Here is a 115,343-nt window from a genome sequence, read left to right on the forward strand (position 1 = left end):
GTTTGCGATGTCAGGCAATGACGAGTCAAAATACCGATAGTGATACCTATCACTGCGGCCCCACCGAAAACAGGCCAGACAAACTGGGCAAAGAGGCTGTCAGGGAAACGGGCGGTAGCCATTTGCGATAAAAATGTCGCCGGTAGGATATAGCCAAACCCAGCCAGACTGTAACTCCATACCAAACGCTTCAGTGCAGGTGTTAGCGTCAGTGGAACCGCAGCGATATGTGGGCGATGCAACTCTCCACTGCGCGGCAGATTAATACTGATGGCCGCAATGATAATCAGTGCCAATACGCCATAGACTAACCAGGCTTCTGCGGCAGATAAACCATAACTATGGATAGCCACAGCCAACATGCCGCTGATGAATATTCCCGCCCCCGGCCCGGCAAAAACTGCCGCACTCAAGGCTGGGCGACCAAAATGCGCCAGCCGTTCATTTGTCCAGGCGGCAATCAGCACCATCGACCAGCCACTGGCCCAACCAATAGCAAAACGCACTATTCCATGCCACCACGCCCCATCGACGACCGCAGATAGCAACGTTAAAGTTACCGCGCCCCACAATCCTAGCCATAAGCGGCGCTCGACATGGCGACTGGCACGCATGGCATCAAAGGCACCAAACAGATATCCCAAATAGTTAAAGGCCGCAACCAGCCCAGCACCGGTCAGGGTGAATTGATGCTCTGCTATCATCAGCGGCACTTGTGGAGTGAAGGCAAAACGCCCAATCCCCATCGCCACCACCAGAGCCAGAAAACCACTTAATGCAATTCTTAATGCCATCTGCCCTGCCCGCCTGTTGCTCTGTCAGTCTGTTAAAAGAAAGTTGCCAATATCATGCCTGAGCATTAGAATCACAAAAAATGAATAATACTCATTAAGTTCATCACAAAAAGAGAATACTTATGGACCTGACCCAGCTGCGCATGTTTTGTTGCGTAGCAGAAACCGGTTCCGTTGCCCGAGCAGCGGAGCAAATGCACCGCGTCCCTTCAAATTTGACGACACGCCTACGCCAGCTTGAAATCGAGCTGGGAGCCGACCTGTTTATTCGTGAAAAACAGCGCCTGCGCCTGTCACCGATGGGCCATAATTTTCTCTGCTATGCCAACCGAATTTTGGCACTGAGCGACGAGGCAATGCGCATTACTCATGCCGGTGAACCGGCGGGTAACTTCCCGCTTGGCTCGATGGAAAGCACAGCCGCCACCCGTCTACCGGGCTTGTTGGCGGCTTATCATCAGCGCTACCCCAAGGTTTCTTTATCACTCATTACCGGCACATCGGGTGAAATCATTGAGCAAGTTCGCGCGGGTACCTTGGCAACCGCATTGGTTGATGGCCCGGTGCAGCATGATGAGCTCCACGGCTGCCGCTCTTTCGACGAACAATTAGTGATTATTTCCTGTCTGGATCATCCCCCCATTACGCAAGCCCGAGATGCTGTGGATGAAACGCTATTTGCCTTTCGTCCCAGTTGCTCATACCGCTTGCGGCTGGAAAGTTGGTTCCGCCAAGCTGGCGTATTGCCCGGGCATATCATGGAAATCCAGTCCTACCATGCCATGTTAGCCTGTGTCGCCAGCGGGGCCGGATTAGCGCTGATCCCACACTCGGTACTAGCCCTGTTACCGGGGCATGAGCGGGTGCAAGTCCATCAATTACCGCCCGATATTGCTGATACCGCCACTTGGTTGATTTGGCGTAAAGATGCTTTTAGCCCCAATGTCCGCGCACTTAAAGAGCTGATCATTGAGCACATTGAAACAGCGTGATTAGGCGAGCAGAACCCCAATTTACGGTCATAATTCATACAATACCGATTGGCACTCATCGTAAACAGTTGAATGCAACATATATGATACATAAAGAATATATTTATATAACACTCATCACGCAGAAGCTATAGGAGCAACACCATGGAGATGATTAAAACCCGCGCCGCAGTCGCATGGGGGCCAAACCAGCCATTATCTGTTGAAGAAGTGGATTTGATGCCACCACAAAAAGGCGAAGTGCTCGTACGGATTGTCGCCAGTGGGGTATGCCACACTGACGCCTACACCTTATCTGGCAAAGATCCCGAAGGGGTATTCCCGGCGATCCTTGGCCATGAAGGTGGCGGGATTGTTGAAGCGATTGGTGAAGGTGTGACCAGCGTTGCTGTGGGTGACCACGTCATTCCACTGTACACGCCTGAATGCGGTGAATGTAAATTCTGTCGCTCAGGTAAAACTAACTTGTGTCAGGCGATCCGCAGCACGCAAGGTAAAGGTTTGATGCCCGATGGCACCACGCGTTTTTCTAAAAATGGTCAACCTATCTTCCACTATATGGGGACCTCAACATTCTCTGAATTGACTGTTGTGCCAGAAATATCACTGGCAAAAATCAATAAAGAAGCACCATTAGAAGAAGTTTGCTTGTTGGGCTGCGGTGTCACCACCGGCATGGGCGCAGTTATCAATACTGCCAAAGTCAAACCGGGCGATACCGTCGCTATCTTCGGCTTGGGTGGCATTGGTCTGTCTGCGGTCATTGGGGCGCAAATGGCAGGTGCCAGCCGCATCATTGGGATCGACTTGAATACCAGCAAATTCGAGCTGGCCCGCAAACTGGGGGCAACTGACCTGATCAATCCGCAAGATTATGATAAACCTATCCAAGAGGTGATTGTCGAGCTGACTGATGGCGGCGTAGATTTCTCATTTGAATGTATTGGCAACGTCAATGTTATGCGTTCAGCGTTAGAGTGCTGCCATAAAGGTTGGGGCGAATCCGTGATCATCGGTGTCGCCGGTGCTGGTGAAGAGATCTCAACCCGCCCATTCCAGTTAGTTACTGGCCGGGTCTGGCGCGGTTCGGCATTTGGTGGGGTGAAAGGCCGCTCAGAGTTGCCAGGCATTGTGCAGCAATATCTGGATGGTAAATTCGCCCTGAATGACTTTATTACCCATACCATGGGTCTGGATCAAATCAATGAAGCCTTTGATTTGATGCATGAAGGCAAATCCATCCGTACCGTGATTCATTTCGATCAATCTTCACAAGATAAATAAGGCAAGGAGGCAGACAACGCATGAATACGTCACTTGAACTTCTCGAAGAGCACCGGATGTTTGGTGGATGGCAACAACGCTATCGCCATGCTGCCAGCAGCCTGAATTGCAATATGACCTTCAGCATCTATCTGCCGCCGCCACGGGATGATAATCCACCTCCGGTGCTTTACTGGTTGTCGGGTTTAACCTGCAACGATGAAAATTTTACATTGAAAGCAGGTGCACAGCGGGTTGCGGCTGAACTAGGGCTGGTATTGGTCATGCCAGATACCAGCCCACGTGGTGATGACGTCCCCAATGATGACGGTTATGATTTGGGTCAGGGTGCCGGTTTTTATCTGAATGCGACACAAGCCCCCTGGTCTGAACATTTCCACATGTATGATTACATCAGTCAGGAGCTGCCCGCATTGATCCGCCAGCATTTTAGCGTCAGTGCGCGGCAATCTATCTGTGGTCACTCAATGGGTGGCCACGGCGCACTGATGTTGGCACTGCGAAACCCGCAGCAGTATAAGTCTGCTTCTGCTTTTGCGCCGATCGTCAACCCATGTCAGGTACCTTGGGGCCGCAAAGCCTTTGCGGCGTATTTGGGCGCTGATGAGAGCCAATGGCTGCAATATGATAGCTGTCATCTACTGACTCATGCGCAAACCCAACTGCCGATGTTAGTTGATCAAGGTGATGGTGATCAGTTCCTGGCCGACCAGCTACAACCAGCAAAACTGGCTGAGTTGGCACGTCAGCGTGACTGGCCTCTGACGCTGCGTATTCAACCAGGTTATGACCACAGCTATTTCACCATAGCGACCTTTATTGAAGATCATTTGCGCTTCCACGCAGAGTATTTGCATCCATAACTGATGTAACTAACTCAATGATCTACAGTAAATATTACAAGCCCCTGTTGGGGCTTTTTTATTTGATCAAAAATATATAATGACTTCTGTTACGAATATATCTAATAAAGAATAAAACAATAATGAAACTAATTAATGGCGATAAAAATCTCAGATGCAAAAAACATTGATAAACTCTAAAAAAAGAATTACAAATAAATGGTTCAACACTTACCGCTGTTCTGTCACATCGAAAGGGAATTATTTAAATGGAGAATTATATGTATACTTCACATCAACCAGAGAAGAAAACAAGTAATACAAATTTGATAGCACTGAGAACTAAACTGGAATCATTAGAGGAATCCTTTAAAAATAGTGGGTTGTCTATAGATGCCCAAGAAATTGAAAATCTAAAAAATAGTGAGTCTGAAAATAAAATAACCGCTTGGAATTGGTCAAAAAGCTTTACACAACAATAAGCTAGCCAATGAAATCATTTAATGTAAATCGATTAAGATGCTTTTACTAGCATCTTAATTTCAATAGCTAACCAATAGATTTCAACTTGGTTCGAATGCTGAATGTAATTTATTTTAATGCTAATCAGTAATACAACGCCATTTTATTAGTAATAACATCACTAGATTTTATTAAAACCAGTGAGATATTCCCCTATGCTGACAAGTGAATTTTTTAATGATTTGAAGCTAAGCCCAATCTCAAGCCTGTTAGCAATAATAGTAACGGCCATTGGATTAATCTCATCGTTTCTAGTGTTACTTCTTTATTTAACTGACTTTCGCATTGAAAAACAGCATGAAAACTACAAAGATATTTATCGAATAGAAACACGCTTTAATTTGCCCAATGGTGATGAAATAAAATCAGCACAAGTTCCCTTGCCGCTTATTTCTATTTTGGAGAATGATAAAGATATCAAACATGTTAGCGCCATTGTTCGTATATTCACCCGCTTGCAAGTCAACGATAAAAACCACTCAAATGTAGATATCTATGCCGTTAGCGCTAACTTTTTTAACACTTTAAATCCTTACCAACAAAAAATCCCCTATCTGGCACGTAATGAAATTATTATCACTCCAGAATTTAACCGCCAATATCTTCATTTGGATAGTCCGCAAGGGCATGTCATTACATTAGGGGATAAAGGGCAATTTATCATTAAGGAAGTGGTTGAATTCAATAAGTCGAGTCGTTTTAACACCAAAGCAATCATAGCATTGGCCCCTGAAATTATAGATAGCTACCAAGATAAAAGACATGATTGGTATGATACACACGCCTATGCATTTATTACTATGGAACCCGGAACCAAGCCCAATACTGAGCAACTGAATTCATACATCAGCCAGTACGCCCCTCAACTTCCTGGTGCCCCTTTTAGCCCTGAAGAGTTCATCCAGTTATCGACTCGCCATATTACCGATATTCATTACGATAATGCATTACCTGATGAGATCAGCATGGTGATTTCATCAGCATATTTAAATATTTTATATGCCTCTGGTTTATTTGTTTTTTTAACCACAACCATGAATTTCTTCAATATTAACAATGTTATTAATACAAACAAGAAAAACAGTTTTTATGTCAAAAAAGCCGTAGGCGCCTCCCATTATCAACTCATTATTGAGTCATTCTTCATTGCAACATTGCAAACTGTATTTATGCTTTTGTTGGTTCTATTCATCTTAGTCTCTCTAATACAACTATCGGATGGTGTCAGAGAGCTAATTTTCACTCATGGTAGTCAAGATTTCTTAACTGCATTCTCTATTACACTAGCAGCCACATACCTGGCTATTTTACTGGCTCATTTTCTATTTTTGTTTACCCTTTCTCGCCCGAATAACAGCTATTACACTCAACAGTCTCGTAGCCAAGGTATACAGAGCCTCATGTTTTGTTTACAGTTGATTATAGCTGGCATCATTATTTACTTGTGGGCTGGCATCACGACGCAAATGCGGTTTATGCAAAATAATAACTTTGGTTATGAAACTGAGAATATCGTAACATTCGCACTAAATGACGAATTAAAATCTCATGTATCAATAAATAACTTGCAAGATAAATTAAGAGCAGAAATTCAAACAAATAATATTGCAATGAGTAGCTGGCAGCCATTTGACATGTCGAGAACTAATATCTCGGTGTTTCATCATAACCAGCAAGAGAAAGATAAATTAGCCACAGTAAATACAGTAAATGTAAATAAACACTTTATTAATACGTGGGGTATGAAAACTCTTGCAGGTAGTGAAAATCCTATCCTACCCAGTGATGATAAAAATATACATCATGCTATTGTAACCAGGTCTTTCTTAACTTTAATGGGGTTAGATTCTTATGACCAAGTATTAAATAATTTATTCTATATAAACGAAGAGGATATGCAGCAACCAGTAAAAATCATGAGGATAGTCGATGATTTTTATCTCGCAGATCGTGAAAACACTCCATCACCACTACTTATTTTCATTAAACATGATATTCAACGCTATGCCGCAGTAAAACTCCACAACATACGGGATATAAACACTATAACAAAATTATTACAGCACTATGGTGTTAATCCTGAACAAATAAAATCAGTCAATAATTTACACAAAGAGTATTTTGACAATAATATACTCATGCAGAAAACCATTAGTAGAGTTACTCTATTATCAATTATATTAATTATTATTAGCACAATAATAATCAGCACATCTGAAACTAAACGCCTTGGCAAAACATTAGAAATAATGACATCAATTGGTGGTTCTATTTATACTAACATCATTTTCTTTATACAGCAGAATCTAATCCCTATAGTTATCGCCACCGGAATATCACTTCCTGTCAGTTTTTTATTATTACATCGGTGGATGAATCAGTACAGTTTAGTCAGTGGCGTATCCTATGTCTATGCAACTTGTGCACTCCTTAGTTTCATTTTATTCGTGATTGTTGTTATGACTATTACACTTATTTTTAATAACAACACACTGACTATCAGGAGAAATAAATAAACATTATGGATATAAAAATAGAACAAAAAACATCTATAAATAAAAGTGCTAAGTTAGTCATTATTTGCGTATTGCTGATATTTATTTCAGGTATTTATTCTGTATATTATTTATCTACCGCACAACAAACCTTACTCATTTCTCGAGACGATGCTATTTTTCATACAATAAAACTAGAAGCTTATCAAGATCGACTCATTACCCGAGCTATTACTGTACCAAAGGAGAGTATAATTGTATCGAGTGAGCGAGGCGGGAAAATTATTAATATTACTAAACAGGCCTTTGATACTGTTGTAAAAGGGGATGTTATTGCCAATTTATCAAACTATGACTTTATGCTGGAGGCAACATCCAGAATAGCCACCATTGCTGAAAAAATAAATAACCTGCGTAATATGAAAATACTGCTGGAACAAGATAATCGAGATACAAAGATTAGCTTGCAGGAAGCTGAACACCAAATAGCTATAATTTCTAAAGATTTAAATAGACATCAAGAACTTGACAAAAAATCGATGATTGCAAAGTCAGAATTAGAATATCAGGTTGGTATGTTAAAAAACTGGCAGGCAAAAATTGATATACTACGGGTGCATGATAATAAAAACAAAGAGTCATTCCCCCCCCAATTGAAAAGTATTGATAGTTCAATTTTATTGCTTGAACGGATGATGAAAATGATCGAAAACGGTATGGATCAGTTAGTAATAACTGCACCTATTGATGGGACATTATCTGTTTTAGATATTGAGTTAGGCCAACAAATAAAACCGGGTGAAAAAATTGCAATCATAGATAACTTACAGTCCTATTATTTTAATGTTTACTTCAGTGAATATTATCTTGATAAGATAATCCCACAGAGCCATATCGTTTCACAAATAAATGGTCAAGATATTCCATTACTCATTGAATCTGTATCAACCATTGTTGAAAATGGTAAATTTAAAGCAAAACTTGTACCTTACCATGATAGCGCCATCCCACTAAAAAGGGGACAATCGATTGAAATACAAATCTCATTACACGAAGAAAATAACAATGTATTACTGGTACCTACAGAGAGTGTTATTTCAGATAAGCATGGGGATAAATTTATTTATATCTACCAACCAGAAAAGGATCAGGCGGTTAAAACTCAGATTGAAACTAAACGTAGAAGCGCTATAAAAACCGAAATCACCACAGGATTAATGGCTGGACAACAAATTGTTATGCCTCCTAATACCAATAATAATGAATATTCTATCATTGAGTTCAAATAATATGCTAACCATTCAAAATGCCCAGAAGTGTTACATCACTAAAACAATAAAAACCAAGGTTCTTAATCATCTTAGTTTTTCTGTAGAAAAAGGTGATTTTGTTGCTATTATGGGGCCATCCGGGTCAGGTAAATCAACACTACTCAATATCATTGGTATGTTTGATAACCTAGACAGTGGCTCACTCACTCTCGCCGGAAAAGATGTCACCAACTTGACCTATTCACAAAAAATCATTCTGAGAAGATCACTTATAGGTTATATTTTTCAGTCATTTAATCTTATTTCCCATTTATCCGTCTTTGATAATATTGCGTTACCGCTTAAATATCGCGGTATTAATAAGAAAGAGCGCATTGAACGAGTCGATCAAGTCTTGACGCTTTTCGGTATTGAGAACCGGAGAGACCATAAACCGATACAATTATCTGGCGGCCAACAACAACGCGTAGCAATAGCCCGGGCAATGGTATCTAAACCTGCATTACTTTTAGCTGATGAACCAACTGGGAATTTGGATAGTAAAAATTCACATACAGTGCTTCAACAATTGAAAAATATTAATAAAAAAGGCACCACTATTATTATGGTGACACATTCAGATGAAGCTTCTGCATATGGGAATAGAGTCGTTAACATGAAGGATGGTAATTTCACATGACAAGATAGGAATACATTATGGAAAATAATATACCGATTAAAAATATTGATTGCATTGATATTAATAATATAAATGTGCAAGACTTAAAGAAACTTGATACTTGTGAATATAAAAACTTATCCGCTTATCTCATAGGGAAGATTCCAGCCCCCAAATTATTAGAGACTGATGAATTAGAAATATATAATGAAGAAATAAAACAAAATATTTCTGCCAAAGCAATTAAAGCAGAGAAGTTAGTTATTGTGTTGAAAGCAACACGTTTATGTAACTTGCGCTGCACTTATTGCCACTCATGGGCTGAAGGCCCCAATCAGACAGTTTTATTTCAGACCTTAGTGCATACTGTACGCCAACTCCTTGCTATTCCGAATGTAAACAGATTTGAGTTTGTATGGCATGGAGGAGAAATTACACTGTTAAAACCTTCTTTTTTTAAAAAGCTTATATGGTTACAACAGCAATTTAAACGACCAGAACAATATATAACCAACACCATGCAGTCAAACTTAGTCAACATTTCGGATGAGTGGCTAAAATTCATCCAAGGCATTGGCATGAATGTCGGGATTAGCCTTGATGGAGTCCCAACTGTAAATGATAAGCGGAGAATTGATTATCGAGGGCGAGGGACATCGGCTCGTGTTGCACAAGGAATTAAAAAACTTCGCCAGCATAATATTTTATATGGCGCACTCATTGTTGTTGACCGAGATGTATATCAAACTGACATGAGAGAAATGCTAGATTATTTTATTTCAATAGAATTAAATTGCATTGAGTTCCTTAATATCGTGCCAGATAATCGGTTGGTCAAAGGTGAGTATGTTGGCTATAACTTTATCAGTTATGCTGAGTTTATTCATTTCCTCTCAATATTATTTACTCTCTGGGTAAAAGATTACCAAGAAAAAATACATATTGCCGTTTTTGACGATTTTATAAAGGTGCTAAAAAATCCTAGCCAGAAACCAGCTGCCTGCTACTGGTCAGGTAATTGCTCACAAGAAATTATTACTCTGGAACCCAATGGGGATGTATCACCTTGCGATAAATATGTCGGTGATCAAAACAGTATTTATGGCTCATTATTATCTACTGACTTAGCAGATCTTCTAGCACGCTCACCACATAATCAACAAGCCATCAATGAGGAAAAAGAAGCGACTAAAAAAATGCATCATTGTCAGTGGTTTTCTATTTGCCATGGCGGTTGCCCCCATGATCGAGTGATTAATCGTAGACACACCAAAGGATATAATGATGCATGCTGCGGCACCGGGAAATTGCTGACCACCATCCAGAACTATATAACCAGTACTACTGAAGCCACCGGGTTGTGACTTCAGTAGCTAGATACTATTGGCCGCTATTATTCCGTTTATAGTTCAACTTCTTGTCCTTTACGATGTAAACGTAAAGAAACCAAGAAAGTTAAGAAACACATTGCCGAGACATACCAAAAGAAGCTGCTTTCCATATCAAATGATTTGAGTGATAGCGCCACATATTCAGCACTACCACCAAACATTGCATTGGCGACGGCATAGGATAAGCCAACACCTAAAGCGCGGACTTCTGGTGGAAACATTTCTGCTTTCAGTAGCCCGCCAATGGAGGTGTAGAAGCTAACAATAATTAGGGCCGTGACAATCAGGGCAAAAGCAATATAGGGGCTGGTGACGCCTTTTAGTGCATGCAAAATTGGCACCGTGAGCAGCATTGATAATAAAGCAAAAATCAGCATGGACGTTCGCCGGCTAATACGGTCGGATAGCGCACCAAATAGTGGTTGGATTATCATGAAAATAAACAGTGCTGCCGTCATGACTAAGCTGGCAGTTTTTACATCCATCCCTGCGGTATTGACCAAATACTTTTGCATATAGGTGGTATAAGTATAAAAAGAGAGCGAGCCACCGGCTGTGAAGCCCAATACCATAATAAAAGCACGGCGGTTCTTCCACAGCCCTTTTAAGCTACCAGCATCTTTTTTATTGCGTGTCTTTTCATCCGAAGTTTCATTTAGCGAGCGCCGTAAGTAAAGTGCAACCACGGCCAGTAATGCCCCCAATACAAAAGGAATACGCCATCCCCAACTATGCAATACTTCCGATGGCAGGGTTTGCTGTAATAAAACCAGCACTAATAATGCCAATAATTGTCCGCCAATTAGCGTGACATATTGGAAAGAGGCATAAAAACCTTTGCGCCCTTTCACCGCAACTTCACTCATGTAAGTGGCGCTAGTACCATATTCTCCACCAACAGATAACCCCTGAAATAGGCGCGCAACCAATAACAAAATAGGAGCCAGGCTACCAATTGAGGCATAAGTGGGTAAGCAGGCAATCATTAACGATCCCGCGCACATCATGTAGACAGAAATAAGCATCGAGAGCTTACGGCCATGCTTATCGGCGATATATCCAAATAACCAACCGCCAATTGGGCGCATCAAAAAGCCCGCAGCAAAAACCCCCGCAGTTTGGACTAACTGGGTCGTAGGATTATCATTAGGAAAAAAAAGGGGCGCAAAGTAGAGCGCGCAGAATGAATAAATGTAGAAGTCGAACCATTCAACCAAATTACCCGAAGAAGCACCAACAATGGCCCGAATTCTCTGCCGAGTATCCGCTTGTTCCGTTAGCCGAGCTGAATGCGCGGCTATTGCTGTACTTTCTGCCGATGCCGCATCTACTGATGTTGTGTCTGCCATATTGATGTGTCCGTCATCTTGTGGGACGTCCATGCCGCCATAAACCCAGCTCCGAATATGTGCAGGCACTGAACTCTCATTTCTATATTGTTATGTTGTTATATATTGGTAACAATATCGTTTCAATTGGAGTTCCCCCCCAGACGGCAGTTTAGGAAAAACCTCACTTCCTCTTGTGATGTCAATTGCATAAATATGTAATCAAACATGTGTGATTAGAATTTTTTGAGAGAGTAACCGCAGAAATAAGCCATCATAGGTAATATTCCGCCTACCGATGAAGGGGCGGAATATTACCAAGCTGTTGTACTTTATTTCTTCGGGCTAAAATGCTGATCCCGGCTGTAATAAAAAGGCTTGTTCTTCTGCGCTGGATACGCGCCCAAGAATATGATTACGGTGCGGATAACGGCCAAAACGATCAATAATCGCTTTATGGCGCAGTTCATAGTCCAGTTGGAGCTCATCACCTAACTCCGTATAAAGCGCCAATGCTTGTTGATGAATTAATGCTGATTCTGAATGCATAAAGGGCAAATAGAGAAAACCACGCTGCGTCTCAGATAACTGCCCTACCTGACCGCTGCTAACTGCCTCTTGCGCCAACACCAATGCCATACCATCACAGGAAAAAGAAGTCGGTAAATCGCGAAACAGATTTCGGCTAAATTGATCTAATATCAGTATTTCAGCCAAGCGCCCTTCAATATTCCGCCGCCAGTGAGCCAACTCCCCTTTAGAAGCTGCCTGCCAGACTGAACCAAAATGCTGGCGTAAATAGGCGTCAAAATCCTCGTCTTTTTTAAACCACAGCGCCTGATCCATTTCTTTAAACCAGAATTTCAGAATTTTTTGATAGTCCATATCCCCTCCTATTTCGCCTGATAAGGGCAACTGATAATAAAAAAGAGTATTGCTGATTAAGACAATATCAGTCTGAAGCCTCTTTGCCCCCCATCAATTCACCCGCATGGCAATCTCTGCCATAATGGCTCTCTTATTTGGTAGGCATTCTATCTTTTTGCAACGATGCCCTCAGACCACGGAGTTCAGCATGGATCACTGTAATACCTCGGATTTACTCTCTCTGGAACAAGCACTGACTAAAATGCTGTCACAGGTCACGCCATTACAGACTACAGAAACCGTCGCACTCACTGATGCTGCGGGGCGTATCACAGCTTGTGCTATTACATCGCCGATTGCCGTGCCACCATTCGCTAACTCAGCCATGGATGGTTATGCTGTGCGCTGTAATGAGCTTAGCAGTACAACGCCATTGCCGGTGGCTGGTAAGGCTTTTGCAGGTGCGCCATTTAAAGATACATGGCCTACCAATACTTGCGTGCGAATCATGACTGGCGCACCAATACCCGTGGGTGCCGACGCCGTCATCATGCAAGAACAGGCGACGGTGAGTGAACAAGGGATCATATTTAGTGGCAATGTACATGCTGGGCAAAATATCCGGCTGGCAGGTGAAGATATCCAACAAGGTGCCGCCGTTTTCCCTGCAGGGGTAAAATTAGGCGTGGCGCAATTGCCGCTCTTGGCCTCATTGGGTATTGCGGAAGTGACGGTTTTCCGTACATTGAAGGTCGCCATTTTTTCGACTGGTGATGAGTTACAACCGGTCGGACAGCCCTTGGGTGAAGGTCAGATTTATGATACCAACCGCTTTGCGGTCCGTTTAATGCTGCAACAACTCGGTTGTCAAATTATTGATCTTGGTGTCATCCCTGATGATCAACAAGCACTGCGCAAAGCTTTCGAACAAGCTGATGCTGCCGCTGACTTGGTCATTAGTAGTGGTGGTGTTTCAGTGGGTGAAGCTGATTATACCAAGCAGATGTTAGATGAGCTGGGAGATATTGGTTTCTGGAAGTTAGCCATCAAGCCCGGTAAACCTTTCGCTTTTGGCCAGTTGGAAAACGCCTGGTTTTGCGGATTACCGGGTAACCCGGTCTCTGCGGCCCTGACATTTTATCAGTTGGTGCAACCGCTTATCGCTAAACTATCGGGCCATTCTGAGTGGCATCCGCCATTACGATTGAAGGCGAAAACAACCACAAAATTGAAAAAAACACCGGGCCGATTGGACTTCCAGCGTGGGGTTGTCTCCACTAATGCCGATGGTGAACTGGAAGTACGTAGCACTGGTCATCAAGGTTCTCACGTTTTCAGCTCATTCAGCCAAGGTAACTGCTTTATTGTTCTTGAACGGGAGCGTGGCTCGGTAGCCGTCGGTGAAACCGTTGAGATCGAGTTATTTAATGGGCTATTGAGTTAGTGAATAATTGAACAATCAATTGCTGAGAGGCGGACATGTTGCCTGAACTTTCCGATGCACAAACCCTGCGTTATAACCGGCAAATCGTCCTGCGTGGTTTTGATTTTGATGGTCAGGAAAAACTCAATGTAGCCAAGGTATTAATTGTTGGTTTAGGCGGTCTTGGGTGCGCAGCAGCACAATATCTGGCAGTGGCAGGTGTCGGTCACCTTACATTGCTGGATTTTGATACTGTTTCCCTCTCTAACCTGCAGCGGCAAATTCTGCACCGCGACAACCGCATCGGTATGACTAAAGTGGCTTCTGCGGCCCTGACACTGTCAGAGATGAATCCCGATGTACAGCTGGAAACCATTGATACGCAGTTAAATGATGAGCAACTCTCCGTTGTGATAGCTGAGCATCAGTTAGTATTGGATTGTACTGATAATATCGCCAGCCGCGAGCAACTTAATCGCCTATGTTATGCGCAGCATAAACCACTGGTTTCTGGTGCGGCAATTCGCATGGAGGGGCAAGTCAGTGTATTTACCTATCAGGAAAACCAGCCTTGCTATCGCTGTTTGAGCCGGTTGTTTGGTGATAATGCCCTAACCTGCGTTGAAGCCGGTGTCATGGCTCCATTGGTGGGTATTATTGGTAACCTACAGGCAATGGAGGCCATAAAACTGCTGGCTGATTATGGGCAAGTTATATCGGGCCGCCTACTGATGTACGATGCCATGACGGCCGAGTTTCGTAGTATGAAGCTGGCAAAAGATGCCAACTGCGAGGTTTGCAGTAAAGTATAGCTGGGCAACCACCAGATTATTCAAGCAAAAAAAAGCTGATGCAGAGCATCAGCTTTCTTATTAACACTCAGCCAAATACTTAGGACTGAATACCTTGGCTACGCAGATAATCTTCGTAGTTACCGGTAAAGTCGATCAGTTTTTTCGGTGTCATTTCAATCACACGCGTCGCCAGTGAACTGACGAACTCACGGTCATGGGAGACGAAAATCAATGTGCCTTCGTACATTTCCAATGCCATGTTAAGAGATTCGATGGATTCCATATCCAAGTGGTTAGTTGGCTCATCCATTACCAGAATGTTAGGGCGCTGCATCATCAGCTTACCGAACAACATCCGCCCTTTCTCACCACCGGACAGCACTTTAACTTTCTTCTTGATATCATCTTGGCTAAACAGCAAACGGCCTAACACACTGCGTACAGCCTGTTCGTCGTCTTTTTCCTGTTTCCACTGACTCATCCAGTCAAATACCGTCAGGTCGATTTCAAAATCGCTGGCGTGATCCTGCGCGTAGTAACCAATCTTACTGTTTTCAGACCATTTTACCGTGCCGGTATCAGCCTCATAATCGCCGACCAAGGTTTTCAGCAAAGTAGATTTACCGATACCGTTTGGCCCGAGGATAGCCACTTTCTCACCCACTTCCAGACGCAAATTCAGGTTCTTAAACAGTGGGCCGTTATCAAAACCTTTGGTCAACATTTCAACTTCTAGCGCATTACGGAACAACTTTTTATCCTGATCAAAGCGGATAAACGGGTTCTGACGGCTAGAGGCCTTCACTTCATCAAGCTGAATTTTATCAATCTGACGGGCGCGAGAAGTTGCCTGCTTGGATTTAGAGGCGTTAGCACTAAAACGGCTAACAAAAGATTGCAGCTCAGAGATCTGAGCTTTCTTCTTGGCGTTATCAGATAACAGACGCTCACGGGCTTGAGTCGCCGCGGTCATATATTCGTCGTAGTTACCCGGATAAACACGCAATTCGCCGTAATCCAGATCCGCCATGTGCGTACACACCATATTCAGGAAGTGACGGTCATGGGAAATAATGATCATGGTGCTACTACGTTCGTTCAGCACTTGTTCCAACCAGCGGATAGTATCGATATCCAAGTTGTTGGTTGGTTCGTCAAGTAACAGAATTTCTGGATCAGAGAACAGGGCCTGCGCCAGCAATACACGCAATTTCCAGCCGGGAGCGATTTCGCTCATCAAACCATAATGCTGTTCAACCGGAATACCGACGCCAAGCAACAATTCACCGGCACGGGCTTCTGCGCTGTAACCATCCATTTCACCATAGGCAACTTCCAGATCAGCCACTTTATAGCCATCTGCTTCGCTCATTTCAGCCATGGCGTAAATGCGGTCGCGCTCTTCTTTTACTTCCCACAGTTCGCCGTGACCCATAATAACGGTGTCCAGCACTGTGTTGTTTTCAAAGGCGAATTGATCCTGACGCAATTTACCCAGACGCTCATTCGGGTCTAGGAAGACGTTACCGCCACTTGGCACCAGATCACCACCAAGGATTTTCATGAATGTGGATTTACCACAGCCATTAGCGCCGATCAGACCATAGCGATTACCGCCGCCGAATTTTACTGAAATGTTTTCAAACAGCGGCTTGCTGCCGAATTGCATGGTGATATTGTTAGTACTTAGCACAGAGCTCGCTCTCGATTGGATTACTGAATAGGGATATTCAAGAATACTAGAAAATGTGATTCGGCGCGCATTATGCCACAAGATGGCAAGAGTATCGCCTCCAGTTTGCATGAAATCTCAGCAGGGGGATAAATCGGGTAGTAGGCCAACAGCATAGCGGGGCTAATGACACATCAAAGGGGCTAAATAGCCCCTGTTATAGAAGATGCAAACAGCTCTATTTTCAGTGTGTTGCATCCTTGACGCATTGCAAGGCACTGTACTTATCCAACAAGAAAGGCCGTAAATAGCCCACAGTATTGGACATCGGAAGCACTTCTTCACTGAGATGAATATTCAGTGTATTGCTCAGATAGGCACGGCGCTGTTGTATTCTTTGCCAAACTTCTGGGTAATGAGCCGCCAGTTCAGCACGCAACTGTTGGTCCGCCAGTGCAATACAATCTTCTGCACTCACCCCGGCATAGCCTTTTACCGAAGGAATTATATCAATTTGGAATAACATCCCACTGCGGATTTTTTCTTCTGAACCAGAATAAATCGGCGAGCAAAGCCACTCTTCATCTGCAGTCAAATGGCCTGGATTTAATGACCAGTGGTATTGCGCCTTAGGGAAAACAGTTTCAACTAATGCATACATCTCTTTACCCGGCATTCCGATGCGAATATTTTCCAGCCAGGCAACTACCGTGGTGTAATAGGGAATAGCAACTTTATCGAGATAATCTCTTTGTGCCGCAGGTAATTCATCAGCATGGTGAACAGCATAACCGGTTCGACTGCTCAGGCCGCCTTTAAAACCGGTAGTCAAAGATATCTTATCGCCAAGTTGTATCGCTTTATCCCCCGGATACAAATTAGCCTGTTCAAAACGCTCGCCCGTAGCGGCAATTATCACAACCGTATTTGGCTGCCCTTCATCAGCCAAAAAGTGACCAAGTTGCTTTTCTGTTATGCCAACGTCTACCGTGGCTAATGCTTTGAGAACACAGTTAGAAGCCAGATTAGCGCCATATTCATAATGTGCTAATTCATTAGCATTATTCGTTACTCTGGCCGCAGTATCACTGCCAATAAATAGGCTTGTAGCATTGATAATTGCTGTTTCGGATGAAACAGACTGTTTAATCGCATCCAGAAGAAAATAAGGAATATCAAACAACTGGTTATTATCATCCAAGTGACTGGTAAACAGTTTCCACCCGACAACCCCGACCTTTTTAGCGCGCTGAATTCCGCTATCAGCCAATAATTCGGCCAGCGTTTTACTGTTTTCCATTGGCTGGTTTGGCAGTGAAAAATAGGGTACATGGATTGCTGTATTACTGACCCGAGCATATTGAGATAACTTCAAATTCTCGTTGCCCAGCAATAAATAGACTTCCCCTGAAACATGCAACACCATGGCGGCTTCTTCAAATCGGGGGATAAACCCAGTCAGATATTCAAAATTACCCCCATGTTCTTTATCAGCATAAACAAGTAAGTAGTCGATATTAGCCTGAATCATATTGCTGATAACTTTAGCTTTACGGGCAGCAATAGTGCTATCACTTATCGCTATTTTGGCGATAGCATCGAATCTTGGTGGGGCATCAATAGGGTTAAGTTTTACATGGCGTTTAGCAATCATCTTATTCATTACCCAAGTTAGTTAATGTAACGTCACCTGACCCATTACGTTTTCGCTATAACCATTTCGCATTACAGGTGAAGGAAATAGTTAACCAGCGATGTGGGCCTGACTCACCAATCGCATGAGAGATTTCATCGCGTATTTTGTCAAAATAGGATACTCCACTATTTTCCATTTCAGGCGGGATAACCACATGAATTTCAACAAACAATCCTCGGCCAATACGAGTTGCATAGTGCGAATAATCAACAAAGTTGTACTTCGCCATTAAACTGTCCATTAAGTTTTCCATCGAAGCATCCAAAGTATCTGGTGTCATTTGCAATACTTCACGGACCGCCGAGATAACTGTTTTTATCGGAACAGGAATCAAAATCAACGTTAACAGTGCCAATACGCTAGGGTCAGTATAAACAATCAAATGCTCATAGCGGGTACCTTCCATGCTCCAGGAAAGTAAAAAAGCCACTAATAAAGCAGAGCTAATACAAGCTGACATCAGCCAACTTTTGGTATCCAGCGCGATTAATTCAGACTTAACACGTTTATTTAAACGCCGCTGTTTTAAGAAAATAGTAAAACAGAAGATGCTGACCACTAAGGCATAAACAATAGCCCAACCCAGCTCTAATTCCCGGCCACCATCAATAATACCTTTAATAGCATTAACAAAAGCATACAGACAAAGGAGAGCCAATAAGCTGCCGTTAAAAGCCAAAACCAGAGGTTCGACATGCCAGAAACCATATTGAAAACGCCGACTATTCGGTTGGCCCAGTAATCGCGATACCAACAAAGATAAACTGCACATACCTGCATCTAAAGCAGAGAACATACCATCGAAAATAATCGACATCGAACCGCATACAATACCGAAAATGATCCCCATGATGGCAATAAATAAAGTACAAATGATCGAACGTCGTAAAATCTGCTGTTCGAGTTGAGTATCATGCAGCATAGGCGCTACCGGTTTACTGAGTGTTGTCATGATTACAACCTATTTTTATAGCAACTTATTGTTTTATATTATTTATTTTTCTATTTTAGCTTGATGAATTAATCACAATCAAGAAATGTGAAAGTCAATCAGAGCTATAAGTAGTGTGTCATATTATTCCAATTTTACCAGTAAATTACCTATAAAAACCTGAATATAAAACTTGGCTAATCTGTTGTTTTTTCTTATTTAATACAGAATGTTTTTTGTTATAAGGGATTTTATATCGCACTAATGGGTTAATTACCATCCCACTTTAGTATTTATCTTAAAGCCATTCACGACTAAGGCTTTATACTTTATGTCTAATAACAGATTTTATTAATTTTAATAACATATAACCGAGTTTGATAGTCGTAATTAACATCAGTAGTAAATGAGAAGAAGTTGTTATTCGTCAATAATACCGTTTCTGCATAGAGATATTATGCTCGACTTACGATAATACCCGTTCTGGGGGATATATGGCGGCAAAACTAAATATTCTATTAGTGCATGGCGCGTGGGCTGATGGCTCACAATGGCGATATATTATTCCCGCCCTTCACGCTATGGGGCATCGGGTTATTGCTATCCAAAATCCACTAACATCATTGGCTGATGATGTGGAACGCACAATTAAGCTAACCACTGCATTATATGGCCCAACATTATTAGTTGGTCACTCTTATGGTGGAATGGTAATTACCCAAGTTGGGCACCTGCAAAATGTGGTCGGAATGGTTTACCTTTCCGCGTTTGCTCCAGATGCTGGTGAGAGTTTATCAAGCACTTTTGCTTTGCGTGCTCCCCCTGTGGGCGCGGCTTACATTCGCCCGGATGACAATGGTTTTTTGTGGGTAGACACCGATAAATTCCATGAGAATATGTGTCAGGATTTCGATGAAAATGAAGCTCTGGTAATGGCTTTGGTACAAAAACCCTTAGCAGCACGTGCTTTTACCGATAAATCGGCTCAGCCAGCCTGGCGGGTAAAACCTTGTTGGTATCAGATTTCAACAGAAGACAGAATGCTGCCCGTCGAAACACAACGCGAATTTGCCAAACGCATTCAGGCACAAAAAGTCATTGAATTACCCTCTGGCCATGCTGCACATCTCTCGCGCCCACAATCAATCATCGAGTTAATTGCGGATGCCGCCAACGCGGTGAGATAGTTTTATCCCGCCCCAATGCCGCAGCGCTAAAGTCACTTTCTGATATTAATTTGATGATTACTGGCGAAAAAAAATCCGCTCGTGAGCGGATTTTTATCAACTACAGCATCTCACTGTTAAAGATGAATGCTGATAATCCTAAGCAAATACTTAGAAAGTGTAGCCGATGCCAGTAACCCAAGTACCAACATCAACACTACGGATGCGGCTCTGTTCGTAAGAAACGTCCAGGGCAACATTTTGCATCAGGTTAAACTGCATACCTGCGCCGTAAGTTAAGCCGTATTCGCTGGTGCTATCTTTAGCGCTAGCAGAAGTTGGGAAGTTCTGGCTAAAACGGCCATAACCCACACCGACCAAGCCATAAATGCTAGCCCAATCGTTGATGCGGTATGCTGGGCCACCAGTGATGGAGTAGTATTGCGCTTTGTTGTATACAGAAGAGCTATCACCGAAGCTGCTTTTTTCAGTGTGAGTGAAAGAGGTGATGTAACCCAGTTGAGAATCACTCCACTCGTAGCGGTATTTCAGGTTGAAACCTGAAGCCTTGTTAGCAACACCTTGGTAGTCGCTCTGGGCATAACCACCAGAAACGGTACTTTCACCAGCAAAAGCAGAACCTGCAGTGACTGCCAATACACAAGCTGCTACAGCTGAAAGACATGTAATTTTATTCATAACCACCTCGAAAGACGCAAATTTTTTAGATGAAACAAAAACACCATCAAATTATAACAATAAACAGTTAGAAACTCTGCCTGATAATGATTGTCTAACTAATTATTTGGTGTAACAAAGAATTTCAAGCATCTTCTATCTTGTTAATACCTTTACGATTTTCTGCTATTCTACTCCTCTTTGTGACCTCCATCACTAAAAGCCTTCCAGACTATTCTTAATTTTCATGCTCAAATTAGCGACAAAAATAGCGTTAAAAAACAGCAGCTCAAGAAAATAATTAATTTTTTTGTTCTTTTCTGCTGCCTATTTAAAGTCTTTGGTTATTTTCAAACACTTCGCTGACATTTCATTTACACTGGCTGACATTGATACCGACTATTTTTCTTTGAGGCTTAAAAGGATGTCTTTGTCTCCTTCATCCAAACATTCACTCCCACTGCTTCCGATTTTCTTGCTGATAATCGCCATGATCTCAATACAAAGTGGTGCATCTTTGGCAAAAAGTCTGTTCCCATTGGTGGGTGCTCAAGGGATAACCTCCCTACGCCTTGGCATCGGCACACTGATTCTGTTTGTTATCTTTAAACCCTGGCGGATGCGGTTTGAAGCGGGTAGCCGCTTGCCTTTGCTTGTTTACGGGGTAACATTAGGTGGCATGAATTTCCTGTTTTATCTGTCGTTAAAAACAGTGCCACTGGGCATTGCCGTTGCCTTGGAGTTTACCGGGCCTTTGGCCGTCGCCATGTTAGCTTCACGCCGCCCAGTTGATTTTATCTGGGTCGGTTTAGCCATTCTTGGCTTGTGGTTCCTCTTACCATTAGGGAATAGCATCGGCACCATTGATTTGTTTGGTGCAGCTTGTGCGCTGGGTGCCGGGGCTTGTTGGGCTCTTTATATCGTTTCTGGCCAAAAAGCCGGGGGGGATCATGGCCCCGGAACCGTGGCTGTGGGTTCTCTGATTGCGGCACTGGTTTTCTGCCCGATTGGTATAGCTTACAATGGCTTGGCGCTGTTTGATCCGGCAATTTTACCGGTTGCTCTAGCCGTAGCTATTTTGTCTACCGCATTGCCCTACTCACTTGAGATGGTCGCTCTAACCCGCCTCCCTACACGCACATTCGGTACATTAATGAGTTTGGAACCTGCATTAGCAGCGGTTTCGGGGCTGGTATTTTTAAATGAACATCTGACATTGATTCAATGGCTGGCACTGGCATCCATTATCAGCGCGTCTATCGGCGCAACTCTGACAATTAAATCCAAACCACAAATTGATCAAGTTGCTTGAAAAGGAGCCGTATATGGAAATCAGAATTGCGACTGCCGAAGATTTTGGCCAAATATGGCCCTTGTTTCAGGCGGTAATCAGCCGTGGTGACACCTACGTGTTCACTCCAGATACGCCTGAACAAGATGCCTATGATTACTGGTTTGGCCCCGGTGTTCGCTGTTTTGTCGCGCTGCATGAGCAACGCATTGTTGGCATGTATAAATTAATCGATAACCAACGTGGCCTTGGCTCTCATGTCGCCAATGCTTCATTTATGGTTGACGGGCAAGCTCGTGGATTAGGGATTGGCAAAGCACTGGGGATTCATTGCATTGAGCAGGCAACCACTCTGGGATACCGGGCAATGCAGTTTAACTTTGTGGTCAGCACCAACACCCTGGCAATTGCACTTTGGCAAAAGTTAGGTTTTGAGATAATCGCCACCCTGCCAGACGCATTTAACCATAGTGAATTAGGTTATGTTGATGCCTATGTTATGCATCGAGCACTGGTAGCAGATCAGCACTGACGGCCCAATTCCCCCAGAAAAAATTTTAATCGACTACACGCCAGCCCAGTTATTTCGCGGGCTGGCGTTTTTTATTCATTATTTTTCAATTTTTTTGCATCCAAAACACCAGGCTGATTCGTATAGGTAGATGTGAGGCAAGACTTCACCTCAACTACCCTAAAAGGAATACATTATGAAAACGCTTATTCGTACCGCTATCTGTGCTTCCTTAGTGTTCAGCAGTGTTTCAATGGCCGCCATGATGTCCGAAACTGTCATGGTGGGTGGCGCTTCAATGTTCCCGAGCAAAAACATTATTGAGAATGCGGTGAACTCGAAAGACCACACCACTTTGGTTGCTGCAGTGAAAGCTGCCGGGTTAGTTGATACCCTACAAGGTCCCGGTCCCTTTACCGTGTTCGCGCCCACTGACGCTGCCTTCGCAAAATTGCCAGCAGGTACGGTTGAAAATCTGGTCAAACCAGAAAATAAAGCCCTGCTCACTCAGGTCCTGACGTATCACGTGGTGGCTGGGAAGTACGATATGAAACAGTTGGAAAGTAAAATTAAAGCCGGTGGAGGATCTGCTGAACTGAAAACAGTTAACGGGCAGCCACTATGGATTATGAGTAACGGCCCACATAATATTCAGCTCAAAGATGCTAAAGGCAATATCGCCAATATCAGCACCTATGATGTACAACAGAAAAATGGTGTTATCGATGTTATTGATACTGTCCTGATGCCTAAATAAAACCCGTCTATACTGGGTGCAGTGTCTCACTGCACCTGACGGGTTTTTTTAGGGATTGGCGCATGAATGAATGTTCGCTGGAACAACAGATCGGGCTGATAAATGCCATAGCTCAAGGCGATCAGTCCGCTTTTGAAAAGCTTTACCGACTCACCTCCCCCCGATTATTCGCGGTCGCTTTACGAATGCTCCGCAATCCTGCCCGAGCAGAAGAAGTTTTACACGACAGCTTTCTCACCGTTTGGAACCGAGCGGGGAATTATAATGCGCAACTCAGTGCACCGCTGACGTGGTTAACTCATATCGTACGCAACCGGGCAATCGATCTGATGCGGGGCAGTGATAATCGCCTGCAAAGCTTGGACGATGACGACACAGATTATCTGATCGATAACTCTCTGACGCCCCTGGCACAATTGCAGCAAGACAGTGAAGCCAAGCAATTGGCGGGCTGCCTGGCACATCTGACGGCAGAACAACGCCAAAGTATTATGCTGGCTTATTACCAAGGGCTTTCTCATGGGGAAATCGCTGTTCATTTGCAGCAACCACTTGGTACGATAAAAAGCTGGATACGTCGTGCACTGGACCACCTGAAGGACTGCGTAGGCTTATGAAAAACAGACGCGAATATGACTCAGCACTGGCCGCAGAGTATGCGCTGGGAACCCTGCGCGGACTGGCCCGGATACGCTTTGAACGCAGAGTACGCCGTGATGCACGACTGGCGGCAGATGTTGCCAGTTGGCAAAGCCTCTTTACTCAATTGGATAACCAACTAACTCCGTTAGCGCCGCCTGAGCGCGTTTGGAAACGACTGGAGTTACAGTTGCCACCTATAAATGTACGCCACATCAAACGGAATCGTTGGTCTTATATTGGCTGGGCAGTAGCTGCCGGTCTTGCCGCCATGTTAGTGATACCCCGTTTGTTGGTAGAGCCTCCAACAGCCATACCGGTGGCGGTGTTGTCGAACAGTCAGCAAAGTGGTCAATGGGTCGTCAGCCTTGAGAAATCAACCCGCAGTTTGACACTCACACCGCTGAATCCTATTGCAGTAAGTGACAACAATAGCCTTGAATTATGGACTATTCCTGCGGGCGAAAAACCCCACTCACTGGGTTTACTCAATCCGCATGGCCCAACGCAACTGGCACTGGCCGGCAATCAATTAAGCGGGAATTCATTACTGGCTATCAGTCTGGAGCCCCACGGTGGGTCACCAACCGGCCAACCAACCGGCGCCGTATTGTTTAGTGGGCCATTACAAAATATGTAAGATATTTTTGTTATTTGCTGTTGTAAAACTTGAGGTTAGAAGAGTGATAGTGACGGTTACTCACCCACATCACTCCACTGTTTTTTTACCGGAGGCCATGCATGCAAGACTGGGATCCTGATTTATACCGCCAATTCGAAGCCGAGCGCACCCGCCCTGCCCATGATCTGCTGGCACATATTGCTCTTGACGCACCACAGCGTATCAGTGATTTAGGCTGCGGGCCGGGTAACTCCACCCAATTGCTGCACCAGCGATTTCCCCATAGCCAACTTGTCGGTATCGATAACTCGAGAGCCATGTTGCTCAGTGCACAGCAGCGCTTACCTGATTGCGCTTTTCTCGAAGCCGATATCCGCCAGTGGCAACCTTCAGAGCCGCAGGATCTCATTTATGCCAATGCTTCATTGCAGTGGCTAACCGACCACCAGCAACTTTTCCCTTCTTTATTTACCAAACTTTCGCCCGGCGGTATTCTGGCGGTTCAAATGCCCGATAACCTGGATGAACCCAGCCATAGAGCCATGCGGGAGGTCGCAGAAAATGGCCCATGGCAACAGACGCTACAGGAGGCGGGCGCAATTCGGGCAAAAGTGCTCACGGCCAGTCAATATTATGATTTGCTAGCCCCCCATGCTGAACAAGTGGATATCTGGCGCACCACCTATTACCACCCAATGCCCTCGGCACAGGCGATTGTTGACTGGTTACGTTCCACCGGTTTGCGGCCTTTCCTTGAGCCACTTTCGGAAGCTATGCGATTGGATTTCCTACAGGATTATCTGGCTATCATTGATGCCGAGTATCCACAGCAAGTTGATGGCCGACGCTTACTCGCCTTTCCGCGCTTGTTTATTGTCGCCCGCACAGCACAATAGCCACTTAAACATGCCGGTTAAATGAGTTAACCGGCATAACATGTTGATAAAATGGCAACAAAATAGTCCAGAAAGGAAACTATTAAGATTCCATATCATTATTATGTCAGTTATTAGCAAGTCGCCACGCCAACTTATTAATTAACAACACCTTCAAGTTATCTTCAGCATAAAATACCACTCATAAATAACTTAAAAATATTTAAATAATAAAATACATATAAATCACAGCGATAGTCATTATCAACTAGACGTAGAAAGGGAAAAATCCCTATTTTAGTAAAGAAACACTAAATTACATTTTCAAACACTCTCGCTAATAAGCTATTTAATTGATAGGCACTATCTAACCTACAAAGTTAAATATCTTTGTTATACTTATGCCGGTGAAGAAATTGGCAATCAACTCAATAAAGGGATACCTATTATGAGTACAGCAAAACTGGTAAAAGCAAAATCTTCCGAACTCATCTACACACGTAATGACGTTGATGAGCATACTAAAGCGTTGACGATTAAACTGCTAAACGAGATGGTCATTCAGTTTATCGACTTGTCGCTTATCACCAAACAAGCTCACTGGAATATGCGCGGTGCCAACTTTATTGCTGTCCATGAAATGTTGGATGGCTTCCGCGCGGCCATTAATGATCACCTGGATACCTTCGCTGAACGCGCCGTACAATTAGGCGGTGTTGCGCTCGGTACTGCACAACTGGTCACTGACAGAACCCCACTGAAAAGCTATCCAACCCATATTCATAGTGTGCAAGAGCACCTGAAAGAGTTGGCCGATCGTTATGGCATCGTGGCTAACTTTGTCCGCAAAGCAATATCAGAAGTTAAAGACGAAGACAGTGCAGATATGTTCACTGCCGCATCCCGTGATCTGGATAAATTCCTGTGGTTTATTGAAGCTAATATTGAGTAATTCTCTACCCATTATCCGATAGATTCCAAGTGATAGAATCGAGACAGGGCCGGTAATTATCCGGCTCTGTTCATGGAGGTCATATGGCAAGTGGATGGGCCGGAGACGGCGCAGTACAAGATCAAATTGACTCCACCCTTGAAGACGCAGTCCAGCGCGCCCGACAAGCTCTTGGCAAAGGTGAGAGTGAAATATATTGTCTGGAGTGTGGGCAAGCCATTCCAGAGGCCCGGCGCCAGGCATTGGCCGGTGTTAAATATTGTCTGACTTGCCAAGATGAGTTAGATAAACACCAAGCAACTCATAGTGGCTATAATCGCCGCGGCAGCAAAGATAGCCAACTTAGATAGTCCCCTCCTCCTTTTCCTCCTCCGCACCCTTTTCGCACAGAAATCCGATGGACTTAACAATATTGTTACATTAATGTTGATTACCGATTGTTTATTATTGCCTAACGAGTTAATAATAAGTAAATAATGGATTGGTTGCACCAAAATGATATTAATGCACTATTTTGGTGGGTCATATTGGTGCAATTGGTGTCGACTAAGTATTTGCATGCAAATTACTTCGAGAAAATTCTTTATTTTTAAATAACTTGCATTTCTGGCACGATCTTTTCATATTGCATCCTGAAATATAAAAATGGATCTCCATGCCTCAGGCCATTGGCATTGCAGGTTGACTGCGATACCAAGATCACAGGGTATATCCACAAAAGCACAAAGGAACTCCCACTTATGAAGTCACTTGTCAAAGTTTCATTGGCCGCACTCGCGCTGGCCTTTGCCGTTAGCTCCCACGCCGCAGAGAAAGAACTGATTGTTGCAACAGATACCGCATTCGTTCCTTTTGAGTTCAAACAAGGGGATAAATATGTCGGTTTCGATATCGATTTATGGGATGCCATCGCGAAAAAACTGGATCTGAAGTACACCCTGAAACCGATGGATTTCAGTGGCATCATTCCTGCGTTGCAAACCAAAAACGTGGATCTGGCACTGGCGGGTATCACCATCACCGACGAACGTAAAAAAGCAGTCGATTTCTCTGATGGCTATTACAACAGCGGCTTGCTGGTGATGGTAAAAGCAGATAACAACGACATCAAAGGCGAAGCTGACCTGGCTGGCAAAGTGCTGGCAGTAAAAAGCGGCACCGGTTCTGTTGATTACGCTAAAGCTAACATCAAAACCAAAGACCTACGCCAATTCCCGAATATCGACAATGCTTATCTGGAATTAGGTACTGGCCGTGCTGATGCCGTTTTGCATGACACACCAAACATCCTTTACTTCATCAAAACTGCGGGCAATGGTCAGTTTAAAGCCGTGGGCGAGTCCATCAAAGCTCAGCAGTATGGTGTAGCATTCCCACAAGGCAGCGACCTGCGTGAAAAAGTGAATGCTGCGCTGAAATCCCTGAAAGAAGACGGCACTTACGCTGCAATCTATAAAAAATGGTTCGGCGTAGAACCTAAGTAATTAATTTTTGCCGTTTTTAGACCAGGAGAATATCCATGCAGTTTGAATGGAGCGCTATTTGGCCCGCCATCCCAATCCTGCTTGAAGGCGCCAAGTTAACCCTATGGATTTCGGTCCTGGGGTTGCTTGGCGGCCTGATTATTGGGGTTACCGCAGGTTTTGCCCGCGCCTATGGCGGTTGGCTGAGCAGAAATATCGCATTAGTTTTTATTGAACTGATCCGTGGCACGCCGATTGTGGTACAGGTGATGTTTATCTACTTCGCATTGCCGATGATGATGCCGTTGCGCATCGATCCCTTCTCAGCAGCCGTTGTGACGATCATGATTAACTCAGGTGCCTATATCGCGGAAATCACCCGTGGTGCAGTGCTATCAATCCATAATGGCTTCCGTGAAGCTGGTCTGGCGCTGGGTTTATCCAAGCGCGATACCTTGCGTTATGTGATTGCACCTTTGGCCTTGCGCCGCATGTTGCCGCCATTAGGTAACCAATGGATCGTCAGCATCAAAGACACCTCACTGTTTATTGTGATTGGCGTAGCCGAACTGACTCGTCAGGGTCAAGAAATTATTGCCGGCAACTTCCGCGCTATGGAAATATGGAGTGCGGTGGCGGTGATCTACCTGATAATCACCTTGGCTCTGAGCTTTGTTCTGCGCCGGTTAGAAAGAAAACTGAAAATCATATGATTGAATTTAAAAACGTCTCCAAACACTTTGGTAAAACCCAGGTGCTCCACGACATCAATCTGAATATCACCAAGGGAGAAGTGGTGGTTATTATTGGTCCTTCCGGTTCGGGTAAATCAACCCTACTGCGTTGTATCAATAAGCTGGAAGTTATTACCAGCGGTCAATTGATTGTCGACGGTCTGGATGTGAATGATCCCAAAGTTGATGAACGCCTGATTCGCCAAGAAGCGGGGATGGTGTTCCAGCAGTTTTATCTGTTCCCGCATCTGACAGCACTGGAAAACGTGGCATTTGGCCCGATCCGGGTGCGTAAGGCTTCTAAAGAAGCGGCCAATAAACTCGCCATGGAGTTATTGACCAAGGTGGGTCTGGAAGATCGCGCTCATCATTACCCGGCTGAGCTGTCTGGTGGTCAACAGCAGCGTGTCGCTATCGCCCGTGCACTGGCAGTCAAACCGAAACTGATGCTGTTTGATGAGCCCACCTCTGCGCTGGACCCGGAATTGCGCCACGAAGTCTTGACGGTAATGAAAGATTTAGCCGAAGAAGGCATGACCATGGTCATCGTGACCCATGAAGTTGGCTTCGCGCAGAAAGTGGCCTCTCGCCTGATCTTTATTGATAAAGGCCGGGTGGCACAAGATGGCGAGCCAGATAGCTTGATTTCTAATCCGCCAAGTGAACGTTTACGGGAATTCCTGCAACACGTTTCTTGATGAGCAGCTAAAACAGAACTGGCGGGTATCAGTAAGATACTCGCCAGTTTTTTTATTTTGTCGCCATCTGCCCGGTCATACCATGCTTTGCTGATTCTTCACCTGAGCAAATGCTGCCATCAACTTCACAACATCTTGCATCCCAATATTGACCTGATTGATGACCTCACCGGCATCTTGCGTCAGCGTTACCCCGCCCCCCGCATGCTCAACACACACATCCATACCCTTAATGGCCGCCGTGACGCCATTCTGAATGGTCTTTGTCATGTGTTCGATTTCCGTCGCCGCCTTACGTGACCTCTCTGCCAGCATGCGCACCTCACTGGCTACCACAGAAAAACCTTTTCCATGCTCACCGGCATGAGCCGCTTCAATAGAAGCATTAATCGCCAATAAATTAGTTTGCGAAGAGATTTTGCGGATAGCTTCTACAATGGTGCCAATCTCTTTTGAACAGCGGCCTAAATCACTGACGACATCCGATGTTTCACGGGCAACAGACTCGACTTCCTGCATACCACGTACTGCCTGCTGAACAATCTCGGCTCCCTGTGATGCCGAGCGGTCAGTGGTTAATGATAAATGATGCACATCGCGGATCAGGTTTTCTTCATGCTCCTGCTGCAACATCAGTTGCGTAATATCTTGGGCAATTTTTACCACTTTCAGTATTTGCCCGTCATTGTCCATAATCGGGTTATAACTCGCCTCCAGCCATACTCGCTCACCACGGCTATTTACCCGCTCAAAACGCCCGATAATAAACTCTCCCCGCGCTAACCGTTGCCAATGCTTACGATATTCATCCGAGTGAGCAAATTCAGGGGTACATAACATCTGATGGGATTTATGTTGGATATCAGCCAGGGAGTAACCAATAACTTTTAGCAGGTTATCATTGGCATCTAAAATAGTGCCTTGCGGAGTGAAGGTAATCATTCCCATGGAACGATTAAGTGCCGCGAGCAAACTCTGATGCTCCTGAGATTGTAAAATTCGATCAGTAATATCACTCGCCAGTTTGATTATCTCGACCACTCTGCCCTGGCTATCAAGCACTGGTGTATAGGTTCCCTGCAACCAAATAATAGTGCCGTCTTTACGGACACGCTTAATATTGTCGGTAATGGGTCGCCCTTCATTTAGCAATTGCCAATGGCGGCGATAAGCATCACTTTGTACATAATGCGGCTCACAAAATAATTTATGATGCTTACCTACCACCTCATCTTGTTGATATCCCATTGCCTGTAAAAATAATGAATTAGCATGTTTTACTGTGCCATCAGGCTTAAAAATAATCATCGGAACAGCATTATCAATTGATGTTAGTTCTGCGCGCGGGGAGGCATGAGATGAGCTGAAGTTAAACAGCATAAGTTAAGTCCTTATGGCGAATGATTGAGCTGCAAATTAACAATGTGCTTATCAACGTGCGTACCATATAAAACCCAAACAGCCTTTAGAACTCTTTAGGTTTTATTCTTCACCCTGGACGATGAGGTATATGAGTTAATGAAATTAAAAGATAACTAAAAATCAAAATATAACGATTACTTGCCAGCTTATAATGCCTGACTAAGACTTATCTTAATCAGCTTAGCCTAAAGTAAGTAGGCAGCAAGTAATAAGCTTACATAAGTAAATTATTCAACTAAGCAAATACAAGAAGCAGCGCCGCAAGTGAACTCACCCCGATGAGCTTACATCAGTAAGTGATTCGGGTGAGTGAATGCGGCGAACACCGCTGTAGCATCAAAAACGAGGGATACCCAAAGTTATTGGCGTTGCAGCAAGGCAGCAAGTGAACTCATCCCGATGAGCTTACATCAGTAAGTGATTCGGGTGAGTGAATGCGACGAACACAGCTGCGGCGTCAAGAACGCAGGGTCCAGCGTTCGGCTTTCCAGGCGGCTTGCTCCTCCGGCGTCAAAAACGTCCACGCAACAAACCGGCTCACCTTCTGCCCTTGTGCCATGTCAATGGTACGAACTTCTACTGCATTGGCATAACGCAGTGCATGATAAATAGCGGGCAATGTCGTCTTCTTGGAAATCAATGAGGTAAACCAGAAGCAGTTCTTCGCCTTGGTTGCGCTTTCCGCCACCATGCGGCTGACGAACCCTTCTTCACCGCCCTCACACCACAGCTCACTATTTTTACCACCAAAGTTTTGCACGGGCTTGAACGCGACTTCACCTTTGCCCAATTTGTGCAACTTGCGGCGCGTGGTTGCGGCGGCCTCTTCTGCGGAGCCATGGAACGGCGGATTACACAAGGTGGCATCGTAGCGCTCATTCAGTGCCAAAATCCCGTCAAAGATAGCTTGTGGGTCTTTCTGATGCTTAAGCCGCAACGTATTTTTCAGTGTCGGGTTCATGGAGACCACCATTTTTGCCGCACTGAGTGCTTGCGAATCAATGTCAGTCCCGGTAAAGCGCCAGCCATATTCTCGCTGACCAATAATCGGATAAATACAGTTAGCCCCGACACCGATATCCAGCAACGCGATATTTTTGCCCTGCGGGATCACTCCATCATTGCAACTGGCTAATAAATCAGCCAAATGATGCACATAATCAGCACGCCCCGGAATCGGCGGGCATAAGAAGTCTGCGGGAATATCCCAATATTCAATGCCATAAAAATGTTTTAACAAGGCTTTGTTTAACATTTTCACTGCCGCAGGATCAGCAAAATCGATAGAAATATCACCGTAAGCATTTGGGGCCAAAAAAGGGATTAATTCTGGGCAACTCACTGAAAGCGCATCAAAGTCATAACGCGAGCGATGACGGTTTCTAGGGTGCAATCCACTTTTTTCTTGCGGGAATACTTTTTTGTTTTCCATCGTACTGACTCTCTGATAGGCATTTTCTGGCGCGTAAGATAGCATAAATTAGCGCTCAGCGGGCGAGCAGCTAAAGAGACTGCTCGCCGCTAGCCCATTTATTGCTAGCCAGAATGGCTGACGGATTTGCCAGTTTTGGCCTTATGTGACCATCGTGCAATGGTAGGAATGTATGAGTACTGAAAATTATTATTACTACGAACCTGCGGCTGGCCATGGCCTGGCTCATGATCCTCTGAAATCGATTATTGGCCCACGTCCTATCGGGTGGATATCTTCGGTGAATCGTGCGGGCCAACGTAATCTCGCACCTTATAGTTTCTTTAATTGTTTTAGTGACCGCCCACCGATTATTGGTTTTTCCAGCAGTGGCTGGAAGGATAGTGTCGCCAATATTGCCGAGACCGGTGAGTTTGTGTGGAATTTGGCAACTCGACCACTGGCGATGGCCATGAATAACAGCTCCGCCACCCTGCCGTCGGAGCAAGATGAATTTCTGTTTGCTGGCTTGACGCCCAGAGCAGGTCGCTGCGTCAATGTCGATTGTGTGGCAGAAAGCCCGGTGAATTTCGAATGTAAACTGACCCAATGTATCCAGCTAAAAAATGCAGCAGGGGCAACGATTGATAACTGGCTAGTGCTAGGCGAAGTAATTGCGGTACATATTCATCGTGAATTAATTAATGCCGAGGGGATTTATCAAGCAATGGCGGCACAACCCATTTTACGTGGCGGCGGCCCCAGCACTTATTACCAAGTCTCCGACGATTTACGCTTTGACTTACTGCGGCCAGAGGGAACACAACCGCGGCAATAAATATTCAAATATTTTGAATGATTTACTCAATTCTATCCGGTTTTTAAATTTCAACAAGGGCGTAACATAGCTTCTATCGAAAGGGAGCGCCCTTTCAACCTTAAAACCGAATAGGAATACATCATGAAAAACATCAAAAATTTCGTTGCAGTTATCGCCCTCTCTACTCTGTCTTTCGGTAGCTTTGCCGCAGAATACGTTAACAGCCAAGATGCCGCTAAATTAGACCAAGTCGGTGTGATCTCTGTCAGTGGTGTCACCAGCCTAAGCAGCTTGAAAGCGCAACTGGCAGAAAAAGCCGATGCTGCCGGTGCTAAAGCCTTCACCATCACTTCAGCAACAGGCAATAACTTGATGCACGGTACTGCGGTTATTTATAACTAATCTACTGTTTATCTTTGAATTTACAGCAATGTTAGCGATATTCAAATTTCATCCCAACTAGCATTACTGCTAAAAAAGAAAAAGCCCATCAGTACTGTGTTAATCAGTGCTGGATGGGCTTTTTTTTGCTTACAAAATACCAAATTTACACTTAATCAAGCAGGGCATTTATTGCTTTGGCGAATGTGCGGCACATCATCTCATCCCCCTGCTGATTGTCGGCCAGCAGTTTATCGCCATCCACTATCCGCAGAGTGACATTTAAATCAAAATCTGCGGTGGGTTGCGGGCGCAAAGCGGCCTGTTCAATGGTTTGCTGTGCCAGCAGCCAAGCTTCTTCAACGGTTTGATTACACACATTTGCCAGATAATCTGGGTTAAAACCCTCTCCTGTCAGACTGCGCAGTGTCTCGTCATGGCTGACACTGTTGCCCGGCCGCCAATAATGTTGAGCCAGATCTGGGCCAACTGCCGGGTTATCCGTTAAATAGCCATCGCGTTTAAGGAAGAAAGCTCTGGTCTGCTCAACCGCCATCAGCGCCAGTAAATACCCTTGATAGGAGCACGCAGACTCCATCGACAGTAAGTGAGGAATAGCCAATGTTGGCCGTGGGCTACCACTGACGTCTAGAATTTTTAACTCAATATCCCGGGCTAATTGAGTTATGGCCTGTGGCGTGCGCTGTGCATCATCCCACTGATAAAGCTGCCATTCAAAATAAGGAACCAACAAGATATGTCGCTCATTAAAAGCACGCATAGGTTGCCGTGCCCGAATACTTTCTTGAATCAAGGCATCAGGAACGGGTTCGCCGGCACTGTTTTTGGCATAACGTTTTAACCAATCGGCATCATCGAGCAGGCTATCGCAGAACATAGATTGGGTTTCGGCGTAGGCCATAGATGTGGGCGGAAACTCCTGCGAAAAACAGGGCGCATTTTGCACAATATTGGCGAAATGCGCCGCGTGTCCACCTTCATGAAATAAGGTATTCAGCCCTGAGGCACCACTTCCGACCTGATCTGGCTTGGCCAAACTGGTGAAGTTGATCCGCGCCGGTATCCATTTCCCTTGGTCAACAAAAGGCGGAACCGGGCCATGCATAAAGCCATTTTCATATTTCCCCGGCCGAACCAGCAGATCCAAGTTCATCTGCGCGCCACGAAAACCAATATGCAACCGTTTAAAGCTATTGACCCAGCGGTCAAGGGAGTCGGCAAATGGGAAATAAGGGTCTAATTGGCGGGTAACATCACCACTGCTGGCATAGCGAATATTCCATGGCTCCAGTGTTTCCGCACCTTTTTCTGCGGCTAATTGCTGCAAGCTGCGCTGGTTAGCTACACGTGTCTGTTCTTCAAAGCGGTCCAAAATAGTGAACAGCTGTTCTGGCGTCATGCGCTCGGTTTTATTCACTTTGTAATCAAAGTAATTGCGATAGCCCATTTGCCGCGCAAACTTATTACGTAAATTGATTAACTCCGGTAAACCATTATGCAGTAGCCATTGTTCCAGCTCACGCAATGCCAAATGTGAACTGTGGCGGCATTCGGCGTTTTCATTGGTGCCTTGGTTGGTCAACAGCTCGCCCAATGAAGCAGGCACCCGCTCACCCGCAGCATTAATATGTGTCAGAGTAAAAGCTTTACGCCGCTGATAAAGATCTGATTCAGCAGAAATAATCTCATCAAGCAGTGCTTGCGTGTTGGGGTCTTCGATGGCATTACAGTCAAAAAAACGGTACCACCCCTGAAGCCCATGCATCAGTGCATCGCGCTCTGCGCTAGCAGGCTGACTTTCCACCGAGGCCATTAAGTCTCGTAATTCTTTTAGACGATGGCTTTGGGCGATAAACCGCTTGTAGGCCGTTTCTGCCGCAGAAAATTGCTGTGCAATATCAGCACCACCCAGCCCCATATAGTTCTGCCAGAAGAGATCTTCTTTAGCCTGATGGACCGCCAGATAATCGTGATTCAGAGCATTAAAGTAGTTCAAAGCCGGTTGCATAGCGTTCCTTTTCAGCAATATTCGAGTAAGAAAATCAATAGCCTTTTCTCAGTCTAGCACTGTCACAACAGACAACAAATGGCGATTATCATGAGGTAAAAACATACAGAAATGAGGCAAAAAACCGACTTAATTGATAAAAAGAGCGATTACCCTTTTAATATTCAATTAACAGGTCAAAAAATATATTTATTGGTCATAAACGCTGATTAGCTGACCCTTCGTGCGAAGAAAATATTTTATCGCGGAAGACACAATGGAAGAGATAAAAATAGAAAATCTCATACTGAAAAGTGGAATTTTGAAAAGTTTTCAGCACTTTTTAGCACGGTAAAAAATAGATAAATAACCCAATATGATAATTACAGGTTATTTATCTATTATATTGCTCACCACAGCTGAGCCGATGATTCAGCTGATTTTAATCTGTTGCAGCGCCTGCTCAACCGTCTCTGCCCGCCCAGTTGCCACCAAACAACATGCCAATTGCTTTTGGATAGCATCAGGGATTGGCAACTCACCCGCCAGACAGCTGGCAATCCAGCCTGCCGTTACTGCTGCATCTTTCGAATCTGGCAAGGCCAGCTCCGTCGGTTCGGGCTGGCGATCCAATAAAATTTGCTGCTCACCATGATTAATATAATGAATAGGCGGGCAGCGTAATGGATTGGCATAAACTTCCCCTTCAGTACCTTGCTGGAGCAGGGCTGGAGCATTGACTGACTGGAAGAAACCGCCCACTTTTTGCATATACTCAGGGTGAGAAACACTGGCCAGACGTAGCGCTTTGTCATGAATAAAGGGGGTTGCCAGTTTTGCCAGCGTATGACTGCTGTTTCTGACCCCCATACGCCAGCGTTGCTGTAACTGTTCATCTAATTGGGCTGATAATGCCGATACTGGGATAAACACAGGTAAACCTTGGTCCAGACGCTGTTGCGCGGCATTGGAGTCGAGTGACCATGGGATATTCAAGTGTTGGAAAATCTCGGCGCTGGTCACCCGGCTACTGTCTTCGGTTACCCCATGCACTACCACTGGCAGGCCAAGACGGGAAAGCAACAATGCCAGCAACGGGGTCAGATTAGCTTGTTTGCGCGCACCGTTATAGCTGGGGATCACCACCGGTAGTGGACGCCCCTGCGGCGCTCGCAGTGACATAACCTGTTCTTGCATCGCTTGGTAGAAACCTAAGATTTCCTGCTCAGATTCACCTTTAATTCGAAAGGCAATCAGGATACCGCCCAACTCCAATGCCGGAACCTGCCCTGCCAACATGGCTTTATACAGTTCATAGGCCGTCGCCTGATCCAGATCGCGAGCATGATTCTTACCACGCCCAATCTCTTTGATAATTTTGCTGTAATCCATGGTGCGGTGTTTCCCCTGTCGGTATGCGGTAAATATAAATCAGGCAAAATATTGCTTAAACTTTATCACTGATAGCAATAACTGTAAGAGGATTTATTGCCAGGGAGCCTGTGGGACAAAAGCCTCAACCAAGGCATCAATAGCCACCCGCAATCTAGCTGGCATTACGCCGCCTTTTAGCCAGACGGCATGGATAGGCAAACCCGGCCCTGTACTACCGGGCAGAATTTCCAATAACTGACCTGAGCGCAATGCTTCACCCACTAACCAACGGGGCAGCAAAGCCACTCCCTGACCGGCAAGTGTTGCCGCCGCTACCGCGGCAATATTATCAAAGCGTAATCGACTGGCTGGTATTACCCACTGAATCTGCCCTTGGCTATCCCATAACTGCCATGCTTCAAGATGACCGTTTTGTAATTTACTAATAGTGCGATGCCCAGCTAGCTCATGCCAATGTTGCGGATAACCATAGGAGGCGAAGTACTCACGGCTGCCACACAACACTTGCTGCTGTTCACCTAACTTGCGAGCTACCAGCCCCGCAGCATCACCGGTCTCCCCAATGCGCACTGCTAAATCGATACCCGACTCGGCAAAATCTACCCGCTGGTTGGAAAACAGCACTTCAATCTCTAGTGCGGGATAATTATCCGCCAGCGTGAGCAGTGTCGGCATCACCCATTGCTGACCAAATAATACCGGTAATGAAATTCTTAACCGGCCACTTGGCGCTGTCGCCCGCGCGGCTAAGTGTGCTTCTGCGGCATCAAGAGCAGTCAAGGCGCGGACACAATCGGCATAGAAAATTCGTCCCTCATCCGTCAGTGATAAGCTGCGAGTTGTCCGCTGGAATAAACGCACTGATAGCCGCTCTTCCAGACGAGCAACCGCTTTACCTACTGTTGAGCGAGACAGCCCAAGTTGCTCGGCCGCTCGGCTAAACCCTTCCGCCTGCACTGCCTGTACAAATGCCCGGATGCCATTGAGGCGATCGCTGGAAATCATTGCGACTCCTTGATTACTGCTATTAACGAGCTTGTCTATTGGAGAAATATTATCGTCAATTAGACGCCAAACTAGCGCCACCGGCTATATGAATTCGCCAGTAAACTACAAAGTCTATCAGCTAGCTAACCGATGATGAGTCACTATCAGCATGCATAAAATCGTACCTAACCTATCAGCCTCAACGAACACCGCCCCACATCTAATTAGGATGCTGATGGGTATCAGTATTGCCAGCTTTCTCGGCTGCATTGATTTTACAGTCGTTAACACCGCCATCCCGGCGATTGCGCAGGATATGTCTGCCAGTATTCATCGTGTCCAATGGGTAGTTTCACTATTTCTAATGGCCCTATGTGCTTTTATGGTCACCGCTGGAAGACTGGCCGACTTATATGGCCGGCGGCGGGTGCTTTATTTGGCAATGATCGCCTTTGGCTTATCATCTCTGGGAGCGGGATTAGCCGAGAGCATCATGGTGTTGAATGGCTGGCGCTTTATTCAAGGTGCCGCCTGTGCCGTTTTGTATACCGTCACGGTGACTATTGTGGCAGATGCATTCCCCACTCATCAGCGGGGGCGCGCTGTTGGCATGTTACTGGGCGTGAATGGGTTAGGACTGGCATTAGGGCCAGTTCTCGGTGGCATCGTGGTTAGCACCTTGGGCTGGCGCTGGGTATTTTTGTTAAACATCCCCTTAATTCTACTTAGTTTTGCCTTTTGTCTCGGCAATATACGGGAATCCCGCTTATCTGAAGGGCGTCCGGTATTAGATATTGCAGGAGTGGTTTTACTAGTCAGTGCGCTGGCAAGTTTACTGTTGGGCATCAATCAAGGCGCTGAATGGGGGTGGCTAAGCCATAAAACTCTCGCTGTTATCGCCGTCGCAATATTGCTCTTGGTGGCCTTTTTCCATATTGAAAGCCGTGTCCCTGCCCCTTTGGTTAAATTGAGTCTATTTCGTATCCCCGCCTTTGCTATTGCTTGTCTGGCAAGTGCGTTATTGGCCTTTTTCTACTGTGCCGCTTTCTTCTTGATGCCGATATATCTGGAAGGTACTCGCCATTACAGTGGATTAATCCTCGGCCTGCTCTTACTCCCTACCACCGCCATTATGGCACTGATTTCGCCACTGATTGGCCGTTGGGTTGATGCAGCTGGCGCGCGTCCTCCCTTGATCCTTGGTTTTGTTGCACTGGCACTCTCTGCCGGTTTACAGGCGACATTCACTGCAAACAGTGCGCTATGGATAATTATTGTTGCCTTTAGTTTAATGGGCATTGGCTGGGGGGCAATTCTCAGCCCTGCGGCTGTTAGCGCGCTGAACGCGGTCTCTACTGAGCAAGGAGGAAGCGCGATGGGAGTAGCCTGGACCTTACATAATCTTGGCGGGGCTATTGGCCTTGCGGTATCAAGCTTGATTTACACCACTTTCTATCAAGGATATCAAGCCGCTATGCTGTTCTTGGTGAGCATATCGCTGGTAGGACTGTTAACTGTCAGTTGGCGCGGAAAACAGGCCACAACTGCGGAACAACCACAGCAGTGACCTGTATATCACTATGGGTTGTTCAGCTCTTCCGGCGGGCTAAATAGCACACGGTAGATGGCACCGCCTAAAGCACCTCCGACTAGCGGTGCCAGCCAGAATACCCACAATTGCTGCAATGCAATACCACCGGCAAAAATAGCCACACCGGTGCTGCGCGCCGGGTTTACCGAGGTATTATCCACTGGGATACTGATCAAGTGAATCAGTGTGAGACATAGCCCGATAGCGAGTGGCGCGGCGGCAGGGTGCGAACCTTTGTCCGTCGCGCCCATAATAACCATGACAAATCCCATGGTTAAAACCACCTCCGCAACTAATACGGCTTGTAAGCTATACCCCCCCGGTGAGCGCACACCAAAACCATTGCTGGCAAACCCGGCACTGACATCAAAACCGGCTTTACCACTGGCGATTAAGTACAAAATGGCGGCCCCGGCCAATCCCCCGAGGACCTGCGCCACAATATAGGGGACTAACTGTGCGCCGGAGAAACGACCACCGACCCATAAACCGAGCGATACCGCCGGGTTAAAATGCGCGCCCGAGATATGCCCCAAGGCATAAGCCATGGTGACGACAGTTAGCCCGAATGCCAACGCCACACCGAGAAACCCAATACCCGCCACCGGGAACATTGCAGCCAATACCGCACTGCCACACCCGCCTAACACCAGCCAGAAAGTGCCAATAAACTCTGCCATTAGCTGTTTCATTCTGCTTCACCCTACCCGCTAAACATGTCGATAACAGTCAGCGTTACCGCTAACCAATAACCAGCAATTTACACCGGAGGTACTGTCTGGCTTGACTTGTTAGGTTCAGCTCACCAGCGGCTTATATAATCTTAGTCACTGGATTTATGCCTATAGAGAAAGATTTCAGATCGAATACTTTTTTAACTGGATTATTCGTTAACAGCCGTTATTAAACCGCCCGCTTGCGCCGCCCTTTTTTCACTCCGGTTTTAGCCGGTGTCTTGACGATTTTAGCCGGAGCTATCACGCCCTCTGGCATATCCGGCTGTTCAATAGGGAAAACCGGTAGCGCAGCTAGCAGGCGCGAACCATAACCCTTGGTCAATAAACGCCGGTCATAAATAACAATTTCACCATGACAGGCATTACTGCGAATCAAGCGCCCAACCTGCTGAATTAAGTTGAACGAAGCGCTTGGCAAGCTTTGCACTTCAAACGGGTAACGATTCAGAGACTTTAACCATTCACCTTCCGTCAGGATCACCGGGCTATCGATAGGCGGGAATGAAATCTTGTGAATATGAACCTGAGTCAACAATTCACCTTTCAGATCTAACCCTTCGGCAAAGGATTGCAAACCAATCAAGACGCTGGCGGTACCACTGTTCACCCGCTTACGGTGCTCTTCGACCAGCCGATAGCGCGGTTGATCCCCTTGGACCAGTAGCATCAACCGCAGATCCGTGACATGGCTGAGAAATGTTTGCATCGCCCGATGGCTGCTAAATAGAATCAACATGCCTTTATGTCGCCCGCTGGCGTGTTGCGCGCGGAAGAATTGCGCCATCTCAGCCAAATGTTCAGCTTCATGCGCCATAGTCGGCTCGTGACGCATTTTGGGAATAATAAGCTTCCCTTGCTCAATATGATTAAATGGCGATGACAATGTTTCAAACCGGTCACCGGCTTTCTCACTTAAGCCACTAAGCTCCTGTAAACGCGCAAAACTATTGAGTGAGCGCAAGGTTGCTGAGGTCACAATCACATGGGGGACTTTGCGCCATAACATTTTATCGAGCTGATCACTGACCCGAATCCCCACGCAGTGAAAATAGAGATGCGTTTGGTTGTCGCGATAGTCCCGGGTCACCCACTTGGAAATTGGTGCATTTGAGGCTTTTGCCATTGCTGCCAACCGCCAGAGTTTACTCATGGCCTCCAGATAGCCCAACGACCGGCTCATCTGCAAAATGGCCCGATGCAGCCGCACAATATCGTGCTTACCGGTTTGCTCACTCAAATCATTGAGCACAAACTCGGCTAAGCCGCGCAAAGCATCGGTCAATTTGAATAATTTTGCGCAATCTTCCGTCAAACTCCCCGGCAGTTCACCCATTTCAAAGCGGTACACCGCTGGGCTGCCATCTGTGGGGAGCAGTTGACTAACCTGTTGCTCGACACTCAGCATTAGCTCGCGCAATTGCTCACAATGGTCTTTCAAGCGCTCAGGATTTGATAAGCCCGGCGGATTTTTAGGCCGGTATTGCACCATGCATTGGTCCACCAGCCGCACAATCATGTCTAACTGCATGTTGGCAAAAACGGCGGTAATTTCACCTTCAATTTCCAATGCATCGCGCGCGACATCCGGCAAATGGTGGCCTTCATCCAGCACTAACAGCAACTCTTTCGGATTGGGCAGTACCGACTCGGTTTCCAATGCCGCCATCACTAATGCATGGTTGGCGACCACCACATCGGCACTTTCTATCTCTTTGCGAGCAATAAAAAACGGACATTCACGAAAATAGTGGCAATTACGCCCAAGGCAGTTGGCTTTATCCGTGCTCAATTTGGTCCATAAGCTGTCACTGAGTGATAACTTATGATGGTCACGCAGCCCGTCCCAAGAATGGTTATTCAACGACTTAGAAAGTGTCAGACAAGTTGCCTGTTCCTCACCATTCGCGGGGGCCAGTTCATCACCAAGAAATAGGGATAAATCCCCTTGGCCAGACACATCGGTGCACATTGCCGCCAGATTACGCGGACAAACGTACCGCCCGCGCCCGAAGGCACCGGTGAATTTGAGGTCAGGAATAATTTTCTTCAACAGCGGCAAATCTTTACTGTAAATCTGATCCTGTAGCGCCACGTTCGCCGTGCTCACCACCAGCGGCTTGCTTTCTGCGCGACCCACGGCAATGCCGGGAATCAGATAAGACAGTGTTTTGCCCACACCCGTCGGAGCTTCAATAGCCAAATGACGGCCAGCATCGCCCGCCAGTGTTTTCGCCACTTCGGCGATCATCTGGCGCTGTGGCGCCCGAGGAATAAAATCCGGAATCTGCTGCGAAAGCGCCTTATACCACTGACTAATTTGTTCTTTTACTGCTGGGGACAACGCCATGCATATCTTATCTAAACTGAATGTTGCCCTATTCTCCCACACCACAACGCTCACGTCAGCCCGAAAGCATAGATGCGGTAGCTGAAATCCCCTGCTTGCGCAAATGACAGTGAGATGAAATTTACGCAATGTCGCAGTTATTTATGATTTGTCATAAATGTATCACACAGATGCGGTAAAAATTCTGCGCTGGATGAATTCAGATAGATATTGAATACAGCAAAAAATTCTACTACTCGCGTCTTTTTTAATAAGAGAAACAGGGCAAAAATATGAAACGTAATATTCTGGCAATCCTGGTACCTGCTTTATTAGTTGCCACCACCTCACATGCAGCAGAAATCTATAATAAAGACGGTAACAAACTTGATTTATATGGAAAAGTAAAAGCATTGCATTACTTCTCTGATAATAATAAAAGTGATGGCGATAAATCTTACGTCCGTTTTGGTTTTAAAGGCGTAACCCAAATTACTGACCAATTGACCGGTTACGGTCAGTGGGAATATAACATTGCGGCTAACTATGCAGAAAGCCAAGAAACGAAAGATAATAAAACACGTTTAGCGTTTGCTGGTTTACGTTATGGGAAATTAGGTTCAATCGATTATGGTCGTAACTACGGCGTGTTATATGATATCGCCGCTTGGACAGATATGTTGCCGGAATTCGGTAACGACAGCTACACCAGAACCGATAACTTTTTAACTGGCCGTACAACTGGCGTTGCGACTTACCGCAACACCGATTTCTTCGGTTTAGTTGATGGATTGAAGTTCTCTCTGCAATACCAAGGCAAAAATGGCAGCGAGACTGACAGCACCAATGGCCGTGCTGATGCCGCTAAGCAGAATGGCGATGGCTTCGGTTTGTCTTCCAGCTATGAGATTGGTGCCGGCGTGAGTGTGGGTGCGGCTTACTCCTCATCGAATCGTACTGCTGCTCAGAAAAACGGTGCCTTTGGTAAAGGCGATAAAGCCGATGCCTGGACTACCGGTCTGAAATATGATGATAACGGTGTTTATTTGGGCGCAACTTATGCTGAAACCCGTAATATGACCCCTATTTCCGGTACTGCGGTGATTAATAATGTATCAACCAGCGTAAGTGGTTTTGCTAATAAAACCCAGAACGTTGAGTTAGTCGCACAATATCTGTTCGATTTCGGTTTGAAACCGTCTTTGGCTTATATTCAGTCTAAAGGCAAAGATATCGAAGGTATTGGTGATGCAGATTTAGTTAAGTATGTTGATATTGGCGCTTACTATTACTTCAATAAAAATATGTCTACCTACGTTGATTATAAAATCAACCAACTGAATGATGATAACAAGCTGAAATTAAATACAGACAACGTTGTTGCTGTCGGCTTGGTTTATCAGTTCTAAGCGATACACATCGGTATTATCCTCATTGTTTGAATGCTTCATCGTGACTTGTGAATTTTATTAGGCTTAGCCATTTTTATTTTGCCGGGAGTTATCTCCCGGCTTTATTTTTTATAAATAATGATAGTTATTTATTAACAGGAACAGACAGTAACCCAATATCACGTAACACTTCTGCCACTGCGCCTTTGCGTTTGGCTGCTGTCTTACCCACTTTTTGCGAAAAATCAGCTTGCTGAATCCAATGTTGATAGCGATTTTCACCTAGCGCTTTATCGACCTGTACCATCAGCGGCACCAGCCGAACACCGATGTTATCAAGACTGTGATAGGGCCATTTTTTCTGCTCATCGGAAAAAGGAGCCATAAAATCAAGCGCTTTAATCAAACTACTGTTTTGAGGGGTTTGGTAGCGCCACAGGTCAATGTGGACTTTATCGGCTAATTGGGCCATCAGTGTGGCCGCCTGCAAACTGAAATAGCTGTAATGGAAAGAGCGGGTTCGCGCCAGTTCTAAAGGTTGCGAACCATCCGCTGCTAATTGAGTATCCAGCTTAGTTTTCAGCAATTGCGCCATCTCAACCACCACATGCGGTTGTTGTAGATACCAAGCTATTCCAGCCACTTGCACCGCATACCAGTTACCATGATTATTCAGTGCTGCGGCCTCTTTTTTACCTGCCGGACTGTGACGCAACCATGCCAGATATTCTGTCATCCACTGCCGCATCTGCTTTTCATCTTGCGCTGTCCAGTGCTTATTCTGCTGTAACATAATCAGTGAATCGACAATGCGAGTAGCAAAATAGCGCCCATCCAAAACCCCGGTTCCTCGTCCAGCGGCAATTCCCGGCACACCTTGTGCAAAATTGAGATTCGGGTTCATCCGGGTTTGTGGGGCAATAAACCAGGTTCTGATCAGGCTGATGGCTTTATCGGCATACTTTTGTTGGCCGGAAAAATACCAAGCTAAAGTCAGTGTTTGTACCTGAGCCGTGAAATCAGCCAAACGCACACCATCGCTGTCAGCATTTTTACTGGCAGGATTAATCTGCCCATCTTTACGTATCCAAGGTAAACCATCGCTTTTTTGGCCGTCAGGCCACCAGTAGGCGCTCAAACTAAGATAATCATGTTTAGAACCACTGGGGGGTACGTTATTTTTATCCATCACACTGAAATCGGGCCGTTTTAGCGCTTTATCTGCCTGCTGCAATAGCTGGTGATAAGCTTGCCAGGTTTCTGTGGGGATCTGCCCTTGCTCCGTCTGTTTTTCCTGCATAATGACTCGCTGATTATGCTGTAACGCACTGGCAGATAAGAAGGCATAGTCACTCTGTGCGGCATTAGCCACTGCCCCACCACCGAGAAGCAGCAACATCGCCAGCACAAAATAAGAGAGTGAGAAATTCATTGTGCGAATATCCGGCTGGCTATCCATGCGTAAAACCCCCATAAATTATCCACCTTGTCTGATAACGAGTCATGTCTGCGTGGTCATTTTATGCATCATGCCTGAAGTATTTTTAGCTTTCCCAAGAAGTACAGATTTTGTCACTGTTTATTAACCTAACCATGGTCTCTGACAAGAATAACCCTCTGTTTTAGCGCAAATTTCAGTCAAAAAATTAAAACGAAAAAAAATGATAAAAAGCTTTGCTAACGATCACTATTCTCATGTTTACTGGTGCATCCGTGTTTTCTGCTGCTTTCTTATTGAATAACTATGCTGAAGCAAAATAGTCGTAACCTGTGGTTGCTGGTCGGTTCATTGTTCACCTTATACTTCGTCTGGGGTTCAACTTATCTGGTCATTCGTATCGGGGTCGAAAGCTGGCCCCCCTTGATGATGGCTGGACTACGCTACTTGATTGCCGGGATATTGCTGTTCAGCTACCTTGCCATTCGTGGTCATGCCCTGCCAACTTTGCGCCAATGGATGGGTGCCAGTGCTATCGGTATCTTATTATTGGCTATCGGTAATGGGCTGGTCACCATCGCGGAACACCAGCATGTCCCTTCTGGAATTGCCGCAGTGATGGTAGCCACTGTCCCACTGTTCACTTTGTGTTTCAGCATGTTATGGGGTATGCGTAACACAAAACTGGAATGGTCGGGGATTGCTCTCGGGTTAGTCGGTATCATATTACTTAATACTGGCAGTAACTTGTTAGGTAACCCGGTGGGGGCAATGTTGATATTGTTGGCTTCAGCCAGTTGGGCATTTGGCTCAGTCTGGAGTTCACGTCTGGCGCTACCCAGTGGGGCAATGTCCGGTGCGGCACAAATGCTGGTCGCTGGGGTGGTTCTGTTGCTTGCCAGCACCATCAGTGGTGAAGAGCTGAACCAGATGCCATCAATGGGCGGGATTCTCTCATTACTTTATCTGATTGTTTTCGGTTCAATGCTTGCCATCAGCGCCTATATGTTTTTGCTAAAAAATGTCCGCCCTGCAGTAGCCACCAGTTATGCCTATGTAAACCCGGTTGTTGCCGTATTACTGGGGATTGGCTTTGCCGGTGAGAGCCTATCAACCACCGAGTGGTGTGCATTGGCAGTTATTGTTTCTGCTGTGGTATTGGTCACTCTGGGGAAATTTCTGTTTAAAACCCGTTAATCTCTACATAGCAAGAATGCAACATGGTTGTTTCATTTAGTGAACGGGCTATAATTCACGCTGTTTAGATAAAAAGTGAAAATAATTATGCTGAGAAAGGCACTCATTATCCTGATTGCGGTAATGGCTCTGAGTTCGTTAGGCGGCGTTTTTCTGGCTGGGCTGAACATTTATACTCGTTCAACCACCCCACATGAAACTGAAACCACTGAATCTAGCCCATTGTCTGATATTGGCCCTGCAGGTTTGTCCAACAACGGTCAGGAATCACCATAAGCACGCATCCAACGCGGCAAGAGTGATAAGCAAAAAGTGCATAAGACCGAGCTTAACGGCTAACTTATGCACTCATCGATTTCATAAATAACTATTTATATTCGGCCAAAAGCTATTGCTTCAGTACCCAGATATAATACTGCCCATTCTTCTGTTCGGCCCCTTCCAAAATCTTCTCAAACCCAGGGAAATACTGGCCCCAACTCGCAAGGCTGCGAATGTAAAGTAGCCAAGGTTCATCATCACGACCAAAGCTTTCACCGGGCATCACAATTGGAATACCCGGTGGATAGGGAATCACCCCAACCGCCGAAATACGCCCTGCCAAGCTATCCAGTGGCAACAGTTCACAACGCCCGGCCATATGATGTTGAAAAGCCAGACGGGGCAAGGTAACTGGAGTAGGTAAATGACCAAATGCCTCGGCCTGTAATTTATCCATTTCACTGGTTTTCATATAAGCAAACATCTTGTCACACAGCTCACGTAAGCCCATATGTCCGTATTGTTGCGGGTAATTTGTTGCCAGTTCAGGTAAGCAAATAGAGATCGGCGTGTTGCTGTCGTAGTGCTGTTTAAACTCCAGTAACACATTGATTAATGTGCCCCACTTCCCCTTGGTCACCCCCACGGAGAACAGACATAACACCATAAAGTCTGTGGTGCGTGACGGAACAATGCCCCGTTGCCCCAGAAATTCAGTCACTATCGCGGCGGGGATACCATTTTTCAGCAGAACACCATCATCCCCCATCCCCGGCACCATGATCCCCGCTTTAATCGGATCTAGCATGCACCAGTCATCATCTAGCTGATCAAATCCATGCCACTGATCACCGGGTTTGAGAACCCAACATTCAGGATCTGTGGTTAATTGATCTCTTGAAGCCTGAGCAAACGGAATTTTTTGGCCACTCTCTTTATCTGTAATTTCAGGGATGTTCCACGGCTTAAAGAACCACTCGCCTTGCTCGGCAAAGGCATCATGTGCGCGTGCTAAAGCTAAGCGAAAATCGACAGCTTCATTAATGACTTCTTGGGTTAACGCCAGCCCTTGCGAGCCATCCATCATTGCCGCACCAACCTCATTGGCGGCAATAATGGCATACAGCGGCGAAGTGGTGGATTGCAGCATATAAGACTCATTAAAACGTGAGTGCTCGATAGGTTTTTTACCATTCCTTACATGGATATATGAAGCTTGGGACAGTGCTGCTAACAATTTATGTGTTGATTGCGTGGCAAAAACAGTCGGTCCTTCAGGATCATGGTCAACGGGAGAGCCACGCATGGCAAATCTATCTTGGTACAAGGGATTAAAACGGGCGTAAGCATACCAAGCTTCATCAAAATGAATCTGATCAACACTTTTTGCCAATAGATCCTGCGCCTGTCTGGCGTTGTAGCACATACCATCATAAGTACAATTGGTGACCACGGCATAAACAGGTTTGCTATCAGGAACTAATGCCAGAAGTGGATTCTGCGCAATGTTCTTAGCAATAACCGCGGGTTGGAATTGAGATTTGGGGATCGGGCCGATGATGCCATAGCGATTGCGTGTCGGAATAAAAAAAACCGGCAATGCACCCGATAACACCAGCCCCTGCTCAATCGACTTATGGCAATTACGATCACATAGCGCGATCTGTTTATCGCCTACCACGGCGGTCATAATGGCGCGGTTAGAACCGGAAGTACCATTGAGCATCGAATAACTGATATGTGCCCCGAAAACCTGTGCTGCATAGGCCTCGGACTCTTTTATTGGCCCACTGTGATCGAGTAGCGATCCCAAAGACCCTCTCTCAATACCGGTATCTGACCGGAAAAGATTCTCACCAAAGAAATCAAGAAATTCGCGACCTACTGCTGTTTTACTAAATGCGACGCCGCCCTGATGCCCAGGTGCAGCCCATGAATATTCGGGATTGTCTTGAGTATATTGAAACAGGGCTTTGGTGAAGGGAGGTAATAGCTGTTGATAATATTTGCTGATCAATGCATTTGCGCGGGCGGCTATAAACTCGGCAGTATCTTCATGCATCCAGACAAATTCATTCACCAGTTTCATCGTTTCTAGATTCAGGCTATTGATACAAGAATGTTCTGCCATCAATAACACTGGGATAGATTTATTACGATGGCGAATTTCTTGCAACAAAGCAAAAGCCTGACTGTGGGATTCATCATCATTGCCACCGGAAGTCCAATCGACAAAAATACAACACAAAGAGGAGTCTGAAGCGACTGTCGCGCTGCCATCTTCGAATGTTGCAGCTGCAATAACATTAAAATTTATATCATCCAGTGCAATGATTAACTCATTGACCGCACGACCATTAGCCGTATTAATATCGCGAATATTACTGTCTACGATTAGAACATTACGTTTCTTATGGCGACTTAAATCAATCATTATATCTCTCCCTTTATATATGACTCATAGCAAAGCATGAATAGTTCACCCGGTTATCAGACAAATTTCGATATTACTGCGTGTTTTTAACTGGGGAATCGAGTGGGAACGGACTTTTATGAGTACGGTTATAATTGAAAGTATAGAGTGCGGTAATAACCATCAGAGTCACGAATGACCACATAACCTCTTCGGCACCTGAACCCACCACAGCCCAAATACAATAAATAAAAGCAATAAGTGTAATACTAATATAAGTTCTAACTTGTGTTCCTAAATGACCATGCCCCACCAGTAGTAAAGCGGCGCAGGTATATAAATAAGGAACCAAAGTAAAAATGACAGAAACAGAAGAAACTAAACCAAACTCTTTTGCTGCATTGGGTGAAATACTGCTTATTTGGAAAACAGTCATCAGAACACCCAGAATAAGTAGACCCGCGACAGGTGTACCCGCCTGGTTAACCTTACCAAAGATAGGAGGAAACAACCCATCGTCAGCCGCGGCTTTTGCCGTTTGCCCAGCAACCAATGTCCAGCCACCTAGTGATCCAAGACAGCCCGCGGCAGCACAGAGTGATACAATTGCGCCTGCAGTATCGCCCAATGCCAGTCGAGCTGCATCACCAAAGGGTGACGCTGACACGCGCAATTCTGCATTAGGGATCATGCCCATGATGGCAGTACTGGAAAGGACATAGCAGACAGCAGCAATTAATACGCCCCCCACAGTGGCAATAGGCACATTACGTTTTGGATTTTTCACTACACCGGCGGCGACTGAGGCTGTTTCTACCCCGATAAATGACCATAACGTTACATTCAAGGTACTTTGAATCGCACTCAATGTACCCAAGCCGCTGACATTCCAAGCCGCCATATAAGTCTCCCCTTTGAACCAGAACCAACCAAATAAAGCGATTCCGACAATGGGTATGAGTGCCAATGACGTTGCCACTGCCTGTACTCGAGTAATCATTTTCGGCCCGATAATATTCAGCCCAACAAATATCCATAAAAAGACTACACACGTAATGGTTAATACCATGGGTTCTTTTAAAATCGGGAAGAAATAACTCAGATACCCCACGCCAATGACTACCATGGCGATATTTCCAATCCAACATGCCAACCAATAAAGAACGTTAGTTTGATAACCTAGAAATGGGCCAAAAGCTCGTCTGGCGTAAGCATAAGAACCTCCGGGGCTATCATCCAGTGATGACATCTTGGCATAAACCATTGAAAGCGCTAAAGCGCCAATAATTGTCACCAACCATCCCCATATTGCGATTCCTCCTGTTGAGGCTAAATTAGCCGGTAATAAAAACACGCCAGATCCCATTATATTCCCTGCAACCATCAGGGTTACTGGAATAAGCCCGACCTTTTGATCATCTGTAGACATAGTTAATCCTTACAATTCCCTATAAAAGGATAAAATCAACGATAAATATTTGCTGCACGTATAAAGGTAGTTGATATAAATTATAAATAAAGGCAAGTGCGAATATAAATCATTATCGATAATGAATTGACGGGATTTTATTATCTATTTAATTAATATTGTTTTGAATTAATATATAGCTAATTCAGCAATTTTTAATATATTAGTTAATCATTAATAAATAGAGATAATTAGTATTAAAGAGTCATAACGCCGAGTGCAAAAGCCTTGTGTTGCATATGTTTAATTACGTCATAGGCCGACCAAGGCAACACACTGAATCCTTTGATCAATAGCAGGTCTTTAGCTGAAATAGCCGTCGGAGAATTGATGGTGGCACTGATAGCCTGACGTATGAGGAGGAGCTGTTCCTTAGAAGTCGATAACGAGGTAATGAGTGGCAATCCAGGTGCAGCCTCTGTCTGCGCTATAATTTTTAACCCAGCAACCGCTGTGGGGTTAGCTCGTTGTAACAATGCAAAGCTAACGCAATCTATTGCGGCGATGTCAGCATGATGCTGCTTAACCATGTCGATTGAACGATAATGCCCACCAGAGGCAATTCCATGAGAAAAGAAACGCCCATTGACCGCCAGTGGGGCAATTAAGGCACGTAATGCATTATAGCCAGATTGTGAGTCGGTACTGTTATAAGCAACTATCTTGCCGCGAAAGTCTGCCAGTTGCAGGCCTGCTTCATCCTCACGCACGACCACTAAGCTGCGATAATACTCTCCTGAACAATAAGGTGATTGATAGCTGAATGCTCCAACCAATTGTACTTGATGCTGTAATAACGTCACCAGAGGAAAACCACAAGTTTGGCTCAGTAGTACATTAGGATCTTGCCAGTGTTGCAGTAAATCCGAGGGCCAAGCTAGCTGCTCACTGACTCCGGCCACGCCATAGTTGTGCAGTTGTCGAGATAATAGCTGCCAAAAGGGCTGTACATCTTGCGGCTGGATACCATACATCGGCAGTGAAATTAGCATAAATACCCACTATAAATAACGCCATAAACCCGAAGCATTAGTTGTTCCCAACTCAATTGTGTTTACTTAATTATTCTTAACTACCGGAAGAGACTGTAATTCTCGCCAACGCAATAGTCGTCTATTCCAGCGGGTAAAAATCATATCCGTGATAATCGCCAATAAGGCGACAACAACTGCACCTTGAATAACATAAGCCGTATTGAAACCGCTGAGCCCGATGATAATTGGAGAGCCTAAGGTTTTTGTTCCCACCGTTGAAGCGATAGCCGCGGTACCGATATTAATGATGACTGAGGTTCGAATACCCGCAACAATCACCGGGGCTGCCAATGGCAATTCAACCCGCCACAAAATCTGCCTGGCGCTCATGCCGACTCCTTGGGCGACCTCACGGATATCTCGGGAAACTGACTCAATACCGGTGATCGCCCCTTGTAAAATAGGCAATAAACCATAGAGGACTAAAGCAATAATGGCCGGTTTTTCACTAAACCCCATGACCGGTACTGCAATAGCGAGTACTGCAACAGGCGGAAAAGTCTGCCCCATCGCAACAACCGTTTCCACAACTGAGCGAAACTCTTTTCCTGCTGGGCGAGTCACCGCGATACCCGCACTTACACCAATAAAGATGGCGATAACACTGGAGATCAGCACCAATAAAACATGGGCGACAACCAGTGACCAAAAGGTATCTTGCACATAAATAGGCCGGTCGAGATCTGGAAACAATGCAGTAAAAAGACCTTGCAGCGAAGTCATGCCAAACACCAAACTAGCCAATAATAGCAATGCCCAAAAGAGGGGATCTTTTAAGCAAGATAATAGGCCTGACTTTACTCGCTCTGCATAGGTATTATTAAGATCTCTGGCTTTGGCAGCAGTCGGTTTCACACTCCCCCCTTATCTGCATCCGCGATAAGATCGGCAAAATAGAGCACTCCTAATAATTGCCCATGCTCATCAGCAACAGGCAATTTATCTGTCTGGCGAGAGACAAACAGAGAAAGAGCCTCACGTAGACTAGTTGTAGCCAATATCGGCTGCCCTACCAGAGTCTCGCCGCGTCTGACTCGTTGCTCCGCCCAACCCAGTGATAATAATTTAATGCCTAGATCACTGCGACCAAAGAAGTCACGGACAAAGTCATTTGCTGGCTGGGTTAACATTTCAAGAGGTGTTCCTTGCTGGATAACTCTTCCCTCATCCATCAAAACTATACGATCTGCCAGACTTAAAGCCTCATCAATATCATGAGTAACCAGAACAATAGTTCGGCCAGACAGTTGGTGAATGCGCGTAATTTCAAATTGCAATGCCGAGCGCGTCACCGGATCTAATGCTCCAAATGGCTCATCCATCAATAATACTTCGGGATCTGCGGCTAAAGCGCGGGCAACACCAACCCGCTGTTGCTGCCCGCCAGAAAGTTGATGAGGATAACGATGCAGGAATTGTTCTGGATCCAGATGAAGCAGCTCTAGTAGCTCAATAACTCGCTGGCGAATGCGCTCAGGAGGCCATTTCAGCAACTGTGGCACGGTGGCAATATTGCGCTCAACTGTCCAGTGAGGGAATAGACCTATAGATTGAATGGCATAACCCATCCGCCGCCGTAGATCTTCTGGTTTATAATTACGGATTTCTTCACCAGCAAAATGGATCTTCCCTTCGTCATGCTCAATAAGCCGATTAATCATTTTTAGTGTGGTCGACTTTCCTGAGCCAGAAGTACCAATCAGCACAGTAAACTCCCCTTTCGCAATTTGTAGCGTGAGGTTATCTACAGCCCGTTTACCGGCAAAATATTTACTTACCTGATGGAAATGAATCATCGGTGTGAAGCATCCATAAAAATAACGATGAATTTAAACAGCGAATCAACAACTACCGCCATCACAATCACGGGTATGACACCCAGCAGCACTAAATCCAAAGCACTGCTAAGCAAACCTTGAAACACTATCGCCCCTAACCCGCCAGCACCAATCAATGCAGCAACAACAGCCAGCCCCACTGTTTGCACCGCAATAATGCGGATACCGGATAAAATCAGTGGCATAGCAATGGGTATTTGCACCTGAAAAAACAACTGGCTGCGGGTCATCCCCATACCTCGAGCCGACTCCACAACACTGTCAGGAACCGCTTCTAACCCGGCAACGACATTGCGCACTAGCGGTAATAGGGCATATAACACCAAGGCGACAATCGCCGGAGCCAACCCGATACCACTGACACCATGCTCAGCCAGCCATGGAATGGCCGCGGCTAAGCCCGCCAGAGGCGCAATTAGCAACCCAAATAAGGCAATTGAGGGAATGGTTTGAATAATATTCAATGTTGAGAAAATAGCGCCTTGAAAGCGTTGAGAACGAAAACAGAATAAACCGAGGGGAACGCCCAGAATGACGGCAGGGATTAGAGTTGTGAGTAGAATCTGTAAGTGTTGCCATAATGCATCGTCAAATACATCTTGCCGATTCACATACTCTTTCATCAACGATAATTGATCGAGTTGCCCAGTCACCAGCAATGCTACAACCGGTAGAACCAGTAAAACATTAGCCAAACTGCGCCAAACCGGGTTTACAACGGCACGAGACAAGCTATCGACAGCAATCAATATGCACATCCCACTCATCAGCCAGAATCCGCCACCAAGCGATGTGCGAGCAAGACTCTCTTCGCCCCCAGCAAGTTGTGTGGCTGTGGTGCCTGCCAGTAACAGTAGAGCGAATAACAATACTTCAGCCATTAATACCGTGGCCCAATACAGCACCGCACTTTGCTTACAAAAAGCAATGACCAATAGTATCAATATAGGGAATAACACCCACCAAACCGGCCCTGTTATTAGCGATAACAAGGAGATCCCCTGACCTGAGATCAACCGATTAGGCGCATGACTAACAAAAGAAAGCCCTATACCCGATAAAACCAGCAATATAACCAGTGCGAGCAGGACCCGGTTTTTTACAGCCATAAAAATCCATCTCCATGACAGATAATCTTTGTTGCCATAACCGATTACCTGTTTATTTGATGGCGCTATAAAGCAAAACGTTATAGCGCCACTCGAATACTCATCGTTATCCTTTAACGAACCCTTTTTCTTTCAGATAATTGGCTGCAACTTTTTTCGCATCCTGCCCCTCGACTGCGATGCGGGCATTCAGTTTTTGTAATGTTGGGCCATCAAGTGTGGCAAATACCGGATCAAGTAAAGCAGGTATGTTTGGGTGTGCTTTAAGCGTGGCCTCGCGGATGATTGGCGTTGGTGCATAAATAGGCTGCACGCCTTTGGTATCGTCCAGTGTCTGTAATCCCAAAGCAGCTACCGGGCCATCAGTACCATAAGCCATGGCGGCATTAACACCGGAGGTTTGTTCTGCAGCAGCTTTAATTGTTACAGCGGTATCCCCCCCGGCCAACGATAACAGCTGGTCTTGATTCAATTTAAAACCGTATGCTTGTTGGAAAGCAGGTAAAGCATCAGGGCGTTCAATAAACTCCGCCGAGGCAGCTAATTTGAATTTACCACCGGCATTAATCCACTTACCTAAGTCATCCAATGTCTTCAAATTATTCGCTTTGGCTAAATCCTGACGAACCGCGATAGTCCAGGTATTATTTGCCGGAGCAGGTGAAAGCCACACTAGTTTATTCTTTTCATAATCCAATGCTTTTACTTTTTCATAGCCTGCTTTGGCATTCTTCCAAGCAGGATCTTTTTCATCAGAGAAGAAAAAAGCACCATTACCGGTATATTCAGGGTAAATATCAATCTCCCCGGCAGTGATAGCGCCACGAACCACTTTGGTCGTCCCTAACTGTGATTTATTGGTTGTTTTAATCCCATTAGCATCAAGAACCTGCACAATAATGTTGCCGAGTAATGAGCCTTCAGTATCAATTTTTGAGCCAACACGGACGGTATCAGCAGCTTGAGATACACCACCAGTTGCAGCCAGCATTATTGCTGCCAGCGCAAAAGCTCGGCTACGGGTTAAGGTCTTTGCCATGTTTTACCTCTATGTGCCCAAGGGTTAGAAAAAGTTAAATCGCTAATGTCTGTAAAACATGAATCTCAGCAAGATGTGCAATTCTCAGTCATTAACAAATCAGTAACCATATTAGATTTAGTCCAAAACAAACCAAATAACCAATTGATATTAAATATATTATTCACAACACACCAGCTTAACGAAATACTCAATTTTACATATAACTATATGATAGCTAAGTATTTAAAAAATCTATTTTCAACAAAATTTACGGTTAAGATTACACAGATAGCTGTATATAACAACAGTAAATTGTAGGCAAATGAAAATAACTTATGGGTTTTGTCGTCAGAATGAGTGCTGCGTTTTATTACCTTAACGGGCTATTTGAGAAGCGTCAGGCTGCCTATCAGCGCGACCAAGCCCCTCGTGTGGCTGTTCGCTTATCGAAGTTTTGTTTTCACTATCGTAAAAAGGATGAATTTCTATTTCCAAGGCAGTAAAAGCATATGTCTCAAACCATTGAGTATAGCCGTTTACTACAAATTGCTCGCTTCGATGCTGATATTGAACGCGATTTTCCAGATAAATCTGGCGCAAACCATACCAAGGCAAAGTAGGTAAATCATGATGGACCAGATGGTAATTGAGGTTTAGAAATAGTAGACGCCAAGGCCATGCCGCTTCATTCAATGTTGAACGTGCCGCACTATTTTCTGCTGCACGATGTTCAAAAAAGGATCTTACTTTAGTCAGGCTAAGTGCCGGATAACCAATCACTAAAATAGTGAAAATTGCAGAGATGCCATAACCTGCCATCCAATGCAGCAATAAGCTGAGGAGTCCAAAATGGGCTAACCACATGATGATGGCTGGACGATCACCCGTAATAAAGGCGCGGCTTGCACTGCGGATAGTATCAATGATATCCAGTGCTGGCCCCACAACTAATCGGCCAATAAAAGTATTGCTGATTCGCACGATTTTTTTGAACAGTGAGGGAAAATGCCGCCACTGCTTCGCAGTGTAGTAATAGCACTCAGGATCTTTTTCCGGATGCGTTAAGTCCTGATCCCTATGATGTTGGATATGAGAGTCACGATAGAGGCCATAGGGATACCATATCGCTAGCGGCAAAGTTCCCAATAACTGATTTACCCACCGCCACCGAGTTGGGTGACCGTGAATCAACTCATGTTGTAGCGACATATACCACGTGCTCAACAAGATTAGTAACACGCTACCCAATACTGCACCCAATTGTTGCCAATAAATAACGCAAGCAAACCAGCCAGTGTAAATAACCCCAATCAGTGCCCAGGTCGGCAGTTCCAGACGCCACATCCAAGAACGAGATAGCTGTTTTACCCGCGCCCGCTGCTGTTCATTAACATAATAGGAAGCCCCCGCCACGCGGTGGTTAATTTTGGTATCAGCAGTAGGCATATTAAGACTCATACTTGGCATAATTCGGGCCAGTATCAGCTTAATAATATCTACTGCTAACTAACTTAAAGCGCTTTGTATATCTAAAAACTGTCTATTTAAACCTTCACCCAGCGCAGCTCATGGGCTGAGACCGCAATAGCATCTAATACTTTAGAAACTTTCCAGCCCTCTTCGAAGTCCGGCCACATGCGATCTCCAGCTGCAATGCCGTTAATCAAATCGCGGATCTCAACGGTTTTTTGATCGTTAAATCCAATGCCATGCCCTGCACTGACACAGAAAGCGGCATAATCTGGGTGTTGCGGCCCGGTAAGTAATGTTTTAAACCCTTGCCTGGACTGAGGGTCATCATGGCGATAGAGCTGTAATTCCGCCATGCGTTCCTGAGAATAACTGATTGTGCCTTTCGTGCCTGTGACCACATATGTCAGCCCCATTTTACGGCCACAGGCAATACGTGATGTTTCTATTGTTCCCATCGCACCATTAGCGAAACGTACCAGTGCACTGGCCTGATCTTCATTTTCTACCGCTCGCAACAGTGAGGGATTTTGTGGGTCTGGGCGCTGCTTTATAACAGTCTGCATATCACCACATACGTTGAGAATATCGCCAACTAGATAATGAGCCATATTGACAATGTGTGCGGCCAAATCCCCTAATGCCCCAAGTCCTGCCTGTGCTTTAGTACAGTGCCAATCTAACGGTGTCTGTGGATCAGCAAGATAATCTTCATTATGTGTACCGTAAAAATGTACAACATCACCAATCTCGCCATTTGCAATAATCTCGCGCGCCAATTGGCTGGTCGGGTTTTTCATATAATTGAACCCTACCAGAGTTTTTACGCCTTTTGCTCTTGCTGCTTCAACCATCTCTTTGGCATCGGCGGCATTAAGAGCTAGCGGTTTCTCTGAATAAACATGTTTACCATGGCTAATAGCCGCTAATGCCATTTCTTTATGTAAGAAATTTGGCGCACAGATATCCACTACATCAATATCTGGGTCAGCAACCAGCTCGCGCCAATTAGCAGTAGAGCGAGCAAAACCAAATTCTGTAGCACGCTGTTGAGCCAATTCAGGTGTTACTTCAGCCAGCATTTCTAATACTGGCGACCCCTTTAAAGGAAAAACAGTCGCAACCTGTGCGTAAGCAATGGCATGACAACGACCGATATAACCGGTGCCGATGAGGCCAACTCGAACTTTTTGCATTCTATTCCCCTTACCAATTTATGATGAAGTCCCGGCAATGGACTGTGCTTGTCAACGGTTATACGAAATTAAAATTTCATCATCAAGGCAATAGTGGAATGAAAAACTCTTTTTGCGAGATGCTACGAAAATTATTGTTAGACCCATGAAAATTTGCATAAACAAAGCATAAATCTCGGCATTCAGTTCACATATCTAAGAATCAAAATTCATCTGATAGATTATTTATTTTCTTTATGTAACGTAATGAATAATAAATTTCAAAATTTGCGAAGCCTTGCGCATCGCTGATAACTCAAGGTTTCAATACTGTAATTTCGTTATATAGTGAGTACCACGATGAAGCGCTCACTGAGTCGCTCCTTTATAATTTCGACAGGTAATTTGCTATGAACTCACCTTTCTTGGTAACACCACAGTGGCTGGCCGAAAATATTCATGATGACAAAATCATTATTCTGGATGCCAGAATGTCACCACCGGGATTGATACCCAAAAGAAATATTCGAGCTGAATTTGAACAGGGACATATTCCTGGGGCAGTTTACTTTGATATTGACGCAATAGCAGACCACAGCACCGACTTACCTCATATGTTGCCATCTCCTCAAGCATTCAGTGAAATGGTTGGTCAATTGGGGGTAAGTGAGCAACATACTTTGGTCATTTATGATGATGGCAACCTGTTTTCTGCACCACGGGTTTGGTGGACGTTTCGTACTTTTGGTGCAAAAAAAGTACTCATCTTGGCGAATGGCATCAGTGGGTGGCAGCAAGCAGGGTTTGCATTAGAGAGCGGGCCAGTGAGCCCGGTCTCACAAACATTCAATGCAACATTCAATGCCGCTGCGGTCAAAAATGTTAATCAGGTTTTAGCCGCTCTAGGAAATAAAGAAATACAGATTGTAGATGCGCGCCCTGCGGGACGATTTAAGGCACAAGAACCAGAGCCTCGCCCTGGCCTGCGTTTGGGACGTATCCCTGGCAGTATCAATATTCCATGGGGAAGCATGGTCGAAAATGGCAATCTGAAATCACCACAAGCATTGGCAAGCATTTTTGCAGCCCATGGTGTCGACTTAACCAAACCCATCATTACCAGTTGTGGTTCTGGAGTTACCGCCGCAGTGGTTGCTCTGGGGCTGACAGCAGCAGATGCATCGTCGGTATCATTGTATGATGGCTCTTGGGCTGAATGGGGCGCATCAGATTCGCTGCCCATTGATAGCACTCAACTACCATAAAATAACTTGTATCTTCAATTGGTTATAGTTTAAATAGCGACCAGGGCACGGACGCCGTCAAGCTCCATATCGACGCCATGTCCTCGCTGGATAATTTTTCCGCGCGACATCACTAAATAGTTATCTGCCAGTTCCGCCGCAAAATCATAAAATTGCTCCACCAGCAAGATAGCCATATCCCCCTGCGCGGCCAGTTTTTTGATAACTAATCCAATCTCCTTAATAACTGAGGGTTGAATTCCCTCGGTGGGTTCATCAAGAATTAATAAACGCGGTTGGCAAGCCAGAGCACGGCCAATCGCCAGTTGTTGCTGTTGTCCGCCAGATAAATCCCCACCACGGCGGTGCTTCATCTCCTGCAACACGGGGAAGAGTTGATAGATATGCTCGGGTACGGCTTTACTTTGTGAACCGGGAAAGCGCGAAAGACCTAACAGGATATTCTCTTCTACTGTTAAACGAGGAAATATTTCCCGCCCTTGCGGCACATAGGCAATACCGCCTTTCACCCGCTGATGCGGCGACTGATTGCTAATATTTTTACCTTCCCAAGTAATACTGCCATTTTTAACTGGCACCAACCCCATCAAGCACTTGAGCAGCGTCGTTTTACCAACACCATTACGGCCCAATAAGCAGGTCACCTCACCGACCGCAGCCTCAAATGACAAGCCGCGCAAGATATGACTGCCACCATAATATTGGTCGAGTTCATTTACTTGAAGCATATATTGCCCTCAAATTATCCAGATAATTATTAGTCGCTAGAGCCATCTCGTTGATTGAGTCAGTCTACATCAAGCCATATTTCACCACAGTTTTGCCCCCCAAAATGAGGAGGGTTAGAATGACTCAACGGCCTAAATAAACCTCGATAACTTGCTCATTAGCCTGCACTTCTGCCAATGAACCCTCGGCCAGCACCTGCCCTTGATGCAACACGGTCACATGGTCGGCAATCGTCTCGACAAACCCCATATCGTGCTCGACTACCATCAATGAATGTTTGCCAGCCAATTGATTAAACAGCTCCGCGGTATAAGCGGTTTCAGCATCGGTCATACCTGCGGCGGGTTCATCCAATAACAGTAGGTGTGGGTCTTGTACTAATAACATACCGATTTCAAGAAACTGTTTTTGACCATGAGATAGCAAACCCGCTGAACGCTGCCGCATATCACTTAAGCGCAACATAGCCAGTGTTTCATCAATTTGATCCCGCTGTTCACTGTTCAATTTGGCACGCAAACTTGCCCAAACGGTTTTGGTACTTTTCTGTGCCAGCTCAAGATTTTCAAAAACACTTAATGCTTCAAATACTGTAGGTTTTTGAAATTTCCGACCAATGCCAGCTTGAGCAATTTCAATCGTATTCATCGTCGAGAGATCATGGTGCTGGTCGTACAGCATTTTGCCGCTCTGTGGACGAGTTTTACCGGTGATAACATCCATTAACGTCGTTTTACCCGCACCATTCGGGCCAATAACACAACGCAATTCCCCCACCCCAATTTGCAATGAAAGATTGCGCAGGGCATGAAAACCATCAAAACTGACATTGATATCTTCCAGTGTCAGTACGGGATCTCGCTGTTGACGATACTTGTCCGCCGCATGCTGGATAACACCCGGCTCTTGATCAATGAATTCGGGATAAGTCAGTTGTTCAGTAATTTGAAATCGGCTCATTTATCTTTCCCCCGCCGCAATAACCCAATCACACCTTTAGGCAAGAACAAGGTAACCAGAATAAATATTAAGCCGAGGAAGAATTGCCAATATTCCGGCATTGCCATGGTGAACCAACTTTTTGCACCATTGACGATTCCCGCCCCCAATACTGGGCCAATCAGAGTGCCACGCCCACCCAGAGCAACCCAAATTGCAGCCTCAATAGAGTTAGTTGGCGACATTTCACTGGGATTGATAATGCCAACCTGCGGTACATATAACGCACCGGCTAAAGCGCAAAGTACGGCAGAGAGTGTCCAGACAAATAACTTAAAACCTTTAGGGTCATAACCACAGAATGTCAGTCGGTTTTCAGCATCGCGCACGGCAGTCAATACTCGGCCAAACTTGGTGCGCGCCAACGCAAATCCCAGCACTAAACTGGCAATTAACAGTGCTAGAGTGGCAAGAAATAAGGCAATACGAGTAGATGTTGCCGATACAGGGAAACCCAGCAAGGTAGTAAAACCAGTGAAGCCATTGTTGCCACCAAAGCCGGTTTCGTTGCGAAAAAATAGCAACATTCCCGCATAGGTTAGTGCCTGTGTCATGATAGAAAAATAGACACCTTTTATTTTTGAGCGAAAGGCAAAGTAGCCAAAAATAAAAGCCAGCAAACCGGGTACCAATACAATCAGACATAACGCCCAGACGAAATATTGACTGCCACTCCAAAACCATGGCAGCTCGCTCCATGATAAGAAAGACATAAAAGCAGGCAAACCATCACCAGCCGCCTGACGCATCAAGTACATCCCCATGGCATAACCACCGAGCGCGAAAAACAAACCATGCCCCAGTGACAGCAACCCGGCGTATCCCCACACCAGATCTAACGCAATTGCGACTACCGCATAACACAGAATCTTGCCCATAAGAGTTAAGGTATATGTCGAGATTGCCAACGGATTATCGGCTGGTAGTAATGCTAAAAAAGGCAAAATAATCAGAAAAATAACCACCAAGACACTCAGTAACAGGCTGAGAACAGGGGCTTTCTGCGTCAAGGTTATCGTCAAAGGTTGATTCATTAGTCACTCACCCTGCCCTTAAGGGCAAACAGACCCTGCGGGCGTTTTTGAATAAACAAAATGATCAGCACTAAAATCAATATCTTGCCTAGCACTGCGCCAATCTGCGGTTCCAGAATTTTATTCAACATCCCTAATCCCAGTGCGGCGACAACACTGCCCGCAAGTTGCCCAACGCCCCCCAAAACCACTACCAGGAAAGAGTCGATGATATATCCCTGGCCTAATTCCGGGCCGACATTTCCCAGTTGCGATAGAGCAACGCCCCCCAAACCGGCAATGCCAGAACCCAACCCAAATGCCAACATATCGACCCTTCCTGTCGCCACCCCGCAACACGCCGCCATTGCACGGTTCTGTGTCACGGCGCGTACCTGTAATCCGAGACGAGTTTTATTCAGCAACAACCAAGTGAGTAGCAAAACAATAACGACGAAAGCAATAACCGCAATACGATTCCACGGTAAGACCAGATTCGGTAAAATCTGTACTCCGCCAGACAACCATGCGGGGTTAGCAACTTCCAAATTTTGGGCACCAAAAATCATTCGCACACTCTGAATCAGCATTAGGCTGATACCCCAGGTTGCCAGCAATGTTTCTAGTGGCCGGCCATAGAGATGGCGAATCACTGTTCGCTCTAAAATCATGCCAATTCCGGCAGTAATAAAGAAAGCGACAGGTAAAGCAATCAAGGGATAAAGAGCCAGCCAGTGTGGAGCAAAGTGTTGAAATAAGGATTGCACCAAATAAGCGGAGTAGGCACCCAGCATCAGCATTTCACCGTGTGCCATGTTAATAACACCCAACAAACCATAAGTAATGGCTAGCCCCAATGCCGCCAACAATAAAATGGAGCCTAGTGATAGCCCACTGAATACCTGCCCAATAATATCCCCAACCATCAGCCGGTTTTGTACCTGCTTTAAGCTACTAGCGGCAGCGGCACGCACATGCTCATCAGGCTCTACATGAATATCTGTTAGGCTTTGCAATCGTGACTGAGTTTGGGGTGAACCCGATTGCCCCAGTAATTGCACCGCATTCAACCGCACCAGAGGATTGCTGTCAGTGAGTTGTAAATTAGCCAGCGCGATACTTAATGCCTCTTTAACTTTATTGTCAGTCTCCAATTTCAGGCGCTGATTCAGTAACGGCAATTGATCGCTTTGCGCCTGCTGCTGTAATTCCAGCGCCGCTTGCAAACGCACCGCTTCATCCTTACTGACTAGCCGCTGGGCCGCCAATGCATTAGCAATGAGAATACGTAACCGATTATTGAGCCAGATTTTTTTCGGTGTATCAGTGGGTTGTAGTTGTCCTTCCAAAGGTGTGAAAACTTGATTGTTTTGGACGAAAGCCCGCCCCGCACTATCAATAACCAACGTTTCTTGTTTTAGTGCTTGCAATAATGGCAGCCGGCTAACATCTGGCTCTGTTGCCCATTGCTGCAACATAATGGCTTGTTGCGAGCGGTTGGCTGCAACAAAATCATGGGCTGGCCCTGCGGTTGCCAGAGCCGATATGCCCATTAACAAACCGAGCATTAGCCGAAGTAGATAATGAGTTGTGCAACCCCAAACAGGAATTAATGATTTCATAGGTTCACTCATCACGGATATTTGGCGAAAAGGCTCCGAAGCCAACTAGACCTAACTTCGGAGAATTACCATTACTGAGTGCTTTTAACCGGGTGATCCGGCTTTTTGTCATTGCCTGCGATGAATGGGCTCCACGGCTGCGCTCGGATCGGGGCGTCGGTTTGCCACACTACATTAAACTGCCCATTAGCTTCAATTTCGCCAATCATCACCGGTTTGTGTAAGTGGTGATTGGTGTTATCCATGGTTAACGTAAAGCCAGATGGTGCCGGATATGTCTGACCGGCCATAGCCGCGCGAACTTTATCAACATCGGTTGATTTGGCTTTCTCAACTGCTTGAGCCCACATATGCATGCCGACCCAAGTCGCCTCCATTGGGTCATTGGTTACTGCGGTATCAGCATTCGGCAAATTATGTGCTTTGGCATAAGCTTTCCATTGTTCAACAAATTTCTTATTCGTCGGGTTATCGACTGATTGGAAATAGTTCCAGGCGGCAAGGTTCCCGACCAATGGCTTGGTATCGATACCACGTAACTCCTCTTCACCGACAGAGAAAGCAATAACTGGCACATCGGTCGCTTTAATACCTTGGTTGGCTAATTCTTTATAGAAAGGAACATTCGAATCACCATTGATGGTAGAAATAACCGCTGTCTTCCCATCCGCAGAGAATTTCTTAATATTGCCAACGATAGTTTGGTAATCGCTATAACCAAATGGGGTATAAATTTCCTCAATATCTTTATCTTGAATACCCTTGGTATGCAGGAAGGCCCGCAGAATTTTATTAGTTGTACGCGGATAGACGTAGTCAGTGCCCAACAAAATAAAGCGTTTGGCTGCACCACCATCTTCACTTAATAAATATTCTACCGCCGGGATAGCTTGTTGATTTGGTGCCGCCCCGGTATAGAAGACATTCGGTGACATTTCTTCACCTTCATATTGCACCGGGTAGAACAGTAAGCCATTTAATTCTTCAAATACCGGCAATACTGATTTGCGTGAAACTGAAGTCCAGGCTCCAAATACAACAGCAACTTTATCTTGTGTTAATAATTGCCGCGCTTTTTCGGCAAATAACGGCCAGTTAGATGCCGGATCAACAATAACCGGCTCCAGTTTTTTACCCAATACGCCACCATGAGCATTGATATCGTCAATGCTCATCAAAGCCATATCTTTCAATGGGGTTTCAGAAATAGCCATAGTGCCGGACAACGAGTGCAAAATACCCACTTTAATGGTATCTGCAGCCAATGTACCAAATGCCACCCCCATACTGATAATCGAAGCCGAAAGTGCAAAAACCTTAACCAAGTTACGATGTTGCATAGCATTAACCTCTGGTCGTTGAGTAAAACACACAAGATTGGATTTACTCTGCGCAATCGCCGTGCCAGTTTTATATCTCAATAATTTAATTGAAGATTATAGATATCTTGGTTAAATAGCCTGATATATAGCCTAATTGTCTGCACCATTAATGCGCAATATACGAGCATAGATAGTGCAACAGTGGGGGAAATAAGATACTACGATGAAAAAGCTGGAATGGGTTAATTCAGAAGTTAACAAAGAGTATGCGGCTAATTAACAAAAAACAGGAATAGCTAATGGCCATTCCTGTTTTTATATTGCTCAGCTATGCCGAGACATCCCCAAAAGATTTCAACGGACAGCCAACACAGCTGTAATTTGAGAGATGACCGGTATATTTAATTCTATTTTTTAGGACCACGTATCCGCAATGTCAGACCTTTCAGGAAATAACGCAGCACCTGATCACCACAAGGGCGGAAGTTTTTACTCCCTTCTTTACGGAACAAAGCATTTAGCTCAGGTTTGGACACAGGGAACTCAACAGCATTAAAAACATCATGCATATCGGTATCTTTCAACTCAAATGCGACACGCAGTTTTTTGAGCACGATATTGTTAGTAATGACAGGTTCTACCGCGGGTGCCGGGAACTTGTCATCTTTACCGCGGCGAAAGAAAATCAGGCCATTAAGGAAATGTGCCATCACCAGATCAGGGCAATCCTGATAACCAGCTTCGTCTTCTTTCTTAAGGAAATTAACGACATCCGCATTGTTCACTTCAAAATCAGCCAGCTTAATGATTTCTGTTATCTTGGTATCGTTAACGTTAAGCATATAGCGAACACTACGGAGCACATCGTTGTTGATCATATTACTGCCCTATTCCTATTATGTAGATTAGACGTGTGCGAATATCGCAAGAAAAACAAAACGCTTCTTTAACGTCTAGCGGGCAGTATTGTATAGATCAACGCCGATCTTCTCAATGTAAATCTGGTTAGTGATAAAAACAGCTGACATACCAAAAATAAAACCCAAAAATAAAATAATAGTTAATATTATTATTTATTGGATGCTATTTATAATATAAAAACCAATCTATACATTAAGCTTTGGGATTAGTATTATTAGCTGGATGATAAAGCGCAATTTCTTCACCAAGAATATACTTCCGCCGTAATGTTGCGGATATCTTATCCATGACCATCACAATAACTACCATTATTAATGTGATAAACATTACTACATCCCAGTTCCATAGCCGCATATTTTCGGCATACACTAAACCAATCCCTCCGGCTCCGACAAAACCCAATACCGCAGCAGAGCGAGTATTAGATTCAATTTGATAAAGGCTTAGAGCCAAAAAGGTTGGAAAAGATTGAGTAAATATCCCAAAACGTTGCTTCTGCAAGGCATTGGCTCCCATGGCAGTCAGGCCACGATTGGGTGATTTGTCTACTGCCTCATGCCCTTCGGCATAGAGTTTACCCAATAACCCCATATCTTGAATGATAATCGCCAGCACCCCGGCAAGTGGCCCCATCCCTACGGCTCGAACAAAAATCAGCCCCCAGATAGCCATATCTATACCACGGAAAATATCCAGAAAACGGCGCACGACAAATGAAATAATACGTAAACCCGGCGTTGACATCACGTTTCGTGCTGCCAGAAATGACAAGGGTAAAGCAATCAGTGTAGCGGTGAGTGTGCCAGCAAAAACAATTGCTAAGGTAATAAATATCTGACCGAAATAATACTTAAATGGCCAATTCATAAAATCATGCCAAACAAACATACGTAAAAAATAACGGCTAATTTGTTGACTACCATTTGCAAATGTTTGCCAAGGAATCCCAAAGGTTTTGAAGAAAAATAGGTAATATAAAAAAATACCAACAGCTATCATTGTGATCCATCTGATATAACGTTTTTGCTGTAAGAAAATTTGTGGATTTTGCTGTTTTAGCATTGATAACTGACCTGCAGTCAGATGATGAGTCAACATTATGAAGTTCCTTCCACGACTCGCTTGCGTAATTTACCGGATGTGTAATCCAACAATGAAACCACAATAATAATCAGCAGCAATGTCATGCTGACTTGATCATAGCGATCGAGTTTTATTGAGGTCATTAACTCTTGCCCAATTCCGCCGGCCCCCACCAATCCTAAAATAGTTGATTGGCGAAAGTTAATTTCCAGGCGCATAAAGCTATAAGAGAGAAATATGGGTTTTACCTGTGGCCACAACGCAAAACGCATACGCTGTAATTTTCCAGCCCCACAAGCCGCCAAACCGCGCACAGGTTTATCCGATGCGGTTTCCAGTGATTCATAAAATAACTTGGTTAAACTGCCAATAGTATGTAATGCCAAAGCTAAAAAACCGGGAATAGCCCCAATACCAAACGCCATGACAAACATCACCGCCCAGGCTAATTCCGGCATGGTACGTAAAAACGCAACAAATGTGCGGATCGATAATCGCAACCAAGGAGGGCTTTGGGTATTATTTGCAGCCAAAAAGGCAAGAATAATGGCAACGATAACTGACAAGATTGTCGAGGCTAATGCTAATTGCAGAGTTTCCCAAATCAGCGGTAACTGAATAGGTAAGCGGTAACCCCAATAAGCAAAAGAACCTTCCGTATGACCATCGGCAAACAAATTATGCCAATGGAGCACAGGTATAGTTTCAGCTAGATAATCAAAAAAACTCGGAATAGAAACAAAAACAGTATGTAAATTAAACTCAGCAATACTGCCAGCGCCAAGATAGATAATTGCCAGCGTCAATGACCAAATCAACGTTTCACGTTTTTGCTTAGTGCGAATCCGCTGATAGTAATGGTTAAAGTCTGTATTCAAAATTAGCTACCACCTCAAAGCAATCGCTCAAACAAGCCAGAGCTATACCCTGCAACTTCGAATATGCAGGGTATATTTTATCCGCAGAACCGACTTAGCGGTCGCCTTTGGTTAATTCACGCTTCATATCAATAATATTCTGATACTCGCTCAGTGATGTTTCACCGATATGCTGTTTGCCACCCATCGCTTTAATGAAACAACCGTGATCTTCTTTATCCAGTTTTTTAACTGCGGCCACTAACTGCGCTTTAAATTCAGCAGGCAATGCACTACGGACCAAAATAGGGCCATTCGGAATCAGCGGTGACTGCCAGATAATACGAATTTGTTTCATTAAATCCGGGTGATCCATACGAATCATGCGCGTGAATGCACCGCTGGTATAGCCTGTATTATAATCGCCAATCATGGAGGCCCAAGTCACCGCGCCATCAAATTGGCCATTAATAACACCAAGAATATCTTGTTCATGGCCGCCAGAGAACGTCACGCTGGAGAAGAAATTGTTATATTTATTGTCTGGTGTTCCACCAAATTTCTGTTTAAAACTTTGGTTAGGAATCAAGAATCCTGAGGTTGAGTCCGGATCAGCAAAACCAAATGCTTTGCCTTTCAAGTCTTCAATTTTCTGATAAGGGCTATCGGCCTTTACCACTACAACTGAGTGATAACCGCGTGATTTATCTGTATCGTCAATCGCAATACCTACGATATCGACAGCTTTAGGGTCTTTAATATAGACAGAAGCAAAAGAAGAAGGCGACATACTTAATACTAAGTCAATCTTCCCACCTAATAACCCTTGAATAACACCGGAGTAGTCAGAGGCATTATGCAGGTTTGTTTTTACGTTTAATTCTTTATCCAAGAATTCTTTGACACACATATTATCGCCAATTTGTTGTGTCGCATTTTGCCCGCCAAGAATACCCAGATTAATTTCTTTTGGTGCATCCGCTGCTGTGGCATTAAATACCATCATACTTGCCACTAATGAGGTAAGACAAAGTACTTTTTTCATTAAATTAACCTATTCTGGTAAAGGGATAAATGGGAATTAATGCAAAGTATCAGTTGATTCATCACTATAAATATCTTGAATAATAGCGTCATTGAGCATAGATGGATGACCATCAAAAACAATTCTTCCATGAGCAATACCTATTACTCTCGTGCAATAATCTCTAACTAATTCCACAGAATGTAAGTTAACGACCACAGCAATATCATTCTCGCTTATTTTCTGTAATGTATTCATTATTCGGGTGGTATTTTTTGGGTCCAAAGAAGCGACCGGTTCATCAGCTAATAATATTTTAGGGTTTTGCATCATGGCACGACAAATAGCAACACGCTGCATTTGTCCACCAGAGAGATTCTCTGCACGCTGCAAGGCGTGAGGCAGCATATTGAGCCATTGTAATAACTCAATGGCTCTAGCTCTATCCTGCTCAGCAAATATTTTAAAAAATGATTTTAGTGTCGAGGTATAACTGAGGCGGCCTAGTAAGACATTGGTAATAACATCAAGCCGTGGAACTAAGCAGAAATCCTGAAAAATCATGCCACATTTTGCTCGCCACTTTCTCATCTGCTTTGTCGTCAATTCAGCGATATTCTGTGTATCACCATTGTCATGGTAATTAATGATTTCACCGGCACTACTGGGAATGGTGCCATTTAAAACATGCAACAATGTGGATTTCCCGGCACCAGAACGACCAATTATTGCTACAAATTCACCAGCATGAAGTTCAAAGTTGATATCATCCAGAACTCGGTGTTGTGATTTGTATGCTTTAACTAACCCTTTAACGGCAAGTACCTTTTTACGTGGTTCTTGCACCGCAGCTGGATAATCAGCCACAGTGAATTTACGCAATGCCTGGCCCATGTCATGTCTCTCAGATTGCCTGTAGTCATGAGCTATTAACGAATATTTCTATTGCATATTGATGATGCTTTTATGAGAGAAAGGTGACAAAAAATAGCCACCTTTCTGATATTTTATGAGGACAGTATTTTGACGAGAAGACGTTTTCTTGATTAATGCTTATTGGCTTTACTGATGACGATTAAAATCATGGTCATAAGCATATCAATTGAGTCTAACTTCTTAATTTTCGATAGACAAACAGCACGACCAGCGAACCGATGACAGCTACGACAAAGCTACCGATGTTAAACCCATCAACTCTGCCCATACCAAAGAAGGTACTAATATAGCCCCCAACCAGAGCACCTACTACCCCAAGGATTACAGTCATAATAAAACCACCGCCATCCTCTCCAGGCATAATCCATTTAGCCAAAATACCGGCAATCAGGCCAAAAATAATCCAAGATAGTATGCCCATAAAACCTCCATAAAATTAATTTTCACTGACAGCTGATTTGACTATACGGCAAATTACAGCATCTCAAGCGAACATTGTGGTTTCAAGTTTACTGGCTCAAAACCGCTATCATTATTAAGTTAAGACCCGAATAACAAAATCTGCAAATCAGACCAGCAATGTTCAGCACAAAATTAAATAATAGACTCGCGTGGTGTGAAAATATGGTTTACCCCATTCTTCTGTAGTTTTTTCAGCAAATCATACCCACCATTTGGCACCGCATGCGCAGCCTCTCTTTCACTGGCAAAAACCGGGCTAGCCCAATATATATTGACCGGGTCATCCTGCTGGTGAGGCAATATAAGACTGTCTGCATCAGCATAAAGCTCTGATGATAAAATATAGCCTTCATATCCCTGAGGAGCCACGGACGACTCTAACGTATGACCTTCCCCTAGCCAGGTTATTTTGCTCCAGGGAACATGGGCAAAACCAGCCAACGCACTCGCCATATGGATAGCGTTGTCCTCATTGACATATTGGCCGTCAATGGCGATAGCCATTTCAAAACGGCGGTATTTGGCCGCATCATCATTGAACAGTATTTCAACCCAAGGTTGCGGACGGATACTGACACCCAGTGTCAGAAAATAATATATTCCGTCCTTTTCATGCTGCGATATAGCCATTGGCGGCCACGTTCCTTGGTCGATGGCATAATATTTCACCGATGGACCAAAGTGTTGTTCATAGCATTGAATATATTCAGCTTGGAGTGCAGGCCAAGGGTTACCGTCCTCTTGTTGCCAGGCACGCCAAAATTGACGTGTATTCTGTGCCTGAGCATATTGGACATTGGTAGAGGCTGAGCCCAAAGGTAAAGTCAGCGGGTTATCTTTAATACAACTGGCCGAATAGCAAACCGAATGATCAATATACAAACTCCAACCAGGAATAATCGCCAGCAGTTGCCCTTGATACCATAATGCAGCGCCATCATCACTTTCTGACCAGACTATGGTAATAAATTGTGCATCAAGCTCGGCTTCACCAGCCACATTCCGGCAAAACTCTGCGGCTAATCGCGGAGCCAATCCTTGTTCAAGGGCCGTATTATCCGCCGACAAGGGGGCCGCAACCAAGTTTCTCACCCAGCACGCACGCACCGGAAAACGTTCTTCGAATGCCTCTTGTGGATAAATATAGAAGTACACCACCCGCTGGTCTTGTTGCACCACGGCGACTAATGTTTGGTTTTCATTACTGACTTCGGCCAGTACCTCAGATTCTTTCATATCGCCTCAACTGTTTCGGCAAAGGGTTTCAGGCTAAACACGCTGTATTGCCTGCCGTAAAATAAGTCTATTAGCGGGTTACGTATAATCTCATGCTAATAACTGTCTGATGAATAATGTAAAACATGCTGATGCTAAAACATAACGATAGTGTAAAACGACTTATCCCTTTAAATCATCAGCAAAAGTCTCAAAAATTCTTAGCATCACCATGAATAACTGAACTAGGTATTTCTATAATTGATTCAATATGTTCCTACGAAGATTGCTTTAAATGATAAGGTATTATCTGAATATTAATAACAAACAGTTGATAGTCTAGCGCCTACTTTCACGCTAAAATAAGACCATTATTTATGGCAGAATTGAAGGTTCACCTATGGCATATATCCCGAAGAATTACGCCCGTCTGGAAAGTGGTTATAGAGAGAAAGCTCTGAAGATTTTTCCGTGGGTTTGCGGTAAATGTTCACGCGAATTTGTATATTCTAATCTTCGAGAGTTAACCGTTCACCATATTGACCACGATCACAGCAATAATCCCGAAGATGGCAGCAATTGGGAGATGTTATGCCTTTTTTGCCATGATCACGAACACTCCAAATATACCGAGGCAGACCTTTATGGCTCGACGGTGATTGCGGGTGATGATGCGCAGAATGATCAAGGGGTTGCAACTCATAACCCATTTGCCAATTTGAAATCTTTGATGAAGAAGTAAATCTGTATGGCCGTGGGATATATCACGGCCAATACTGCACCATCAACGCTAAAAACCGAGTAGCTGACGGTATGAGCGGCTTTCTTGTTGTGCTGGCAATAATCCGAGTTTATTAGCTAAATCCCAACATTCGGTCTTTAGGTTATCAAGGATAGTGGCATCATCAGTCATGATGGCTATTTCAGCAAAATCCCCGAGCCCTACCAGGTTATCAATCGTCACGTGAAACTTCCCGACAAAATAAATACTGCGCTGTTTTTCCAGTATAAATGCGGGCTGATATCCTAATGTTGCTAGCATACTTTGTACTTTGCCAATATCTTCAATTTTACTGGCTTCACATCGTTCCGTTCCCGGCCCTTTGACTATCCATAAACGAATACCAGAGGGGTGCATTTCCCGCAAAACCATACTGATCTGTTTCGCAGCTAGATCACCACAATTAGCTTCCAGATAGATATCTTTTTCATGATTATTGATAGTAAAGGCTGTTGCTTGATGAAGGGCTAACTGCGCATGCAATTGGGCGATGTTCGATACATGGAACTTCAGCTCCACCTCATATTTGCCAACAAAATGTTCACTCATGAAATGCCTTATTAATCAGCGCAATTATTACCCTTGATCCTATACCTCATAATGCAATGAGCAAAATTATTATCTATCCATTGAAGAAGATATCTATCCCGTGATCTGAGTGTCTTTTTGTTTAATCATTAGTGTTAGTAATGTTTAAACCACATGATTACGAAAGCCAAATGCGATTTAGATGGCAATAGTGTGAGGTTTTTCACAAAACAAAGGATTTATCAAGAAAGCCAGCCGCCCCTCATGGTTACATCATTGCACCATAATAGCTATGTCATAGAGCCCTGAACTTAGCTGTAACCAGCGCTATAAAAGTCAATGCAATGAAAGGGAGCTGCACGAATGAATCAATACAGTGATGAAAAAACACAAACCTTACTGACCCAGTTGCGGCATATCGTGGGCGCTCGTTACTTGCTAACCGGTGAACGGCAAACTGAACGTTACCGCACCGGTTTCCGCTCAGGAGCAGGTTCTGCCCTTGCGGTAGTCTTCCCCTCGACGTTATTACAGCAATGGCAATTACTACAAGCCTGCGTAGCCGCCGACACCATTGTTATCATGCAAGCGGCGAATACCGGGCTGACAGAGGGCTCTACCCCTAGTGGGGATGATTATGACCGACCCATTGTCATATTGAATACTTTGCGGCTAAATCAAATCCAATTACTGAATGATGGCAAGCAAGTGATTGGTTTCCCCGGCAGTACTCTGAACCAACTGGAAAAACGTTTAAAACCTTATGACCGCGAGCCACACTCAGTGATTGGCTCTTCGTGTATTGGTGCTTCCGTTGTTGGCGGTATTTGTAATAACTCGGGGGGCTCATTGGTTCAAAGAGGGCCGGCATACACCGAGATGGCATTATTCGCGCAAATTGACGCTCAAGGAGAGTTGCAACTCATCAATCATTTGGGAATCAATCTCGGCAATACTCCAGAAGAGATTTTACAACGCCTGGAGCGCGGTAAATATCGTGCTAGTGATATTGACCAAGGTATGCAGCAAGCTTCTGACCATGAATATGCTACACGCGTGAGGGATATTGATGCCTCTACTCCCTCCCGTTTTAATGCCGACCCAAGACGCTTATTTGAAGCCTCAGGATGTGCCGGTAAATTAGCCGTCTTTGCAGTTCGGCTGGATACTTTTCCCAGTGAGAAACAGCAGCAAGTCTTTTATATCGGAACCAATCAAACTCAGGTATTAACCCAATTACGCCGGGCTATTTTACGTGACTTCAAACATTTGCCTGTGGCGGGTGAATATATGCATCGCGATATTTTTGATATCGCCGAAGTGTATGGCAAAGATACCTTTGTGATGATCAACAGTATGGGCACCAATAACATGCCTCGCTTCTTTACTTTAAAAGGCAAGATTGATGCTCGTCTTAGTAAAGTCCCTTTTCTTATCGACCATTTAACAGATCGGATAATGCAAGGCTTCAGCCAGGTGCTACCCAATCATTTACCGAAACGTCTTAAGGCTTACCGCAGTAAATATGAGCATCATTTGATGCTAAAAATGTCTGGTGGAGGCATTCCTGAAGCACAGCAATTTCTGAAAGATTTTTTTGCTACTGCGGAAGGCAACTTTATTACTTGTACGGCTGACGAAGGTAAAAAAGCATTTTTACACCGCTTTGCCGCCGCTGGTGCGGCAGTACGCTATCACGCCGTTCATGCTGATAAAGTAGAAGATATATTGGCGTTAGATATTGCCCTGCGTCGCAATGAAGATCAGTGGTTTGAGACCTTACCGCCAGAAATAGACCAATGCATGGTTGCCAAACTCTACTATGGTCATTTCCTATGCCACGTCTTCCATCAAGATTATATCGTGAAGAAAGGTGTCGATACGCACGCACTAAAAGAAAAGATGCTGGCACTGCTGAGTGATAAAGGGGCGGAATACCCAGCTGAGCATAATGTCGGGCATCTCTATATTGCAAAACCTGCATTGAAAACGTTCTATCGGCAGATAGACCCAACCAACAGCTTTAATCCCGGAATTGGCAAAACCTCAAAACTGAAAAATTGGCAGCAAAAATAACCATGGTGGACAGTGAATTACTCATACTGCACTCATCTAGGTATTATCCGAATTCCGGCGGCAAGTCCCCTGAATCCAGTCAGACAAACTATAGTCATAGTCTGACACCAACCAAGGTTGGTACCACTGACAAATATCGATGTCTGATATGGGATCTAGGAGATAACATGAAAATAATACTGTGGATTATTGCGATCATTTTTATTGTCGGGCTACTGACCATTACTGGCGTGTTTAAATTGATTTTTTAGCAAAATAAAAAACTGCCAATCCAGCACTAATAAGCAGAACTTACAGATTATCTGCAAATTCTGCCACTTAGTTACCTATAGACCCAAAGAACCTGGAGTTGCAGGCAGCAGCCTCGAAGAGGCGAGGCCCAAGGATCGGCCGAGGAATAGAACGCAGCTAGCCCCCTGCAACTTCAAAAGCAAAGGGTAAATTTATTCTGAGAGCTGAGCCAAACGTCCCTGAGAATCCTTTTGCTGACGATAACTTTTCGCTGCACCAGGAATTGGCGCTGCCTTGCCAGTTTCTATCCAGCTACGCAGGCGGTTTGCATCGGCAAAATGGGTATATTTGCCAAATGCATCCAAAACGACCAATGCTACTGGGCGATTACCAATAACAGTACGCATTGCCAGACAGTGCCCAGCTTGATTGGTAAAGCCGGTTTTAGTTAATTGGATGTTCCATTTATCGTTATAAACCAAATGGTTAGTATTACGGAATGGCAGAGTGTAGTTAGGCTCACGGAAAGTAGCCATTTTCTCTGTAGTGGTACTCAACTGCCCAATCAAGGGATATTGTTTGGTGGCGACCAGTAATTTGGTCAGATCACGGGCCGTCGAGACATTATCAATCGACAAACCCGTTGGCTCTACATAGCGAGTTTTAGTCATTCCCAATGATTTGGCTTTCGCATTCATTGCTTTAATAAATGCGTTATAGCCACCGGGATAGTGATGAGCCAAGCTCGCCGCAGCACGGTTTTCCGACGACATAAGAGCCAGCAGCAGCATGTCTTTGCGGCTGATTTCACTGTTTACCCGCACTCGGGAAAAGACCCCTTTCATCTCTTTAGTTTGATGAATATCGACTGAAATAATCTCATCAAGAGGCAATTTGGCATCCAATACCACCATTGCGGTCATCAATTTGGTGATTGATGCGATCGGCACCACTTCATCTGCATTGTTGGAATAAATGACTTTATTTGTTTGTAAATCAATCACCATCGCACTACCCGACGCCAACTCTAGGGGAGCTTTCCCTTTAACTTCACCGGATGTACCACTGGCCGAGGCTAAAGGAACGACACTGATACTGGTAGACAAAAGCAAGAAACTTAATAGTGCAAATCGAATTTTTACATTCATGTTCGTCAGCTTAAATAGGTTGTCGAGAGCCAATGGGGTCGATCCGGCGCATTATAAATTACAGTAATACACTACGCACCATTCATTCTTAAAATGATTGTTACAAAGATTAAAGCTGCCTAATTGCTGCTCAGCGGTAAACATTTATCAAAGAAAGAAAAGCCACCGATTAAATATTATCCTATAATTGCCAACATAAATTTTTTAGATAAAACTAATTTACAGGTGTTTATATGGGAACAACAATTTTTGGTATTCTCTTCGGAGTATTTTTAATCGCCGCCGGTTTAGCTGATATTCATGATGAAAATCTAGCCTCACTGACCTTCTGGGTCGATGCATTATTGATTCTGGTAGGAGCAATCTTCCTATTGGGTATCGCCAAATTTATTGGCCGCAAGAGAAAATAATCGGTTAGATAGCTATTAAAAAAGGCGCTTAAAGCGCCTTATTATTATCGACATTATGCTAAATCAGTCATCACCAACTGAGCTATTTCAAAGTAAATAATCAGACCGGTACCATCAATAAAAGTGGCAATGAAAGGGGCTGAAACCACCGCAGGGTCTATAGATAACCGCTTTAATACCATCGGAATAATGGAAGAGACAATGGCGCTCCACACCGTGATTGCGACCACCGTCAAGCTCACCACGATAGTCACTTCCATCCCCACGCCCAAGAACCAGGCACGGATCCAGGCCGCCAAACCAATGGTCGTTGCCACCATTAGAGAAGTGGAAACTTCTTTGCGCAATACTGCACCGACATTACGTAGACTGACTTCCCCGAGTGCCATAGCCCGCACTAGGGTCGAGGTAATTTGCGTACCACTGTTACCGCCAGTACCAATTAATAGTGGAATAAAGAATGCCAAGGCGATTGCCGCTTCCAGTTGCTCCTCAAACGCTTTTAATACTGTGCCGGTATAAGCTTCCGCGACAAACAGCAGTAATAGCCAAACAACTCGCTTGCGCCATAATGTCACTGGGCTGGTTTGTAAATAAGGCTCGTCGAGCGGCATACTTGCCCCCTGCCGCTGAGCATCTTCCGTGTTTTCATCTTCAATCAATTCAGCAATATCTTGCGCCCGTAATACTCCCATTAATTTACCGTGACTTAATACTGGAACGATATCTAAACCACATTTTGCCAATAAGCTTACTGCCTCGTGACGATCTTGATCTGGCGATACAGAGAAATAACTCTGGTTAATAATCTGAAAAAGTTTTATATCTTGTTGCTCTTCCGTTAGTAAATTCTTAACCGAGAGTAACCCGAGTAAATGCCGATTATTATTCGTCACCAATAATTGTGTTGGTATTTCATTATCGGAAATATTTTGCAAGAAATAGGCTTTAGCCTCAGCGACTGACATATCAGCCGATACCGTAATATAGGCATCGCTCATATAAGCGCCTAAGGTAGATTCTTTATCTTCACCTGGATTGAATGGATGCTGCTTTTGCAATGCTAAGTCGAAATGTGAACTCATAAATGACCCTATTACTGTTATTATTTAACTAAACAGTCCTCACATAGGGGCGTAACCAGATTAGAGAGTGCTCTATGGCTATCTCCGTGTCTAAGTTTTAGCACTATACAACGTATCTGATTTCTCAGAAGTTACTTTGGGTTATACCTTAATCCGATATAGCCTGTCCTAACCTTGGGCGTCTCTGGACGTCGTCAGATCAGTAACCTGTGTTTGTATAGGAGCCTCGCCTAACGAGATACTGCATTTAAAATGCGAGCACACTATAAACGCGATACTTAAATCAAATCAAAAGAATAACCATTCTTGTTTAAGGTATATTTAGGCTTGGGATTTTTATGGCTCGCTATAAAACATAGCTAATTCACACTCGTAAAATAGCCACCGCAATATCTTTCGAGGTTTTTAATGCACGGATTTCACTAAATAAGTCAGTTGCTTCGGCATATTCTTTACGTAAATAACCTAGCCACTGCTTGATGCGGGCAACATGATATAAACCGGTATCGCCCTGTTTCTCTAACTGCACATATTTTTGTAGCAGTTTGACCACTTCCGGCCACGGCATCCGTGGTTCGTTATACTTCACGACTCGACTTAGATTCGGCACATTGAGTGCCCCCCGCCCAAGCATAACTGCATCGCAGCCAGTCACTTTCATGCACTCCTGCGCGCTGCGGTAATCCCAAATCTCACCATTGGCGATCACCGGTATCGTCAGGCGCTGGCGGATCTCACCGATTGCCTGCCAATTGATGCATTCGGCCTGATAACCCTCTTCTTTAGTGCGGCCATGTACCGCCAGCTCAGTGGCACCGGCTTGCTGCACCGCATCGGCAATTTCAAATTGCCGATCACCAGAATCCCAACCTAAGCGAATTTTTACTGTGACGGGCAGATGAGCCGGTACCGCTTCGCGCATGGCTTTAGCACCTTGATAAATCAATTCAGGATCTTTGAGCAAGGTTGCGCCACCCCCACTGCCGTTAACCAACTTTGACGGACAGCCGCAGTTTAAATCTACACCGTAAGATCCAAGCTCAACAGCACGAGCCGCATTTTCTGCCAGCCATTGTGGATACTGGCCTAACAACTGGATACGCACCAGAGTACCAGATGACGTCCGGCTCTGTTGGTGAAGCTCCGGGCATAGCCGATAGAAGGATTTTGCTGGCAATAGCTGATCGACCACCCGTAGAAATTCGGTGATGCAAAGATCATAATCATTAACTTCACTGAGAAGTTCACGCACCAGTGAGTCTAATACACCTTCCATCGGTGCTAGTATTACCCGCATGCTAATTACCCTGACCTCTTATCCGCGCCATAACATCCCGCCAAGTGACGATAAATTCCATACAATATAATGCTAAAAAAGACCGGCAATGATACGGGTGAAGCGAGGTTTAAAACAAGGGATAACCCTGTAATCTGGGGATTCAGATGAAAAAAAACCGCTTCCAAAGAAGCGGTTTCATCAGCGAATACTTTATGACTTATTCGCCGGGATTACGGCTACGACCACGTGAAGATGGGCCTGCCGGGCGACGTTGACCATCAGCCTGGCTGCGTGGGCGGCTGTTACGGCTATCACCGCGACCTGCTGCGCCACCACCATTTTGCGGACGACCGGCGTTGCTGCCACGGCCCATTCCTGGACGTTGCGCGCCACGGCCCTGACGGCCATTTTGAATCGGATCCGCTTTAATGCTTGGGTCCGGCTCATAGCCATCCAGTGCGATACGTGGAATTTCACGTTTGAGCAAACGCTCGATATCACGCAGCAGTTTGTGTTCATCAACACAAACCAATGAAATCGCCTCACCGGTACGTTCCGCGCGGCCAGTACGACCAATACGGTGCACGTAATCTTCCGGTACGTTTGGCAACTCATAGTTAACCACATGAGGTAACTGGTCGATGTCCAAACCACGGGCGGCGATATCAGTTGCTACCAATACGCGAATTTTGCCGTCTTTAAAATCAGCCAGTGCACGAGTACGCGCCCCTTGGCTCTTATTACCATGAATAGCTGCGGCAGTAATGCCGTCTTTATTCAGCTGCTCAGCTAAATGGTTAGCGCCGTGCTTGGTGCGGTTGAACACCAATACTTGCTGCCAATTACCTTCGCCAATCATCTGAGACAATAATTCACGTTTGCGGTTTTTATCCACAAAATGAACACTTTGTGCAATTTGCTCAGAAGCGGTGTTACGACGAGCCACTTCAACTGAAGCAGGGTTGTGCAGCAATTTGCTGGCCAAGCCTTTAATTTCATCAGAGAAAGTCGCGGAGAACAGCAGATTCTGGCGTTTAGCAGGCAGTTTTGCCAATACACGACGGATATCGTGAATAAAGCCCATATCCAGCATGCGGTCGGCTTCGTCCAATACCAAAATCTCAATCTTGGACAGATCAACTGCATTCTGGTGTTCCAGATCCAGCAGACGGCCAGGTGTTGCGACCAAGATATCAACACCACCACGCAATTTCATCATCTGTGGGTTAATGCTAACGCCACCAAATACCACCAGCGAACGCAGCTTCAGGTATTTGCTGTAACTCTGTACGTTTTCGTCAATCTGCGCAGCCAGCTCGCGGGTTGGCGTCAAAATCAACGCACGTACCGGACGACGGCCTTTAATGGGTTGTTGGTTCTGGCTCAGCAGTTGCAACAGCGGCAAGGTGAAACCAGCAGTTTTACCGGTACCGGTTTGCGCACTGGCCATTAAATCACGGCCTTCCAGTACCACAGGGATTGCCTGACGCTGAATTGGCGTCGGCACAAGGTAGCCCTGCTCTTCAACAGCACGCAGGATGTCGGCGTTTAAGCCGAGAGAATCAAATGACATATTACGAAAAGCTCCAGATCTTCCCAATCCCGACGATATCGCCAGGTGCAGTTTCAAGGGAAGATTATCAGACGAGGTATGAATTGAGGCATTACCACGAGGATTGGCACAAACTGCAGTGCACCATTGCGGCTGATTATAACAGATGTTTAGCAAGAAAAGGGATATTTACGCGTTTCTTAAGATTTTTATTAGCGTAAACATCAGGAAAATTGATTTATTACTGGCAATTACCCTGCTTCTGATCACAAAAAAAGGGCTTCTACCCACCATAACTTTACTTAGTCGTAGGGGTGGCCTAAAGTTAATCATATGATTGATTTATTATTTAGCTATCTATTAATATTAGCGAAAATGATCTTCATTGGGTATGGAGCCTATGTCTCACTCTTCAACACCATCAATACCAACCACGCCCCGTGGTGAACAAGCCCGTCAGCAGTTGATTCAGGCCGCAACCGAACTGTTCGGCGAGCAGGGTCTGAAAGGAGCGACCACCCGGGAAATTGCCCAGCGGGCAGACCAGAATATTGCCGCAATTACCTACTATTTCAATTCCAAAGAAGGTTTATATCTGGCAGTCGCGCAACAAATTGCCAACTTTATTAAGCAGGCCTTCGCGCCGCTGGCACAGGAAATTGATCAGTTTCTTCAACTCCCATCTCAGGAGCAAAGTCCAGAGCAACAGCTACACTATATCCGCCGCGGATTACTGGAATTCAGCCATTTAATGACACAACCAGAAACGCTGAATATCAGCAAAATAATGGCTCGTGAACAGCTATCTCCCAGTGATGCATACCTTCTGATACATACCCAGATTATTGCACCACTGCACCAAAAGCTGAATCAGTTGCTGGCTGCATTTATTGGTGCTGATGCTCGCGCCACTAAAACCATTATTCATACCCATGCATTAATCGGCGAAGTTCTGGCTTTTCGTATGGGTCGCGAGACAATCCGCCGACAAGCAGGATGGCTAGATATTGGTGAAGCTGAAAGTGAAATGATTAATCAAGTGCTTATCGAACATATTGACCTGCTTCTCTACGGACTGCGGGCCAAAACATTAGGGTGATGTAATCAATATCAGTAACAGATAGGGAGCATTATGAATCGCAAGAAGATTATAGTGGCCGTCGTTATTGTCGCGTTATTGGCGGCGATAGGTTACGGATGGAGTTATTATCGTCAACAACATGATGCCTCATTGACGTTATATGGCAATGTCGACATCCGTACCGTAAATCTGGGCTTCCGAGTGGCTGGCCGCCTGGCATCTCTATCTGTTGATGAAGGGGATAAAATTCAGCCGGGACAAGAACTGGGTAAACTGGATGATGGCCCTTATCTCAACGCCCTCAAACAAGCGCAAGCTAATGTGCAAAGTGCGCAAGCGCAGCTGGCTTTACTGAAAGCCGGGTATCGGGAAGAAGAGATTGCTCAAGTCAAATCCGAAGTTTCTCAGCGTGAAGCCGCATTCAGTTATGCGGATAGCTTCCTTAAACGCCAGCAAGGGTTATGGGCGAGTAAAGCGACCTCTGCCAACGAGTTAGAGAATGCCCGAACCGCACGTAATCAGGCGCAGGCAAATCTACAGGCATCAAAAGATAAACTTGCACAATATTTAAGTGGTAATCGCCCGCAGGAAATTGCTCAGGCCGAGGCTAATCTGGCTCAGAGCGAAGCCGAGCTGGCGCAAGCCCAACTGAATCTACAAGACACCACCCTGCTCTCGCCATCCTCAGGTACCGTGCTCACTCGCGCCGTTGAACCGGGCACAATTTTGTCTGCCAGCAATACCGTCTTTACCCTTTCGCTGACTGACCCAGTCTGGGTGCGGGCTTATGTGAGTGAACCTCATCTCAACCAGGCCATTCCAGGCACGGAAGTTGAGGTCTTTACTGATGGCCGCCCAAACAAGCCTTATCACGGCAAAATAGGTTTCGTGTCGCCGACGGCTGAATTTACCCCGAAAAGTGTGGAAACTCCGGACTTACGTACTGACCTGGTTTATCGCTTGCGCATTATCATCACCGATGCTGATGAATCACTGCGGCAAGGTATGCCTGTCACCGTCCGTTTTGTACAACCTTAAGGCGGCATGAGTTATGAATGGAATCCAGCATCTTATTACTTTGGAAGGAGTCGAAAAATCCTTCCCCGGACTGGAGAGTCCTGCCGTTGCTAGCCTGACAACCGAAATCCGCAGTGGTGCGGTCACAGGGTTGGTCGGGCCGGATGGTGCCGGTAAAACCACATTATTACGCATGTTGGCAGGCTTGCTAAAACCCAGCCAAGGCAAGATGACCGTCGTCGGTCTGGACCCACTGGAAAATGATCGTCAGTTACATTCAATTCTTGGATACATGCCGCAAAAATTTGGTTTATATGAAGATTTGACGGTAATAGAGAATCTGACGCTGTATGCTGACCTACGTGGTGTGACGGGTGAAGAGCGCCGCCAAACCTTTGAACGGCTGCTGACATTTACGGATTTGACCCGCTTTACCGAACGGCTGGCGGGCAAGCTCTCTGGTGGGATGAAACAGAAGCTGGGATTGGCCTGTACCTTGGTTGGCCAGCCAAAAGTGTTACTGTTGGATGAGCCGGGTGTGGGGGTTGACCCCATCTCACGCCGTGAGTTATGGCGCATGGTGCATGAGTTGGCCAGTGACGGCATGCTTATCTTGTGGAGCACATCCTATCTTGATGAAGCAGAGCAGTGCCGTGAAGTATTGCTGCTCAACGAAGGTAAATTGCTGTATAGCGGTGCGCCGCAAAGCCTGACACAGCGTATGAGTGGCCGGACGATTTTGGTTGCAGCCCAAACAGGAACCAACCGCAAACTGTTGCAGCATGCTCTGACCCTACCTGAGGTGAGTGATGGGGTGATTCAAGGGAAATATGTGCGGCTGATCCTCAAGCCAGATGTGGATCACCGTCAAATTCCCTCCCTGTTAAATCAACCGAACACCGATGTGATGGAGGCAGAACCGCGCTTCGAGGATGCCTTTATTGACCTGTTGGGCGGTGGCCCAGCCAGTGAATCGGCCCTGGCAAAAATAATGCCTAAAGTTGAAGGCAGCCACGATGAGACAGTAATTGAAGCGCAAGAATTAACCAAGAAATTTGGTGATTTTGCTGCCACTGATCATGTCAATTTTCAGGTAAAACGCGGTGAAATATTTGGCTTACTCGGGCCGAATGGCGCGGGTAAATCAACCACATTTAAAATGATGTGCGGCTTGCTGGTCCCTAGCTCTGGCAAAGCATTGGTGCTGGATATGGATCTGAAGACCAGCTCAGGTAAAGCACGGCAACATTTGGGTTATATGGCGCAGAAATTCTCGCTGTATGGCAACCTGACCGTTGAGCAGAATCTGAAATTTTTCTCCGGTGTTTATGGCCTGCAAGGTAAAACCCAGCGCGACAAAATAGCCGATATGACGTCGGCCTTTAATTTCAGCCCCATTCTCAAACAAACTCCGGACTCTCTACCGCTGGGTTTTAAACAGCGACTGGCGCTGGCCTGCGCTTTAATGCATGAGCCAGACATCCTGTTTCTTGATGAGCCCACCTCGGGTGTTGACCCCCTCACTCGCCGTGAATTCTGGTTACATATCAATGGGATGGTAGATAAAGGTGTGACTGTTATGGTCACCACCCACTTTATGGATGAGGCCGAATACTGTGACCGTATCGGGCTGGTTTACCGAGGTAAGATTATTGCTGCCGGCACGCCAGATGAGCTAAAGCAGCAAGTCGCCACTGATGAAAATCTTAACCCATCGATGGAAGAAGCATTTATCGGGTTGGTCCAGCGCTACGACCAGCAGAGTGATAAGGAGCAACAGCCATGACCGAGCCATCGCTATTAGCTACAGATAAATTGCCGGTCAATAAACTACCGGAAAGTGAGGGCGAGACTTATCAGGACACCGGCTTTTCCTGGCGTCGCCTGCGTGCCTTATGCCGCAAAGAGACTCGGCAGATTTTGCGTGACCCCAGCAGTGGGTTGATCGCTTTTGTTATCCCATTGTTATTACTATTTATTTTTGGCTATGGTATCAATCTGGATTCCAGCAAACTGCATGTCGGCATTTTAATGGAACAACAGAGCAAGCCGGCACAAGACTTGGCTAATGCATTTGCCAGCTCGCCTTATATCTCCCCGCAAATCAGTGATAATCGCCAAGCTCTGATTCAGGCAATGCAAGCCGGTAAAATTCGCGGATTAATTGTGATCCCCAATGATTTTGCCGAGCAACTCGCACGACCAGAGAGCAAAGCACCGATTCAGGTGATTACTGACGGCAGTGAGCCTAATACCGCTAACTTTGTACAGGGTTATGCGCAAGGAGTATGGCAAATCTGGCAACAGCAACAGGCGCAAAACTTGGGGCAAACCAATGACCCACTGATTGAAATTCAGGTCCGTTATTGGTTTAACCCTGCCGCCATCAGCCGCCACTTTATCATTCCGGGGGCCATAACCATTATTATGACGGTGATTGGGGCTATCCTGACATCACTGGTGATTGCCCGTGAATGGGAGCGCGGCACCATGGAAGCGCTGCTATCAACTCAGGTCACACGCAGTGAATTGCTATTATCAAAGCTAATCCCCTATTACGTCCTTGGTATGGTTGCCATGACACTCTGTATGGTGGTGTCGGTGTTTATCCTCGGCGTACCTTATCGAGGGTCATTGTGGATATTATTTGTTATCACCAGCTTGTTCTTAGCCAGCACTCTGGGGATGGGGCTGCTGATTTCCACGATCACGCGTAACCAGTTCAATGCCGCCATGATAGCGCTGAATGCAGCATTCCTACCGGCAGTCATGCTCTCGGGCTTTATTTTTGAAATTGATAGCATGCCCGCCATTGTGCGTGCCGTGACTTATATCATTCCTGCCCGCTATTTTGTCAGTAGTCTACAAAGTCTGTTCCTGGCAGGCAATATCGGTACCGTTCTGGTGATTAACTTGCTGTTCCTAATCGCATCTGCCGCAGTATTTATTGGTCTGACAGCATGGAAAACACATCGCAGGCTAGATTAAAGGAAGAGAGTAAAATATGTTTCATCGCCTTTATACATTGATTATTAAAGAGTTGCAGTCGCTATTACGCGAACCGCAGACCCGTGCGATATTAATCATGCCAGTGATAATGCAGGTGATCTTATTCCCATTCGCCGCCACGTTGGAAGTGACCAATGCCACCATCGCTATTTACAGCGAAGACAGCGGCAAAGCCTCGGTAGAACTCACCCAACGTTTTGCCAAAGCCGAAGCATTTTCTCATGTACTGTTGCTGCACAGTCCGCAAGAGATCCGGCCCGTTATTGATAACCAGAAAGCGCTGTTGTTGATCCGCTTCCCTGAGCAGTTCAGTGCTGATTTGGCCAACGGCAAAACCACCCAATTACAGCTTGTGCTAGATGGGCGCAATTCTAACAGTGCCCAGATAGCCGCAAATTATATTCAACAGATTGTACAAGATTACCAACTGGAACTGACCAGTGGCCAAATCAAGCCCAATAACAGTGAGTTAGTTATCCGCAATTGGTATAACCCAAATTTGGACTACAAATGGTTTGTGGTGCCATCATTAATTGCGATGATTACGACGATTGGCGTACTGATAGTGACGTCACTATCAGTGGCGCGTGAGCGGGAACAAGGTACGCTAGAACAGTTACTCGTTTCTCCGTTAACGACCTGGCAAATCTTTATCGGCAAGGCGGTGCCAGCACTGATTGTCGCTACCTTCCAGGCGACTATCGTGTTGTTTATCGGTATATTTTTCTATCAAATCCCCTTTGCAGGCTCGCTGGCGCTATTTTATGGCACCATGCTGCTCTATGGCCTCTCTTTAGTCGGTTTTGGATTGTTGATTTCCTCGCTATGTTCAACTCAGCAGCAAGCATTTATCGGCGTGTTTGTCTTTATGATGCCGGCTATTCTGCTCTCGGGTTATGTCTCGCCAGTGGAGAACATGCCAATCTGGCTGCAAAATATCACGTGGATCAATCCTATCCGCCATTTTACTGACATCACCAAACAGATTTACCTCAAGGATGCCAGCTTCGATATTATCTGGCACAGCTTGTGGCCGCTGCTGGTTATTACCGTCACCACGGGAAGTGTTGCGTATGGGATGTTCCGGCGGAAAATAGCCTAAGGTTTATCGCCAGTTTGATTGGGTGCAGGAGGCTCAGCCCTCCTATTCGGTTTAGATATTAGGTAGTCAGCTATATCAATATCAGCCGAACCTGATCACTAACTCTATTCCAGCCAAAACCAGCCTCCAATTTCAAAAAACAAAAAGGACACCAAGTTGGTGTCCTTTATTATTTCAAACTACATAACTGAATTTAAGCAGCGTACGGTGGGCAAACTTGCCTTGTCGTAACCCTTTTTATCAAGGTGATTAACGGCGGTTGCCGAAAATCCGCAGCAGCATCAGGAACAAGTTGATGAAATCAAGATACAGGGTCAATGCGCCCACGATGGAGTATTTACGGAACCCATCTTTATCATTGGCATCTAACTGCGCGCCCATATTTTTCAGCTTCTGGGTATCGTAAGCAGTCAAACCGACAAACACCAACACACCGATGTAGGTCACAGCCCACATCAACGCGGTGCTCTTCAGCCAGATGTTAACAATAGAAGCTAACACGATACCAATCAGGCCCATAAACAGCATGCTGCCCATGCCACTTAAATCACGTTTGGTGGTATAGCCGTAGAAACTCATGGCACCGAACATACCAGCCGCAATCAGGAATGTGCTGGCGATAGAAGAGCTGGTATACATGATGAAAATACTAGAGATAGTCAGCCCGGTTAATGCTGAATACAGCATAAACAAGCTGGTTGCCATCGTACCGCTGAGGCGATTAACCATCCCGGAAATAACAAACACCAGACCTAACTGAACAATAATCAGCCCAAAAAAGGTGATCTGGCTGGAGAAGATAAAGTTAAGGACCGCAGGAGTATTCGCTGCGTACCAGGCGACAACCGCCGTTAATAACAGACCACAGGTCATCCAGCCGTATACCTGCGCCATATATGCCTGAATGCCAGAGTTGGCACGTTCGACAATTGAACCATTAGAGCGTGGATAGCGATCCATGGTAGTTACCTTATGCATAAAATAATGAAACAGGCTATCAACTGACAGCCCACCGACTCTTTAAGGGTACCACAGAAATACAGTAAACAAGGGAGTAAAAATAGGCATTTAGGAGCAATCTTTACACGGGTTTACGTACAGTTCACCAGCGCTTGGCAGCAGCATGGTCGCTGTCCCGTGATTCGACCCAGCGCTCACCCTCAGCAGTGGCTTCCCGCTTCCAGAATGGTGCCCGCGTTTTCAGATAGTCCATAATAAATTCTGCTGACTCAAACGCCATGCTGCGATGTGCACTGGTCACACCGACAAAGACAATCTCATCTCCGGGGAACAGCGGCCCCACTCGATGAATAACGGAAACGCGCTGTAATGGCCAACGGCTGCGTGCTTCGCTAATAATTTCACCCAGTGCTTTTTCTGTCATTCCCGGGTAATGCTCCAGTGTCAGAGCACTGACATTCGCACCCAGATTATGGTTACGAACCTTGCCGGTGAAGGTCACTACCGCACCATCTTCATCACATTGCGACAACCAGTTATATTCATCACCAACATTGAATGCCTCTGGTCCAACACGAATACGGGTATTCTCCATCATCAGCCCCCAGTGACTGGCGGGAAGAAAGCCACTTCGTCGCCCGCAACCAGTGGGTGCTGAGCATTAACTAGCGATTGATTCACTGCGGTGAGCAATTTGCCCTCTTCTAGCGCCAACTGCCAGCGCTCCCCTCGTTGACACAGGGACTGTCGCAGAGCATCGACTGTGGGAAATTCCGCAGCCAATTGTAGACGGTCAGTTCCTACCAGCTCACGAACCTGAGCAAAAAATAGAATCTCAATCATGAATTCACCTTAAAATCACCGGATTTCCCGCCACTTTTTGCCAACAGGCGAACCGGGCCAATTATCATGTCTTTCTGTACCGCTTTGCACATATCATAAATTGTCAGCGCCGCGACAGACGCCGCCGTCAGGGCTTCCATCTCTACCCCAGTTTTACCGGTTAGGCGGCAGCAGGATTCAATACGAACTCGGTTATGCTCCGGTTGGGCTTCCAGTTGCACTTCCACTTTAGTCAGCAGTAGCGGATGGCATAATGGGATTAATTCCCAAGTTCGTTTGGCCGCCTGAATCCCGGCAATTCGGGCAGTGGCAAAGACATCACCTTTATGATGGCTACCGTCAATAATCATCGCCAGTGTCGCGGCGTGCATTTCAACAAAAGCTTCCGCACGCGCTTCGCGTACGGTTTCAGCTTTGGCTGAAACATCCACCATATGGGCTTCGCCAGCGGCATTGATGTGCGTTAGTTGGGTCATAAAATTCCTATTCCCTTCGTTCTTGACGTTGCAGGGGTGTTAGCTGCCCTCATGCACCCGAATCACTTACTGATGTAAGCTCATCGGGATTTATTCGCTTGCTGCCTACCTGTAACGCCAATAACTTTGGGAATTTCCCTTCGCTCCTGACATTGTAGAGGTTAGCTGCCCTCATGCACTCGAATCACTTACCGATGTAAGCTCATCGGGATTTATTCGCTTGCTGCCTACCTGTAGCGCCAATAACTTTGGGAATTTCCCTTCATTCCTGACGTTGTAGAGGTTAGCTGCCCTCATGCACCCGAATCACTTACTTATATAAGCTATCAGCCACCAATAAATGATAAGTTCTGCGTAATGCCGCTATTACCCTGATGCAAGAAATGGGTTTGTTTCTTGGTTTGCAATGCGCTCTGAATTCGCGCCATCAGCTCATATTGCTGGTCATCACTGCTTAACAGGTCGCGCAATGTAATGCCTTGCTCGCCAAATAGGCATAAATGCAGATTTCCCAATGCTGAAACACGCAGACGGTTACAACTGGCGCAGAAGTCTTTCTCATAAGGCATGATCAGCCCCACTTCCCCCAGATAGTCTGGATGATGGAATACTTGAGCCGGGCCATCGCTACGTGCGCGCTCTTGCTGTTGCCAACCTTGCTGGAGTAATTGCTGGCGAATGATGTCACCGGAAACATGGTGTTTACGAAATAGATTGCCACCTTCGCCGGTTTCCATCAGTTCGATAAACCGCAGTTGAATTGGTCTGGATTTTATCCAGTTAAGGAAGGCACTCAGATTGCGATCATTGACATCCCGCATCAGCACAGCATTGATTTTGACTTTCTCAAAACCAGCATCAAAAGCAGCATCAATACCTTGCATAACCTGATGAAATTTATCTTGCCCGGTGATGGCATGAAACTGCCGAGGGTCAAGGCTATCAACACTGACATTAATTGCCGTCAGTCCCGCCTCACGCCATTGGGCCGCATCACGCGCTAAACGGTAGCCATTAGTGGTCACTGCCAAGGTGCGGATCGCGGGATTTTGCCGGATAGTGGCAATAATATCGGTGAAGTCGCGCCGCATAGAGGGTTCACCACCAGTCAGACGGATCTTCTCTGTACCCAACAACGCAAAAGCGCGGCTGACGCGACTTATCTCGTCAAGGCTCAGAAAACTTTTTAATCCGTCCGGGCGATAGCCATCGGGCAGGCAATAGGTGCAACGAAAATTGCACACATCGGTAATTGATAGGCGTAAATAATAGAATTTGCGCGCAAATGCGTCAGTCAGTTGTACCATAACACCTTTCCAAATACGGGAGATGCAGGCATTTCTACCTCGCACCCTGGTGGCTTAAAGCCACGGCCAGAGCATCATATTGTGTTAAACAACGTAGACACTAAGGCTAGGAGTTTATGTTCAGTAACTGTCTTTCCAACAGCTTACTGAACCATGGTTAAAAAAGTAAAACTCATTGCGACACTTAATCGCTAAAAACCTCACTTTTCCTACAGATTCTAACGCTAAAACCACTGGATAGCCAATCGCTGTTTTTCGCTATATATTTTTATATACAACGACTTATATAACAAAACATACTGTTATTGAGCTTATTTCAATCCGCGCCTAATACTTTGTTTAAAATCACGAAAATAATGGCTTTTATCGCGTTTTAACAACAAATCCGTTAACTTATGCAGCAATTTCACCATTAGCTACGCTATTAGAGCCAGGCGATACTATTTAGGCAGGAAAAATATGCGAAATCGCACATTAGCGGATCTCGATCGAGTGGTTGCATTAGGCGGGGGCCATGGTCTGGGAAGGGTAATGTCTGCTCTTTCTCCTTTAGGTTCACGTCTGACCGGTATTGTTACCACCACCGATAATGGCGGTTCGACTGGCCGTATACGCCGCTCAGAGGGTGGAATTGCCTGGGGAGATACTCGCAACTGCTTGAATCAATTGATAACAGAACCCAGCGTAGCCTCTGCCATGTTTGAATACCGTTTTACCGGTAATGGCGAATTAGCCGGTCATAATCTGGGCAATTTAATGCTCAAAGCACTGGACCATCTTAGCATTCGACCTATTGAAGCAATCAATCTGGTGCGCAGCTTGCTGAAAGTGGATGCTTGGTTGATCCCGATGTCAGAGCAGCCGGTGGACTTACTGGCAATCGATCATGAAGGGCACCCGGTTTACGGTGAAGTGAATATTGACCAACTGGCGCAAATGCCACAAGAAATGCTGCTGTCGCCTCATGTTCATGCAACCAAGGAAGCGGTTGAAGCTATCAGTCAGGCCGATGTGATTTTAATTGGGCCGGGCAGTTTTTTAACCAGTCTGATGCCTCTGTTACTACTGGATGATTTAACCCAAGCTTTGCGGCGCAGCTCTGCCAGCATGATTTATATTGGTAATCTGGGACGTGAGCTCAGTGTGGCGGCAGCCGAACTGTCGTTACACGAAAAATTGGCAATCATGGAAAGTAAGATTGGCCGAAAAATTATTGATGCAGCAATCGTAAGCCCACGTATTGATATCAGCGGTGTCACAGACAGAATTATTGTCCAGCAACCGTTGGAAGCTAAAGATATTCCTTACCGCCATGACCGCGAATTGCTGCGCCAAGCTTTGGAGACGACGCTGCAACAATTAGGTGGTGCAAGCACAGCATCGGTGAGCTAAAAGGGTTACTTTTTAGCTTGTTCTTGCAAAGCAGCGTTGTTATTCATGTGGATGTAAAGCGCTTCTACTTTAGCCCGCGCCCATGGCGTACGGCGTAAAAACTTCAGGCTAGATTTAATGCTGGGATCACTAATGAAACAGTTGATCTGGATGCGGTACGCCAGTTCTTCCCAACCATAGTGCTCCACCAGCTTGGTCAGTAACTGTTCCAATGTAATACCGTGCAATGGATCTTTGGATAAGTGGTCGCTCATTATTTATCTCGCGCATTATTCGATGACGATTTTATCAGCCGCACACCTTAATCAGGTTCGGCCGATGCGACAAGCAGAAATTCCCAATTTTTCATACCCATCATTCTGCGGCCCACCAAGTGAGCCGCTGACTATCAAGATATTGCAATAAATTGCTGGCGCAGTTGGTGGACTTGATCACGCAATTCAGCTGCTTGTTCGAATTCAAGGTTCTGTGCGTGGGTATACATCTTCGCTTCAAGCTCGCGGATTTTCTGATCAAGCGCTTTAGGTGGCAGTGATTGGTAGTTATTGGTGTCGGCCACTTTGCCGCCGCGCCCTTTCCCTTTACCCCGAGTAGAAGGCTGGCCCAATTGCAGAATATCGCCAATCTTCTTGTTGAGCCCCTGTGGAATGATACCGCGCTCTTCATTGTAAGCTTGCTGCTTCGCCCGACGCCGCTCGGTTTCGCCAATCGCTTTTTCCATCGAGGCGGTGATTCTGTCGCCGTAGAGAATAGCTTTACCATTGAGGTTACGTGCCGCGCGGCCAATGGTCTGAATGAGGGAACGTTCAGAGCGCAGGAAACCTTCTTTATCGGCATCCAAAATGGCAACCAGTGAAACCTCTGGCATATCCAGCCCTTCTCGCAGCAAGTTGATGCCCACCAGCACATCAAATTCACCCAAGCGCAGGTCACGAATAATCTCTACCCGCTCAACAGTATCAATATCGGAATGCAGATAACGGACACGAGCACCATGCTCCCCCAGATACTCCGTCAAATCTTCGGCCATACGTTTGGTCAGCGTGGTGACCAATACCCGCTCATTGATCGCGGCGCGAATACGGATTTCAGATAGCAAGTCATCCACCTGTGTTGCAACAGGACGCACTTCAATCAGTGGATCAAGCAAGCCTGTCGGGCGCACCACTTGATCAACAACCTCGCCACCGGATTTCTCTAACTCGTACTTGCCCGGAGTCGCTGAGACATAAATAGTCTGAGGTGCCAATGCTTCAAATTCTTCAAAGCGCATTGGGCGGTTGTCCAGCGCTGATGGCAGCCGGAAGCCATATTCCACCAAGGTTTCTTTACGCGAGCGGTCACCTTTGTACATCCCGCCGATTTGCGGAATAGTCACGTGGGACTCATCAACAATCAGCAAACCGTCGGCGGGTAGATAGTCGAATAATGTTGGTGGCGCTTCACCCGGCCCACGGCCAGACAGATAGCGCGAATAGTTTTCAATACCGGAGCAGTAGCCCAGCTCATTCATCATTTCAAGGTCAAACTGGGTGCGCTGTGTAAGACGCTGTTCTTCCAATAACTTATTATTAGCAAGCAGCACCTTGCGCCGCTCCGCCAGTTCAACTTTGATCTCTTCCATCGCCTGCAAGATACGCTCTCGCGGGGTAACGTAGTGAGTTTTAGGATAAACAGTAAAACGTGGAACTTCGTGCTGTAATTGGCCCGTTAACGGATCAAATATTGAGAGCCGCTCGACCTCTTCATCAAACAATTCAACCCGCAGCGCCCACTCATCGGACTCTGCGGGGAAGATATCAATAACTTCACCGCGCACACGGAAAGTACCGCGCTGAAACACTTGGTCATTACGGCTGTATTGCAGCTCTGATAAGCGGCGTAAAATTGAGCGTTGGTCAATAATCATCCCCTTAGTCAGATGCAGCATCATTTTCAGGTATAAATCAGGGTCACCCAAGCCATAGATAGCCGAGACCGAGGCCACTACCACCACATCCCGCCGCTCCAGTAATGCTTTGGTCGCAGATAGCCGCATTTGCTCGATATGCTCGTTTACAGAGGCGTCCTTCTCGATGAAGGTATCAGAACTTGGGACATAGGCTTCGGGCTGATAGTAATCATAGTAGGAGACAAAATATTCCACCGCATTCTCGGGAAAGAACTCTTTCATCTCGCCATAAAGCTGGGCCGCCAATGTTTTATTCGGCGCTAATACCATCGTTGGGCGGTTCAAATCGGCAATCACATTCGCCACCGTAAAGGTTTTGCCCGACCCCGTAACCCCCAACAGTGTCTGGTGGGCCAAACCATTTTCTAGCCCTTCTTCCAGTTTACGGATGGCCTCAGGCTGATCGCCTGCTGGTTTAAACTCAGAATGTAGTTTGAATGGTTTACTCATGAATTTGCTACCCGCCGGAGAAATGCACACTGTCAGGAGGCTAATTATGAAAGCCCCATAGATTTTTGCCACTGCTATGATACTGGATATAAAACCAGCTTCAAACACCAAAATGTCTTAATTTGCTCAACAGCAACATTGCATGCATCGTTACAGTGACATGACGTTCACATTTGCACTCTAAAAGCGTTTTTATCCCCAAGCATTAACATAAACACATTATTGATGGTTAATTGATTAAAGATCATCCATCCATCAAGGCTATAATTTTTGAGTGCTTGATTTTAATTAACTCACTGATAATAAACAATATTTCTAAAAAGTCGAGAATCCAGACAACAGGAGCCGAAGCCGCGTCTGCTCTCGCTTGCCATTAGTTTTCTATCGCTAATGCACAAGGTTATCCACAGGAATGGTGGATAACTCCTGCAACCCCATAGAGGCCGCGTGTTGGCGAAAAGCAAAGCTTAGCGATGAAATAGAAACAAACTGGCTTTTTTAGTGTTTTTTTTACATTTTTATTTCACCGCATATTTCAATAAGTGCTAAGCATACTATTTGCTAATTCTATAATGTTAGTCTCCAAGTTCTCACACTCAACCACTTTTGACGGCGCTATTTCTGCTGCACCATTATTTTCGTTATGGCACTGCTTAAGTGCAACGAAGTACCGCTCACCGCTGTTTCCTGCCATCACCCTTGCCATTTTATGACTCACTATTGCATTAAAACCATTTACAGTCCGTTAACATGCGAATTTTGACCGGCACCAAGGCAACTTGGCCCAAGAGTTGCTTTATATCTCTGGGAAACAGAGTAATGAAAGGGGAAATGCGCTAAAGCAGTGCAGAACGTTAATTGGCTGATAATCACCCGTAAGTGGGATGATAAAGGGTAAAAATAGCCCGTTGAAGCCATTTTGTGCCGCTATTAGCCAACTTTACCTCAATTTACACTAACAACCGCCCGCTAGAGACGTGGTGTTTTATGCTGTGCTGCCGCTATCAAGTATGCAGATTTGCTGGTTAATCCTTCACTAGCCGTTACAGAACACCGGGATACCTGTGAACTACTGAGATCGACTGAGGAGAAGCACTGATGCTGAGTTTAACCGCTGTAAATCAATACTATGGTCAGAATCATATCTTATGGGATATCAATCTGGAGCTTCCCCGTGGCCAATGTACTTGCCTGATTGGCCGCAACGGCGTAGGCAAAACCACGTTAATTAATTGCATCATGGGGCATCTACCAATTAAGAGTGGCACCATGACCTGGCAGCCTAACCATGAGCCGCCACAGAACTTGCTTCAACAGCCCGTGGAGGGGCGCAATGCGCTGGGAATTGGCTATGTGCCACAAGGGCAGCAAATTTTCTCTCAATTGAGTGTTGAGGAAAATATGTTGATCGCCGTGTTAGCCGGTCGGCATAAGTCGCGTCATATTCCGGGTTGGGTGTTTGACTTATTCCCCCTGTTATATGACAAACGCAGCCAGCGTGGCGGAGAACTCACCCGCAATCAGCAGCAGCAGTTGGCTATCGCCAGAGCACTGGTTGCCGAGCCGGAGTTGCTAATCCTTGATGAACCGGGAAGCGGCACATTGCCGCCGCTAAGTGAAGATATCGGCAATATCTTGCACCAACTCAGCCGAAGCTTGGGTATGACAATATTGCTGGTTGAGCACCGTTTACCTTTTATTCAACACGTTGCCGACAGATTCTGTTTAATGGCCGGAGGAAGGAATGTGGCACAAGGGACATTAGATCAATTGGATGAGAATATGATTATTGAGCATTTGGCCAGTTGATATGGCTCAACGCGCTCTTCGCACTGGCGAGTCAGTTACGGCATTAACCGGGCTAATCATTTCAATTAGCCCTTAATTTATATTGCCTTTAATTCACCGGATTTTTCTTTGTGTTCACTAATAAACTTAAATCCAAATAATTCCCGAGGTCACGGCGCTCCGTTGCGGGAGATGTCGCAAGGTCAGCCAGATGAGGGATTACCCCCAGTAATGGCGCGTTTATCATCCGTATCAATGTTGCCATATATTCAGGTTGCCGTACTCCTGCCGGGATAACCTCATTTGCCACCCACCCTGCCAGCGTCAATCCGGCCTGCTGGATAGCCAAAGCCGTCAGTAATGCATGATTGATGCACCCCAACTTTACCCCAACAACCATAATGACCGGTAATTGCTCCTGCTGTACCCAATCGGCAAAAGTCGCTTGTGGCGAAAGCGGAGTAAACCAGCCCCCGGCTCCTTCAACCAGCACCCAATCCGCTACTTGCTCAAGTTGCCGCAAACCTTGCGATAAGGTAGGCAAATGAATCTCGCACCCTTCACTTAGGCTGGCAATATGTGGCGAGGTAGCCTCTAACATTGTCAGCGGATTGACTTGCGAATAGCTCAACACTTCGCTGCTATTGGCCTGTAATGCCAGAGCATCACTGTTGCGTAAACCATCAGCCGTCATCTGGCTACCTGATGCCACCGGCTTATACCCTGCAGTGCGGTAACCCATCAGTGCTGCGGCTTGCAGTAATGCACAACTGGCAACAGTTTTACCGACATCAGTATCTGTGCCGGTGATAAACCAACGTTTAGTCACGATAAATAACCCCATAAACCAAATGGTAACTCAGCGGGTAGTAGCCAGATTGCGTGCTATAAGCTCGTTGCAGCGCCATCAGACGTTGGCGACCACTTAACCCTGCCGCACGCCCCTGATGCAAATGCGTAGCACCAATCCCCTGTAATGAGCGCATAAGGGCAATGACATCAGGAAACTGCTGCTGATGTAACTGCGGTGTCAGAGTGTGTCGATACCCTTGGCAAGCAGCGCTAATATGCTGAAATGAAAGAAAATCGTTCACATGCCGCTTACCATCAATCTGCTGCCACGCCTGCCCCAACTCATCCAGAGATCCGCTTGCCAGAGTAGAAAACAAAACCACGCCCCCCGGGCGCGTAATCCGATGCAACTCAGCCAGCGCCAGCGGTAAATCAGCACACCACTGCACTGCTAAATTACTAAAACAGATATCAACGGAGTGATCCGCCAGCGGGATAGATTCAATATCACCCAGCAGATAATCATCAGCGGCCTGCTGTTGCTGAGCATGCGCTAACATGCCCGCAGCCAGATCCAGTGCAATCACATGCTTACCTAACTCACGCCAGCGACGGCTAAAATGACCGGTACCGCACCCGGCATCCAGCACCGACATCCCGGGGTGCTGCGCCGCCAATGCCAATAAGATGTCGCCCGTTTCACGCTGTAAGTCAGCGGCTGTATCGTAGCTGCCTGCCGCGCGACTGAATGCCGCAGCAATTGCCGGTTTATTGATTGTTGATTTATTCGCTTGCGGTTTATTCACCCACATCGACCGCAGATTCTCAGTGGCAAATGCCATAAAGCACCTCCAGCAACCGGTCAATATCATCACTCTGATGAGCGGCGCTCAGAGTAATGCGCAACCTGGCACCACCCGGTGGAACCGTCGGTGGGCGGATAGCCGTAACCCATAAACCTGCAGCGCGCAGTTGCTCTGCCAATGCCAGCGTTTGCTGGTTGTCACCCACCAACAGTGGCTGAATTGCCGTTTCAGATGCCGCTAATTGCAGTGGCAACTCAGCCGCACCACGACGAAATTGCGCAATACGGTGTTGCAGCTGCTGGCGTAAATCATCGCCTTGTTGAATACGTGCCAATGCGGCTTGTAAGGCACAGGCCTGAGCCGGCGGCATCGCGGTGCTGTAAATCAGGTGGCGAGCATATTGCAGCAGGTATTCGGCTACTGGTTCCTGACACAATACTGCCGCACCACTTAGGCCAAATGCTTTACCAAAAGTGACCACCAGCAGTTCAGGTTTAACACCTTGATCCCAGCAACTCCCCCGGCCAGCAGCGCCACGGACGCCAATGCCATGTGCATCGTCGACTAATAACCAGCTCCCGCTGGCGGCAGTGTGTTGCTGCAAAGCGGCCAATGGCGCACTGTCGCCATCCATACTAAAAACCCCTTCGGTAATCACCAAAGTTTGCCCCGAACAGGGCTTATTGAGCAGGTTTTGCAGTGAATCAGCTTGATTATGGGCAAAACGCCGCAGTTGGGCGGGAGAGTGCGCCGCCGCTTCCAGCAAAGACGCATGACTGAGTTTATCTGCCAAAATCCGGTCATCGGCGCCAGCTAACGCCGCCAGCACTCCCTGATTCGCGGCATAACCGGAGATAAATAATAAGGCGCGTGGATAACCCAACCAATCCGCAAGCTGCTGTTCCAATTGAGCATGTGGCTGACTATAGCCGGTGACGTGACCGGAGCCGCCGCTACCAACACCATAGCGCGACGCCCCTTGCTGCCAAGCGGCAATCACCTCGGGATCTTGGCTGAGCCCCAGATAATCATTGCTGGAAAAGTTAAGATAACTTTGCCCAGCTAATTGCAGCCAGCGCCCATTGGCGCAGTCATTCACTTGACGAGAACGATAGGCCGAGGCCTCGCGCCGCTGTTGCAGCCCACTTGCTATCTTGTTTTGCCAACTCATCAGACTGCCGCGTTATAAAATTGTGCACTGTCGGCATGCAATAATTGCTCGGTCAACACTTGCTGCTGTTCGTGATCACCTTTATCCGTTGCTGTCTGTTGCGGGTTCAGCCCCAATTTGCGGAATAACTGCAAATCCTTATCTTCTTCCGGATTGGGAGTAGTCAGTAGTTTGCAGCCGTAGAAAATGGAGTTAGCGCCAGCCATAAAGCACATTGCCTGAGTTTGCTCATTCATTTGCTCACGCCCGGCAGAGAGCCGCACATAAGACGTTGGCATCATGATTCGGGCAACCGCAATGGTGCGAATGAACTCAAAAGCATCCACATCTTCGTTATTTTCCAGCGGCGTACCCTTCACTTTTACCAGCATATTAATCGGCACACTTTCCGGTGGTTTAGGTAAATTCGCCAGCTCAACCAATAATCCAGCGCGGTCGCGTACGGTTTCCCCTAACCCGACAATCCCGCCAGAACACACCTTAATACCGGCATCGCGCACTTCGCTGAGTGTGTCGAGCCGCTCCTGATAACTGCGAGTGGTAATAATATTGCCGTAGAATTCTGGCGACGTGTCCAGATTATGGTTGTAATAGTCCAGCCCGGCGTCTGCCAGCCGATGAGCTTGCTGCTTATCCAGTGTACCGAGCGTCATACAGGTTTCCATGCCCATCGCTTTGACGCCTTCCACCATTTTTTCCAGATAAGGCATATCACGCTCATGTGGGTTTTTCCAAGCCGCCCCCATACAGAAACGGGTTGAACCGGCGGCTTTAGCTTTTTTCGCTGATTCTAATACTTGCTCAACTTGCATGAGTCGCTCACTTTCCAGCCCGGTTTTATAGCGAGAACTTTGCGGGCAATATTTGCAATCTTCCGGGCAAGCACCGGTTTTAATCGACAGCAGCGTACTGACTTGCACTTGGCGCGGATCAAAATGCTGACGATGAATTTGCTGCGCTTCAAACAGTAAATCCAACAAGGGTTTTTCAAACAGGGCCTGGGCTTGCCCTACTGTCCAGCGAATATAATTTGCCATTACGGCTTCTCCAAGGAAGAGAAAAAAGTGTCGTCAGTGTAAATAAATCCGATATACTGTCAACCATTCTTGCATTAATTTGGTTTACAATGGGTTCTTATGACACCTTCTGACCTCGCTTTTGATCAACGCCATATCTGGCATCCCTATACCTCAATGACTGACCCGCTCCCCTGCTATCCGGTGGTAGCGGCCGAGGGCGTTGAGCTACAACTGGCAGACGGTCGGCGCTTGATTGATGGCATGTCGTCATGGTGGGCCGCTATTCACGGTTACAATCACCCGGCACTCAACCTGGCGGCACACCAGCAGTTGGATAAAATGTCGCATGTCATGTTTGGCGGAATTACCCACCCCCCAGCAGTCAAACTCTGTAGGCAGTTGGTCGATATGACGCCTGCAGCACTGGAATGCGTGTTTTTAGCTGACTCCGGCTCGGTGGCGGTAGAAGTTGCGCTGAAAATGGCGCTGCAATATTGGCAGGCAAAAGGGGAATCGCGCTCGCGTATTTTGACGCTGCGCCATGGCTACCACGGCGATACCTTTGGCGCGATGTCGGTTTGTGACCCTCAGAATTCCATGCACAGTTTGTATCGCGGTTATCTGGCCGAAAATCTGTTTGCTTGCGCACCACAATGCCGATTTGACGAGCCTTGGAACCCTGAAGACATCACAGATTTTGCCGCGATGATAGCCAAGCATTCCAGTGAAATTGCGGCAGTGATTTTGGAGCCAATAGTGCAAGGAGCGGGCGGGATGCGTATCTATCACCCTGCTTATCTGCGCGAGGTTCGGGCATTGTGTGATCAACATAATATTTTGTTGATCGCCGATGAAATCGCCACCGGTTTTGGTCGTACCGGTAAGCTGTTTGCTTGTGAACATGCCGAGGTGGTGCCGGATATTCTCTGTTTGGGTAAGGCGCTAACTGGCGGCTATTTGACACTATCAGCCACTCTGACAACCCGCAAAGTGGCAGAAACTATCAGTAACGGTGATGCCGGGTGCTTTATGCACGGGCCAACATTTATGGCCAATCCACTGGCTTGTGCTGTCGCCTCTGCCAGCCTGAGTTTGCTGGCTGAGAATCACTGGCAGCAGCAGGTTGCGGCGATAGAGAGTCAATTACAGCAAGCATTACTGCCACTGGCAGAACACAGAGCCGTCGCTGATGTGCGGGTATTGGGGGCTATCGGCGTCGTGGAAATGAGAGAGGCAGTTAACGTCGCCCATCTGCAACGCGGTTTTGTCAAACACGGGGTGTGGATACGGCCCTTTGGTAAACTTATTTACCTGATGCCGCCTTATATTATTTCGCCACAAGCACTAACCCAGCTTACTGATGCCGTGATTGTGGCGGTAGGCAAGCGCTAACAAAATAATTTAATAGGCGTTATTGTCGACGTCAGTTTGGATGCGGACAGCGCACAGTAACCGGAATGTACACAGAGTACGTGAGGATTGCGAGCACTGCCCAAATTCAAAATGACAAGTAAAATAGCCTATCGCGCCAGGATACTTACCCACATTGGGCCTTTACCTACCGGATAGCGCGCCAACGTTGTCAGTTGACCGCTGTTCTGGTCGATACGATACACTTCAATGTGATCGGATTTCTGACCGGAAGAGATCAGGAAGTTACCGCTGTGGTCAATATTAAAGCCGCGCGGTTGTGCTTCAGTCGGATGATGCCCAACCAGTGCAATCTCACGCCCATCGTCAGAAACACTAAAAATGCCCAGCAAGCTGGCAGTACGGTCGCTAATATACAGATGACGGCCATTTGGCGTGATATGAATATCTGCCGCCCAGCGGGTATCGGTAAAGTCAGCTGGCATCGCATCCAATGTTTGAATTAGCTGATAATTCTGCCCATTACTGCTGATTTGATAGACGTCGACCGAGCTATTCAGCTCATTCACACAATAAGCAACCTGATGATTTGGATGGAAAGCCATATGACGTGGGCCAGCACCCGCGGCAACAGTGATATCTGCCTGTGCATGTGGCGTCAGTTTGCCATCAACACTCAAATCAAATAACCGCACTTTGTCTTCTTTCAGGCAAGGCACCAACAGTATCTGATTAGTTGGGTCAATATTTGCTGAGTGAGGTGCCGGTAAACCATCTAATTGCTGAATAGGTGCTTGTACCACACCATGCTCATCAATAGGACTGATGCTGACGCAGTTGAAGCTATAAGAAGCAGAGAACAGGAAACGACCTTGTAAATCGGTACCAATGTGGGTCGGGCTACCAGGAAGTGGTGCCATACCGGCGGCGGTCAAAGTCCCTTCATCACTAATGTTGTAGCTGACGATACCAAAATCAGGACGAACCCCAACATAGAGATGACGCTGATTCGGGTTGATTGTCATTGGCTGCACCTGACCCGGCACATCCACTGTTTGCAGTAAGGTTAATTCACCAGCGGAACCTAATTGCCAGACGTGAATCTGCTGACTGTCTGGGCTTGCCACGTAAACCACTTGCTTCATCTTTACTCCTTAGTCGAGCCTGTTGGGCAATTCTGTCCAGGCAAATTTGTCTTGCGCGCCAAATAAGCCCTTAGCCAAATGTTTTTCATTAACTCATCATTTTAGCCTAGCTTACCTGACTGAACAGACATAACAACAGTCCGCCATCGCGCTGATTAAACTTATCCTGCTTTTTTATCGGCACTGAGCGGCGTTAATAAGGAAAGAGCTGAAGAAGTAGACAAAAAAAGGAGCAATCATAATGATTGCCCCCTTAAATCGAGGTGATTAGAAGTTGTATTTCACGCCCAGCATCGCGCTGGTGTCGCTGTAGCCTTTATTGCCAATCTGCTGACCAACATTACCCCACAAATTAAGCCGCTTACTGAGCTGACCCTCTACGCCCAGTTTCAGTTCAGCGATATTGGCGGCCCCGGCTTGTTTGACGGTGACATTATCCATAACAGTGCCAAAATCTTTGGTGTTGTGGATCCAGTTAGCTTCAACAAATGGCTGGAATACCCGCTCCTTGCCTTTATCCTGGCTACTGTAACCCTGCATAAAGGCTTTCACCCCAAGGCGGGTTTGGATATTGCCATCACCAATACCTGAAACGTTAGTACCATTATCTTCTTTATGAGAATCAGCTTTCACTCCCATCCAAACGACCTGAGCTTTCGGCTGAATAAAGTAACTGCTGTTCAAGCTTTCGCCTACTTTAAAGGTATAGCCTGTCTCGACAGAGGCTGTAACACCGCTGGATTTGTAACTTTCGGCTGCCAGATCCTGTCCTTCAACCCGGTTATTAAACCAGCTGTATTGCGCCCAGCTATCCACATATAAGCCTGACTTATCGGCTTCATTGGCATACCAAGTGCCATACATTCCAAGGCTATAGCCATCGACAGAGGAACGAGCACTGTAACCAGATACACGGGATTCGGTCCGGCTCTTGCTGTTACCGTAGCCACCCATGATGCCCAGATGGAAACGATCGGCATCATTATTGCTCCACTGCGCAATATCGCCCCCCAGTTGCAGCACATAGCGATTGCTCTGAGTACCCAATTGATCATAGCTGTCTCTGGAACGAGTATGCCCGCCCTCATTACGCATCCACAGGCTGGTGACTTTCTGCTCACCTGTGAAGGCATCGATATATTGAGTTTCTCCTAAACGGTCATGCAACCGCGTGACAAACATATTGTTGGCTGCGGCCAGGTTAGCGGAGTAGCCACTAGCTTCCGGGCGCTCAACTTTCTGTTTCTGGTCAGGTTCAACCACACCCGGAGAGGTTGGATCGACAGGCTCAGGTGGGTCGAGCGGAGTAATGATCGGCGCAGAAGCATTAGTTAAATACCAGTGGCTGCTATTACCATCATGGCTGCGGCCTAAGCTGCTATCGTGCCCGCGATTCAAGCTGTAGTCATAAGCGCCAGCGACGATACGCCCTGATTGGATAAATTCACCATCAGATTCACCATTAACCCGAATCAACTCAATACCCTCGAGGGTTTCATTACCCGCCCCACCGGCATTTCTCACTACGACGTAAGTCGTCCCAGAGGTGTTGCCCTCAATTAAGAGTTTATCGGTTTCTGAAGCATCGTCATTCAGTGCGGTATTAAAATAGATATAGCCGCCGTCACTGTGATAATTGCCGGTCACCGTCAATGTTTTAAAGGTGGAGCTATTATTAACATAATTAACAATGGCTCCATTGGTTAAATTCAAGGAGCTCAAGTTTGAATCGCCGAACATATTCCAAATACTGGAATTACCACTCATTGCCAAATTAATGGTGCCATTATTGCTGCTGCTACTGCCAAGACTTTTCGTTGTCCCGTTAAAAACAGAACCTTCAGCAAGGCTCAAGTCAATTAAGCCGCCTTTCTCTGCCAGAATATTGCCATCAATATGGAAAACGCCGGTAGTTGATTGATTATTAACAGCATCATAAGACTTTATTTCTGAACCTGCACCTGTAGCGTAAATAGCATTCGAATTATTGCCACTCACGTTAATTGCCAAGCCACCCAGTATATTAATGATACCGCCACGGGTATTGGTAGTAGTCCCGGCACTTGCTTTTAGACCGTTAGCACTAGTACCGCTGGTTTTCACCTTGGAGCCATCACCTAAATTCACAACACCACTTTTATTGGCAAAAACTCCATCGGCTGAATTACCAGAGGTTGTAATTGAGCTATCTTTACCGATAGTCACACTGGCCGATCCTGTTTGCCCAGTATCTCCCACTTCACGGTTACCGGCATAAACACCATAACCCAAGCCATCAATAGAATTTGCTCCTGAACCTTCAGTTCTGATGTTAGCCCTGTCGCCTAAGACAATATTATTATACTGCCCTGCGGTATTGGTAAGGTTGGCACGTACACCAATACCATCTTTAGCGAAGATTTCTGCATCACTACCCAGTGTAATTAGGCTTGAACCCGTGCTGTTACCGGCATTGATGCCGTCACCCGAAGACCCTAATGCATAAATAGTGGCATTATTGCCAACAGTAATGATGGCCGGATTACTAGCAGGCGCCGCTGATTTTACCTGTATCGCATCAGCTTTGATACCTGATACACTGATGTACAGATAATTGCCAAATTTCATCTCACCGGCCTGGTTCTTATATAACCCGACAACGGCATTAGTCGGACTGGAAACTAAATTAAGTGTATTGGTAATAGAGTAGCCGTCGCCAAAAGTACCTTCCCAAAAAGTGGTGTCAGTACAAATGGTTAAATTACATCCAGCAAAACTTTGGGCACTAAATAAGCCCATCGCCAATGAAATGATAATAGTTATTCTTTTCTTTCTAAAAATTCTAGCGGGTGAATTCTTCATATTAATGTCCTGGTTTTTCTGTACAAAATTAAAACAAATTAAGGCTTGTAACTTTTGTGAATTTTTTATTTTTAATAGAACTAGGGTCTTTTTTATTTTCCTAAAAAAACAAATAGAAGAGTTTATTAATTTCAAGCGGAATGTAGCACCAATCGGCAAGTAAATAATGTAAGAACACATCACCATTGGCTGTGTGAATCTTCCTACAATTTATTGAATTCAAATTTATTTAATTTAAATTCAATAAATTGACTTAAACTTACACATTGCAAGGCATAACAAAAATGACAATTAGTTGATTAAGATCATTTAAAAGTTCATTAGCAGCTTTGATGTTTCGTTTATGTTTCATTTAAAATAGAGTTATTAAACCCAATCACATTTAAATATTTCTTGAGTGTAAAAATAACTGCATTATCTGCTTTTAGGCTAATGTCGAGCTGATGCTGACCTCGCCGGGCTAGTTTAATCAGCCGCCTATCCGGTGTACTATCAGAAAATACTATTCAGACATATTATTTTCACACTTAGAATTAGGGCCACTATGACATACCGTATAATTGCATTGGATCTGGACGGCACACTGTTAGATAGCAAAAAACGTATTCTGCCGGAGTCCTTATCCGCATTAGCGCAAGCACGCGCTGAGGGCGTGAAAGTGGTGGTGGTTACAGGCCGTCATCATGTAGCGATTCATCCGTTTTATCAGGCGCTACAACTCGACACTCCGGCTATTTGCTGTAACGGCACCTACATTTATGACTATCATGCTAAAAAAGTGTTGGACTCCAATCCATTGCAGCCTCAGCAGGCGGTTCAAGTCTTGCAACTGCTGGAGCAAACCCATATTCATGGGCTGATGTATGTAGATGATGCCATGCTCTATCAACAAACCAGTGGGCATGTTATTCGCTCTCTTAGCTGGGCCGAGTCATTGCCAGCAGCACAGCGCCCGACACTTCTGCATGTCGATAGCTTGCTGGATGCCGCCCACAGTGCCACTGCCATCTGGAAATTCGCTACGTCCCATGCAGATATCGAGCAGCTAAAAGCTTTTGCTACCATGGTAGAAGATGAAATGGGGCTGGCCTGTGAATGGTCATGGCACGATCAGGTAGATATCGCTCAGGCCGGGAACAGCAAAGGGAATCGCCTGCAACAATGGGTTGAGTCGCAGGGGATGAGTATGAAAGATGTCATCGCCTTTGGTGACAACTTTAACGACTTAAGTATGCTGGAGAGCGCGGGTCTGGGTGTGGCGATGGGCAACAGCGCCGATGCCATCAAACAGCGGGCTGACTTGGTGATTGCCGATAATGAACAGCCGGGGATTGCTGCCGTTATCCGCCAGCATGTTCTAGCCTGATCCCCTGCATCTTTCATGTTGCAGCCGTGTTGGCTACCAACAAAAAGCGCCTCAATTAAGGGCGCTTTTTTGTTGCTTCGACAGTATCGATGCTGAGGTTAGTTCTTGCGATTAAACGATACGCTTTTTATCTGTGCATAGACCCATTGACCGGGTTTTAGCCCTAATTCATCTCTGGCCCATGGCGTAATTCGTGCCCATAGCCATTGATCGCCAATAGCAAGTTTGACATCAATCTGCCCATCAACCTCAAGACACTCGGTTATTTTTACCGGCAAGATATTGCGGATACTGCTGTTTTGTGGCGGCTGCAATATCAATGAAACATCCGCTGCATTGATACGGATACGCATTGAGTCACCCTCTTGCGCATCCAGCTTACCAACCCACAAACGCTGGTCACCTAAAGCCAGTGCCGTCATCGCATAGCGGTCATGGTGACCAATCACACTCACCCGTAATATGCTGCTGGGTTCTTCCCGTTGCAGCCACGGACGTAGTGCACTACTGGCCCACACCTCTTCTAACTCGCCGACAGCGCGAACTTTACCGGCATCCATCACTACCACTTGATCAGCCAAACGCAAAATCTCATCCATGCTGTGGCTGACATACAGAATGGGGGTATTAACATCTTTCCCCAGCCGCTCCAGATAAGGCAGCAACTCCCGCTTGCGCGGCAAATCCAGTGAGGCGAGTGGCTCATCCATCAACAGCAGCTCTGGTGCCGTCAGCAATGCACGGCCAATCGCCACTCGCTGCTTCTCTCCACCAGAAAGTGTTAACGGAAAACGCCGTAATAACGGCTCGATCCCCAACAACCCGACGATAGTATCAAACTGCCCGCGCATTGACGGGCTCATACCGTACTGCAAATTGCCTATCACACTATAATGGGGAAACAGACGGGCATCCTGAAACACATACCCTACCCGCCGCTTTTCCGGTGGCAGATAAATTTGCCGCTCGGCATCCACCAGCACCCGGCCATTAAGCACCACTTTGCCTTGCTGTGGGCGAGTCAAGCCACCAATCACATTGATTAGCGAGGTCTTACCCGCGCCAGACAAACCAAAAATCGCGGTGATACCCTGTGCGGGTAAATTAGTGGACACTTGCAAATGCAAGTCACCCAGTTGTTGACTGAAATCCAACTCTAGCATGGTGCCCCCATGCGTTTTTTACCCCAACGAGCCAGCCACTCAGACAACAACAGAGAAACCAATGAAAGAATAATAGCAATAACACATAGACGCCCCGCAGCGGCCTCCGCTCCCGGCGTTTGAATCAGGGTATACATCGCTAGCGGAATGGTGCGCGTTTCACCGGGAATGTTCGACACGAAGGTGATGGTCGCGCCAAACTCCCCCAGCGAACGGGCAAACGACAATACTGTTCCGGCAATGACCCCAGGCAAAGAAAGCGGCAACGTGATGGTGAAAAATACTCGCCACGGATTCGCACCTAAGGTGCGCGCTGCTAGCTCCAAACGGGTATCCACCGCCTCTAGCGCCAAACGAATAGCCCTGACCATCAGCGGGAAAGCTACCACCGCCGAGGCTAGTGCGGCACCGCGCCAACTGAAACTGAAGTTAATGCCAAACCAGCTATACAACCATTCACCAATAAAGCCGCGCCGCCCCATGCTCACCAGCAACAAATAACCGATGACGACGGGAGGCAATACCAGCGGTAAATGAATAATGCTATCTAACAATGATTTACCGGGAAAGCGGCAGCGCACTAGAATCCATGCCATCAGGATACCTAATGGCAAACTCCACACCACCGCAACACCAGAAACCTTCAGGCTAAGAATAATTGCCTGCCACTCATACTCGCTCAATATCATTAGCGTGGGGTAAATCCATAATTTTTGAAAATAGCGGCCGCTGCTGGGGTTTTCAGATAATCATAGAAAGCAGTAACGGTCGGATTTTCATGGCCCTTAACAATTGCCATTGGGTATTCAACCGGCTTATGAGTTGCTTCCGGGAATATTCCAACAACCTTCACTTTCTTACTGGCTATAGCATCTGAACCATACACAATACCCAGTGGTGCTTCTGAGCGCTCAACCAATGTCATGGCATTACGTACGTTATCAGCACGCGCCATTACCGGTGCTAGCGTTTCCCAGGCACCTAAATTCTCGAGTGCTTCTTTGGCGTAAATACCCGCCGGAACGTGGTCAGGATCGCCGACAGCCAAGCGGCCGCCATCCAGCAATTTCTTCCAGTCGGTTTTTTTATCAATCTCAACTTTATCAATTTTGCTGTCTTGTGGCGCGATCAACACCAATTCGTTACCTAACAAAGTATAGCGCGTACTGGCAACTATTTGTTGCTTATCAATCGCATAATCCATCCATTGCTGGTCAGCAGAAATAAACAGATCGGCGGGAGCACCTTGCTCAATCTGGCGTGCCAGTGTTGAAGACGAGGCAAAGGAAGAGACCACATCAACCTGCTTCTCTTTTTTATACTGCGCGGCAATGTCTTGTAGTGCATTAGTCAGAGAAGCCGCAGCAAAAACCGTAATATTTTCGGCGGCCATCGTCGTGCCGGAAAAAGCTGCCAGCAATGCTGCACTTGCTACCCATTTACTAACTTTTCCGTATTGATTCTTCATGTTGTTCTCCGGGTTAATGAAATCGTTATATACATTGAAATATAACGTAACATTATAGGCAGGTCATGCAGTTTATCGACAAGATGTGAGCTTTCTTGAGTTATAGGAGTCATGCAGGGAAATGAAACAAAAGGCAAAAACGAAAATGCCCAGCGTTCACACGCCAGGCATTCAGAAATCGTATACAACAGACCTAATTAATTAGGAGCGTTCTTTGCTATGACCGGTCTTGGAAATGATGTTGAACAGTTCACCCAGCCCATAGATCAAGCCCAAAATCACTGCCATCACCACGGGAACCATGACTACAGCAAAGACCAGACTTTTCAATAGTTCTAACATGCCAGCCTCTCAGTTTACTACTTAAAGAGCGATAACCCACGTTATCACAATAAACATTATGTATTCACTGTAAATTATATCAGCAATGAATAAGCTCGGTTATTTTAACCAACAATAAAAGAATGTAACCTGCCAAACGTGCGGTTTGTGGCTCAACCTTGCGTACTTGCCGTTGATTGGATATACACAACCTATTGAGTCACAATAACCGTTTCCCGCTGGAGCAAAAAATATGCAGGCCGAAATCCTACTCACTCTAAAACTTCAGCAGCGACTGTTTGCCGATCCCCGCCGCATTTCATTACTGAAGCAAATACAGAACACAGGTTCTATCAGTCAGGGGGCAAAACTGGCTGGCATTAGCTACAAAAGTGCTTGGGACGCCATCAATGAAATGAATACATTGGCGGAAGAAACACTGGTTGAACGGGCAACTGGCGGCAAAGGTGGTGGCGGTGCCTTTTTGACCGGCTATGGTGAGCGCTTAATTCAGCTCTATGATTTACTTGAGAAAATTCAGCAAAAAGCCTTTGATACTCTGAAAGCTGATTCTATGCCGCTGGATAGTCTGTTAGCCGCTATTTCACGTTTTTCACTGCAAACCAGCGCCCGCAATCAGTTTTTCGGTACTGTGATTGAGCGCGACCATCAGCAAGTTCAACAGCATATCAATATTCTGCTGTCTGATGGTAAAACCCGTTTATCTGCCGCCCTAACCCAGCAAAGTGCCGATCGGCTACAGCTTTCCGCAGGTAAAGAAGTGCTGGCCTTGATCAAAGCTCCGTGGATAAAGCTGGTTACAGATCAAGCACTGGCAGGAGCTGCTGATAACTCCCTGCCCGGTAAGGTGGCAAGTATTGAGCCGGGTAATGAACACAGTGAAGTTATCGTGGCTCTGGCAGGAGGGGCTAGTCTCTGCTCGACACAAAGCAACAGTGAATTACATAAACTGAATTTGCGAGTGGGTAGTGACGTTATTGCACAGTTCAACGCAGATAGAGTCATTATCGCGACACTTTGCTAAATAATTAAGCAAAAGCACTCAACGTTAACAGAATATTTACCTGTTGACTTTTTCCCCCTTTCCGCATATCCCTAACACTATTATTGTGTTGCAGAATATGGGAAAGATGATGTCTGAGTTGCAAATATCGCAAGGTTGTTTTCGCCTGAGTGACACCCGGACACTCACCTTGCCAGAGTTACGCATTCTTTCTGGTGATAAAGGACAACCTGCCGATAGCTGGGCATTTGTCGGGGCTAACGGCAGTGGTAAATCGGCGCTCGCCAAAGCGCTATCCGGGGAACTGACTCTACTGACAGGCACCCGCCAGAGCAATTTCAACCATATTGTGCGTTTATCATTCGAACAACTGCAACAGTTAGTCAGTGAAGAATGGCAGCGCAATAACACCGATTTACTCAGTGCTGATGAAGACGATTCTGGGCGCACGACCGCTGAAATCATTCAGGAAGAAGTGAGCGATTCATCGCGATGTCAGCAACTGGCAACTCAATTTGGTATCAGTCATTTACTGTCACGTCGTTTTAAATATCTGTCTACCGGGGAAACGCGCAAAACATTGTTGTGCCGTGCATTAATGCCACAACCCGACTTGCTGATTTTGGATGAGCCGTTTGATGGCCTGGATGTCTCCGCTCGTGCTCAGTTGGCGGAAATGCTATCCACCCTTTCAGCGCAAGGTGTCACGCTGGTGTTGGTGCTTAACCGCTTTGATGATATCCCAGATTTTGTGCAACATGTCGGCGTGCTGGCGGATTGCCACTTATCCCACACCGGCCCGCGCCAACAGATTCTGTCCGAAGCTCTGATTGCTCAGCTCGCGCACAGTGAAAATATTGATGGGCTACAACTACCGGAAGCTGAATCCCCACAACAGCAAGCTCGCTTACCTCAAGATAAGCCGCTGATTATTTTGCGTAATGGGGTAGTTGAGTACAATGACCGTCCGATTTTGCACCACCTGAGCTGGCAGGTTAACCCCGGCGAACACTGGCAGATTATCGGCCAGAATGGTGCGGGGAAATCAACCTTACTCAGCCTGATTACCGGCGACCATCCGCAAGGTTATAGTAATGATTTAACCTTATTTGGCCGCCGCCGGGGAAGTGGTGAAACCATCTGGGACATCAAACGCCATATCGGCTATGTCAGCAGCAGCCTACATTTGGATTATCGGGTCAGCACTAACTTGCGGACGGTAATTTTATCAGGTTTCTTTGACTCAATTGGTATTTATCAGGCGGTATCTGATCGCCAACAACAACTTGCTGATCAATGGCTTGCCTTACTTGGTTTTTCTGCCAATACAGCAGACCAGCCTTTCCACAGTTTATCCTGGGGCCAGCAGCGATTGGCATTAATCGCTCGAGCACTTGTTAAGCACCCTGCGCTATTGATTCTTGATGAGCCGTTGCAAGGTTTAGACCCGCTTAACCGTTTGTTAGTACGGCGTTTTATTGATGTGATGATTGGCGAGGGCGATACTCAACTGCTGTTTGTCTCTCACCATGCTGAAGATGCGCCACTGTGTATTACTCATCGTTTAACTTTTGTGCCTGATGGCGATATTTATCGCTATCACCAAGAGGAACTTCCTCATTAAATATGAGTAAAAAATATATCTCATGATATTACTCCGGAAATAATGAGAATTTTTCTCAACGGAGCTGAGAGTCATTGGCATTCGGCTATGCTACTATTCCCGCTGTCAGCCATCATTGATGCTGACGGCGGATAACCGCTTTATATTAGCTGGCTTAGAATATGGACTTAATAGTAAAGGGATGACTTATGTGGGGCGTACTAGCTGCATCACTGCTTTTCTTATCAATTAACCGGGTACTCTCCCTGTTTCTCTTAGCTCTTTCCTTATCGATTGCGCTTTATCATGGGGTTCTGACACTGCCATCAGCGGCATTCTTGCTGCTAACGTTGGTTGCGGCACTACTGCTGAAAAAATACCGCCAACGGAAATGGTTGGCTGTTGGCCTTGAGCTGCTCTTGGTGTTAGCCGCCATCGCCTTGTTCCTGCATCTGGTACCTGGATTTAACAATCTGAAAGTATTGGATAAAGTGAATGTCGGGCCACTCAGTGCGGCCTTTAGCATGTATTACAATCTGGATAAGGCACTGGTGCCCTTTATCCTGCTCGCCTGCCTGCCAACCTTATTTGTGGCTAAAAAGCAGCTATCAGTCAGTAAACTTGGCTGGATTAGCTTGATAGCCAGTGTACCTGCGCTACTGCTGCTGGCTGTCGCCTTAGGCGGCTTGAAGATTGAGATGCACACGCCAGCATGGTTTGGCTCTTTTGTTATCGCCAATGTTTTCTTTGTTTGCCTGGCTGAAGAAGCGCTTTTCCGGGGTTATTTGCAACAACGTTTAAGCCAATGTCTTGGCAACTACCCGGCACTGCTGATCACCGCGCTACTCTTTGGTGCTGCACATTTTGCTGGCGGCCCACTGTTAATGGTGTTTGCGGCATTAGCTGGGGTGATTTATGGTCTGGCGTGGTTGTGGAGTGGCCGTTTGTGGGTAGCCGTCGCATTCCATTTCGGCCTGAACTTGATGCATCTGCTGTTCTTTACCTATCCACTGTACGTGGCTCATTAATCCTTAATGACCCGACTATCCTCAACAGCCGATAGCTAGCAAACAAACTCATCCCGATGACCCGACCCAAGTCAGTGATTCGGGTGAGTGAAAGCAGCTAACAACTCTCTGTGCCAAGGACGAAAATATCCCCAAAGTCATTGGTATTACAGCTAGGCAGCCAGCGAACTCATCCCGATGAGCTGACTCAAGTCCGTGATTCGGGTGAGTGAAAGCAGCTAACAACTCTCTGGTGCCAAGGACGAAGATATCCCCAAAGTCATTGGTGCTACAGCTAGGCAGCCAGCGAGCTCATCCCGATGAGCTGACTCAAGTCAGTGATTCGGGTGAGTGAGGGCAGCTAACAACGCTGTAGTGCCAAGGACGCAGGGGATAGGACATTCCTGCTAAATTGATGGATGAGAACGCTACCACTTCAGTTATCTTTGTCATGCCCGAGATTTCTACGATTTTTTACCTATCCTAGTTTATTCCCCCTGTATTTATGCTCCCACAGAGATTAAGCTAGAAAGAATTTAAATGTAAACGATTCCATTATTGAGCGCAGATCACCTTTTCTCACATAATGGCATGCTATCTTTCTTAGACAAAAGTCATTCGAGGAGTCTTTTATGTACGTTCTGGTAACAGGTGGTAGCGGTTACATTGGTAGCCATACCTGTGTGCAATTGATTGAAGCGGGCTATAAACCGGTGATCCTCGACAACCTTTGCAACAGCAAATCCAGCGTATTAGCTCGGATCAACAGTTTGACCGGCTACACCCCTGAGCTTTATCAGGGGGATGTCCGCGACCGCGCACTGCTCGACAAAATATTTGCCGCTCATCCTATTCATGCCGTCATTCATTTTGCTGGCTTAAAAGCGGTGGGGGAATCTGTCAGTAAACCGCTGGAATATTACGATAATAATGTTTATGGCACCTTAGTTTTGCTGGAAGCGATGCGCGCCGCACAAGTCAAAAACTTTATCTTTAGCTCTTCTGCCACGGTCTATGGCGATCAACCACAAATTCCTTATGTTGAAAGCTTCCCGACGGGCACGCCTTCCAGCCCGTATGGTCAAAGCAAATTGATGGTTGAGCAGATTCTGCAAGATGTGCAACTGGCTGATCCAAAATGGAATATGACCATTTTACGCTATTTCAATCCGGTCGGTGCGCATCCGTCAGGGCTGATGGGGGAAGACCCACAGGGTATCCCGAATAACCTGATGCCATTTATTGCACAAGTGGCGGTGGGCCGTCGTGAATCTTTGTCCATTTTCGGCAATGACTACCCAACCCCCGACGGCACTGGAGTGCGTGATTATATTCATGTGGTTGATTTAGCTGATGGCCATGTCGCTGCAATGAAAAAGCTACACAATCAGCCCGGCGTGCATATTTTCAATCTTGGCGCGGGCGTCGGCCACAGTGTTTTACAAGTGGTCGAGGCATTCAGCAAAGCTTGTGGCAAGCCGCTGGCCTACCATTTTGCCCCACGTCGTGAGGGTGATCTTCCCGCTTATTGGGCCGATCCCACCAAGGCGGCAGAGCGGCTGGGTTGGCGGGTCAGCCGCTCACTCGATGAAATGGCGGCAGATACCTGGCGCTGGCAATCCAATAATCCTCAGGGCTATCCCGATTAAGGTATTTCCATGACTGATTTTAACCCTGTGGATCATCCGCATCGCAGATATAACCCGCTGAGCGATCAGTGGGTGCTGGTGTCACCGCATCGGGCCAAACGCCCTTGGCAAGGCCAGCAGGAAGCACCTGCTACCGAGAGTTTACCGGCGCATGATCCTGATTGCTTCTTATGCCCCGGCAATACCCGAGTGACCGGTGATGTGAATCCTGACTACCCGTCAACCTATGTATTTACCAATGACTTTGCGGCACTGATGCCCGATACGCCTGACGCGCCACAAAGTAATGACCCACTGATGCGCAGCCAAAGTGCACGCGGGACCAGCCGAGTCATTTGCTTCTCGCCGGATCACAGCAAAACCTTGCCGCAACTGACATTACCGGCGTTGGAGCACGTCATCCAAACCTGGCAGCAGCAAAGTGCCGAACTGGGTAAAACGTAT

At 46.0% G+C, this 115,343-nt stretch carries 105 protein-coding genes and 2 riboswitches (2 of these 107 cut by a window edge); of the genes, 47 read left to right on the plus strand and 58 right to left on the minus strand.

The window, feature by feature from the left end; translation table 11 throughout:
• Positions 1-794: the 5' portion of a YbfB/YjiJ family MFS transporter gene (locus FTA96_RS08630; RefSeq protein ID WP_050107562.1), read on the minus strand. The gene continues 358 nt to the left of window position 1, outside the view; only the first 794 of its 1,152 coding nucleotides appear in the window; its start codon is at positions 792-794; the stop codon falls past the left edge of the window.
• A 122-nt stretch (positions 795-916) separates the two neighbouring features.
• On the opposite strand from FTA96_RS08630, the gene ptrR reads away from it, so the two are divergent.
• From ptrR to darE, 8 genes are all read left to right on the plus strand, one after another.
• Entirely contained in the window at positions 917-1,786 is an 870-nt protein-coding gene (gene ptrR / locus FTA96_RS08635) for a putrescine utilization regulator PtrR (RefSeq protein WP_050107564.1), read from the plus strand.
• Positions 1,787-1,930: 144 nt separating this feature from the next.
• Positions 1,931-3,070, plus strand: a complete 1,140-nt coding sequence (locus FTA96_RS08640) for an S-(hydroxymethyl)glutathione dehydrogenase/class III alcohol dehydrogenase (protein ID WP_050107571.1) — start codon at positions 1,931-1,933, stop codon at positions 3,068-3,070.
• Between the two features lie 20 nt (positions 3,071-3,090).
• Positions 3,091-3,933: an S-formylglutathione hydrolase gene (gene fghA, locus FTA96_RS08645; RefSeq protein WP_050107572.1), complete on the plus strand. Its 843-nt coding sequence runs from the start codon at positions 3,091-3,093 to the stop codon at positions 3,931-3,933.
• Between the two features lie 260 nt (positions 3,934-4,193).
• Entirely contained in the window at positions 4,194-4,394 is a 201-nt protein-coding gene (gene darA, locus FTA96_RS08650) for a darobactin family peptide antibiotic (protein ID WP_050122324.1), read from the plus strand.
• A 195-nt stretch (positions 4,395-4,589) separates the two neighbouring features.
• Positions 4,590-6,950: a darobactin export ABC transporter permease subunit gene (gene darB, locus FTA96_RS08655; RefSeq protein WP_145573592.1), complete on the plus strand. Its 2,361-nt coding sequence runs from the start codon at positions 4,590-4,592 to the stop codon at positions 6,948-6,950.
• 5 nt (positions 6,951-6,955) lie between these two features.
• Complete coding sequence (darC, locus tag FTA96_RS08660) at positions 6,956-8,218, plus strand: darobactin export ABC transporter periplasmic adaptor subunit (protein ID WP_145573594.1); 1,263 nt, start codon at positions 6,956-6,958, stop codon at positions 8,216-8,218.
• A 1-nt stretch (position 8,219) separates the two neighbouring features.
• Positions 8,220-8,879: a darobactin export ABC transporter ATP-binding protein gene (gene darD / locus FTA96_RS08665; RefSeq protein ID WP_145532754.1), complete on the plus strand. Its 660-nt coding sequence runs from the start codon at positions 8,220-8,222 to the stop codon at positions 8,877-8,879.
• A 17-nt stretch (positions 8,880-8,896) separates the two neighbouring features.
• Positions 8,897-10,222 (plus strand): darobactin maturation radical SAM/SPASM protein DarE, encoded by a 1,326-nt coding sequence (gene darE / locus FTA96_RS08670; protein WP_145573596.1) that lies wholly within the window; start codon positions 8,897-8,899, stop codon positions 10,220-10,222.
• A 38-nt stretch (positions 10,223-10,260) separates the two neighbouring features.
• Here darE and FTA96_RS08675 read toward each other — a convergent pair whose 3' ends face one another.
• Positions 10,261-11,598 (minus strand): MFS family transporter, encoded by a 1,338-nt coding sequence (locus FTA96_RS08675; RefSeq protein ID WP_050107935.1) that lies wholly within the window; start codon positions 11,596-11,598, stop codon positions 10,261-10,263.
• 324 nt (positions 11,599-11,922) lie between these two features.
• Positions 11,923-12,462 (minus strand): DUF924 family protein, encoded by a 540-nt coding sequence (locus FTA96_RS08680; protein ID WP_145573598.1) that lies wholly within the window; start codon positions 12,460-12,462, stop codon positions 11,923-11,925.
• Positions 12,463-12,652: 190 nt separating this feature from the next.
• On the opposite strand from FTA96_RS08680, the gene moeA reads away from it, so the two are divergent.
• Both moeA and moeB read left to right on the plus strand, forming a co-directional pair.
• Positions 12,653-13,888: a molybdopterin molybdotransferase MoeA gene (gene moeA / locus FTA96_RS08685; protein WP_145573600.1), complete on the plus strand. Its 1,236-nt coding sequence runs from the start codon at positions 12,653-12,655 to the stop codon at positions 13,886-13,888.
• A gap of 35 nt (positions 13,889-13,923) precedes the next feature.
• A complete protein-coding gene (moeB, locus tag FTA96_RS08690; protein ID WP_050107585.1) occupies positions 13,924-14,679 on the plus strand; it encodes a molybdopterin-synthase adenylyltransferase MoeB in 756 nt (251 codons plus the stop codon).
• 79 nt (positions 14,680-14,758) lie between these two features.
• Here moeB and FTA96_RS08695 read toward each other — a convergent pair whose 3' ends face one another.
• The 3 genes from FTA96_RS08695 to FTA96_RS08705 form a co-directional block, all read right to left on the minus strand.
• Positions 14,759-16,354, minus strand: a complete 1,596-nt coding sequence (locus FTA96_RS08695; RefSeq protein WP_072077593.1) for an ABC-F family ATPase — start codon at positions 16,352-16,354, stop codon at positions 14,759-14,761.
• 223 nt (positions 16,355-16,577) lie between these two features.
• A complete protein-coding gene (locus FTA96_RS08700; RefSeq protein ID WP_186371048.1) occupies positions 16,578-17,996 on the minus strand; it encodes a M24 family metallopeptidase in 1,419 nt (472 codons plus the stop codon).
• A gap of 46 nt (positions 17,997-18,042) precedes the next feature.
• A complete protein-coding gene (locus FTA96_RS08705) occupies positions 18,043-18,981 on the minus strand; it encodes a cation diffusion facilitator family transporter (RefSeq protein WP_145573602.1) in 939 nt (312 codons plus the stop codon).
• Positions 18,982-19,454: 473 nt separating this feature from the next.
• Between FTA96_RS08705 and FTA96_RS08710 the strand changes: the two genes are divergently transcribed.
• Positions 19,455-20,147 (plus strand): alpha/beta fold hydrolase, encoded by a 693-nt coding sequence (locus FTA96_RS08710; RefSeq protein WP_050122339.1) that lies wholly within the window; start codon positions 19,455-19,457, stop codon positions 20,145-20,147.
• 150 nt (positions 20,148-20,297) lie between these two features.
• Here FTA96_RS08710 and ompX read toward each other — a convergent pair whose 3' ends face one another.
• Positions 20,298-20,825, minus strand: a complete 528-nt coding sequence (ompX, locus tag FTA96_RS08715; RefSeq protein ID WP_050107590.1) for an outer membrane protein OmpX — start codon at positions 20,823-20,825, stop codon at positions 20,298-20,300.
• A gap of 403 nt (positions 20,826-21,228) precedes the next feature.
• Here ompX and rhtA point away from each other — a divergent pair, with 403 nt between their 5' ends.
• From rhtA to glnQ, 11 genes are all read left to right on the plus strand, one after another.
• Positions 21,229-22,116 (plus strand): threonine/homoserine exporter RhtA, encoded by an 888-nt coding sequence (rhtA, locus tag FTA96_RS08725; protein ID WP_050122341.1) that lies wholly within the window; start codon positions 21,229-21,231, stop codon positions 22,114-22,116.
• 13 nt (positions 22,117-22,129) lie between these two features.
• The gene (locus FTA96_RS08730) at positions 22,130-22,627 is read left to right on the plus strand and encodes a GNAT family N-acetyltransferase (RefSeq protein ID WP_050136018.1); all 498 of its coding nucleotides are present in this window, start codon (positions 22,130-22,132) and stop codon (positions 22,625-22,627) included.
• A 175-nt stretch (positions 22,628-22,802) separates the two neighbouring features.
• Complete coding sequence (locus tag FTA96_RS08735; protein WP_145573604.1) at positions 22,803-23,363, plus strand: fasciclin domain-containing protein; 561 nt, start codon at positions 22,803-22,805, stop codon at positions 23,361-23,363.
• A gap of 62 nt (positions 23,364-23,425) precedes the next feature.
• A complete protein-coding gene (locus FTA96_RS08740; RefSeq protein WP_145573606.1) occupies positions 23,426-23,980 on the plus strand; it encodes a sigma-70 family RNA polymerase sigma factor in 555 nt (184 codons plus the stop codon).
• Positions 23,977-24,642 carry an anti-sigma factor gene (locus FTA96_RS08745; RefSeq protein WP_050107597.1) on the plus strand — a complete coding sequence of 222 codons (666 nt, stop codon included), beginning with the start codon at positions 23,977-23,979 and terminating at the stop codon, positions 24,640-24,642. The genes FTA96_RS08740 and FTA96_RS08745 overlap by 4 nt, the downstream gene beginning before the upstream one ends.
• Before the next feature lie 101 nt (positions 24,643-24,743).
• Positions 24,744-25,520, plus strand: coding sequence for a trans-aconitate 2-methyltransferase (gene tam / locus FTA96_RS08750; RefSeq protein WP_145532761.1), 777 nt, complete (start codon positions 24,744-24,746; stop codon positions 25,518-25,520).
• Between the two features lie 427 nt (positions 25,521-25,947).
• The gene (gene dps, locus FTA96_RS08755) at positions 25,948-26,451 is read left to right on the plus strand and encodes a DNA starvation/stationary phase protection protein Dps (RefSeq protein ID WP_050107600.1); all 504 of its coding nucleotides are present in this window, start codon (positions 25,948-25,950) and stop codon (positions 26,449-26,451) included.
• 83 nt (positions 26,452-26,534) lie between these two features.
• On the plus strand, positions 26,535-26,801 hold the full coding sequence (locus FTA96_RS08760; RefSeq protein ID WP_050107602.1) for a DksA/TraR family C4-type zinc finger protein: 267 nt from the start codon (positions 26,535-26,537) through the stop codon (positions 26,799-26,801).
• 390 nt (positions 26,802-27,191) lie between these two features.
• Positions 27,192-27,935, plus strand: coding sequence for a glutamine ABC transporter substrate-binding protein GlnH (gene glnH / locus FTA96_RS08765; RefSeq protein WP_050107604.1), 744 nt, complete (start codon positions 27,192-27,194; stop codon positions 27,933-27,935).
• Between the two features lie 35 nt (positions 27,936-27,970).
• The gene (gene glnP, locus FTA96_RS08770; protein ID WP_048616417.1) at positions 27,971-28,627 is read left to right on the plus strand and encodes a glutamine ABC transporter permease GlnP; all 657 of its coding nucleotides are present in this window, start codon (positions 27,971-27,973) and stop codon (positions 28,625-28,627) included.
• Positions 28,624-29,346 (plus strand): glutamine ABC transporter ATP-binding protein GlnQ, encoded by a 723-nt coding sequence (gene glnQ, locus FTA96_RS08775; RefSeq protein WP_050107606.1) that lies wholly within the window; start codon positions 28,624-28,626, stop codon positions 29,344-29,346. The genes glnP and glnQ overlap by 4 nt, the downstream gene beginning before the upstream one ends.
• 75 nt (positions 29,347-29,421) lie before the next feature.
• Here the strand turns inward: glnQ and FTA96_RS08780 are convergent, their stop codons facing one another.
• Both FTA96_RS08780 and rlmF read right to left on the minus strand, forming a co-directional pair.
• On the minus strand, positions 29,422-30,726 hold the full coding sequence (locus FTA96_RS08780) for a methyl-accepting chemotaxis protein (protein WP_050122343.1): 1,305 nt from the start codon (positions 30,724-30,726) through the stop codon (positions 29,422-29,424).
• A 499-nt stretch (positions 30,727-31,225) separates the two neighbouring features.
• Positions 31,226-32,200, minus strand: a complete 975-nt coding sequence (gene rlmF / locus FTA96_RS08785) for a 23S rRNA (adenine(1618)-N(6))-methyltransferase RlmF (RefSeq protein ID WP_172665632.1) — start codon at positions 32,198-32,200, stop codon at positions 31,226-31,228.
• A gap of 172 nt (positions 32,201-32,372) precedes the next feature.
• Between rlmF and FTA96_RS08790 the strand changes: the two genes are divergently transcribed.
• Together FTA96_RS08790 and bhsA are read left to right on the plus strand one after the other, a co-directional pair.
• Entirely contained in the window at positions 32,373-33,017 is a 645-nt protein-coding gene (locus FTA96_RS08790) for a flavin reductase family protein (protein ID WP_145573608.1), read from the plus strand.
• 123 nt (positions 33,018-33,140) lie between these two features.
• A complete protein-coding gene (bhsA, locus tag FTA96_RS08795) occupies positions 33,141-33,401 on the plus strand; it encodes a multiple stress resistance protein BhsA (protein ID WP_050122347.1) in 261 nt (86 codons plus the stop codon).
• Between the two features lie 151 nt (positions 33,402-33,552).
• Here the strand turns inward: bhsA and FTA96_RS08800 are convergent, their stop codons facing one another.
• From FTA96_RS08800 to FTA96_RS08810, 3 genes are all read right to left on the minus strand, one after another.
• Positions 33,553-35,409 carry a M3 family metallopeptidase gene (locus tag FTA96_RS08800; protein ID WP_145573609.1) on the minus strand — a complete coding sequence of 619 codons (1,857 nt, stop codon included), beginning with the start codon at positions 35,407-35,409 and terminating at the stop codon, positions 33,553-33,555.
• A 411-nt stretch (positions 35,410-35,820) separates the two neighbouring features.
• Positions 35,821-36,780 (minus strand): DNA-binding protein YbiB, encoded by a 960-nt coding sequence (gene ybiB, locus FTA96_RS08805; protein WP_145530304.1) that lies wholly within the window; start codon positions 36,778-36,780, stop codon positions 35,821-35,823.
• 93 nt (positions 36,781-36,873) lie between these two features.
• Positions 36,874-37,788, minus strand: coding sequence for a LysR family transcriptional regulator (locus FTA96_RS08810; protein ID WP_145573611.1), 915 nt, complete (start codon positions 37,786-37,788; stop codon positions 36,874-36,876).
• Between the two features lie 217 nt (positions 37,789-38,005).
• Between FTA96_RS08810 and FTA96_RS08815 the strand changes: the two genes are divergently transcribed.
• Complete coding sequence (locus FTA96_RS08815; RefSeq protein WP_235897452.1) at positions 38,006-39,337, plus strand: MFS transporter; 1,332 nt, start codon at positions 38,006-38,008, stop codon at positions 39,335-39,337.
• 11 nt (positions 39,338-39,348) lie between these two features.
• Here the strand turns inward: FTA96_RS08815 and aqpZ are convergent, their stop codons facing one another.
• Together aqpZ and dinG are read right to left on the minus strand one after the other, a co-directional pair.
• Complete coding sequence (gene aqpZ, locus FTA96_RS08820) at positions 39,349-40,053, minus strand: aquaporin Z (RefSeq protein WP_050107624.1); 705 nt, start codon at positions 40,051-40,053, stop codon at positions 39,349-39,351.
• A gap of 211 nt (positions 40,054-40,264) precedes the next feature.
• On the minus strand, positions 40,265-42,445 hold the full coding sequence (dinG, locus tag FTA96_RS08825) for an ATP-dependent DNA helicase DinG (protein WP_145573615.1): 2,181 nt from the start codon (positions 42,443-42,445) through the stop codon (positions 40,265-40,267).
• Between the two features lie 272 nt (positions 42,446-42,717).
• Between dinG and ompF2 the strand changes: the two genes are divergently transcribed.
• Positions 42,718-43,833, plus strand: a complete 1,116-nt coding sequence (gene ompF2, locus FTA96_RS08830; RefSeq protein ID WP_050107628.1) for a porin OmpF2 — start codon at positions 42,718-42,720, stop codon at positions 43,831-43,833.
• 127 nt (positions 43,834-43,960) lie between these two features.
• Here ompF2 and FTA96_RS08835 read toward each other — a convergent pair whose 3' ends face one another.
• A complete protein-coding gene (locus FTA96_RS08835) occupies positions 43,961-45,289 on the minus strand; it encodes an alginate lyase family protein (RefSeq protein ID WP_145573617.1) in 1,329 nt (442 codons plus the stop codon).
• 270 nt (positions 45,290-45,559) lie between these two features.
• Between FTA96_RS08835 and yedA the strand changes: the two genes are divergently transcribed.
• Entirely contained in the window at positions 45,560-46,450 is an 891-nt protein-coding gene (gene yedA / locus FTA96_RS08840; RefSeq protein ID WP_050107631.1) for a drug/metabolite exporter YedA, read from the plus strand.
• Positions 46,451-46,537: 87 nt separating this feature from the next.
• A complete protein-coding gene (locus FTA96_RS08845) occupies positions 46,538-46,726 on the plus strand; it encodes a hypothetical protein (RefSeq protein WP_025377722.1) in 189 nt (62 codons plus the stop codon).
• A gap of 112 nt (positions 46,727-46,838) precedes the next feature.
• Here the strand turns inward: FTA96_RS08845 and FTA96_RS08850 are convergent, their stop codons facing one another.
• From FTA96_RS08850 to FTA96_RS08890, 9 genes are all read right to left on the minus strand, one after another.
• Positions 46,839-49,145: an Orn/Lys/Arg family decarboxylase gene (locus FTA96_RS08850; protein WP_050145068.1), complete on the minus strand. Its 2,307-nt coding sequence runs from the start codon at positions 49,143-49,145 to the stop codon at positions 46,839-46,841.
• A 73-nt stretch (positions 49,146-49,218) separates the two neighbouring features.
• Positions 49,219-50,553 (minus strand): arginine/agmatine antiporter, encoded by a 1,335-nt coding sequence (gene adiC, locus FTA96_RS08855; RefSeq protein ID WP_050107634.1) that lies wholly within the window; start codon positions 50,551-50,553, stop codon positions 49,219-49,221.
• Between the two features lie 236 nt (positions 50,554-50,789).
• Positions 50,790-51,566 (minus strand): phosphate/phosphite/phosphonate ABC transporter substrate-binding protein, encoded by a 777-nt coding sequence (locus FTA96_RS08860; protein ID WP_145573664.1) that lies wholly within the window; start codon positions 51,564-51,566, stop codon positions 50,790-50,792.
• A gap of 84 nt (positions 51,567-51,650) precedes the next feature.
• Complete coding sequence (locus FTA96_RS08865; RefSeq protein ID WP_186371159.1) at positions 51,651-52,349, minus strand: ABC transporter permease; 699 nt, start codon at positions 52,347-52,349, stop codon at positions 51,651-51,653.
• Between the two features lie 128 nt (positions 52,350-52,477).
• Positions 52,478-53,422: an ABC transporter ATP-binding protein gene (locus FTA96_RS08870; protein ID WP_050122360.1), complete on the minus strand. Its 945-nt coding sequence runs from the start codon at positions 53,420-53,422 to the stop codon at positions 52,478-52,480.
• Complete coding sequence (locus tag FTA96_RS08875; RefSeq protein WP_050122362.1) at positions 53,419-54,573, minus strand: ABC transporter permease; 1,155 nt, start codon at positions 54,571-54,573, stop codon at positions 53,419-53,421. The genes FTA96_RS08870 and FTA96_RS08875 overlap by 4 nt, the downstream gene beginning before the upstream one ends.
• A gap of 106 nt (positions 54,574-54,679) precedes the next feature.
• Positions 54,680-55,612, minus strand: a complete 933-nt coding sequence (gene osmF, locus FTA96_RS08880; protein WP_050122363.1) for a glycine betaine ABC transporter substrate-binding protein OsmF — start codon at positions 55,610-55,612, stop codon at positions 54,680-54,682.
• Between the two features lie 357 nt (positions 55,613-55,969).
• Entirely contained in the window at positions 55,970-57,040 is a 1,071-nt protein-coding gene (locus FTA96_RS08885) for a fatty acid desaturase (RefSeq protein WP_050145060.1), read from the minus strand.
• A 98-nt stretch (positions 57,041-57,138) separates the two neighbouring features.
• Complete coding sequence (locus tag FTA96_RS08890; RefSeq protein WP_050107647.1) at positions 57,139-58,260, minus strand: Gfo/Idh/MocA family protein; 1,122 nt, start codon at positions 58,258-58,260, stop codon at positions 57,139-57,141.
• Positions 58,261-58,649: 389 nt separating this feature from the next.
• Between FTA96_RS08890 and sseA the strand changes: the two genes are divergently transcribed.
• Positions 58,650-59,504, plus strand: coding sequence for a 3-mercaptopyruvate sulfurtransferase (gene sseA / locus FTA96_RS08895; protein ID WP_050135983.1), 855 nt, complete (start codon positions 58,650-58,652; stop codon positions 59,502-59,504).
• A gap of 29 nt (positions 59,505-59,533) precedes the next feature.
• On the opposite strand, the gene urtE is transcribed toward sseA, so the two are convergent.
• The 12 genes from urtE to FTA96_RS08955 all read right to left on the minus strand — a co-directional run bounded on the left by urtE (position 59,534) and on the right by FTA96_RS08955 (position 71,708).
• On the minus strand, positions 59,534-60,232 hold the full coding sequence (gene urtE, locus FTA96_RS08900; protein WP_145573620.1) for an urea ABC transporter ATP-binding subunit UrtE: 699 nt from the start codon (positions 60,230-60,232) through the stop codon (positions 59,534-59,536).
• Between the two features lie 124 nt (positions 60,233-60,356).
• Positions 60,357-61,193, minus strand: coding sequence for an urea ABC transporter ATP-binding protein UrtD (gene urtD / locus FTA96_RS08905; RefSeq protein WP_050122370.1), 837 nt, complete (start codon positions 61,191-61,193; stop codon positions 60,357-60,359).
• Positions 61,190-62,266 (minus strand): urea ABC transporter permease subunit UrtC, encoded by a 1,077-nt coding sequence (gene urtC / locus FTA96_RS08910; protein WP_050107656.1) that lies wholly within the window; start codon positions 62,264-62,266, stop codon positions 61,190-61,192. The genes urtD and urtC overlap by 4 nt, the downstream gene beginning before the upstream one ends.
• On the minus strand, positions 62,266-63,867 hold the full coding sequence (urtB, locus tag FTA96_RS08915; RefSeq protein ID WP_145536283.1) for an urea ABC transporter permease subunit UrtB: 1,602 nt from the start codon (positions 63,865-63,867) through the stop codon (positions 62,266-62,268). Before urtB ends, urtC begins: the two co-directional genes overlap by 1 nt.
• Before the next feature lie 71 nt (positions 63,868-63,938).
• On the minus strand, positions 63,939-65,207 hold the full coding sequence (gene urtA, locus FTA96_RS08920; protein WP_145573622.1) for an urea ABC transporter substrate-binding protein: 1,269 nt from the start codon (positions 65,205-65,207) through the stop codon (positions 63,939-63,941).
• A 389-nt stretch (positions 65,208-65,596) separates the two neighbouring features.
• Positions 65,597-66,067, minus strand: coding sequence for a YehS family protein (locus tag FTA96_RS08925; protein WP_025377712.1), 471 nt, complete (start codon positions 66,065-66,067; stop codon positions 65,597-65,599).
• Between the two features lie 235 nt (positions 66,068-66,302).
• On the minus strand, positions 66,303-67,208 hold the full coding sequence (gene phnE, locus FTA96_RS08930; RefSeq protein ID WP_145573623.1) for a phosphonate ABC transporter, permease protein PhnE: 906 nt from the start codon (positions 67,206-67,208) through the stop codon (positions 66,303-66,305).
• The gene (gene phnE, locus FTA96_RS08935) at positions 67,208-68,071 is read right to left on the minus strand and encodes a phosphonate ABC transporter, permease protein PhnE (RefSeq protein ID WP_050107664.1); all 864 of its coding nucleotides are present in this window, start codon (positions 68,069-68,071) and stop codon (positions 67,208-67,210) included. The genes phnE (FTA96_RS08930) and phnE (FTA96_RS08935) overlap by 1 nt, the downstream gene beginning before the upstream one ends.
• 94 nt (positions 68,072-68,165) lie before the next feature.
• Positions 68,166-69,095 (minus strand): phosphonate ABC transporter substrate-binding protein, encoded by a 930-nt coding sequence (phnD, locus tag FTA96_RS08940; RefSeq protein ID WP_050107666.1) that lies wholly within the window; start codon positions 69,093-69,095, stop codon positions 68,166-68,168.
• A gap of 36 nt (positions 69,096-69,131) precedes the next feature.
• On the minus strand, positions 69,132-69,968 hold the full coding sequence (phnC, locus tag FTA96_RS08945) for a phosphonate ABC transporter ATP-binding protein (RefSeq protein ID WP_050122377.1): 837 nt from the start codon (positions 69,966-69,968) through the stop codon (positions 69,132-69,134).
• 214 nt (positions 69,969-70,182) lie between these two features.
• Positions 70,183-70,431: a GlsB/YeaQ/YmgE family stress response membrane protein gene (locus tag FTA96_RS08950; protein WP_050107670.1), complete on the minus strand. Its 249-nt coding sequence runs from the start codon at positions 70,429-70,431 to the stop codon at positions 70,183-70,185.
• A gap of 173 nt (positions 70,432-70,604) precedes the next feature.
• Positions 70,605-71,708: a suppressor of fused domain protein gene (locus FTA96_RS08955; protein WP_050122378.1), complete on the minus strand. Its 1,104-nt coding sequence runs from the start codon at positions 71,706-71,708 to the stop codon at positions 70,605-70,607.
• A gap of 379 nt (positions 71,709-72,087) precedes the next feature.
• Here FTA96_RS08955 and yajD point away from each other — a divergent pair, with 379 nt between their 5' ends.
• Positions 72,088-72,429: an HNH nuclease YajD gene (gene yajD / locus FTA96_RS08960; protein ID WP_005158894.1), complete on the plus strand. Its 342-nt coding sequence runs from the start codon at positions 72,088-72,090 to the stop codon at positions 72,427-72,429.
• A 48-nt stretch (positions 72,430-72,477) separates the two neighbouring features.
• Here the strand turns inward: yajD and FTA96_RS08965 are convergent, their stop codons facing one another.
• Positions 72,478-73,017 carry a class IV adenylate cyclase gene (locus FTA96_RS08965; protein ID WP_145573625.1) on the minus strand — a complete coding sequence of 180 codons (540 nt, stop codon included), beginning with the start codon at positions 73,015-73,017 and terminating at the stop codon, positions 72,478-72,480.
• A gap of 342 nt (positions 73,018-73,359) precedes the next feature.
• On the opposite strand from FTA96_RS08965, the gene dld reads away from it, so the two are divergent.
• Together dld and FTA96_RS23835 are read left to right on the plus strand one after the other, a co-directional pair.
• Positions 73,360-75,072: a D-lactate dehydrogenase gene (gene dld / locus FTA96_RS08970; RefSeq protein WP_050107678.1), complete on the plus strand. Its 1,713-nt coding sequence runs from the start codon at positions 73,360-73,362 to the stop codon at positions 75,070-75,072.
• A gap of 167 nt (positions 75,073-75,239) precedes the next feature.
• Entirely contained in the window at positions 75,240-75,323 is an 84-nt protein-coding gene (locus tag FTA96_RS23835) for a small membrane protein YohP (RefSeq protein WP_017346848.1), read from the plus strand.
• 192 nt (positions 75,324-75,515) lie between these two features.
• Here FTA96_RS23835 and pbpG read toward each other — a convergent pair whose 3' ends face one another.
• Positions 75,516-76,451 carry a D-alanyl-D-alanine endopeptidase gene (gene pbpG, locus FTA96_RS08975; RefSeq protein ID WP_050151616.1) on the minus strand — a complete coding sequence of 312 codons (936 nt, stop codon included), beginning with the start codon at positions 76,449-76,451 and terminating at the stop codon, positions 75,516-75,518.
• A gap of 233 nt (positions 76,452-76,684) precedes the next feature.
• On the opposite strand from pbpG, the gene FTA96_RS08980 reads away from it, so the two are divergent.
• Positions 76,685-76,861: a hypothetical protein gene (locus FTA96_RS08980; protein WP_072077580.1), complete on the plus strand. Its 177-nt coding sequence runs from the start codon at positions 76,685-76,687 to the stop codon at positions 76,859-76,861.
• Between the two features lie 53 nt (positions 76,862-76,914).
• Here FTA96_RS08980 and FTA96_RS08985 read toward each other — a convergent pair whose 3' ends face one another.
• The 3 genes from FTA96_RS08985 to rhlE form a co-directional block, all read right to left on the minus strand.
• The gene (locus tag FTA96_RS08985) at positions 76,915-77,946 is read right to left on the minus strand and encodes a magnesium transporter (protein WP_050107682.1); all 1,032 of its coding nucleotides are present in this window, start codon (positions 77,944-77,946) and stop codon (positions 76,915-76,917) included.
• Between the two features lie 75 nt (positions 77,947-78,021).
• A riboswitch (M-box (ykoK) riboswitch) is annotated at positions 78,022-78,191 on the minus strand.
• 119 nt (positions 78,192-78,310) lie between these two features.
• Positions 78,311-79,243, minus strand: a complete 933-nt coding sequence (dusC, locus tag FTA96_RS08990) for a tRNA dihydrouridine(16) synthase DusC (protein WP_087816867.1) — start codon at positions 79,241-79,243, stop codon at positions 78,311-78,313.
• Positions 79,244-79,442: 199 nt separating this feature from the next.
• The gene (rhlE, locus tag FTA96_RS08995; RefSeq protein ID WP_050107684.1) at positions 79,443-80,798 is read right to left on the minus strand and encodes an ATP-dependent RNA helicase RhlE; all 1,356 of its coding nucleotides are present in this window, start codon (positions 80,796-80,798) and stop codon (positions 79,443-79,445) included.
• 370 nt (positions 80,799-81,168) lie between these two features.
• Here rhlE and cecR point away from each other — a divergent pair, with 370 nt between their 5' ends.
• The 5 genes from cecR to FTA96_RS09020 are packed head-to-tail and all read left to right on the plus strand — an operon-like array spanning position 81,169 to position 86,986.
• Positions 81,169-81,876, plus strand: a complete 708-nt coding sequence (gene cecR, locus FTA96_RS09000; protein WP_375541923.1) for a transcriptional regulator CecR — start codon at positions 81,169-81,171, stop codon at positions 81,874-81,876.
• Between the two features lie 33 nt (positions 81,877-81,909).
• The gene (gene hlyD / locus FTA96_RS09005; protein WP_050122385.1) at positions 81,910-82,896 is read left to right on the plus strand and encodes a secretion protein HlyD; all 987 of its coding nucleotides are present in this window, start codon (positions 81,910-81,912) and stop codon (positions 82,894-82,896) included.
• Between the two features lie 13 nt (positions 82,897-82,909).
• Complete coding sequence (locus tag FTA96_RS09010) at positions 82,910-84,661, plus strand: ATP-binding cassette domain-containing protein (RefSeq protein WP_050107688.1); 1,752 nt, start codon at positions 82,910-82,912, stop codon at positions 84,659-84,661.
• Positions 84,658-85,863 (plus strand): ABC transporter permease, encoded by a 1,206-nt coding sequence (locus FTA96_RS09015; RefSeq protein WP_050122389.1) that lies wholly within the window; start codon positions 84,658-84,660, stop codon positions 85,861-85,863. Before FTA96_RS09010 ends, FTA96_RS09015 begins: the two co-directional genes overlap by 4 nt.
• A 16-nt stretch (positions 85,864-85,879) precedes the next feature.
• A complete protein-coding gene (locus tag FTA96_RS09020) occupies positions 85,880-86,986 on the plus strand; it encodes an ABC transporter permease (RefSeq protein WP_050107691.1) in 1,107 nt (368 codons plus the stop codon).
• 249 nt (positions 86,987-87,235) lie between these two features.
• On the opposite strand, the gene FTA96_RS09025 is transcribed toward FTA96_RS09020, so the two are convergent.
• From FTA96_RS09025 to moaA, 5 genes are all read right to left on the minus strand, one after another.
• Complete coding sequence (locus FTA96_RS09025) at positions 87,236-87,946, minus strand: Bax inhibitor-1/YccA family protein (RefSeq protein ID WP_004709005.1); 711 nt, start codon at positions 87,944-87,946, stop codon at positions 87,236-87,238.
• Between the two features lie 142 nt (positions 87,947-88,088).
• Positions 88,089-88,541 (minus strand): molybdopterin synthase catalytic subunit MoaE, encoded by a 453-nt coding sequence (moaE, locus tag FTA96_RS09030; RefSeq protein ID WP_050135946.1) that lies wholly within the window; start codon positions 88,539-88,541, stop codon positions 88,089-88,091.
• Between the two features lie 2 nt (positions 88,542-88,543).
• On the minus strand, positions 88,544-88,789 hold the full coding sequence (gene moaD / locus FTA96_RS09035) for a molybdopterin synthase sulfur carrier subunit (protein ID WP_050098815.1): 246 nt from the start codon (positions 88,787-88,789) through the stop codon (positions 88,544-88,546).
• Entirely contained in the window at positions 88,786-89,265 is a 480-nt protein-coding gene (moaC, locus tag FTA96_RS09040; RefSeq protein WP_050107698.1) for a cyclic pyranopterin monophosphate synthase MoaC, read from the minus strand. Before moaC ends, moaD begins: the two co-directional genes overlap by 4 nt.
• A 326-nt stretch (positions 89,266-89,591) precedes the next feature.
• Positions 89,592-90,572 carry a GTP 3',8-cyclase MoaA gene (gene moaA, locus FTA96_RS09045; RefSeq protein ID WP_050107700.1) on the minus strand — a complete coding sequence of 327 codons (981 nt, stop codon included), beginning with the start codon at positions 90,570-90,572 and terminating at the stop codon, positions 89,592-89,594.
• Positions 90,559-90,697: riboswitch (molybdenum cofactor riboswitch) on the minus strand. It overlaps the preceding gene by 14 nt.
• 334 nt (positions 90,698-91,031) lie before the next feature.
• Here moaA and yvcK point away from each other — a divergent pair.
• Positions 91,032-91,964, plus strand: a complete 933-nt coding sequence (gene yvcK, locus FTA96_RS09050) for a uridine diphosphate-N-acetylglucosamine-binding protein YvcK (protein WP_050107701.1) — start codon at positions 91,032-91,034, stop codon at positions 91,962-91,964.
• Positions 91,965-91,969: 5 nt separating this feature from the next.
• On the opposite strand, the gene FTA96_RS09055 is transcribed toward yvcK, so the two are convergent.
• Positions 91,970-92,218 (minus strand): VF530 family protein, encoded by a 249-nt coding sequence (locus tag FTA96_RS09055; RefSeq protein WP_004708996.1) that lies wholly within the window; start codon positions 92,216-92,218, stop codon positions 91,970-91,972.
• Between the two features lie 134 nt (positions 92,219-92,352).
• A complete protein-coding gene (gene uvrB, locus FTA96_RS09060; RefSeq protein WP_050107941.1) occupies positions 92,353-94,365 on the minus strand; it encodes an excinuclease ABC subunit UvrB in 2,013 nt (670 codons plus the stop codon).
• A 1,098-nt stretch (positions 94,366-95,463) separates the two neighbouring features.
• Here uvrB and FTA96_RS09065 point away from each other — a divergent pair.
• Positions 95,464-96,174: a branched-chain amino acid ABC transporter ATP-binding protein gene (locus tag FTA96_RS09065; RefSeq protein ID WP_050107703.1), complete on the plus strand. Its 711-nt coding sequence runs from the start codon at positions 95,464-95,466 to the stop codon at positions 96,172-96,174.
• An 88-nt stretch (positions 96,175-96,262) separates the two neighbouring features.
• On the opposite strand, the gene bioD is transcribed toward FTA96_RS09065, so the two are convergent.
• From bioD to bioB, 4 genes are read right to left on the minus strand one after another with little or no spacing between them, the layout of a single operon-like run.
• Positions 96,263-96,982 (minus strand): dethiobiotin synthase, encoded by a 720-nt coding sequence (bioD, locus tag FTA96_RS09070; protein WP_145573626.1) that lies wholly within the window; start codon positions 96,980-96,982, stop codon positions 96,263-96,265.
• On the minus strand, positions 96,975-97,757 hold the full coding sequence (bioC, locus tag FTA96_RS09075; protein WP_172665445.1) for a malonyl-ACP O-methyltransferase BioC: 783 nt from the start codon (positions 97,755-97,757) through the stop codon (positions 96,975-96,977). Before bioC ends, bioD begins: the two co-directional genes overlap by 8 nt.
• A 13-nt stretch (positions 97,758-97,770) precedes the next feature.
• Positions 97,771-98,922, minus strand: a complete 1,152-nt coding sequence (bioF, locus tag FTA96_RS09080; RefSeq protein ID WP_050107709.1) for an 8-amino-7-oxononanoate synthase — start codon at positions 98,920-98,922, stop codon at positions 97,771-97,773.
• Positions 98,922-99,959, minus strand: a complete 1,038-nt coding sequence (gene bioB, locus FTA96_RS09085) for a biotin synthase BioB (protein ID WP_050107711.1) — start codon at positions 99,957-99,959, stop codon at positions 98,922-98,924. The genes bioF and bioB overlap by 1 nt, the downstream gene beginning before the upstream one ends.
• A 99-nt stretch (positions 99,960-100,058) precedes the next feature.
• Between bioB and bioA the strand changes: the two genes are divergently transcribed.
• Positions 100,059-101,333: an adenosylmethionine--8-amino-7-oxononanoate transaminase gene (bioA, locus tag FTA96_RS09090; protein ID WP_145573627.1), complete on the plus strand. Its 1,275-nt coding sequence runs from the start codon at positions 100,059-100,061 to the stop codon at positions 101,331-101,333.
• A gap of 128 nt (positions 101,334-101,461) precedes the next feature.
• Here the strand turns inward: bioA and pgl are convergent, their stop codons facing one another.
• Both pgl and FTA96_RS09100 read right to left on the minus strand, forming a co-directional pair.
• On the minus strand, positions 101,462-102,457 hold the full coding sequence (gene pgl, locus FTA96_RS09095) for a 6-phosphogluconolactonase (protein ID WP_145508217.1): 996 nt from the start codon (positions 102,455-102,457) through the stop codon (positions 101,462-101,464).
• A 267-nt stretch (positions 102,458-102,724) separates the two neighbouring features.
• Complete coding sequence (locus FTA96_RS09100; RefSeq protein ID WP_145573666.1) at positions 102,725-105,235, minus strand: autotransporter outer membrane beta-barrel domain-containing protein; 2,511 nt, start codon at positions 105,233-105,235, stop codon at positions 102,725-102,727.
• A 607-nt stretch (positions 105,236-105,842) separates the two neighbouring features.
• Here FTA96_RS09100 and FTA96_RS09105 point away from each other — a divergent pair.
• The gene (locus FTA96_RS09105) at positions 105,843-106,664 is read left to right on the plus strand and encodes a pyridoxal phosphatase (protein ID WP_050133361.1); all 822 of its coding nucleotides are present in this window, start codon (positions 105,843-105,845) and stop codon (positions 106,662-106,664) included.
• A gap of 98 nt (positions 106,665-106,762) precedes the next feature.
• On the opposite strand, the gene modC is transcribed toward FTA96_RS09105, so the two are convergent.
• The 4 genes from modC to FTA96_RS09125 all read right to left on the minus strand — a co-directional run bounded on the left by modC (position 106,763) and on the right by FTA96_RS09125 (position 109,637).
• On the minus strand, positions 106,763-107,827 hold the full coding sequence (modC, locus tag FTA96_RS09110) for a molybdenum ABC transporter ATP-binding protein ModC (RefSeq protein ID WP_050107720.1): 1,065 nt from the start codon (positions 107,825-107,827) through the stop codon (positions 106,763-106,765).
• Positions 107,821-108,516 carry a molybdate ABC transporter permease subunit gene (gene modB, locus FTA96_RS09115; protein WP_050107722.1) on the minus strand — a complete coding sequence of 232 codons (696 nt, stop codon included), beginning with the start codon at positions 108,514-108,516 and terminating at the stop codon, positions 107,821-107,823. The genes modC and modB overlap by 7 nt, the downstream gene beginning before the upstream one ends.
• Positions 108,516-109,295: a molybdate ABC transporter substrate-binding protein gene (gene modA / locus FTA96_RS09120; RefSeq protein ID WP_145573629.1), complete on the minus strand. Its 780-nt coding sequence runs from the start codon at positions 109,293-109,295 to the stop codon at positions 108,516-108,518. Before modA ends, modB begins: the two co-directional genes overlap by 1 nt.
• Positions 109,296-109,496: 201 nt before the next feature.
• Entirely contained in the window at positions 109,497-109,637 is a 141-nt protein-coding gene (locus FTA96_RS09125; RefSeq protein WP_050107726.1) for an AcrZ family multidrug efflux pump-associated protein, read from the minus strand.
• 232 nt (positions 109,638-109,869) lie between these two features.
• On the opposite strand from FTA96_RS09125, the gene modE reads away from it, so the two are divergent.
• From modE to galT, 5 genes are all read left to right on the plus strand, one after another.
• A complete protein-coding gene (gene modE / locus FTA96_RS09130; protein WP_145573631.1) occupies positions 109,870-110,661 on the plus strand; it encodes a molybdenum-dependent transcriptional regulator in 792 nt (263 codons plus the stop codon).
• 109 nt (positions 110,662-110,770) lie between these two features.
• On the plus strand, positions 110,771-112,264 hold the full coding sequence (gene modF / locus FTA96_RS09135; RefSeq protein ID WP_145573632.1) for a molybdate ABC transporter ATP-binding protein ModF: 1,494 nt from the start codon (positions 110,771-110,773) through the stop codon (positions 112,262-112,264).
• A gap of 188 nt (positions 112,265-112,452) precedes the next feature.
• Positions 112,453-113,271, plus strand: coding sequence for a CPBP family intramembrane glutamic endopeptidase (locus tag FTA96_RS09140; RefSeq protein WP_145573634.1), 819 nt, complete (start codon positions 112,453-112,455; stop codon positions 113,269-113,271).
• A gap of 611 nt (positions 113,272-113,882) precedes the next feature.
• Positions 113,883-114,899 carry a UDP-glucose 4-epimerase GalE gene (galE, locus tag FTA96_RS09145; RefSeq protein WP_145532804.1) on the plus strand — a complete coding sequence of 339 codons (1,017 nt, stop codon included), beginning with the start codon at positions 113,883-113,885 and terminating at the stop codon, positions 114,897-114,899.
• Between the two features lie 9 nt (positions 114,900-114,908).
• A protein-coding gene (gene galT / locus FTA96_RS09150; RefSeq protein WP_145573635.1) for a galactose-1-phosphate uridylyltransferase crosses the window boundary here: on the plus strand, positions 114,909-115,343 show its 5' end (the start). Its footprint extends 615 nt past the window's final position; the window shows 435 of its 1,050 coding nt (coding positions 1-435); the start codon lies at positions 114,909-114,911; the stop codon falls past the right edge of the window.

Source organism: Yersinia alsatica, from assembly GCF_902170305.1.
In the GTDB taxonomy this organism is placed as follows: domain Bacteria; phylum Pseudomonadota; class Gammaproteobacteria; order Enterobacterales; family Enterobacteriaceae; genus Yersinia; species Yersinia alsatica.

Coding starts and splice junctions, on each gene's coding strand:
- ptrR (WP_050107564.1), top strand. CDS start 917: ATGGACCTGACCCAGCTGCGCATGTTTTGTTGCGTAGCAGAAACCGGT.
- FTA96_RS08640 (WP_050107571.1), top strand. CDS start 1,931: ATGGAGATGATTAAAACCCGCGCCGCAGTCGCATGGGGGCCAAACCAG.
- fghA (WP_050107572.1), top strand. CDS start 3,091: ATGAATACGTCACTTGAACTTCTCGAAGAGCACCGGATGTTTGGTGGA.
- darA (WP_050122324.1), top strand. CDS start 4,194: ATGTATACTTCACATCAACCAGAGAAGAAAACAAGTAATACAAATTTG.
- darB (WP_145573592.1), top strand. CDS start 4,590: ATGCTGACAAGTGAATTTTTTAATGATTTGAAGCTAAGCCCAATCTCA.
- darC (WP_145573594.1), top strand. CDS start 6,956: ATGGATATAAAAATAGAACAAAAAACATCTATAAATAAAAGTGCTAAG.
- darD (WP_145532754.1), top strand. CDS start 8,220: ATGCTAACCATTCAAAATGCCCAGAAGTGTTACATCACTAAAACAATA.
- darE (WP_145573596.1), top strand. CDS start 8,897: ATGGAAAATAATATACCGATTAAAAATATTGATTGCATTGATATTAAT.
- FTA96_RS08675 (WP_050107935.1), bottom strand. CDS start 11,598: ATGGCAGACACAACATCAGTAGATGCGGCATCGGCAGAAAGTACAGCA.
- FTA96_RS08680 (WP_145573598.1), bottom strand. CDS start 12,462: ATGGACTATCAAAAAATTCTGAAATTCTGGTTTAAAGAAATGGATCAG.
- moeA (WP_145573600.1), top strand. CDS start 12,653: ATGGATCACTGTAATACCTCGGATTTACTCTCTCTGGAACAAGCACTG.
- moeB (WP_050107585.1), top strand. CDS start 13,924: ATGTTGCCTGAACTTTCCGATGCACAAACCCTGCGTTATAACCGGCAA.
- FTA96_RS08700 (WP_186371048.1), bottom strand. CDS start 17,996: ATGAATAAGATGATTGCTAAACGCCATGTAAAACTTAACCCTATTGAT.
- FTA96_RS08705 (WP_145573602.1), bottom strand. CDS start 18,981: ATGACAACACTCAGTAAACCGGTAGCGCCTATGCTGCATGATACTCAA.
- FTA96_RS08710 (WP_050122339.1), top strand. CDS start 19,455: ATGGCGGCAAAACTAAATATTCTATTAGTGCATGGCGCGTGGGCTGAT.
- ompX (WP_050107590.1), bottom strand. CDS start 20,825: ATGAATAAAATTACATGTCTTTCAGCTGTAGCAGCTTGTGTATTGGCA.
- rhtA (WP_050122341.1), top strand. CDS start 21,229: ATGTCTTTGTCTCCTTCATCCAAACATTCACTCCCACTGCTTCCGATT.
- FTA96_RS08730 (WP_050136018.1), top strand. CDS start 22,130: ATGGAAATCAGAATTGCGACTGCCGAAGATTTTGGCCAAATATGGCCC.
- FTA96_RS08735 (WP_145573604.1), top strand. CDS start 22,803: ATGAAAACGCTTATTCGTACCGCTATCTGTGCTTCCTTAGTGTTCAGC.
- FTA96_RS08740 (WP_145573606.1), top strand. CDS start 23,426: ATGAATGAATGTTCGCTGGAACAACAGATCGGGCTGATAAATGCCATA.
- FTA96_RS08745 (WP_050107597.1), top strand. CDS start 23,977: ATGAAAAACAGACGCGAATATGACTCAGCACTGGCCGCAGAGTATGCG.
- tam (WP_145532761.1), top strand. CDS start 24,744: ATGCAAGACTGGGATCCTGATTTATACCGCCAATTCGAAGCCGAGCGC.
- dps (WP_050107600.1), top strand. CDS start 25,948: ATGAGTACAGCAAAACTGGTAAAAGCAAAATCTTCCGAACTCATCTAC.
- FTA96_RS08760 (WP_050107602.1), top strand. CDS start 26,535: ATGGCAAGTGGATGGGCCGGAGACGGCGCAGTACAAGATCAAATTGAC.
- glnH (WP_050107604.1), top strand. CDS start 27,192: ATGAAGTCACTTGTCAAAGTTTCATTGGCCGCACTCGCGCTGGCCTTT.
- glnP (WP_048616417.1), top strand. CDS start 27,971: ATGCAGTTTGAATGGAGCGCTATTTGGCCCGCCATCCCAATCCTGCTT.
- glnQ (WP_050107606.1), top strand. CDS start 28,624: ATGATTGAATTTAAAAACGTCTCCAAACACTTTGGTAAAACCCAGGTG.
- FTA96_RS08780 (WP_050122343.1), bottom strand. CDS start 30,726: ATGCTGTTTAACTTCAGCTCATCTCATGCCTCCCCGCGCGCAGAACTA.
- rlmF (WP_172665632.1), bottom strand. CDS start 32,200: ATGGAAAACAAAAAAGTATTCCCGCAAGAAAAAAGTGGATTGCACCCT.
- FTA96_RS08790 (WP_145573608.1), top strand. CDS start 32,373: ATGAGTACTGAAAATTATTATTACTACGAACCTGCGGCTGGCCATGGC.
- bhsA (WP_050122347.1), top strand. CDS start 33,141: ATGAAAAACATCAAAAATTTCGTTGCAGTTATCGCCCTCTCTACTCTG.
- FTA96_RS08800 (WP_145573609.1), bottom strand. CDS start 35,409: ATGCAACCGGCTTTGAACTACTTTAATGCTCTGAATCACGATTATCTG.
- ybiB (WP_145530304.1), bottom strand. CDS start 36,780: ATGGATTACAGCAAAATTATCAAAGAGATTGGGCGTGGTAAGAATCAT.
- FTA96_RS08810 (WP_145573611.1), bottom strand. CDS start 37,788: ATGATTTCCAGCGATCGCCTCAATGGCATCCGGGCATTTGTACAGGCA.
- FTA96_RS08815 (WP_235897452.1), top strand. CDS start 38,006: ATGGGTATCAGTATTGCCAGCTTTCTCGGCTGCATTGATTTTACAGTC.
- aqpZ (WP_050107624.1), bottom strand. CDS start 40,053: ATGAAACAGCTAATGGCAGAGTTTATTGGCACTTTCTGGCTGGTGTTA.
- dinG (WP_145573615.1), bottom strand. CDS start 42,445: ATGGCGTTGTCCCCAGCAGTAAAAGAACAAATTAGTCAGTGGTATAAG.
- ompF2 (WP_050107628.1), top strand. CDS start 42,718: ATGAAACGTAATATTCTGGCAATCCTGGTACCTGCTTTATTAGTTGCC.
- FTA96_RS08835 (WP_145573617.1), bottom strand. CDS start 45,289: ATGGGGGTTTTACGCATGGATAGCCAGCCGGATATTCGCACAATGAAT.
- yedA (WP_050107631.1), top strand. CDS start 45,560: ATGCTGAAGCAAAATAGTCGTAACCTGTGGTTGCTGGTCGGTTCATTG.
- FTA96_RS08845 (WP_025377722.1), top strand. CDS start 46,538: ATGCTGAGAAAGGCACTCATTATCCTGATTGCGGTAATGGCTCTGAGT.
- FTA96_RS08850 (WP_050145068.1), bottom strand. CDS start 49,145: ATGATTGATTTAAGTCGCCATAAGAAACGTAATGTTCTAATCGTAGAC.
- adiC (WP_050107634.1), bottom strand. CDS start 50,553: ATGTCTACAGATGATCAAAAGGTCGGGCTTATTCCAGTAACCCTGATG.
- FTA96_RS08860 (WP_145573664.1), bottom strand. CDS start 51,566: ATGTATGGTATCCAGCCGCAAGATGTACAGCCCTTTTGGCAGCTATTA.
- FTA96_RS08865 (WP_186371159.1), bottom strand. CDS start 52,349: ATGACTTCGCTGCAAGGTCTTTTTACTGCATTGTTTCCAGATCTCGAC.
- FTA96_RS08870 (WP_050122360.1), bottom strand. CDS start 53,422: ATGATTCATTTCCATCAGGTAAGTAAATATTTTGCCGGTAAACGGGCT.
- FTA96_RS08875 (WP_050122362.1), bottom strand. CDS start 54,573: ATGGCTGTAAAAAACCGGGTCCTGCTCGCACTGGTTATATTGCTGGTT.
- osmF (WP_050122363.1), bottom strand. CDS start 55,612: ATGGCAAAGACCTTAACCCGTAGCCGAGCTTTTGCGCTGGCAGCAATA.
- FTA96_RS08885 (WP_050145060.1), bottom strand. CDS start 57,040: ATGCCTACTGCTGATACCAAAATTAACCACCGCGTGGCGGGGGCTTCC.
- FTA96_RS08890 (WP_050107647.1), bottom strand. CDS start 58,260: ATGCAAAAAGTTCGAGTTGGCCTCATCGGCACCGGTTATATCGGTCGT.
- sseA (WP_050135983.1), top strand. CDS start 58,650: ATGAACTCACCTTTCTTGGTAACACCACAGTGGCTGGCCGAAAATATT.
- urtE (WP_145573620.1), bottom strand. CDS start 60,232: ATGCTTCAAGTAAATGAACTCGACCAATATTATGGTGGCAGTCATATC.
- urtD (WP_050122370.1), bottom strand. CDS start 61,193: ATGAGCCGATTTCAAATTACTGAACAACTGACTTATCCCGAATTCATT.
- urtC (WP_050107656.1), bottom strand. CDS start 62,266: ATGAATCAACCTTTGACGATAACCTTGACGCAGAAAGCCCCTGTTCTC.
- urtB (WP_145536283.1), bottom strand. CDS start 63,867: ATGAAATCATTAATTCCTGTTTGGGGTTGCACAACTCATTATCTACTT.
- urtA (WP_145573622.1), bottom strand. CDS start 65,207: ATGCAACATCGTAACTTGGTTAAGGTTTTTGCACTTTCGGCTTCGATT.
- FTA96_RS08925 (WP_025377712.1), bottom strand. CDS start 66,067: ATGATCAACAACGATGTGCTCCGTAGTGTTCGCTATATGCTTAACGTT.
- phnE (WP_145573623.1), bottom strand. CDS start 67,208: ATGTTGACTCATCATCTGACTGCAGGTCAGTTATCAATGCTAAAACAG.
- phnD (WP_050107666.1), bottom strand. CDS start 69,095: ATGAAAAAAGTACTTTGTCTTACCTCATTAGTGGCAAGTATGATGGTA.
- phnC (WP_050122377.1), bottom strand. CDS start 69,968: ATGGGCCAGGCATTGCGTAAATTCACTGTGGCTGATTATCCAGCTGCG.
- FTA96_RS08950 (WP_050107670.1), bottom strand. CDS start 70,431: ATGGGCATACTATCTTGGATTATTTTTGGCCTGATTGCCGGTATTTTG.
- FTA96_RS08955 (WP_050122378.1), bottom strand. CDS start 71,708: ATGAAAGAATCTGAGGTACTGGCCGAAGTCAGTAATGAAAACCAAACA.
- yajD (WP_005158894.1), top strand. CDS start 72,088: ATGGCATATATCCCGAAGAATTACGCCCGTCTGGAAAGTGGTTATAGA.
- FTA96_RS08965 (WP_145573625.1), bottom strand. CDS start 73,017: ATGAGTGAACATTTTGTTGGCAAATATGAGGTGGAGCTGAAGTTCCAT.
- dld (WP_050107678.1), top strand. CDS start 73,360: ATGAATCAATACAGTGATGAAAAAACACAAACCTTACTGACCCAGTTG.
- FTA96_RS23835 (WP_017346848.1), top strand. CDS start 75,240: ATGAAAATAATACTGTGGATTATTGCGATCATTTTTATTGTCGGGCTA.
- pbpG (WP_050151616.1), bottom strand. CDS start 76,451: ATGAATGTAAAAATTCGATTTGCACTATTAAGTTTCTTGCTTTTGTCT.
- FTA96_RS08980 (WP_072077580.1), top strand. CDS start 76,685: ATGGGAACAACAATTTTTGGTATTCTCTTCGGAGTATTTTTAATCGCC.
- FTA96_RS08985 (WP_050107682.1), bottom strand. CDS start 77,946: ATGAGTTCACATTTCGACTTAGCATTGCAAAAGCAGCATCCATTCAAT.
- dusC (WP_087816867.1), bottom strand. CDS start 79,243: ATGCGGGTAATACTAGCACCGATGGAAGGTGTATTAGACTCACTGGTG.
- rhlE (WP_050107684.1), bottom strand. CDS start 80,798: ATGTCATTTGATTCTCTCGGCTTAAACGCCGACATCCTGCGTGCTGTT.
- cecR (WP_375541923.1), top strand. CDS start 81,169: ATGGAGCCTATGTCTCACTCTTCAACACCATCAATACCAACCACGCCC.
- hlyD (WP_050122385.1), top strand. CDS start 81,910: ATGAATCGCAAGAAGATTATAGTGGCCGTCGTTATTGTCGCGTTATTG.
- FTA96_RS09010 (WP_050107688.1), top strand. CDS start 82,910: ATGAATGGAATCCAGCATCTTATTACTTTGGAAGGAGTCGAAAAATCC.
- FTA96_RS09015 (WP_050122389.1), top strand. CDS start 84,658: ATGACCGAGCCATCGCTATTAGCTACAGATAAATTGCCGGTCAATAAA.
- FTA96_RS09020 (WP_050107691.1), top strand. CDS start 85,880: ATGTTTCATCGCCTTTATACATTGATTATTAAAGAGTTGCAGTCGCTA.
- FTA96_RS09025 (WP_004709005.1), bottom strand. CDS start 87,946: ATGGATCGCTATCCACGCTCTAATGGTTCAATTGTCGAACGTGCCAAC.
- moaE (WP_050135946.1), bottom strand. CDS start 88,541: ATGGAGAATACCCGTATTCGTGTTGGACCAGAGGCATTCAATGTTGGT.
- moaD (WP_050098815.1), bottom strand. CDS start 88,789: ATGATTGAGATTCTATTTTTTGCTCAGGTTCGTGAGCTGGTAGGAACT.
- moaC (WP_050107698.1), bottom strand. CDS start 89,265: ATGACCCAACTAACGCACATCAATGCCGCTGGCGAAGCCCATATGGTG.
- moaA (WP_050107700.1), bottom strand. CDS start 90,572: ATGGTACAACTGACTGACGCATTTGCGCGCAAATTCTATTATTTACGC.
- yvcK (WP_050107701.1), top strand. CDS start 91,032: ATGCGAAATCGCACATTAGCGGATCTCGATCGAGTGGTTGCATTAGGC.
- FTA96_RS09055 (WP_004708996.1), bottom strand. CDS start 92,218: ATGAGCGACCACTTATCCAAAGATCCATTGCACGGTATTACATTGGAA.
- uvrB (WP_050107941.1), bottom strand. CDS start 94,365: ATGAGTAAACCATTCAAACTACATTCTGAGTTTAAACCAGCAGGCGAT.
- FTA96_RS09065 (WP_050107703.1), top strand. CDS start 95,464: ATGCTGAGTTTAACCGCTGTAAATCAATACTATGGTCAGAATCATATC.
- bioC (WP_172665445.1), bottom strand. CDS start 97,757: ATGTGGGTGAATAAACCGCAAGCGAATAAATCAACAATCAATAAACCG.
- bioF (WP_050107709.1), bottom strand. CDS start 98,922: ATGAGTTGGCAAAACAAGATAGCAAGTGGGCTGCAACAGCGGCGCGAG.
- bioB (WP_050107711.1), bottom strand. CDS start 99,959: ATGGCAAATTATATTCGCTGGACAGTAGGGCAAGCCCAGGCCCTGTTT.
- bioA (WP_145573627.1), top strand. CDS start 100,059: ATGACACCTTCTGACCTCGCTTTTGATCAACGCCATATCTGGCATCCC.
- pgl (WP_145508217.1), bottom strand. CDS start 102,457: ATGAAGCAAGTGGTTTACGTGGCAAGCCCAGACAGTCAGCAGATTCAC.
- FTA96_RS09100 (WP_145573666.1), bottom strand. CDS start 105,235: ATGGGCTTATTTAGTGCCCAAAGTTTTGCTGGATGTAATTTAACCATT.
- FTA96_RS09105 (WP_050133361.1), top strand. CDS start 105,843: ATGACATACCGTATAATTGCATTGGATCTGGACGGCACACTGTTAGAT.
- modC (WP_050107720.1), bottom strand. CDS start 107,827: ATGCTAGAGTTGGATTTCAGTCAACAACTGGGTGACTTGCATTTGCAA.
- modB (WP_050107722.1), bottom strand. CDS start 108,516: ATGATATTGAGCGAGTATGAGTGGCAGGCAATTATTCTTAGCCTGAAG.
- modA (WP_145573629.1), bottom strand. CDS start 109,295: ATGAAGAATCAATACGGAAAAGTTAGTAAATGGGTAGCAAGTGCAGCA.
- FTA96_RS09125 (WP_050107726.1), bottom strand. CDS start 109,637: ATGTTAGAACTATTGAAAAGTCTGGTCTTTGCTGTAGTCATGGTTCCC.
- modE (WP_145573631.1), top strand. CDS start 109,870: ATGCAGGCCGAAATCCTACTCACTCTAAAACTTCAGCAGCGACTGTTT.
- modF (WP_145573632.1), top strand. CDS start 110,771: ATGTCTGAGTTGCAAATATCGCAAGGTTGTTTTCGCCTGAGTGACACC.
- FTA96_RS09140 (WP_145573634.1), top strand. CDS start 112,453: ATGTGGGGCGTACTAGCTGCATCACTGCTTTTCTTATCAATTAACCGG.
- galE (WP_145532804.1), top strand. CDS start 113,883: ATGTACGTTCTGGTAACAGGTGGTAGCGGTTACATTGGTAGCCATACC.